Source organism: Natronoarchaeum mannanilyticum (assembly GCF_039522665.1).
Classification (GTDB): domain Archaea; phylum Halobacteriota; class Halobacteria; order Halobacteriales; family Natronoarchaeaceae; genus Natronoarchaeum; species Natronoarchaeum mannanilyticum.
The window spans coordinates 444164-553074 of sequence record NZ_BAAADV010000007.1 but is presented as its reverse complement, the minus strand read 5'-3'; the positions used below and the strand labels follow the sequence as shown (position 1 = coordinate 553074).

The following is a 108911-nucleotide window of genomic DNA, read 5'->3' as shown; positions in this document are numbered from 1 at the left end:
CGCGACGCGAGCAACACCAGAAACACCGATCCGTACTCGCGCAGCCCGGGGCCGCGTTCGGCGTCGACCGACCGATGGAGGGACTGCGGGTTCATAGTCGGAGTATCTGCGCGCGCGGCAAAAACGTTCGCCAAAACAGATGCGATAAAAACCGATCGTGAAAGCGGGATCCGAAGGCAGAAGCGCGGTTGCCGACTACTCGTCGGCGTCGTCGGCAGCGTTGACCGGCTGGCCGCCGTCAGTTGCGACGTCTGCGTCGTCGTCCTCGCCGCCGTCGGTCATCGGGAGGAGCTTGTTCTCGCCGAACCAGTCCCACTCGCGGCCCTTCATTCCGTGCTCGGCCAGATCCCACGGGTCGTCGTCGGTGACGCGGGGTCCTTCGAGCCAGGAGACCACGAAGTTCCACAGGAAGATCAGCTGTCCGACGAACAGGATGATGGCGCCGAACGTGGCGATCTGGTGGAGGTCCGTGAACAGGTTCGTCGGCCCGATCGGGAACTCGTAGTTGGCGTACTTGCGGGGCATGCCGCCGTAGCCCAGCAGGATCATCGCGAAGAACACGACGTTGGTGCCGACCATCGAGAGCCAGAAGTGCCACTTCGCGAGGGCCTGCTGGTACATCCGGCCGGTGTACAGCGGGAACCAGTAGTACAGGCCCACGAACACCGAGAAGCCGATGGCGCCCATCACGATGTAGTGGAAGTGGCCGACCACGTAGTAGGTCTCGTGGAGCGTCTGGTTGACGGGGATCGCGGCGAGGAACACGCCGGTGACGCCGCCGATGATGAAGTTCGAGATGAAGCCGATGCAGAACAGCATCGGTGCCGTCAGCTTGATCGATCCCTGCCACAGCGTCGTGATCCAGTTGAACGTCTTGACCGCGCTCGGTATCGCGATCGAGAGCGTCACCGCCATGAACGCCGCTTCGAGTCGCGGGTCCATGCCGGAGGCGAACATGTGGTGGGCCCAGACGCCGAACGAAAGGACGCCGATCGCCAGCGTCGAGTAGACGACGAACTTGAACCCGAACAGCTTGCGCCCCGCGAATCTCGGTAGGACGTAGCTGATGATCCCCATCGGCGGCAACACCAGGATGTACACTTCGGGGTGGCCGAAGAACCAGAACAGGTGCTGCCACAGGATCGGTCCCCCGCCCCCGACCTCGAAGAACATCGTCCCGAAGTTACGATCGGCCAGCAGCATCAGCAGCGCGCTGCCCAGCAGCGGGAACGCGAACAGGATCAGGGCGGACTGGGTGAGGATCGTCCACGAGAGGATGTCGAGGTTGTGCCAGCCGACGTCCTCGCCGCGCTCGGTGAAGATGGTCGCGATGAAGTTGATCGCCCCCATCGTCGCCGAGATCCCCGAGAGGTGCAGCCCCAGCATCATCAGGTCCGCGCCGGCGTTGATCACGCCGTTCGGTCCCGCGGGCGTCCCCATCGCCGTGCTCGAGGCTGACAGCGGCGGGTACATCGTCCAGGACGTCTGGGCGCCCGCGACCGTGTCCATGAACGGCGCGAGGAAGAACCCGCCCCACACCAGCAGCGCCGCCGGCGGGAGCAGCCAGAACGCGATGGCGTTGATCCGCGGGAACGCCATGTCGTCGGCGTCGATCAGCAGCGGGATGAAGTAGTTCGCGAACGCCGAGATCACGGGCGTTCCGAACAGGAACAGCATCGTGATGCCGTGGCTCGTCAGCAGGGCGTTGTACGTCGAGGCGCCGATGATCGTCTCGCCCGGGAAGCTGAGTTCCAGGCGCATCAGCATCACGGCGATGCCGCCCCACGCGAACGCGACGACGGCGTACGTTCCGTAGAGCATGCCGATGTCCTTGTGGTCGACCGTCGTCAACCAGCGCAGAATCCCGCTCGGTTTCTCCCGATGCCCGTGGGACGCCTCGTCGCCGACACCCGCACCGCCCGTCGTCGGCGACGGATCCCACTGATCCAGGCGCGTCAGTGCGCCCGCGACGGCCACGAGAAAGGCCCCCATGAGGACCGCCAGGATTACTTGTCCGTTTTCCATGCACGGAGGTCAGGATTGCTTGTTAAAGAAAGGTTCGTATTTCCACCGCCGAACGTGTTCGGTTCGTGTAAATCGTGTGCCCGATTACCACGGTTTGCTGCCGGGAGATGGGGCGGCGGGGGACGAGAGAACGTGTCGAGAACTGCGTCCGCGCGGCGACGCCGCAGAACCAGCAGTCAGTGCTCTTCTTCGCCGTAGCGCCGCTCGTCGCGCTCGACGGCCTTCCCGGAGAGGTAGGTCACCACCAGCAGCGCGATCAGGATCAGGCCCATGATCGAGAACTGGAGGGTGCTAAACACCGCGTCGAACCCCCAGGGGTTCGCGAAGATGTACAGCCCGAAGAAAAACACCAGGATGCCCAGCGGGATGATGTTGACCGACAGGTCCAACATCGTCTCCCGGTCGAACAGTTCGCGTGACATTACGCGACGTTTGCGGGGCGGGCCAGATATAGATTCTGTTTCCAGCCAGTCGTCTCGCGACTGCGCGGTGGCGTCCTCGCGGCACCTCACCATTCGATCGCGTCCGGCAGATCGCCGAACCCGTCGCCGTCGTAGCGGTGGGCGGCCCAGCCCGCGGCGAGCGCGCCGTCGACGTCGGCGTCGTCGTCGCCGACCATCGCGTACTCGTCGGCCGGAAGCCGCTCTTCGGCGTAGCGGAACGGCGCCGCGTCGGGCTTGTGGGCGCCCACTTCGTAAGAAGCGACGAAGGCGTCGACGTGCTCGTCCAGCCCGTAGGCTTCCAGCTTGTGGCGCTGCCACTCGGTGACGCCGTTGGTCAGGACGCCGATGCGGAACTCGCGTCCGAGCCGTTCGAGGTCCGCTGCGGCTTCGTCGTGGGGTTGGCACATCTCGACTTCGCGTTCGCGCAGCGCCGCTCGAAGCTCGCCCGGCGCGGCGTCGAGATCCAACTCGGCGAACGCTTCGTAGATCGGGTCGGGCTCGCAACGCTCGAACCGGTCGTAAAACTCGCGGTCGTATGCTTCCAGAGCACCTTCGGGAACCTCGCCGACGACGTCGGTGACGGCGTCTCGGAGTACGCCGCCGTAGTCGCGAGTGAAATGCAGCAGCGTCCCGTCGAGGTCGAAGACGATCGCTCGCTCGACACTCATCGTATTCGAGAACTACCGTGTCGGTGCAAGAAGATGTCGGTCGACAGAACGGAATGGCTCGTCTCGCCTACACGCCGGGCTGCGCTCGCGTCCGCGAGCGGCCGACCACGGCGCCGACGACCCCGATGACGCCGGCCGTCGCGATCGAGAGCCCGCGCAGCGCGAGCCCGTCGGCCGTCACGGCGCCGCCATCGACCGAGCCGCCGACGTAGAAGAACACGCCGATCCCGGCCGCGATCAGGACCGCGGACATCCCGGCGAACACGGGCCAGGGGCTCGAAACGTACTCGGTCTCCCTGAGGATGCCGGCGATGCTCCCCAGCAGGAGCAGCAGGCCCCCGACGGCCACGGGGTATAGCCCCAGGAAGATGCCGATCTCCGAGAGCGGGAGACCGAGCGCGATCAACAGCGGCCACGGACTCGACTTCCGGTACTGATCGCTCAGTCCGGGCTCCTCCGTCATGGGTCGACCTAGCGGCGCGACGTATAGAAAGCCACCGGAATCGCCGAGACCGATGCCGACCGGCCCCTCGAGGACGGGCGCCGGCCCGCGACCGATCCGCCGGAAAGCGACGCGTTACGTCGCGCTTACCTCGAACTATCAATTTTGGGGCACCCAAGACATATATCCGCTCGACGGCCTACCGGGACACATGCCAGGCGTACGAGTGGCCGGAGTCGGTGTGACGTCGTTCGGGAACGCGCCCGAACGGACCGGTCGGGACCTGTTCGGGGAGGCGAGCGCCGAGGCCTTTTCGGACGCCGGGGTCGACCGAGCCGACGTCGAGTCGCTCTACTACGGGAACTTCATGGGGGAACTCGCGGAGCACCAGGGCCATCAGGGCCCGCTGATGGCCGAGGCCGCGGGGATCCGCGCGCCGGCCACGCGCTACGAGACAGCCTGCGCCTCCAGCAGCGCCGGCGTCCGACAGGCCGTCAAGGACATCCGGAACGGCGAGGCCGACGTGTTGCTCGTCGGCGGCGCCGAGCGCATGACCAACCTCGGCACCGCGGGCGCCACGGAGGCGCTGGCGATCGCGGCCGACGATCTCTGGGAGGTCCGCCAGGGGATGACGTTCCCCGGCGCGTACGCGCTGATGGCGCGGGCGTACTTCGAGCAGTTCGGCGGCACCCGCGAGGATCTCGCGGAGATCGCCGTGAAGAACCACGAGCACGCCCTCGACAACGAGCAGGCCCAGTACAACAGCGAGATCAGCGTCGAGCAGGTGCTCGACGCGCCGATGGTCTCCGAACCGCTCGGGCTGTACGACTCCTGTCCGATCAGCGACGGCGCCGCGGCGGCGGTCCTCGTCAGCGACGAGTACGCCACAGACCACGACGTCGATGCGCCGGTCGCGATCACCGGGACGGGACAGGGTGGGGATCAGCTCGCGCTCCACGACCGCGAGCACCTCGCGACCTCGCCGGCCGCCGACGAGGCTGCCGCGGAGGCCTACGACGAGGCGGGAATCTCCGCCGCCGACGTCGACCTCGCGGAGGTCCACGACTGCTTCACGATCGCGGAAGTGCTGGCGATCGAGTCGCTCGGGCTGTACGAGACGGGCGAGGGCGTCGACGCCGCGACGCGGGGCGAGACGGCGGCGGGCGGCGAGAATCCGGTCAACCTCTCGGGCGGCCTCAAGGCGAAGGGCCACCCCGTCGGCGCGACCGGCGTCGGCCAGATCGCCGACGTAGTGAAGCTGCTGCGCGGCGACCACGTCAACAGCGACGCGGTGCCCGACGCCGACGTCGGGGTCGCCCACAACGCCGGCGGGACGGTCGCTAGCGCCGTCGTCCACGTCATGGAGGTGCGAGAATGACTGAAAGCGAGGATGTTCGGAACGAGGGGTTCGACGATGCGCTCGACGCCGTCGCCGAGGGCGAGGGGTACTACCTCGAGTGTTCGAACGGTCACGGCTCGCTGCCGCCGCGGCGGGTCTGTCCGGACTGCGGCGACACCGAACTGACCGAACAGCGGCTTCCCGCGTCGGGCGAGATCGACACGTACACCGTCACGCACGTCGCGACGCCGAACTTCGCCGACGACGCGCCGTACGTCGTCGCGATCGCCGACTTCGGCCCCGTGCGGCTCACGGGGCAGTTGCGGGGCGTCGACCCCGACGCCGTCGAAACCGGGCAGGTCGTCGGCGTCGACGTCGCCACGACCGAGACGACGGGCGAGCGGCTGCTGGTGTTCGAGCGGCGATAGAAGTAATCCGGACTGCTTTTTCGGCTAGTTCAGTCTTGCTGCGCGATCGAGAGGTCGTCGGCCAGCAGCGTGAGGACGGCGTCGGGATGCTCGACGTGGGGGAGCAGCTTCGCGTAGTCGACGACCACCAGCCGCGCGTCGGCGTGTTCCGCCAGCGTCCGACCCTCGCTCAGCGGCGTCGTCTCGGTTTCGCGCCCCCAGACGAGCGTCGTCGGGACGTCCAGCGCCTCGAGGTTCTCGTCCAGATTCTCCTCGGGATCGAGGAAGCCGCTGACGAACGACGCCATCGCGTAGCGCGCGCCGGGCTGGTGGGCGCTCCGCCAGCGATCCTCGACGTAGCTCTCGTCGACGTTTTCCGGATCGAAAAAGCCGTGATCGGCGCTGAAGTGGCGGATCCCCGGCTTGCTCGTCAGGACGTTGAACAGCGCGGTGCCGACGAGCGGCGACCGGAGGAGGCTGCGCAGCCAGACGCGCCGACCGGGCATCGTCTCGTCGGTCGGGGAGATCAGCACGAGTCGCGAGACGTCGACGTCGCGGGCGGCTTGGACGGCGTAGGAGCCGCTCAGCGACGACGCGAGCACGATCGGCTCGTCGGTCAGGTCGCGCAGGAAGTCCGTGACGAACCCCTCGTACAGCGAGCCCGAGTACACCAGCGGCGGCCGGTCGGAGCGACCGAACCCGGGCAGATCCGGAACGAGGAGGTGGTACTCCTCGGCCAGCGACCCGGCGATGTCGGCGAACTCGCGACTCGACGCCGCGGCGCCGACGCCGTGGAACAGCACCATGTCGGGGTCGTCGGGGTCGCCGAGCTCCGTGTACGCGACGTCCATGCCGCGCCAGCGGTAGGTGTGTTGCTCGCCGTACACGCCCGGCTGGAGGTCGTCGACTGACCCGGCGATCGCCCGGTTCGCGAGCGCGGTCGCGCCGACGGCGCCGGCAGCACCTGCGAGGAGGGTTCGGAGCTTCATACCCTGTTGTTAGTTCTGAGCGGACTTAGATGGGGTGGCTTCTGCCGCGCCGTCGGCGGCGGTCGGTCCCTCCTCGTCGCGCGCTCAGTCCTCGTCGCGCGCTCGCTGCTCGACGCACTCGCGCAGCGGCCCGAGCAGGTCGTCGGCGACCTCGTAGGGATCGGTTTCGCGAGCGACGACGGCGTCGACGAACTCGTCGATCCCGCCCCGGCGCTCGATCTCCCGTTCCAGCAGCCCCGCGGCGTCGTCCCGGAGCAGCGTCCTGATCTCCTCGGCGTAGCGCGTCCGTTCCATCTCGTCGGCGCGGCCGGTCGCGGCGACGTGCTCGCGGTGGGCCGCGAACGCGTCGAGCAGCGCGTCGACGCCCTCGCCGCGCGTGGCGACCGTCTCGACGATGCTGGGCGTCCACGTCGCTTCCTCCCCCTCCACCGTGTCGAGTGTTCCCGCGGCGCCCTCGTCCGGGTCGGCGTCGGCGCCGTCACCCGGTGCCGGTCCGCCCTCCGGACCGTGTTTTCCAGCGCCCAGAACGGGATTCACGTCGTCGCGCAGGTCGATCATCTCCCGGAGCTCCTTGACCGTGCGGTCGGCGCCGTCCAGATCCGACTTGTTGACGACGAACACGTCGGCGATCTCAAGGATTCCGGCTTTCAGCATCTGGACGGTGTCGCCGCTGGAGGGCGGGACGAGCACGGCCACGGTGTCGGCCGCTCGGACCACGTCGATCTCGTTCTGGCCGGCGCCGACCGTTTCGATGATGATCCGGTCCTTCCCGAACGCGTCGAGCGCCTTGACCGCGTCCGCGGTAGCCGTCGAGAGCCCGCCGAGGTTCCCGCGGGCGCTCATCGACCGGACGAACACGTCCATGTCGCCCACCGTGGAGGCCATCCGAATCCGGTCCCCCAGCACCGCGCCGCCGGTGTACGGCGAGGAGGGGTCGACGGCGATGACGCCGACGGTCAGGCCCCGATCGCGGTACTCCTCGGCGAGCTTGTCGACCAGCGTGGATTTCCCCGATCCGGGGCTGCCGGTGACGCCGACGACCGCCGCGTCGCCGGTGTGCTCGTGGAGCGCCGAGACGAGATCGCGGTAGCCCGGCGCGCGGTTCTCGATCTTCGTGATGACGCGGGCCAGCGCGCGGTGGTCGCCCGCGAGCAGCTCCGAAATCAGCGCTGGCGGCTCGTCGGCGACCTGCCCCCCCTGGCTGTCGCCGCTCATCGTCGCGGCGCGTTCTCCCGGACGAACTGGATCGTCTCCTCGAGTTCGGTCCCCGGCCCGAACACCTCGGCGACGCCCTGCTCCTTGAGCTCCTGCTTGTCCTCGTCGGGGATCACGCCGCCGACCAGCAACAGCGTGTCCTCGAACGCGCCGTACTCCTCGAGCCCCTCGACGACTTTCGGGATCAGTGTGTTGTGCGCTCCCGAGAGGATCGAGATGCCCAAGACATCGACGTCCTCCTGGACGGCGGCCTGGACGATCTCCTCGGGCGCCTTGTGCAGCCCCGAGTAGATCACCTCGAACCCGGCGTCCCGGAACGCCCGCGCGATGACGTGTGCTCCCCTGTCGTGGCCGTCCAACCCGACCTTGGCCACGAGACAGCGGATCGACCGTTGCTTCTGGTCGGCGCTCATGCGTCTAGGTAGCTCGCCGATTCGTTTAAACGTTGATGATAAACGCGATCGGGCCGGCGCCCTTCGGCGGTTCGGCTGGGGCTCCGGTCGACGCTTCGGCTGGGGCGTCGAGCGGCGGAGACGAGGGCCGATGTCGCGGGCCCACGGTACGACGATCCGGCATCGAAGCGACAGGAAGATACCGAGCGACTCCCAACCCTCGCCCATGGCGACAGCAACGCCGCGCCAGCGAGTCAAGGACAACGTCGGGGCGGTGACCGTCCTGCTCACCGTCGTCGGCTACGGGCTGGTCGCGGGGACGTTCGGGGGCTGGCTCCCCGTGTTCCCGGAGATCTCGGAGTCGGGCGTCAACCTCCTCGGCCACGCGATCGCGGTCGTAAACTCGCTGGCCGTCATCTGTCTCTGTGCGGGCTGGTACTGGATCCGTAACGGCGAGGTCGACAAGCACCGGGCGGCGATGAGCGCGGCGTTCGTGCTCATCATCCTGTTCCTGCTCATGTACCTCCCGAAGGTCGGCGGCGGCGGCCAGAAGGCGATCGTCGACACGGTGCCGGAGCTGGTGCGCTACAGCTACTTCGCGATGCTGCTGGTCCACATCGTGCTGTCGGTGGTGACGATGCCGGTCGTGCTGTACGCGTTCCTGCTCGGGCTGACACACACGCCCGCGGAACTCCGGAACACGCCCCACGCGAAGGTCGGGCGGATCGCCGCCGGGTCGTGGATCCTTAGCCTCGTGCTCGGCGTCGTGACGTACGTCATCCTCAACCACGCGTACGGCTACACGTTCGAGCCGGCGCTCGTAGTCTTGCCGTAGTTCCGACATACCCCGCTTTCGCCGCAAGCGACTTTCAGTTCAGGCTCGTATCGCCACCATGACCGAGTGCACCTACTGCGGAAGCGACGTCTACGCCCACGATCCGCTCTTTCTCGAATCGGCCGCGGACGGCGACCGAGAGCAAGCCGGCCAGTTCTGCAACTACGCCTGTCTGTCCGCCCACATCGACGAGGAGAACCTCACCGAGGACGCCGCCTGCGCGTTCGATCCGACGGACTGACCGACCGGTCTCGCGGCGCCGCTTTTCGAGAGGCTGTTTTCACGACGCCGCTTCGCCCGCGCCGCTCCGTGCGGCCGCGACCGTCGCGACCACGGCGACGAACGCCGCGACGAGGAAGCCGAACGTCGACGCGAGGTGCGCCAGCGCGATGCCGACGCCCTCGATCGCCAGCAGGTGCATGAGCTGGTCGGCGATCTGTCCGACGGCGGCGACGCCCGCCGCGAGCGCGATCGCCGAGAGGTACGTCCGCTCGCGACCGGCCGCGCCGCGGCGTCCTCGCGCCGCGGCGATCGCCATGACCGCGTATCCGAGCGCGAGCAGGAGGTGGGGCGGCACGATCCCCGAGTGGGCGCCGTTGGCGGCGTGCCACTCGATATCCCAGCCTCTGGCCGCGAACGTCACCGCGATGCCGATCCACACTCCCAGCAAGGGGTTCATACTCGCGTCATTACGGGTACGCAGTGATAGGTGTCACGTCGCGACCGAACGCGCTCGACGAAAAACGGAGGCTGTCGAGTTAGTCCGTCTGCGGGATGGCGTACGCGCCGATGACGAACGAAATCGCGGCCAGTACCGCGAGTATCGCCAGCGGCCCGAGCGGATCGCCGCTCTGGCCCGGCGTCAGCGCCCGGACGCCGCGCGCGAAGTACGTCAGCGGCGAGAGGTTCTGCAGCGGGCCGAACCACTCCGGCAGCAGTTCGGGCGGGACGAACGTGTCCGAGAGAAACAGGAGGGGCAGCCCGATCGTGTTGCTCGCCGTGACCGCGCCGTCCTGAGACTCGGTGACCGCGCCCAGCACCGCGCCGACGCCGCAAAAGAGCACGACGCCGAAGACGATGTAGGGCACCAGCAGCGGCGACAGCGGCAGCGCAGCGCCGGTCAGGACGGCGACCAGCACGAGCACGAGCAGGCTCGCGATGCCGATGATGACGGTGTTGACCAGCGTGCGCGCCGCCAGCCACTCAGCGCGGGACAGCGGCGTCGTCGCGAGCTTCTCGAAGCGGTTGCCCTCGCGGTGGCGCGCGACCGTGCTGCCGAGCCGCGAGAGCGGGGTAAAGAGCACGACCGTCGCGACGTAGCCCGGCACGTAGTACTCCGGCGGCTCGGTGAACAGACCGCCGCCGGCGCCGGGGTCCGTGCGCACGAGGGCGCCGAAGATAACGATCAGCAGCACCGGGAAGAAAAACGTGAAGAAGACGGCCGTCTTCCGGCGCAGGAACGAGCGCCACGCGGCGTCGAACTCCGCGGCGACGCGTCCGGTCGCCGTCATCGCGTCTCACCTCCGTCAGAGCTTCGCGCTGACGTCGTTCGAGGACCGTCGGTCCTCTCACCCTCGGGTGGGGCGGCGCGAGCGCGCGCCCCCAACTCGCTCCCGGCGCCGCCCTCCTCGTCGCCTGCCAGCTCCATATAGACGTCCTCCAGGCCCGGCTCGCGCCAGGTCAGCGAGGAGTACGGGACGCCCCGGGCCTCCATGGCTTCGACCGCGCGTCCGATCTCCGTCGGATCGATCCCGGTGATCTCCACGCCGCGGTCGGTCGGCGTCGCGGCGACGCCGTCCGCTGCGAGATCGCTCGCGACCGCCTCGGGATCAGGTTTCGACGCCGCAGCCTCTCCACTTTCCAACTGCTCGGCGTCCAGTTCGACGTACAGCCGAGCGTCGCCGCCGTGCTCGCGGACCAGTTCCTCGGGCGGCCCGACCGCGACCAGTTCGCCGGCCGAGAGCAGTCCGACGCGGTCGGCCAGCCGCTGGGCCTCGGCCATGTCGTGGGTGGTGAGAAACACCGTCGTCCCGCGGGCTGCCAGCGCACGAACGCGCTCGGCGACGGTGCGGCGTCCAGCCGGGTCGATTCCGGTCGTCGGCTCGTCCAGAAATAGCAGCTCGGGGTCGTTCACCAGCGCGGCGCCCAGGCAAACGCGGCGCTGCTGGCCGCCCGAGAGCTTCTCGTACCAGGTGTCGGCGTCCCCGGCGAGCCCGACCGTCGAGAGCACCTCCTCGGGGTCGATCGCGTCGTCGTACAGCCCCGCGTAGTACTCGATCAGTTCGCGCCCGGTCAGGCGCCCCGGCGGCGAGAAATCCTGCGGGAGGACGCCGATCCGCTCCCGAGCGACGGCCGTCGGCGCCTCGCCGAACACCGATACCGATCCCTCCGTGGGTGTCGTGGTTCCGGTGAGCGCGCGGACGAGCGTGGTCTTGCCCGCGCCGTTCGGTCCGATCAGCGCGAACACCTCGCCCGCCCGCACCGTCAGCGAGACGCCGTCCAGCGCCTCGGCGTCGCCGTAGCGCTTCTGTACGTTTTCGGCGACGAGCACGTCTGTCATGCCTGCGTCTCGGGAGTCGACGCGAAAAGGCGGTTCGGTTTGGTCGCTGTACTCTGCACCTGCTCCCTACGTCAGCGCGCCCGCGCCGCGTCGACGAGCTGCTGCACGTCGACCGTCTCGCCCCGCTCGGCGGCTCGCACCGTCGCCTCGGTGAACGCGATGGCGCGCAGGCCGTCTTCGGGCGGCGCGACGAGCTCTTCCTCGCCGCGGATCGCGGCGACGAAGTTCTCCAGCTTCTTCCGAGTCAGCGCCTCGAAGTCGGTGTCGCCGTCGACCTCCACCGCGCGCTCCTCGCCGCCGCGCTTGACGTGAACCAGCTCGTCCCCGTCGTAGTGGAGGCTCCCCTCGGTGCCGTAGACGGTCAGCCCGTCGTCGACGTCGGGCGTTCGTGTCCCGTCGCCACAGACGCCCACGCTGGCCGTGACGACGCCGTCGTCGCGCTCGAACCGCGCCGAGATCGCGGCGTCGATCTCGATCCCCTCGTCGCGGTCGTCGGTCAGCGCGGCGACCTCGTTCGGCTCGGCGTCGAGCGCCCACGGCAGGGCGTCCATGATGTGTGAGCCCGAATCGTAGAGGAACCCGCCGCCCGACAGCGTCGGGTCGCCCCGCCAGCTCCGGGCGTAGTCGCGCAGCCAATCCTGTTGGAGGTGGCAGTGGGCCATCCGCGGCGTCCCGACGGCGCCCTCCTCGATCAGTCGGCGCAACTCGACGTAGTAGGGGTCGACGTGGCGCTGATAGCCCACCTGCACGAGGGCGTCGCGCTCGTCGGCGGCGGCGACCAGCGCGACGGCCTCGTCGACGGTCGTCACCATCGGCTTCTCCAGGTGAATGTCGAGGCCGGCTTCGATGCAGGCCGTCGCCTGCTCGAAGTGGCCGGCGTGGACCGACGCGATCGTCGCGGCGTCGAGGTCCGGGTGGTTCGCCAGCAACTCGTCGGTCGACTCGTACACCGGCTGCTCGAACGCCTCGATGAATCTGTCCCGGGCAGCCGCGGACGGATCGGCGCCGGCGACCACCTCGACGCCCTCCATCGCCGCGAACTGCTCCAGTTCCAGCAATCCGAGTCCGCCGAGTCCGATCCCCGCGATCCGAACTGTCATTGTCCAGACCTCACGGTCGAAGCGGCTTATGGCTGTGCGTTTTTGCCGGCGGTCGTGGATATGCGGACGTACGAGGATGTCGACACTGACCGGCGGCGCGACGGACCGCGGGACTGCTCCGCCAAGGACGCCCGAGCTCTCGACGACCGCACGGATGCCACAGGCCGATCGTCGGACGCGCCCGGAACGACGTCGCGACGCCGATCGACGGTGACCAGTCCGTGAGCTTCCTCGAAATCCTGCCGCTGGTGGTCGTCATGGTCGCGGGGCCTCAGTTTCTCAGCGCCGTCTTCCTCGCGACCAGCGAGGACTGGCGTCGAAACTCCGCGGCGTTCGTCGGCGGCGCGGCGCTCTCGATCTCCCTCGTCGTCGCGCTGGCGTACGCGCTCGGCATCAGCGCGATCGGTCAGGGAGCTCCGAGAACGGGCCTCAGCGCGGTCGTCCTCGTCGCGCTCCTGTTCGCGATGGTCCACACGTACCGCACCCGAGAAGAGTCCGAGCCGCCGCGATGGATGGGAACGCTCGGCGCCGCGACGCCGCGGTTTTCCTTCCGCCTCGGCTTTCTGCTCCTCGGGATCTTCCCGACCGACCTTCTCACGTCGGCCGCGGTCGGCTCCTATCTCGTCTCGCAGGACGCCCCGGTGACCGACGCCGCGCCGTTCGTGCTGCTCACGCTACTCGTCCTGGCGGCTCCCTCGCTCGTCCTGCTCGCCTTCGGCGACCGCGCGGAAGCCGTCCTCCCGAAGGTCCGGAACTGGATGAACGACAACGCCTGGATCGTCAACGAGGTCGTGATCGCCTTCTTCGTCGCGCTGACGCTCGACAACCTTCTCGGCTGACCGTCGAGATCGATCACCGCCGAGACTACCGTTCGACCGTCTCCGCACCGGTTTGATCGTTCCTGACGACCGTCACCGGCGCGTGCGACCGCCGGACGACGATCTCGGCGACGCTCCCGAGCAGCAACCGCGACAGGCCGCTGCGACCGTGGCTTCCGAGCACGACGTGGTCGAAGCCGTGCTCCTCGGCGTAGCGCACGATTGTCTGGGCCGCTCTGCCCTCCGCAATATCGGTCGTTATCTCCCTGCCGTTCTCCCGGGCGATCCCCTCGGCTCGTTCGAGCAGTCGCTCGGCGGACTCCTGGGAACGCCTGTAGGACTCCTCGTACGCGTAGCCGTCGACGTCGCCCGCGTCGTACCACTCCCGCGGGTCGGTGACGTGCAGGACGCGGATCTCGGCGTCGGGGTGGGTCGACAGCGCGTACCGCAGCGCGAAGTTCGCCTGGGTCGATTCGTCGTACGCCACCAGCACTCGGGACGGCACAGGTGTCCGTCCACGACGAGACACAAATGTCCCCGGTGTCGAGAACTTCGTCGTGACGACGCCGTCGCGCCGGTCGACACCGTCGCCGCCGATGCTGGCGCCGCCGCCGATGCTGACGCCGCCACTGATGCTGACGCCGCCACTGATGCTGACGCCACCGCCGGCGACCCACCGCCCGGCTGCCAGCCGATCCCGCCGCAACCCCACCGTTTACGCCGCCGGATAGCACACGTCCGAGTATGGAGTACACGAAACTCGGATCGACGGGCACGACGGTATCGCAACTGTGTTTCGGCACCTGGCGCTTCGGCCGGGAGACCGGCGGCCAGACCGAGACGACGAAGGAGGAAGCCCACGAGCTGCTCGACGCCGCCGAGGAGCGGGGGATCAACTTCATCGACACCGCCAACGTCTACGGCAACCCCAACGGGAAGAGCGAAAAGTGGATCGGCGAGTGGCTCGACGAGCGGGACCGCGAGGACTTCGTCCTCGCCTCGAAGGTGTACTTCGAGTTCGACGGCTGGGGCGAGCCCGGACCGAACGACCAGGGGCTCGGCCGCAAGCACATCCGCGCCCAGATCGAGGGGACGCTCGACCGGCTCGGCACGGACTACCTCGACGTCTACTACATCCACCGCTGGGACGACGAGACGCCGATCGAGGAGACGCTCCGAACCCTCACCAACCTTGTCCGCGAGGGCAAGGTCAACCACCTCGGCGCCTCGACGATGGCGGGCTGGAAGCTCACGAAGGCGCTCTGGAAGAGCGACGTCGAGGACCTGGAGCGATTCGACGTGACCCAGCCGCTGTTCCACGCCGCGTACCGCGACGACGTCGTCGACTATCTCGACGTCGCCGCCGATCAGGATCTGGCGGTCTGCCCGTACTCGCCGCTGGCCGGCGGCTTCCTGACCGGCAAGTACGAGCGCACCGAGGACGGCGTCGTCGCGCCCGACGACTCGCGCGGCGAGATCGATCCCAACTTCGACGAGTACTACGTCTCCGAGCGGGGCTGGGAGGTGCTCGACGAGATCCGCGCCGTGGCCGACGAGGTCGACGCCACGCCCGCGCAGGTCGCCCTGCGCTGGCTGATCGACCAGCGGAAGTTCACGTGCGTGCCGATCGTCGGCGCCCGGACGCCCGACCAGCTAGAGGAGAACGTCGGCGCCGTCGACATCGATCTCTCGCGGGACCAGCACGACCGCATCTCCGAGGCGCGCTACGACGAGGAGGGGCGGCGCTGGGGCCACCGGGACTGAGCGTCGGCGAGACGCCCGGACGGGTGTCAGCAACCGAGACGCTCAGTAGGGGTGCCAGCTGCGGTCCACGCCCGACAGCCCCTTGATCCGGATCTCTCGATCGCCCGCGTCGTCCTCCCGCAGCTCGATCACGCAGTCGAACTCGCCGGTGATCGTGTCGATCGTCTGGCGATCGTGCGTTCCGGCGTCGACCGTGAACACGCCGAGCCCGTCGGTGTCGTCGATCCGCGAGGTGTAGATGTGGAGGAACTTGAACACCGTGTTGAGGTCGAGATACTGGATCAGCGTCGACACCGACACCAGCCCGTGGCGGACGTCCTCGATGTCCTGCTTGGAGAATCGCTGGAGGAGCTTCGCGGTTCCGATGCTGATCCCCGTCAGGTCGCCCGGCGAGGCGACCCGTTCGGTCGCGATCTCCTGGATCGTTCGCCGGTGGTCGCCCCCCGAGCAGTCGACGACGCCGACACGATCGCGCTCCAGTGACGGGATCTGGCGTTCAAACTCGTCGAGCAGGCTCGCGGCGTCGTCGCTGGTCGTCACGCAGAGGATCCCGTCGCCGGTCTCGTGACCGGTCGCGAGCAACCGCAAGGCGAGTTCCCGCTTCCCGATCATCGTCGGCCCGTTGATCAGGACACTCGTCCCGGCGGGGAGTTCCTTTATCATCCCATTCGGAAGGACGCCGGAGATGTCGTACGCTGAACTCACGTTCGATCGCCCCCTTTCGTCGACTCGTCCTCGTCCACGATCTCGCGCACGGCGCCGACGAACCCCCTGTCGGACGACATATCTCCGAGATCTTCGTCGACCGTCGCGCGCTCGGCTTCGATCCGATCGACGAGTTCGGCGTACTCCTCGCTGTCGGCCAGTTCTTCGCTCGTCTTCTCGTCTTCGAGCGCGCTCCGGCGGGCGACCAGCGCGTAGTACTCCTGCATCTCGTCGTCGAGCGACGCGCGGTCGACCAGCCGCTCGACGGTCTCGAGCAGTTCGTCGCGTTCGGGCGGCTTCGTGACGTACTCGTCGAATCCCATCTCGATGACGTCGAAGTCGGGATCGACCGCCGTGACCATCGCGACCCGGCAGTCGACGCCCCGATCGCGGATCTCTCGGAGGACCTCCTCGCCGGACATCCCGGGCATCATTCGGTCGAGCAGCACCACGTCGACCGTCCCGTCGAGCTCCTCGAGCGCGGTCGGGCCGTCGTCCGCTACACGGACGTCGTACTCGGAGCGAAGCCACCGCTCGTAGGTCTCCGCGACGTCCGGTTCGTCCTCGACGACGAGGACGACGGGCCGGTCGGTGTCATCCATACCGGGACGGTTTGTCACTCCCTCGCATAAATGTGGTCCCCGCGTAGGAACGCTCACGTCGAATCGGCCGATTCCGAAACCGGAAGGCGGATCACGAAGGTCGCGCCGCCGTCGTCGTTGTCCTCGACGCTGACCTCGCCGCCGTACTCGTCGACCATGGCGTCGACGAAGAACAGTCCGAAGCCCGATCCCACAGACTTCGCGTGGCCCGTTTCACCCCTACGGAAGATGGCCTCTTTGCGATCGTCGTCGACGCCTCGCCCGTTGTCGGCGATGCGGACGATCACGGCGTCGTTCCGGCGCTCTGCGGTCACCGAGACGCGAAGGCCGGCGGTGTCGTTGTGATCGACGGCGTTCGTCACGATATTGCCCAGCACGTCTCCCAGCAGGTCGTTGGCCAGCACCGGCGCGCCATCGGGCACGTCGACGTCGAACGAGGCGTCGGGATACGTCGCTCGAACGCGCTCGATCTCGGCGCGGAGTTCAGGTCCGAGCTGCATCGGTTCGAGCTGCGGGTCGCCCTCGCCGGTCAACGTCTCCAGCACGGTTCGGACACGCTGGACGATCTCCTGAACATCGTCGCTCCAGCTGATGATCGTCTTCACGTCCCGCAACTGCTCGCCCTCGAGCTCCGCTTCGAGGAACTCGGCGCGGGATTTGATCACGGTGACCGCGTTGAGAACGTCGTGTCTGAGGATCGAGTTGAAAAACTCCATCTGGTCGGTCTGGCGTTCCAGGAGCCGTTCGCGATCGTTGCGCCCCAGCGCAGCTCGCGTGTTCGCCCCCAGTAGCTTTGCGAGTGCGATGTCGTTGTCGGTGAACGCGTCGACGGCCGCCGCGCCCATGTTCAACACGCCGTAGTCGCCAAGCGGGACGATCAACTCGCTCCGCAGCTCCGTCTCGGGGTCGTACGCGCCGGACTCCTCGCGCAGGTCGCCGGTGACGAACGGCTCGCCAGTTTCGTACGCGCGCCACGAGAGGCTGTTCCCCTCGGTGTAGACCGGGAACTCCTCTATCAGCTCGTGAGCGGCATCGGTCGACGTGATCGGTTCGAGCCGTTCGCCGCTCTCGTCGCACAACCAGACCCCGGCGATCGGATGATCGAGGATGGTCTCGGCGGTCTCGACCGCGATCTCGCAGATGCGCTCCGCATCTGTCGCCTGGAACATCGTCCGGGTCGCGTCGTGCATGTCGGCGATCTGGCGTTCGTGGCGCTTTCGTTCGGTCACGTCGCGACTGTTGACCACGAACCCCTCGACCGCGGAGTTGTCGAGCTGGTTGAACCCTCGCGACTCGAGCCAGCGCCACGAACCGTCGGCGTGTCGGAACCGGTACTCGACGACCGGCGGCATGCTCGGCTCGTTGATCGCCTGCTCGAACTTCCCGAGTACTTCCTCGCGGTCCTCTGGGTGAATGTACTCGAAGGCGTTTTCGCCGATCAGTTCGCCCCGTTCGTAGCCGAGTATCCGCTGGGCCGACGGGCTCTGGTACTGGTAGGTTCCGTCCGCGCCGAGCACGGTGATGATGTCGTTGGATTGCTCGACGAACGCCTGGAACCGCTCTTCCTGTTCCTTCCTGTCGGAGATATCCTGGACCGTCCCGAAGTGATAGAGCGTGTCGTTGATCTCTTTGCAGGTCGTCACCGTCTCGACGGGAACCTCGCTGCCCTCGAACGAGTGGACGGTTTCCGCCGTGCGCGTCTCGCCGTCGTCGAACGACGCCCAGTACTCGTCGAATCGATCGGGATCGACGTCCGGGTTGATCTCCCAGATCTTCACCCCTCGCAGGGCGTCCCTGTCGGCGTCGAGGTTCTCCGCGAACCGCTCGTTCACGTACTCGATCGTTCCGTCAGCCCGGTAAACGCCGACGCCGACGCCGATGGTTTCGACCAGTTCCTCGAAGAACTCCAGATCCCACTTTCGTTCCTTGCTCTCGGTGATGTCCCTGACGAACGCGAGCACGCGGACGTTGCCGTCGACGGTCGTCCGCTTGAGGCTCACTTCCGTCCAGATCTCCGTCCCGTCTTTGCGTTCGAAGAGCCAGTCGAACTTCTGGGGCTCCCCCTCGAGCACCCGCTGTAGCCGCTCTTCGGCGGCTTCCTGATCGAACGAGGGATCCTCGGCGCTGATCGCGTCGATCCGCGTGTCGCGAAGCTCGTCGGCGTCGTAGCCGAGCATCTCCGCGTACCTCGGGTTGACGTCCCCGAACGTCCCGTTCTCCGGATCGTTGATTGCGATCCCGATGTCGGCTTCCTCGAATATCGTCCGATAGAGCCCGTCCGGAAGCGGACGGTCGTCGCCGCGCATGCTCTAACTGTGATACGGGTGGTCCACTTCTATGTTCGGGCCACCTTCGGATCGCAACGAGAGCGACGCCACCGGCGCGACACTCGGCTGCTCGCGGTCGCTCACCGACCGAACGGCCGCCAGTGCAACAGCGCGACCGTCAGGACGAACACGCCGGTAGAGACGCCGAAGCCCAGCCCGGACGCCGCCCCGGTGAGCGCGCTGGCCGAGCCGCCGGTGACGCCGGCGATCAGCGAGGCGATCAGCGGCCAGGTGCAGCTCACGCAGGAGACGAGCCCGAGCAGCCCGGAAACCGACGCGCGCGCGGCGTCGATGATCGTCGCGTACACGAGGTACGCGAGCGCGCCGTACCCCACGACGTACGCCGGAACGAGCGTGAGATCGAGGTACGCGCCTGTGTAGTGGATCGCCGGGGTGATCCCCGGCGGCCCCTGGATCGTGGTCCCGAACCCGGTCGCGTACACCGAGGCGTCGACCGCAGCGGCGGCGTCGAGCCCGAGGCGCGCGGCGAGCGTCGGCCCCGGCGAGACCAGCCCCTGGACGAGCGCCAGCACGAGGAAGTACGCACCCGCGATCGCGGCGGCGGCGCGACGCCGCCGCGGGTCGGTCGACGCGGGCTCGGTGCGGTAGATCACCCACGCGCCGACGGTGACCCAGACCATCCCGTAGACGCCGAACGTCCCCAGCGTCGAGCCGGTCACCAGCAGGTACAGCAGGACGACCAGCACCTCGGTGTTGAGCGCGACGGCGTACAGTAAGAGCGTCCGCCGTTCGGGGATCAGTCGTTCGAGTCTGTCCGCGCTCGCGAATTCTGTCATGTGGATGGGGAGGGTCGAAGTGGGCCTCAGAAGGCCATGGCGTCGACGACGATCGCGATCAGGAGCGCGCCCAGGTAGGCGTTCGAGGCGTGGAACGCCCGGAACGCTGCGCCTTCGGTGCGCTCGCGGTGGAGCCTGACGACGGCCCACAGGAACGCGGCGCCGAACGCGACGGCCGTCGCGGCGTACAGCACGCCCAGGTCGGCCACCGCCGAGAGCGCGCTCGCGCCCAGCAGCGTCGCCGCGAGGTACAGCAGGATGTGCTTGCGGGTGACCGCCTCGCCGCGGACGACCGGCATCATCGGGAACCCGCCGCGGGCGTAGTCCTCCTTGTACGCCAGCGCGAGGTTGTAGAAGTGCGCCGGCGTCCACAGGAAAATGACGCCCGCGAGCGCCAGTCCGGGGAGGCCGACCTTACCGGTCACCGCTGCCCAGCCGATCATCGCCGGCAGGGCGCCCGCGGCGCCGCCGATGACGGTGTTCTGGACGGTGTTTGGCTTCAGGACGAGCGTGTAGATCACGCTGTAGAACAGGATCGCGACCAGTCCCAGCGCGGCCGCGAGCAGGTTGACCTGCACGAACAGCGCCAGCGACGCGACCGTCAGCAGGCCGGCAAAGGCCAGCGCGTTGCGGACCGGGACGAGGTGGGTCGCGACCGGCCGATCCGAGGTGCGGGCCATCTTTCGGTCGATGTCCCGTTCCAGCACGTGGTTGTAGGTTCCGCTGGCGCCGATCGCGAGGACGCCGCCGCCCAGCGTCAACAGGATCGTCCTGATCGCGAGGTCGTCGCCGGCCGCCAGCGCCATGCCGGCCGACGCGACGAGACAGAGCAGCCACATCAGGCGCGGCTTCATCAGCCGGAAGTACGCGAACGCGGTGAGCTTGGCCCGCCCCAGCGCGCTCTCGGGGATCTCCGGCGTCGGCACCTCGTCGACGGCGTCGGTTTCGTCGGCGGCATCGGTTTCGCCGGGGCTGGGCGTCTCGGCGGGTTCGGCGTCGTCCTCGACGCGACCGACCGGATCGCGATCTTCCGGCGTCGCGGTGTCGGCTTCGAGCGTCCAGGCCAGCGAGAGCACCAGCGCTCCGAAGATGCCGGTGCCAAAGAGTAGGTGCAGCGTCGACAGTGTTCCGACCGCGCCCGCGGTCGCCGTCGCGGCGCCGATCCCGACCTGCACCGCGTACAGGACGACCGCGATCGCAAGCGCGCCGCGAACGCGTCGCGCGACGCCGCCGAGCCAGCCCACGACCGCGACCGTCAGCACCGTCGCGCCGACGACCAGCGCGACGAGTCGATGCCCCATCGCGATCGCGAGATCGCCGCTCGGCGGCGCCGACAGCCGGCCGCCACAGCCCGGCCACGAGCCGCAGGCCGCCGCGGCTTCGGTCAGCGTGGCCGTCGCCCCGACGACGATCAGCAGGTAGACGCCGATCACGGCGGCCGCGAGCGCCCAGGTGAACCGCTCGTGGCTCCCCACGAGCGGGAACGGCCGGCTCTCCCCCGTCGATCCCGCCGGCGTAGTAGTGGACACGACGATCGTTCCTCCTTCCGTGTATCTTCGACTCTACGTATTTAGTCGCCGCGCTTCCGCTCGGCTTCCCGATCGAAGTCGGGTCAAATGGGGGGTTCGCGGTCGCGGCCGCCGTTCGCCCGGCGCTTCCCGTCCGCGATCCGGACGCTTCCCGGTCGGAAAGTCAGCACATATTTAACCGAGAGTTCCAAAGCTTCGAGCACCAATGAAGAGAACGCGGAAGGCCCTGATCGCGCTGTCCGCGGCGACGCTGTTGCTCCTCGTTGCGGCGCCCGCGTCCGCCCAGGCTTCGGAGTCCGCCCGGATGATCCAGGAGCTCAACGACAAGCTGCTCGTCGTCGCCCTGCCCATCACCCTGCTGGTCGAAGGGATCCTCATCTACGCGGTCCTGAAGTTCAGGAACAACGACGACCCCCAGCCGACCCAGGAGAACCGCCGGCTGGAGATCACGTGGACGATCGCGACCGCGATCATCCTGCTGTTCGTCGGCTTCGCCGCCTTTCAGGTGATGGCCAGCCCGCAGATCAGCACCGTCGCCCCCGACGAACAGCCCGATCCCGAGGAGGACTTCGTCATCGACGTCACGGCGACGAACAGCTGGGCCTGGCAGTTCAACTACACCGGCGAGTACGAGGGCGTCCAGACCACCAACGAAGTGTACCTGCCCGAGGATCGGCAAGTGTACTTCCGGATCACCGCCGAGGACTGGCTCCACATGATGCACGTGCCCGAACTTGGCCTCAAGCAACAGGCCCGACCCGGAACGACATCTACGATCACGACCACGCCGACCGAAACCGGCCAGTTCCAGGGCTACTGTACGGAGTTCTGCGGCGTCGGTCACTCGACGATGCTGTTCACCGCTCACGTCCAGACCCAGGAGAACTTCGAGGAGGAGATGGCGAGTCGCATGGAGGAAAGCGGCGGCGGTAACGAGTCAGCCACCCTCCGGTAACTCACGTCGCTCTCTCTGCTAGCGGATTTTCGCTTTCTCGTCGGCTTTGATAGCGCTGCTCGCCTGCGGCGCGCTCCCGGGCGCGCTTGGATGGATTTTTGGTAGTCCAACTGCAACCCATCGGTATGACCGTAGCGGACGACACGTCGGACGACCACGGGCACCACCTCCCGGCCGTGCAGGACTTCCCGCGCGGGTTCGGCGAGGCGAGCTGGTGGCCCTTCATCACGGCGATCGGCGGATCGGGCTTCTACATCGGGGCCGCGCTGTACGTGCTGGCCCAGCGGGAGATCTTCGGGTCGACGACGCTGGGCGGCGGTATCTTCGTCGCCAGCACCGCGGTGTTCCTGCTCGGCCTGTACGGCTGGGTGTACCACGCCTTCGTCAGCGACTTCTGGAACCGCGAGGCCGACCACAAGCACGAGGCCAAGCTGCGCTGGGGGATGCTCACGTTCCTCGGGACCGAGATCGCCACGTTCGGCGCGCTGTTCGTCTACTACTTCTTCGTCCGCGTGGGCGGCTGGGAGAACATCGTGCTCCCCGAAGTGCTGGTGACGAATCTGGTGATCGCCAACACGATCCTGCTGATCGCCAGCAGCTTCACGATGCACTTCGCCCACGTCGCGCTGCTCAACGAGAACCGCAAGCGCTTCCTCGCGCTGCTCGGTACGACGCTCGCGCTGGGCGTGATCTTCCTCGGCGGGCAGGCCTACGAGTACTACGAGTTCCTCGTCCACATGGAGTACGGCGTCTTCGAAGGCGCGTACTCCAACGGGTTCTACGCGCTGACGGGCCTGCACGGTCTGCACGTCTCGCTGGGCGCGGTGCTGCTGGGTATCGTGTTCGGGCGCGCGCTGTTCGGACAGTACTCCTCGGAGCGCCACGTCTCGGTTAGCACCGTCTCGATGTACTGGCACTTCGTCGACGTCGTCTGGGTGTTCCTGGTCGTCGTCCTCTACGTCGGCGCGTCGATCTGACCGGCGCCGCCGAACCCCACTTGCGTCTTCATCCATGTCCGAACAGTCCCCCGTCGTGAACGTCCCCGACGACGCCTCCGCCCACCGATGTCCGTACTGCGATCGGGCGTTCCACGAGGAGCGCCACCGCACGCTCCACAAAGGGCTGGACCACCCCGACCGGATCGACGACGCCGAGCGCGAGGCGTTTCAGGATGCCTACCGCGGCGAGACCGACGACATCAAAGTGTTCCGAATGAAGGTGCTGGGCAGTCTGGTGGCGCTGTACTTCCTGCTCCTGTTCGCGTACATGGTGCTCGGGTAGCCGATTCTACCACCCGGCCCGTCTGAATACTCGAGTCGCTACGGCGTCCGCCCGCACTCACTTGAGCACGTCGTCCAGAAACCCGATCTGCGCCCCGGCGATGGCGTCGAGCCGCCGGTCGGCGGTGTAAAAGAGGTGGCCTGCCCCCTCGATCGTCAGGCGCTCGACCGGGACGCCCACGTCGCCGAGTGCACCCGCGAACCGCTCGGACTGCTCGAACGGGACGATCCTGTCGGCGGTGCCGTGACACAGCAGCGCCGGCGGGGCGTCGGCGTCGACGTGCGTGATCGGCGAGGCCTGCTCGTAGCGCTCGGGATGTGCCGAGCGCGACCCGCCCATGAACTGCCTGATCAGCGCGGCGTTCCCGTACCCCTCGGCGGTGAAGTCGTAGACGCCCGCGTTGCCGACGAACGCGTCGACCGACGGATCGGCGTCCGGGTAAAACCCCTCGGGCCGGACGGCGTCGAGATCGGGCGCCATCGCCGCCAGCCCCGCGAGGTGGCCGCCCGCGGAGTAGCCGGCCAGCGCGACGCGCGCGGGATCGACGCCGCGCTCGTCGGCCGTCGCGCGGACCCACCGCACCGCGCCGGCGACGTCCCGGACCGGCCCGGGGTACGTCGCCTCGTTGCTCAGCCGGTACTGGACGTCGACCGTGGCGTACCCGGCCGCGGCGAGCCGGCCGAACAGCGGGCGGAACCCCTTGTCGCCGAACCGCCACGCGCCGCCGTGAGCGTGGACGACGACCGGCGGCGTCTCGGCGTCGACGGGGCGATACACGTCGGCCCGGAGCGTGCGCTGTGGCGTCTTCCGGTACGGGACGTCTTTCTCGACCGTCCAGGCGTCTCCGTCGTCGCCGTCCTCACCGGCGTTCTCGCCCGCCGACTCGTCGGTCTCGTCGCGCGGCTCGGTGTCGGGGTCTCCCGTCGCGTTGTCCGGGCTATCTCCGTCGTCGCTCTCGTTCGACGGCGGCGAGGTCGACTGACAGCCCGCGAGCGCGGTCGAGGCGACCGCACCGATCCCCGCGAGCAGCGCTCGCCTGCCGTCCGAAGGGGCGTCGCCGTCGGGATCAGTCACGCGCGGACTTCGATCTGTTCCGAGAAATGGATTTTGATGTTACGGATGGTTGTGGAGAAATATCCTCGCCTACATCCCCATGTCGGCAGCGGCGTCTGGCACCGGCAGCGCGTTCGGTGCGACGCCGAGCAGTTCCGCGGCGTGGTCCAGCGCCATGTCGAACCCGTAGTAGCGTTCGAGTTCGTCGCCCGCCGGCGTCGGCCGCACCTTCAGCATGGCGTACCCCTCGACGTTCTGGGCGACGGCGGCCGTCCGGCCGTCGCGATCGAACGCGAGCACGCGCTCGCCGTCGGCGACGTGGTAGCGCGCCGCGATGCCGTTTGCCTCCGCGGCGTCCTCGGCGTCCTTGTCGGGTTTGGCGTCCGCGTCGTCTCCGGCGTCCGCTGCGCCCGCAGCGGCGTCGTCGGCGTCGGTCATGGACGGGCGTTGGAAGTCCCGATAGTCGTAGCTGTCGGTTTTCCGGTTCGTTGAGGGGTACCGATTACCGCGATTTGGCGCGCGAAGCGCAAGCTTTGATGCCGCGGCGCGCCGCCTCTCGCGCATGACGAAGTTCCTGCGAAGCGGGCGCCGACGCGACCTCTGCGTCCTGCTGGCCGGCGCGGGCGAGCTGTCGAGCCAGCAGCTCAAGACGCGTCTCGAAGCCCACTACGACGAGCGGATCGACCCAAAGAGCTTCTACGGCACCCTCGAATCGCTGGTCGACTCGGGGTTTCTGGAGGTCCGCACCGAGGGGCTGGCGGACCGCTACTCGCTCACCGAGGGCGGCCGGCGTCGGCTCGACGAGCACGTCGCGTGGATCGGCGAGCACGTCGGCGAGGTCGGAAGTGAAGACGACGCCAGCGCGGAGGAAGCGCGGTAGCTCTCAGCGGCCGTCGAGCACTCGGTCGCCGATCGTGTTGCGCAGGATCTCGCTGGTCCCCTCGTAGATCTCGTTGAGCTTCGCGTCGCGATAGTACCGTTCGACGGGGAAGTCCTTGGTGTAGCCGTAGCCGCCGTGGATCTGGATCCCTTCGTTGGCGACCTCGCGGGAAATCTCGGAGGAGTACAGCTTCGCCTGCGCGGCCTCCTTGACGTAGTCCTCGCCGCGGATCTTCCGGTCGGCCGCCTTGTGCATCAGCATGCGCGCGGCCTGGAGCTTCGTGTCCATGTCCGCGAGCTTGTGCTTGATCGACTGGAACTCGCCGATCGGCTGGTCGAACTGCTCGCGCTCGTTGGCGTACTCCGCGGCGGCGTCGAGCGCGGCCTGCGCGATGCCGACGCCGCGCGCGGCGATCGTGATCCGGCCGGCGTTGAGCGTCTTGAGCGCCTGGACGAACCCCGCGCCCTCCTCGCCGAGGCGTCGCTCAGCAGGAATGCGCATATCGTCGAAACGCAACTCGGCGGTGGGACAGCCCTTGTCGCCGAGCTTGTGCTCGGTGCCCTCGACGTGGAACCCCTCGTCCTCCTCGGGGCGGACGACGAACGAGGAGATCCCCTTGTTCCCGGCGTCCTCGTCGGTCTTGGCGAACAGGACGACGGTGTCGGCGACCGAACCGTTCGAGATCCAGAGCTTGCCGCCGTTCACGACGTACTCGTCGGGCTCCCCGTCGCTGGCCTCATCCTTTCCGCCCGCCGGCTCCGCGGTCGTGTCCATCGCGGGCACGTCGCTGCCGGCGCCGGGCTCCGAGAGCGCGAACGCGCCGATCTCGCGGCCTTCGTTGAGCGCCGTCAGATAGGTTTCCTTCTGGCCCTCGTCGCCGAACTCGTAGAGCATGTTACCCGCGAGGCTGGTGTGGGCCGCGACGATCGTTCCCAGCCCGCCGCTGCCGCGGCTGATCTCCGCGAGCGCGAGCGCGTAGCTGTGGTAGTCCAGCCCCGCGCCGCCGTACTCCTCGGGGAACGGCATCCCCATCAGCCCGAGCTCGCTCATCTCCTCGATCAGGTCGCGGGGAAACTCGTCTGTCTCGTCGATCTCGGCCGCGCGCGGGACGACCTCCTCGTCGACGAACTCGGCGACCGTGTCGCGGATCTGGCGCTGTTCCTGGCTGAGTCCGAACTCCATGTGCGTACCTTCGGGGCGCCCGACTTCACAGTTCCCATTACGAACATCAAAAACCGTGATGAACCTGCTCGCCGTGGCCGACCGATGCCTCAGACCTTTTTATTGTGGAACCCTAGAGACGATAGTACGAGCATGGCCGACGCCCAAATGGAGGCGACGTTCGACGAGGATCTGGCGTGGTGTTTCGACGCCGTCTCGGACGTCTCCCGGACGTTCGCGATCACGATCGACGCGCTCGAGGAGCCGATGGCTTCGCGGATCTGCGTGGGGTATCTCCTCTGTCGCGTCGCCGACACCGTCGAGGACGCCGGCCACATCCCGCCGGACGTCCAGCGCGAGTTGCTACAGCAGTACGACGAGGCGCTCTCCGGCGAGCGCGCCCTCGAGACGACAGCCGACGGGGGATCGGTCGACGTCGAAGGCGGGGCCGCGGCCGGGAGCGTCGATCCCGACGCCACGCCCCACCGCAGCGTCACACTTCCCGACGACGCGCCGATCCACCGGTTCCGGCGGAACGTCGACGAGTGGATCCCCGAGGATCCCGGCGAGGACGCCGACGACTGGCGCGTCGTCGCCGCGGCGCCCCGGATCGTCCGCACCTACGAGTCGCTCCCGCCGGCCGACCGCGAGGCGATCCGCGGCCCCGTGCGCGAACTCGTCGGCGGGATGGCCGAGTTCGTCGACCGCTACGCCGACGACGGCGGCCTGCGCATCGGCACGGTCGACGAACTGGAGGAGTACTGCTGGTACGCCGCCGGGACGGTCGGCGATCTCGTGACGAACCTGCTGGCCCGCGGCGTCGATTCCGAGCGCGAGGACGTACTGGAGGCGAACGCCCGGTCGTTCGCGCTCCTCTTGCAGCTGGTCAACGTCGCCAAGGACGTCACCGACGACTACCGCGAGGAGAACAACGTCTACCTCCCGGAAGCTTGGCTCTCCGAGGCCGGCGTCGAGCAGGACGCCGTCACCGACTCGCGCAACGTCGGCCCGGTCGCGTCGGTCGTCGAGCGCGTCACCGATCGGGCGTCGGGCTACCTCGACGACGCGCAGGTGTACCTCGAAGCCCTGCCCGAGCACCGCGGCAACACGCTCGCCGCGTGGGCGATCCCCTACCTGCTGGCGGTCGGAACGATCCGCGAACTCCGCGAGCGCCCCGAGGACGTGCTGCGCGAGGACGGCGTCAAGGTGCCGAAATCCGAGGTGCTGACGCTGATCGCGCAGTTCGAGCGCGGCGTCGAGAAGGCGGCGCTGGAGGACCTCCGCGAGCAGATGGAGCAGGCGCCGCTCCACCACCACTGACGGCGAGTGTGGACGCTCCGTCCATCGCTCGCAAGGAACCCTTTTCTCCCCATCACACTAACGTCTCGCCATGAGCCTCGACGTCGACCCGCCCGAGCCGCCGGAACTGGTCGAACAGGTGCCCGACGACTACGAGGGCGACCACCTCGAAGAGAACCCCGAGTACCACCGCGACGACCTCGAAGCCTTTCTGCGGGAGGGCGCCTGGGCGGAGGCGTTCGACCAGTGGGGCGCGCACACCGATCTCGACGAGGAGGAGTACGCCATCGCGCGCGACCTCGAACTGTTCCGCTCGTTCGATTTCTTCTGGGACGACTTCGCGGATCGGGTCGGCTACAGCGCGCCCGGCATCCCCGAGGACTGGCGCGAGCGCGAGTACCACCCCGAACTCGACTCGTGGGGCACCGTCTCGGGGATCAACGCGGCGATGACCGAGTTCGGACAGATCGTCTCGGACGTGTTAGAGGAGGAGTACGTCGACTGGGACGCCGACTACGAGGCGCCCGACGACCTGCCCGACTTCGACTGAGCGCAGCGGCGTGGCGTCGCGGCGGGACGCCGATCCCGCCGCGGCGTCGTTACTCCTCGCCGATCGGCTCGGCCGCCTCGACGTTCGAGAAGTTCGGCTCGACGCCGTCGGTCGGCGTCGCCCACTCGATCGCGTTGTCGATCACCGTGATGATCTCCTCTTGCTCGTAGATCGGGTACTCCTCGTGGCCCGGTCGGAAGTAGAAGATCCGGCCGCTCCCGCGGCGGTAGCAACAGCCCGAGCGGAACACCTCGCCGCCCTCGAACCAGCTGACGAACACCAGCGCGTCGGGCTGGGGAATGTCGAACCGCTCGCCGTACATCTCTGCCTCGGGAACGACGATCTGCTCGTCGATCCCCTCCGCGATCGGGTGGCCCGGCTCGACGGTCCAGAGGCGTTCGCGCTCGCCGGCCTCGCGCCACTTGAGCGAGCAGCTCGTGCCCATCAGGCGTTTGAACGGCTTCGAGTAGTGCGCCGAGTGCAGCGGGAGAAAGCCCATCCCGTCCCGAACTTCCTCGACCACTCGGTCGACGATCTCGTCGCTCACCTCGTCGTGCGCGAGGTGGCCCCACCACAGCAGCACGTCGGTCTCGTCGAGGACGTCACGGGAGAGTCCGTGCTCGTCGTCCTCGTCGAGCGTCGCGGTGCGAACGTCGTGGCCGCGCTCCTCCAGAGCGTCGGCCAGCGCGGCGTGGATCCCCTCGGGGTAGAGTTCGGCGACGTTGTCGTCCTCTCGCTCGTGGCGGTACTCGTTCCAAACAGTGACGCGAACCATGTGTCGGCGTCAACGCCGACCGTGAAAGGCACAACGCTTCCGCGGCGCGGCGGGCGCGGGGGCCGGGACGGCCGGGGAGTCGTCGCTGCGGGGCGGACGTTCGGCGTCGGTCGCGAAACGAGAGATTAGAAGACGTACTCGTCGTCGTGGCCCATCATCCCGTCGTCCTCGAACCCCTGGTCCTCGTCGTCCATCGGGCCGCTGGTCTTGTAGGCTTTCAGCCCCGTCGAGAGCAGTTCTTCGATCGCCTCCTCGCGATCGACGAACTCGTCCTCCTCGACCATCTGCGCGATCTGCATCTCCAGGTGCTCCGGAACGTTGACATTAGTTTTCGGCATCTGACAGTGGGGCTTTGCCCGAGCCATATATAAGGCTGACGGGGCTGTGCGTCGACCCCGCATCCCTCGGCTCGCGGGCGCAAACGCTTTGTCCGGCGGGTCGCTGTCCTTGCGCATGGACAGCCAGCGGGACGGCGACGCCGGGCCGGAAAGTGGGGGCGGTTCGGGGTCGGCGAACGGCGGCGACGACGCCGGGCGCGGGAGCGGCGATGCCGACGAACGCCCCGCCTCGGCGTCGGCACCGGACGGGGGTCGCGTCGCCCGCTCCGGAGGCGGTGACAGCGACGATATCCCCGAGAATCCCGACGTCGCGGATCTGCTCGACGAGCTCGAGGCGCTCCGGCGGACGGTCGACGATCCCGAGGAGCACGAACAGCTCTCCCGAACCGTGCGGATGGCCCACCGGATTCCGGGCAGCGCGACGTTCGGGCGGACCATCGACAAGTACACCTCCCAGGACGTCGCCGAGACGTTCGTCGGGAGCCTCCTCATCTCGATGCCGATGCTCATCGAAGACGCTTCGGAGGTCGGCGCGTTCTTCGCGACGCGTCCGATCTTCTTCGTCGGCAACCTCGCGTTCGTCACCGTTATGACGATCGGCTTGCTGTACTGGGCGGACCTTCAAGAGGTGCTCATCACCAACCCGATCTTCGGCGTCGTGCCGCGACGGCTGGCCGGCGTCCTGACGGTCGCGTTCGTCACCGCGGCGGGAACGATGACGCTGTGGGGTCGGGTCGACTGGGTCGACCCCTGGCAGACGCTGTGTCAGGTGTCGGTGATCTGGTCGGTCGCGGCGATCGGCGGGGCGCTGGGCGACATCCTGCCGGGCGAGAGCAAGGGGACCGACCTCTCGCTCGACGAGTTCTCCTTTGATGACCTCCCGTTCGACAACAGATAGGGAGCGAGCGTTCGGCGACGGACGGCCGCCGGCCCCCGATTCCAGTCCGACGCCGAAATCGGGCCTTTTACCGATCGGTCGCTCCTACGCTCGTCCATGCCAGTCTCGAAAGACGAGTTCGACCAGCTCCACCCCTGCGATTTCTACACGCCCGAAGAGCTGCTCGACTCCGGTCAGATGTACACCGTCTACGAGATCGCGCGGATGCTCCAGGAGCTCGACCCCGACGCCGAGATCGACGCCGAAACCGAGTCGATCTTGCTCGACTGGGCGATCCCGTGGGTCATCTCGAACGCCGACGAGCTCGTCGTCGCGGACCCGCGCGACGACGACGAACCGGGCTACTACGGGCTCGCGACCGAGGAATGAAGCTGCTGGTCGCCGGCGGCGATCGCGTCGACGCCGGCAAGACGACGTTCTCGACCGGGCTGCTGGCCCGAACTGACGCCGTCGGGTTCAAGCCCCGGGCCGGCAACGACTACTGGTTCGACAACGACGACTACCGGCGCGCCGTCGCGGACGGCCGGCTGTACGGGAAAGACGCCAAGCGCCTGGCCGCGGCAAGCGCGGCCGACGTCGAACCGGAGGAGATCAACCCAGTACACCGGCTCTGGCGGCCCGCGCCCGGGTCCGGGACCGGGCTCATCGGAGCGGGTCGGCGCCAGTTCGTGCTCGACCGCGTCGCCGACTCCTTCGTCGTCAACGCCGACGCCGACGTGCCCGCGTCGGCGCGCGAGTCGCTCGCGCTCGCGGACGCGCCCCGCGTCGCGACGGTCGACGAGCTGAACGAGGAGACGCGCCGACGCCACCTGCCGGCGTTCGAGGCCCTCGCCGAACGGATCGACCGCCGCGAGCGCGCGGTGATCGAGTCCTACGGCGACATTGCCCGACCGCTGCAGGATCTCGAGGTCGACGCCGTCGCGGTCGTCGAACCGGCTCGGATGCGCGCGTACGACGGCGAGCGCTACCTGCGCGCCTGCGAGGTCGCGAGCCGGAGCGCCCGCGACGGCCGGCTGGAGCGGCGCGTCGAGGACGTCGTCGAGCAGCTCGACCCGGTCGCCCGCGTGGAGCTGCCGGCGCTGCCCGACGAGCGCCGGTCCGATCCGGACGCCGTGGCCGAGGCGTACGAGGAAGCCTACGACGACCTGCTCGCGATCGTCGACTGACGCCCGAGGCGGCCGCTTACGCCGATGCCGCGGCGCCGCCGAGCGTTCCTACTCTACCCTCAGCGCTGGCGCGCCATCTCGCCGGCCAGCTCGACGTGCGAGTACGGTTCGTTCTCGATACTCGGCCCGTGTCCCGCGTGGAGCGCCCGCAGATCTGGTCCGACGCGCTCGCGCACGCGGTCGATGCTCCGGATCAGCGCCTCGCGGTCGCCCTCGTCGAGGTCGGTGCGGCCGAACCCGCCGTTCTGGAAGATCAGATCGCCCGCGAAGAGGATGCCGGGGTCGGCGGCGTACAGACACAGGTGGTCGTCCTTGTGGCCCGGCGTGTGCAGCGCGACGTACTCGTGATCGCCGAGCCGGATCGTCTCCTCGTCGCCGAGTTCCCGCTCGACGCCCTGCTGCTCGACGTCGAAGCCGTAGACCGGCGCGTCGAACGCCGCCACCGCGTCCGAGAGGTTCCCCACGTGGTCGGGGTGGGTGTGGGTCAGGACGACGGCGTCGAGCGCGTCCGTTCGGTCGCGGATCGCCGAGACGACGTCGAACCCCGCTCCGGCGTCGACGAGAACCGTGCGCTCGCCGTCGACGAGGAACGCGTTGCTCGTGAACGACTGGACGCCCTGCGCGACGTTGCTGATCATGCGACGCAGTTCTCGCCGTGGTGCTTTGGCCCTGTCGGATCCGCGGGTCGGTCAACCGTCGCCGCGTTGCCCTCAGGGCGTCGAGGTGGCGCCTTCGTCGGTCGGCGCGCTGACCAGCACCAGCCGCGCGGTCTCCTCCGAGCGGTTGTGGATCTGGCGCCGCTCTTCGGGGTCGATCCGGAGCGCCTCGTGCTCGTCGAGCGTCACGGTGTCGGGGCCGACGTCGACCTCGACCCGACCCTCGGTGACGTAGTAGATCTCCTCCTGGCCGTCCTCGCCGTGGTCGTGCTCCTTGCCGCTCCGATCGGGTTCCAGTTCCAGCACCGTGAACCCGAGGTTCTCGGTGCCGAGCGGGTCGCGCATGAACCACATGCCGCCCTTCTCGCCGTCGATCGCCGATCCGACGTGGCCGGGTGCGGTCGTTTCGTACCCCATGTATCACCGTTCCCGGCCGACGCCCATCAAAGGTTGGGCGACGCTCGGTCGTAGGGCGGCGCTCAGTCGTCGGTCGGCGCCGTGTCGCCCAACAGCGACGCGAACACCTTCCGCTCGGCGGCACGGACGTGCTGGTGAAACGTCGGCGCCGCGATGCCGAGTGACTCTGCCATCTCTTCGCCCGAGTTCTCCCGGGGCCACTCGAAAAAGCCCGCGTAGAGGGCCGCCTCGAGAGCCGCCCGCTGTCGATCGGTCAGTTCCTCGGTGAGGACGTCCCGGATCCCGCCGGTCGCATGGTCGTCTCGGCTGATCTGCCGACGCGTGACGAACTCGGCGTTCGGATACGCTTCGCGAACGGTGTCGATGACCTGCCTGACGTCCACGCCGGGCGAGAGGTGGATCGTCATGTAGTAGTCGCCGTCTTCGATGACGGCCTCGTCGACGCGTCCGCCGAGCGACGCGACCGTCGTGAGCACCGGCGGTTCGTCGAGCGTCAGTTCGAACGACTCCCGCTCGTCACCCCGGAACGACACCGCCTCCCAGTGGGGGAGCGCTTCGACCAGTCGCTCGACGGATTCGTCGGCACCGTCGATCGAGGTGCCGTAGACCAGGTACCGGTCGTCCGAGATCGGCACCGTTTTGTCGAGCGTGACCCGCCCGTTCGACTCGCCGTCGATCCCGAGCGCCTCGAAGACGTCCCTGATGCGGAACTCCACCTCCACGAGTTCATTCCCGAGTAGCGCCCGCTTGCGCTCGACGGCGGCGATCGCGTGGCCGATCACTTCCCCGAGCTGGTGGAGCACCCGACGCACCTCGTCTCCGAAGGCGCCCGGCTGGTCCGCGTAGACGCCCAGCAGGCCGTAGGTCGAGCCCTCGTGTGTGATGGGGACGGCGGCGGCCGATCGGTACCCGTACTCGCGCGCGACGTCGCGCCACGGCTCGAACGTCGGATCCTCGAGCGCGTCGTCGACGACCTGGATTTCGTGCGTCTGGACCGCCCGTCCGGCCGGCCCCTGCCCGGTCGGGTCCTCCGGGTCCACCGAGATCGAGACGCCGTCGAGGTAGCCGTCGACGCCGACCTCTACGTGGGGTTCGATGGACTGGGTTGACGGATCGACGCCGGCGATCCACGCGAACTCGTAGGAGTCCGACGACGCGAGTGACTCGCAGACGACTCGTTCGATCTCTTCGCGGGTGGACTGGTCGACGACGGCCTCGGTGATGTCGAGCGCCACCGCGTCGAGCTCGTTGAGCGCCTCCAGTCGGTCGCGTTGCTGTTGGAGTTCGCGCTCCCGTTCTTTCCGATCGGTGATATCCCGGACGACGCCGCAGCGACCCTCCCCGTCGCCGAACGGGAGCGGCCTGAATCGGGTCTCCACGGGGACCGGATCGCCGTCGTCCGTCACCAGGTTGTACTCCATCGTCGCGACGTCGCGCTCGCCGCTGCTGACCCTCGAGGCCGCTTCGGCGGCGCGCTCTGCTAGCTCGTCGCGCTCGAAGACGATGCGAGCGTGCTCGCCCATCAGCTCCTCCCGATCCATACCGATCATCTCGCAGAGCGCTTCGTTGGCCAACACGAACCGGGCGTCGTCGTCGAGCGCGTAGACGCCGTCGTCGACCGTCTCGACGATCCGCTCGTACTGTTCGAGCTCCCGCTCGCGTCGCTTCTGTTCGGTGATGTCCCGGAAGTACACCGAGAGCCCGCTTTCGGAGGGGTACACGTTCGCTTCGAGCCAGAACGAGAGCCTCCCGGAGTAGGTCTCGAAGCTCGTCGGCTCCTGAGATTTCAGACACTCGCGGAACTGGTCGGTCAGTTCGGTTCCGGGAAACGCGTCGGCGACCCGAGTGCCGATCAGTTCCTCGGAACTGCGTTCGAGGAGCTCCTCGGCCTGCTCGTTGACGTAGGTGAACCGCAACTCGTCGTCGAGCGCGTAGAACGCGTCGTCGATTCGCTCGAAGACGTCGTCGAGTTCGCGCCGGAGTTCGTCCCGCTGATGCTGGAGCCGTTGCTCCTGATCCTTACGATCAAGCAGGTCCGGAGCCCCCGTCGTTTGGCCGTCGTCACCGATTGACTGCCGGGACCGCCACCATACTCGCGCCCGAGCGCCGATCTTTTTGCTCTCAAGCTCCCCGTCCTCCGCGAGTCGCTGCAGGCGGTCGTACGCCGTGCGGCGCGTACACTCTATCACGTCCGCGATCTCGCTCGCCGTCACCGGCTCGCCGAGCGCTCCGACTCGTTCGACGGCGTCGAGCGTCCGCCGTAGTTTCTCCCCGCTGGTCATAGTCCGGCATACGGCATCTCTACACAAGGGAGTTTCCGTTGAGGGAATCCGTCACGTCGCATTCGCCGGCGAGTGCGCGTCGTATCTCTCAGACCGACGGCCGATTCGATCCGTGGCCGCGGCGGACTGCCCCGATACCGCGACTACTACCTAACATATTAGAAGAACGGGTTACACCGATCCGGGTTCTTTGACACTGCATACGATTGGGATTCCAAACTATGAGCGACTCATCACTGCACTCCGCGGCCGATACGTCCGAACGCCGTCGTACGTCTTCCCGAAATCATCTCCGTGCGATCACCAGCGAGCGTCGGCGGGTCACGCTGTCGGTCCTCGCCGACGCGTCGACGCCGATCGACGCCAGGACCGTCGCCCGACGCGTCGCGGATCGCGAAGAGACCGGGGGCGTCACGACCGATCGCATCGAAGAGACCCACGTCTCGCTCCACCACATTCACCTCCCGGCGCTCGCGGACGTCGGCCTGGCGGCGTACGACGCGGAACGGGGCATCGTCGACGACGCGGTCGAGGACGTCGAATCGCTTCCCGTGTAACCCGGATCGGCGTTGCGGAACGGAATCTTTTCGATCGTCGGCCCGTCGGGGTACCACGAGGTCGCAAGGCCTTTTGTACCGCCCATCGACCACTAGGACAGGATGAACGGATCGCTGGGTGTCGGTCTCGCGACGGGTATCTTCCTGGTGGCGGCGCTGTTCGCCGGGATTCCGGCCGTCGACGCGGGACCGATCGACCGGGCGACGTCGCACGGCGGCGCGCCGCTGTCGGAATCGACAGCGGACGTTCAGAACGACGCTCCGGGCGAATTCTCACAGCAGTCCGAAGAGACCGACCAGTTCGACAGCGTCGAGTTCCGGATCACGGTCCACGAGAACGGCACCGCCGTCTGGACGTTCAGTTACGAGCGCCGTCTCGCCAACGCGTCCGAGCGCGAGCAGTTCGAGGCGTTCGCCGAGGAGTTCCGGACCAACGAGAGCCACTCGCTGTACGAGGGGTTCCGGGGGCAAGCGACCGCGCTCGTCGACGCCGGTTCGGCGGCGACCGATCGCGAGATGAACGCCAGTGCGTTCCGCAGGGACGCCCGAGTTCAGGAGGAGCGACTCAACCAACCCGGCGTGGTCACCATGTCGTTCCACTGGTCGAACTTCGCCCGGGAGGACGGGAAGCGGTTGGTCGTCGGCGACGTGTTCGAGGGCGGCCTCTACGTCGGCGAGGACCAGTCGCTCGTGTTAGAACGCGGCGACGGCGTCGTCTTCACCGAGGCGCTCCCGAGCGAGGGGCGGACGATCGCGGCCGATAACCTCACGACGAGCGACACCGTCACCTGGGTGGGTCCGACGGAGTTCACCGACAACAGGCCGCGCGCGGTGTTCGCGCCGCCGGACGTCGCGGGGCCGGCCGACGACACCGCGACCAAGCCCGCCAGCGGCGACAGCGACCCGTGGATGATGATTGCGGGCGTCGTCGTCCTGTTGCTGGGCGTCGGGAGCGCGGTCGCCTGGCGCCGCGACGGCGGCGTCCTCCCGAGGTCCGGGGCGCCGACGACCGACGAAGCGACCGCGGACCCGACTTCGACGGTCACCGAAGCGCCCGACGAGGGCGACGGCGGCGTCTCCGAGGAGGAGCTACTGACCGACGAGGACCGGGTGACCGCCCTGCTCGAGGAAAACGGCGGGCGCATGAAGCAGGTCAACATCGTCGAGGAGACCGGCTGGTCGAAGTCGAAGGTCAGCATGCTGCTCTCGGACATGGAGGAGGAGGGGCAGATATCGAAGCTCCGGGTCGGCCGCGAGAACATCATCAGCCTCGACGGGCACGAGCCCGAGGCCGCCGGCTCGCCGTTCGAGAACGACGAGTAGAACCGATTCGAGCGACCGCGCTCGGCCGCCACTGCTCGCGCCGCGGCATTCGGACGCCGCTCGCGCCGCGGCGGTCAGACGCCGCCGCGCTCCCGGGGCGGCCTCGCGGTCTGCTCGCTCAACAGCTCCGTCAGCACGTTTTTCACGCGTTCGGGCCTCGGGACGCTCTCGAAGACGACGTCTTCGGTCCCCGTCCCGGCGGTGTAGATCCGCACGTCGCCGTAGCCCAGCAGCCGTTCGACCGTCGTCTGGTCGTAGGCGGTGTTCTGCACGCGATCGAGCCGGACCTGCCGGACGTCCCGCGAGACGAAACCGCGCTTGACGTACAGCTCCTCGTCGGTGAGCACGTACACCAGCCGCAGCCAGTCGACGTACGTCCAGACGGCGACGCCGATGCCGACCAGCGCGACGGCGAGCGGCGCGTACGCGATCGGCCACGGCAGCGAGCCGCCGACCCGTTCCAGAATGATCTCGAAGGCGCCGCCCAGAAGCACGATCACTCCCGCGAGCGCCAGCGACGGAGCGAGCGTGAACCGCGAGGGGCGGCCGACCCACTGTACCGATTCCTCGTCGGTCAGGTGGAGCCAGTCCGCGCTCTCGATCCGCTCGTCGCGCATCGCCGTTCGCGACGTCATGGGTTCGGCGGCCGCCGCGTCGTCGGTGATCGATCGGTCCGGGGCACGTGCTGACATCCGCGAACGCTAACTTAGGCGTTTGCGCGAATCCTCTCACACCGCGTCGAACAGGTCAGTCGAGAGGTAGCGCTCGCCGGTGTCCGGAAGTACCGCGACGACCGACTCGTCAGGGTGCTCGCGGGCGTACTCCGCGCCCGCCGCCACCGCTGCGCCCGAAGAGATGCCGACGAGTAGCCCTTCCTCGCGCCCGAGCGCTCGCGCGGCTTCTTTGGCGTCGTCGCCTTCGACGGCGCGGACCTCGTCGACGAGGTCGGTCCGGAGCACCTCGGGGACGAACCCCGGGCCGATCCCCTGGATGTCGTGGCTCGCCGAACTCAGCTCCGACAGCGTCGGCGACGCCGCGGGTTCGACGGCGACCGAGGTGAGCGCCTCGCCGCGCTCCTCCTTGATGTACTCCGAGACGCCGGTGATCGTCCCGCCCGTCCCGACGCCCGCGACGACGGCGTCGACGTCGCCGTCGGTCGCGCGCCAGATTTCCGGCCCCGTCGTCCGACGGTGTGCCCGCCGGTTGGCCTCGTTCTCGAACTGCCGGGCCAGCACGGCGTCCGCTCGCTCGTCGGCGATCGCCTCGGCGCGCCGGTTGGCGCCGCCCATTCCCTCGTCGGCCGGCGTCAGTTCCAGGTCCGCGCCGAGGCCGGACAGCAGCGCGCGGCGCTCCTCGGACATCGACTCGGGCATCGTCAGCACGCAGTCGTACCCGCGAGCCGCGCTCACCGCGGCCAACCCGATTCCCGTGTTCCCGCTGGTCGACTCGACGACGACGCCCCCCGGCCCGAGGTCGCCCGACTCCTCGGCGGCGTCGAGCATCTCGCGGGCGATCCGATCTTTCACGGAGTAGGGGTTGCTCGCCTCGACCTTCCCGTAGAGATTCTCGGCGACAGAGTCCAGGCGGAGCAGCGGCGTCCCGCCGATCAGTTCGTCGACGCTCTCGGCGACCGCTTCGTCCGACCGCTCGTCGGCTGGTTCGACGTGCGACATCACCGAGTCTACGGGTCCGGCGGCGGTAAGCGTCGGTCCGTCGTATGAGGGGTCTTGAGTGTCGGTGCGGCTTCGGCGTCCGTACCGCCGCTCGCAGAGCCCTTTTGATCCCGCGGGACCTACTTCCGGACACCGAAATGGACCGATTCCCGCGCGTCGTCGCGCTCTGCGGCAGCTTACGCGACGACAGCAAGACGCGAATCGCGCTCCGGGCGGCGCTGGCGTCGGCCCGAGCGGCCGGCGCGGAGACCGAACTGCTCGACCTCCGCGAGTACGATCTGCCGGCGTACGACCCCGACGCGTCCGAACCCGAGGACGCCGCGGCGCTGGCCCGCGCCGTCGAGCGCGCCGACGCCGTGCTGATCGGAACGCCGAACTACCACGGATCGTACTCGGGACCGCTGAAGAACGCGCTCGACTACTGCGGGCGCGACGAGTTCGGCGGGACTACCGTGGGCCTGCTGGAGGTCGCCGGCGGGGAGTTCCCCACCGCGCCGCTCGACCACCTCCGGTCGGTCTGCCGGACGCTGAACGCCTGGACGCTGCCGACGGAGGTCGCGATCCCCAGCTCGCGCTCGACGTTCGAGGACGGCGAGATCGCCGACGAGCGGATCGCCGAGCGCGTCGCGACGCTGGGCGAGCGCGCAGTCGACTTTGCCGGCGTCGAGGACTACCCGGACCTGGTCGAGAGCCGCCGGGACGCCGTCGCCGGGACGGGCGACGACTAGGAGGACCGACCGACGACTAGCCGGGTCGCGCCGCCTTCGTCGGATTTTTCACCGCCTCCTCCCACTGTTGTTCCGATGCCGTCGCTCGCACTGTCGGCCGCGGTCGGTGCCGTGTTCGGCCTCGTGCTGGCCGCGCCGCCGGGCCCCATGAACGCGATCATCGCCGAGGAGAGCGTGCTCCGTGGCTGGCCCGCCGGGTTTCGGGCCGGCCTGGGCGCGATGCTGGCCGACGCGCTGTTTTTCGCGCTGGCGTTCGTCGGCGCGGTCGCCGTCGTCGATCGCACGCCGTGGCTTCGATCCGCGCTCTACCTGCTCGGCGGGGCGCTGATGCTGTACTTCGCGGTCGGCGCGCTGCGTGACGCCGACGCCGCCCGGTCGTTCAGCGCCGACGGCGGCGTTCCGGTCGACGCAGACTCGAAGGGGTTCCGAAAGGCGTTCGTGCTGGCGCTGACGAACCCCTACCAGATCGCGTTCTGGCTCACGGCCGGCGTCGGCCTGATCGAACCCGGGCGGCTCGACGTGCTCGCCCACGCCCCGGCCGTCGGCGACGCGCTGGCGGGGTCGCTCGTCGTCGAGACGGGCAGCCCGGCGCTGCTGGTCGGCTTCTTTGCGGGGATCGGGCTCTGGATCGTCGGCTTCCCCGCCGCGCTCGTCGCGACCGGGCGTCGCGTCGACGCCGCCGCGCCCGCGGTGGCGGCGCTCAGCGGCGTCGTCCTCGCGGGGTTCGGCGGGGCCTTCCTCTGGATCGGGACGACCGGGCTGGCCTGATCGCGCCGTCAGAAGTTTCTACGCGCTCCGGCTAGTTGGCGTATGCTAAGTACGGGCGCCGCGCCGCCCGCCGTGCAGCTCGCGATCACGCTGCTGCTGTGTGTCGTGCCGACGCTGGCGCTCTTTGGATTACTTCGACTGCTGGAGTGGCTTCGCGACGACGACCTCGTCGAGCGAGTCGCCGCCGAGACGGACGAACCGGTCGAGCCGGCCGCCATCGACGCGTTCCTCGCGAAAGGCGCGAGCGACGGATCGAGCGGCGAGTCGGGGTTCGATCGACGGCTCGACGCCGACGACCGGCCGGACGCCGGGTCGGCCGCGACCGCCGGAGCAGCCGGCGAGTCGACCGACGAGACGGAAGTTCGCTGTCGGCACTGCGGCGCGCCGAACCCCGATGGTGTGCGCTACTGCGAGGAGTGCGTCGGCAGAATCTGAGCGCGACGGCCGGCCGCCGCTATCGTGCTATTCGAGCCACCGGCGCACGACCGCGCCGAACCCGGCGGCGCCGATACACAGCGCCACGAGGCCGCCGACGCCGGTCAGCACCAGCGCGCCGTTGATTCCGGCGCCGACGGCCAGCGGGACGAGCCGGTTCTCCTGATCGTCGACGAGTCGATCCCCGATCGCGAGAAACGCGATCGCCGAGCCGACCGCCCAGAGAACGTACGCGACGAGTACGAGAAAGAACGCGACGGGGATGCCCACCAGCGAGATGACCAGCAGGAACGTCGCACAGGCGACCGCAACGAGCCCGAGCAGCCCGTAGAGGAACGACCCCACGAGATCGTCTACGAATGACGCCGCGGTTCGGTCGACGTACTCCGGTCGGACCGCGAGCGCGACGGCGCCGAACACGAGCGTCGTGAGGAACGCGGTCACCGCGCCGCCGAGCACGCCGCCGATCGGATTTTCCAGTGCGATATCCACGGACTGTAACGCGACGGGCTCGACCGCGCCGGCGCCGAGAGCTGCGAGCATGGCGGAGAGACATATCGAGTGGACAAAAGGTGTTCGCTCGCCGCGCAGTCGAGCGTGCCGACGGCGTCGCGAGCACGCGCCGGGTTGCTCAACTCGGCTGTCCGAACTCAGAACTGCGCGCGAATCACCGCTGCGACGCGTTCGGCCTCCCGCTTCGAGAGCTCCCGTCGCGGCAGCGAGACGTGTACTCCGTCGTCGGACTTGCGGGGCACGACGTGGACGTGGGCGTGCTGGACGTTCCCGACGAGCGATCCCGAGGAGTGGAACACGCTGAACCCGTCGGGATCGAACGCGTCGTCGAGCGCCCGCGAAACCGTCTGGACGGTGTCGAACACGGCGGACGCCGTCGCTCCGTCGCCTCCGAGCACGTCCTCGCGGTGGTCCTTCGGAATCACGAGCGCGTGGCCCTCGACCGCCGGGTTCTCGTCGAGGAACGCGACCGTCCGCTCGTCCTCGTACAGGACGTGGGCCTCGTCCTCGCCGCTGACGATGCGACAGAACGCGCAGTCGTCGACCATACTGGTGCAGGCGCGCGGACCACGAAAAGTGTATCCCAAGTGACGATCGAACCCGGGCGAGATCGACCAGTGTCGCCGCGGCGGCGACGAGGCGACCTCAAATTCGCCCTTCGAGCCACTCGCAGACGCCGGGGTTGGTCGCGACGACGCCGTCGACGCCGCGGCGTCGGACCGCCCAGGCGACCGGGCGCGCGCCAACGGGCCACGCGTACACGTCGAGCCCCCGCTCGTGGGCCCGCGAGACGATATCCGTCGCCAGGCAGAGCGACCAGTGGACGTTCGCGAGCTCGCAGCCGATCAGCTCCGTCGTCGTCAGGTGCCGATCGAGGCGCACGTCGAAGTTGTACGAGAGCGCCGCATCCGCGTCGGCCGCTCTCGCCTCCCAGATTGCGTCGGAGTAAAAGGAGGTGACGACCACCTCGTTGTCGGCGTCGGCCGCGACGTCGAGCGCGGCGTCCGCCAGCCCCGGCTCCTTGAGGTCGAGTTCGACCGTCACGTCGTCCGGTACTACTTCGAAAACGCGTTCGAGCCGCGGGATCCCCCAGTCCGACCCCTCAACCGACATCGATTCGAGTTCGTCGGCCGAGTGATCCGCGACGCGCCCGCCGCTGTCCGTGATCAGTCGGAGCCGCCCGTAGTGGCTCGCGACCAGGTCGTCCGACCCCGACCGGCGAACGTCGACTTCGACGCCGTCGGCTACGGCCGCGGCGCTCTCGAACGCGCGAACCGTATTCTGCGGATACCGATGTCCGAACCCCCTGTGTGCGATCAGCTGCACGTCTAACGGTAGGTCGTCGCGACGGAAAATCGTACGCGTCAGGGCCCCCGCTCGACCGGCCGGTGCCGTCGACGAACGGCGCGGCGGTCCGCCCGACCACAGGTCTATGCCGGAGGGCTGCCAATCCCCGGTAATGACGGAGTTTGCGGCACTCGTCGAGCGGTCGTTGCGCGGCGACGCGCTGGCGGAGTTCGAGCGGCGCGTCGACGACCAGGCGGGTCGACTCGCCGCCGACCTGCGCGCGGGTCGGCTCGACAGCCCCGGCTTCGGCCTCGGGCTCGAACTGGAAGCCTACGCCGTCGACGATCGCGGCCGGCTCGCGCGCGTGCCCGACGAGGTCTTCGAGGGGCCCTGCGACCGGGAGCTCGGGCTGCACAACGCCGAGTTCAACACCGCGGCCGAGCCGTTCGACGACGACGGGATCGCCGCGCAGGCGGCCCAGCTCGAACGGAACGTCCGGACGGCGCGGGCGGCCGCCGGCGACGCCGGGCTGGAGTTCGTCCTCGACGCGATGTGGACCGAGCCGCCCGAGGAGGGCTCTCACGACTACCTCTCGGCCGTCGAGAATCGCGGCGGCGTCACCGTCGCCGAGAACATGACCCTCTCGCCGCGGTACTGCGCGATCGACAACCACATCCTGCGACGCGCCGGCGGGTCGGTGTCGATCTCGGTGCCGGGCGCCGACTGTTCGTTCCCGACGATCCTGGTCGAGTCGCTGACCAGCTCGATCCAGCCCCACGTTCAGGTCCCCGACGCGGCGTCGTTCCCCGACTATCACGCCGCGGCGATCCGGACGCTCGGGCCGGTGCTCGCGCTGGCGACGAACTCGCCGCTGCTCCCGACCGATCTGTACGATTTCGACGACCCGCACCGGCTGCTCGACGAGACGCACCACGAGCTTCGCGTCCCGGTCTTCGAGCAGTCGATCGACGACGCCTGGGAGAAGGTGCGCGTCCCCGACGATCTGGCCTCGGCGACGGACGTTCTCGACGCGCTGGTCGCGGATCCGACCTGCGCGCCGTTCCTCCGCGAGTGGGTCGCCGACGGCTCTCGCGAGACGTTCGAGGACCGCTTCTGGGAACTCGACCACAAGCGGGGCACCTTCTGGCGGTGGGTGCGCGCGGTCACCGGCGGCCAGCCCGTCGGCGAGGGTGACCGGCAGTCGATCCGCATCGAGTACCGGCCGCTGCCCACCCAGCCGACGGTCGCCGACAACGTCGGCCTGCTCTGTCTCGTCGCCGGCCTCCTCCGCGGGCTCGTCGCGACCGACCACCCGATCGCGACGCTCGACCGGGACGCCGCGGAGCGGAGCTTCTACGCCGCCGTCGAAGACGGGCTCGACGCCGATCTCGCGTGGGTCACGGCCGACGGCGACCGGACGTCGGACTCGGCGGTGATCTACGACGAGATTTTCTCGCTCGCCCGGCGCGGCCTCCGCGAGCAGGGCGTCGAGTCCGACACGATCGAGACGTACCTCGATCCGATCGAGGCGCGGTGGACGGACCGAACGGCACCGAGTCGCTGGAAGCTCGCGCGCGTCCGGGAGGGACTGGACGACGGGCTCGCTTTCGAAGACGCCGTCGCGGAGATGCAAACCGAGTACGTCCGGCGCTCGGCTGCCGACGAGCCGTTCGGGGACTGGCGTTGATTCCGGCCGCCGTCCGACCGGTGTCGAATCAGACTGCCGACAGTAGAGCTCATGTGCGCGTCGGCGTCGTTCGAGCGTCTGACGCCCGTTCGACGTATCTTTATTGGGTCGTCGCCTCTCGACTGTGATATGAACGCGCTCGCGGCCGTCGTCGTCTCGCTCGTGCTGGGGCCGCTCACAGTGTTGTCGTTCCTGATCGATCCGTCCGGCTTTCTCGCCCGGAACGGCCTGCTGTCGATCTGCTACTTGGCGGCGGCGTCGCTGGGGACGGTCCTGCACGTCGCCTTCGCCGTCCGGGTCGTATCGGCCGTCAACCGCCGCGTCCGCTCGTCCGGCCGGGACGCCGGAACGCGGCCGGGCGTCGGGTCGGGCGAGTGAGCCCGGTCAGCACCGTTCTCCCAGATCCCGCCAGTCCGGCGGGTGCAACTGCACCTCGATCTCCATCGCGCAGCCCGGGCAGTAGAACGCGCCGCCGCGCTCGCCGGGCCGGAACTCCTCTGATTCGCCGTGCTCGGGGCAGCGAACCGTCACGCCGCGTTCCTCGCCGTCCGGTCGTTCGACCTCGAAGCGAGTGCTACTCATCACGCTGCGGGACGCGCCGCGAAAAGATAGGTGTTCGTCCGGTCGCGTCGCCGAGGCGTCGGGCGGCCCTACAGTTCGACGAACGGGAGCGTCGCCAGCTCGTCGGCCGAGTAGTCAAGCGCGTCGGACTGCGAGACGCCGTCGGGCGTGATCATGTCCATGATGAGCGGTGCGTTGCCGACTGCGCCGGCCTGCGCGCCGCCGAACGTGTCGCTGCCCGCATCTCCAGCCTGAACCCCTCGGAGCGTGCCGAAGTTCTCGGACTGGACCATCGGCACGACTTCCAGATCGGCTGCGTCGGCGCCGTCGAACGCTTCGCGAGAGATCCGGAGCGTGACGGTGTTGTTGTCGAGGTCGGCGGTCGTCGAGGGGTTGACGACGTTGCCGTCGTCGTCGGTCAGCGACGCCCCGCCCGCGTCGACGGCGCTCAGGGTGAACCCGCTGACTTCGAGGCGGTACTGCCACGGCGCCTCGAACGTGGCGTTGGCGCCCAGATCGTCGAGCGTTCCTTTCGTCCCGCCGCTCGCGCTCGGATCGCGCACCCACATGACGAACATCTGGGGCGAGAACCCGTAGTCGCCGCCGTACGCGTCGTAGAGGTTGTCGACCTCGAAGGTGAACCGGTAGAAGCTCGGCGTCTGTTCGACCGTCAGTTCCAGTAGGTCGAACGCGCCGTCCTGGAACGCCGAGGCCTTCGGGTAGGTGTACTCGCCGGGCCCGTAGTCGTCGCCCGAGGGGTCCGAGAGCGTCGTGACGACCTCGGGCGGGTTGACCGTCACGGTGTTCGACGCGAGCGTCTCGCCGTCGGCCGAGCGGACGGTCACGTCGTAGCTGCCCGTCTCGCCGATGGTGTACGGCACCGTGTCTGTCTCGCCCGAGGAGTTCGGCGGCAGGCGGACGTTCGCGGGCGCCACCACCTCGCCGTCGACGAGCACCTCGACGTTGGTGCCGCCGACGTAGTCGCCCTCGTTCTCGCCGGTGCCGGTGATGAACGGCTCCTGAACGAACGTCTCGTCCTGGATGTCGATCTGGATCTCCTGCTCGGGCGGTTCGTAGGTCGGCAACTTCTTGCGCTCTTTCTTGTCGGCCGGCCGAAGTCGGATCGCGGTGCCGCCCGACCCTGCCATCGACGCCAGCACGGTCGTGTCGGCGTCGACGAGCACCTCGTCGATCCGCACGTCCGCGAGGTTCTCGTCGTAGTCGGCATCGGCGCCGTCCGAGTAGATCTCGGCGACGTACGGCTCGCGTTCCTCCTTCTTTTTTCCGTGCTTATCGTGGCCTTTGCCCTCGCCTTTGTCGTGGCCTTTGCCGTTCTTTTTCTCGTGTCCCTTTCCGCGACCGTCGCTACGATTCTTGTCGTGGCCCTTGCCACGGCCCTTTTCGTGGCCTTTGCCTTTCTTACGGCCATTCCCCTTGCCGGGACCGCGGGGGTGATCGTCGTCCCCGTCCGGGCCCTCCCAGTCCTCGTCGAGGAAGCCCAGCGGGACGTCGAGCGCACGGCCGTACTCGTCGGTCATCGCGCCGACGAACCACTCCTCGCCGCTCTGCCGTGCGGTGACGGAGTAGTCGCCGATCTCGGCGTCGAGCACCGCCGTGTCGTCCCACGCCGCCGGGACGTCCTCGATAAACTGGAACTCGGGAACGGTGGGACCGCGGATCGGGTCCTCGTCGGGTTCGGGCATCGACGCGCCCGTCTCGGTGACGGCGATCGAGTCGAGGTTGAACCCGCCCGAGTCCGCGTCGGTCAGCGCGATCGCGACTTCGTTGTCGCCGGCGCCCAGTTCGATCGTCGTCGAGACCGACTCCCAGGTGTCCCAGTAGTACGTCGGCGGGAACTCGACCTGCGCGCGCTTCTTGCCGTCGACCAGCACGGTCGCGGTTCGGGCGACGTCGGCCGGCACGGCGTTGTTCTCCTCGTCGCTGGCGTACCGGAGGTGGAGGACGTACTCGCCGCCCTCGTCGACGTCCTCGACGGTCCACGACGCCGTCGATCCGGGGTCGACGCTGTTGGGATCAAACTCGACGTACTGCTCGCCCTGCGCGTTGGCCCAGCTCGCGGCCGTCCCAAGGCCGTCGAGGTCGGCCCACTCGGCCTGCGCGACGTCGCCGACCCCCAGCGTGGCAGGCTGCTCGGCGAGATACGAGCTCGGCAGATCGGCGGCCATCTGCAGGCCGCTGAAGTACGTCGGGTACATCGCGAGCTGCTTGGCCCGCGTCGACTCGATGCCGCCGGAGCCCGAGTCCATGTCGAAGATGCCCGGCGTGTACTCGACGGGACCGCCGAGCATCCGAGTGAACGGGAACGTGACGTGGTGCTCGGGACTGACGAAGCCGAAGGAGTCGTACTCCTGGCCTTTGACGCCCTCCCGGGTCATCAGGTTGGGGTACGTCCGGCGGCGCCCCGTCGGGTGGATCGGCTCGTGGACGTCGAGCATCTGGCGGTTCGCAGCGGCGGTTTCGGCGACGAGCGTGTGGTGGTTGACAAGCACCTGGTTGTGGTGGTTGTGGCCATCGCCGGCCAGATCGCCCGCGTCGGCGACGTAGCCGTTCTTGATCGTCCGGATGCCCAGGTCGTCGTACAGCGAGAACGCCTCGTCGAGCTGGGACTCGTAGTTCAGGAAGTCGCCCGCCGTCTCGTTGTGCATCGTCATCTGGGTCGGCTCGTCCAGGCTCGGCCCGTAGTCCGTGACCTCCTCGAGATCGAAGTCCGGATACGAGTCCGTGTACGAGAAGGCGCTTCCGTCGCCCGGATAGCTCGACCAGCCCTGGTTCCAGCCCTCGATGAGCACGCCGGGGATGCCGTGCTCGCTGGCGAAGTCCATGTACAGCTTCGCGCGGCCGGTCTGGGCGCCGTGGTTCCCGACGTGATCCCCCGGCGGATCGGCGTCGGGGTTGAACTGGTCGGTGTTCGGGTTGTACTCCCAGTCCGCGCGCCCGGTGATCATCAGCCACCAGACGCCGATGAACTTCTGGGGGTCGATCCAGTCGACGCCCTGCTCGAACACCTCGGGATCGTAGTCCTCGTTGAGATTCAGGTTGAGGCTGGACTCGATCAGTTCGCCGGGGCGCGTCCCGACCTGGAACGTCCGCCACGGCGTCACGTGTGGCGCCGACGCCTTGACTTTCTCTCCCTCGGGCAAGGGCGCCAGCGTCGACTCCATCTGCGTCGTTCCCTCGCCCTGGGGCGCGATCCCCAGCGAGGCGTAGTCGTCGAGGTTCGCCTCGTGGACGCCGACGTACAGCCCGTCGTCGGTTTCGAGCGTCATCGGCGTGTGGACGCCGTCGCCGCCCGCGGCGGCGACGGTCTGGTTCTGTAGCGCCGACGCGATCTCCGACAGCTGGGTCTCCTCGTACTCGTACTCGAAGCTGTTCCAGTCGTTCTGGATCCACCACGACGTGTAGTCGCCGGCGAAGTTGTACTCCGTCCGCTCGGACGTGATCACGAAGTCGCCGAACTCGTCGCCGAAGACGAACCGGAAGCCGAAGCCGTCGTCGAACGCGCGCAGTTCGAGCGTGCCGGATCGCCCGTCCCCCATCTCTTCGAGACCGATCCGGAGCTCGTTGTAGTGCTCCCGGATCTCGTCGTACCGGTCCCAGACGGGTTCCCACGTCGTGTCGACCGTCGATCGTTCGGTCCCGGTGACCGAGACGCCCTCGCGGAACGTCGGCTGGTTCTGGAACTCGAACCCGAGCGCCGAGTCTCCCACGACCGTCGTTCCCTCGTACACGAGGTCGTAGCTCGGAACCCCGTCGGCGACGTCGACCGTCACCTCGACGCACCCGTCCGGCGACCGGACCGTCTGGACTGGCGAGTCGTCTCCCCCCGAAACCTCCGCAGCGACATCCTCGGGCACGGACGCCGAGTACGCCGAGGCGGCAAGCAGCGACGCCATACCGCCGACGAATCCGCGCCGGCCGATCCCTGCGCTTTGTTGCTCGTTATTTTCGTCGAACATCACGTGTGGATGGGAGGAATTATACTGATAAATGTATCTATCAATGAGGAAAATTTTCAACAATAATGTCAGGATCTATCGTCTCCCGGGAGTGTCGCGAGTCGGAACGACGCTATCGAACTCGGAAAGACCTCGTCAGCCACCGAGCGCCGCGAACACGAACACGAGCGCGACGTACGACACGACGATGCCGACCGCGACCATCGGAACCGTCTCGAAGAGGTCGTAGCTGCCGTTGTTCGTGTCGGACGCGCCTCTCTCCGCGCGATCGACGTCGACTTCGCCGGATTCGATGGCCTCGGCGGTCGGCATCACCTCTGGGAGGCCTTTGCGACGAGCGTCGATCTTGTTGAGCGCCAGCACCGCCGCGGCGGTCAGGACGAACGCGAGCGGCAGCGCGACGATGGGGCTCCGGAGGCCCAACCCGTACAGGACCAGGACGACCATCGTGGCGCCCGCGGCGGTCGCGGCGAACGGCACCTGCGTGTTCACGTGGTCGATGTGGTCCGAGCCCGCGAAGATCGAGGACATGACGGTGGTGTCGCTGATCGGCGAACTGTGGTCACCCCAGATCGCGCCGCCGAACAGCACGCCGATCAGCACCGGGAGCACCGAGGGGCCGACCAGTTCGTAGCCCAGCGGGATCGCCAGCGGCGTCAGGATCGCCATCGTCCCCCAGGACGTACCGGTGGTGAAGGCGACGAACATCGCCGCGATGAAGATCAGCAGGGGCAGGAACCCGCCGGGGATGCCGCTGCCGACCAGCACGTCGACGATGTACTGTGCGGTGCCGACCTGCTCGGCGGCGTAGCCGATCGCCCAGGCGAGCACGATGATCGCCAGCGCGATCATCATCGTGTTGAACCCGTCGATGATCGTCTCGCTGGCCTCCTCCAGATCCATCGTCCGGTAGGCCAGCGACCCGACGAACCCGGTGACCATGAACGCGAACGCGCCGTACAGCAAGCCGAGCGCGACGTCGGTCTCCTGGAACGCCTCGGCGAGGTCGACGCCGGGCTGGTGGCCGCCGCCGAGATACCACATCGAGACGAGCCCGACGACGAGTAGGACGATGATCGGGACGAAGAAGTTCACGAGCGTCGGATTCTTCTCGCTGGGCTCGCCGACGTCGGCCGAGACGTCAGACAGCGGCGTGGCGTCCTCTCGGATCGTCCGCCCGGTCGAGCGCGCCCGCCACTCGGCGTCGAGCATCGGCCCGAAGAAGCGCTGGGTGATCGCGATGAACCCGACCATGAAAAACGCCATGAAGCAGTAGAGGTTCCACGGGATCGACTGCAGAAACAGGCCGAACGCCGTCACGCCCAGTTCGCTCGCGGTGAATTCCGCGGCCTCGAAGCCGGCGATGATCATCGACACCTGGAACCCGATCCAGTTCGAGACGGGGCCGAACGTCGTCACCGGCGAGGTCGTCGAGTCCAGCACGTACGCGTGCATCTCGCGCGACGAGCGGTTCTCCTGGGAGAGCTCTCGCGTCGCGTTGCCCGTCACGACCGTGCTCGTATACGAATCGAAGAAGATGAACACGCCGATCAGCCACGTGAGAATCTGGGACTCGCGGGCGGTGTCGACCCGATCCCCGATCCACCGCTCGAGTGCGAGGATCCCGCCGGAGCGGTAGATGAACGCCGCCCCTGCGCCCATGAACAGGATCAGGATGATGAACTTCGTGTCGAACGGCGACCGGACGACCGCGACGAGCCAGTCCATCGTCAGCGCCGTGGCGGCGATCGGGTTCCAGCTCGCGACCAGCAGCGCGCCGATCCAGACCCCCGCGAACAGCGACACCAGCACCTGCCGGGTCGTCATCGCGAGCACGATCGCCAGGACCGGCGGCGCCAGCGCGAGGATGCCGAAGTGCTCGGACATGCTAGAGCGTCGAGCTATTCAACTAATAATTATTATTGTTGTTCGGGAGCCCGCTGGCGACGTCCGGTTGCAGAATCGTTGCCAACGGGCCGGCCCTTCGAGAGGGACGCCCCCCGAGCCGGGGCGCGACTTCAGAGCTTGAAACTCCGATCGTCGTTTTACGTTGTAGGCCGTACAACGTGGAGATATGGAGCCTACTACGCAGACCGAGAACCACGACTCGCCGCGCGTCGAGGGATCGGGCGCGCTAAATGCCATCTTCGACGCGATCGTCGCACTGCTGATCGCCGTCCCCGGCCTCGGCGCGGCGTCGGCGGGCGTCGCCGTCTATCGATCCGCCGACGCCGCGACGGCCGAGGAGATCGTCGCCGAACTGGAGGTCACGGCGACGACGATGACCGACGCCGAGCTGGTCGACGCGATCCACAGTCTCATGGTCTGGGGCGGGCTCGGCCTCGCCGTGACGGGCGCCGTCCTCGTCGTCGCCGGCATCGCGTTCGCCGCCTACTCGCGCCGAGTGCGGCGCCGCCTGGAGGGGACCGGCCTCGTGATCGACGACCGGATCGTCCTCGCCGTCGTCGGGGCGGTCGTCTCGGCGGTCACCTCGTTCGTCCCGTTCTCGCCGCTGGTCGGCGGCGGCGTCGCGGGCTACGTCCGGCGAGGGTCGTCCGGCGACGCGCTGCGGATCGGCGCGCTGGCCGGGATCGCGCTCGCGGCCCCCTACGCGCTCTTGCTCGTCTTTCTTGCGGGCGGCGCGTTCGCCGCGAACGCCGTCACGCTCGGGCTGCTGATCGTCGCCATGCTGGCCATCTCGAGTGCGATCACCGTCGTCCTGAGCGCGATCGGGGGATACGCGGGATCGGCAATCGCCGATCGCTGAGCGCGCTGTCGGATGCGGTCGCTCAGTCGGGCCGTCGGAACGCCAGGCTGTACATCTCGCCGACCCGCTCCTCACCGATGTCGTCGACGATTCGGTCGGCTCGGGTCACGAGCCGGTCGGCATCTCTTTCCGGAAGCCCCGCAGCGCGCGAGCGTACCGCCGCGGCGTGGGCGTCGAGATGACTTTCTGTCCAGGGAACCGGATCGAGCAGCGTCCGCTTCCGGTCGAACGTCCAGCCGTACCCCTCGAACAGCCGCCGCAGCGCGGCCGCCGGGTAGAACGCCAGCGCGGGCCGTCCCTCGGCGAGTTGCGAGGCGGCGTTCTCGACGGCGAACAGCTCTCGCACGTCGGCGTCGGCCGGTAACGGCTCGTAGTCGTCGACGACGAGGTGACAGCCCGGCGTCGCGACGCGGGTCACCTCGGTCGCGATGGCGTCGAGCGACGCCGGCGGAACCACGTTGAACAGCCCGTGGGCCGTGATGATGTCGACGGTGTCGTCGACCAACGGGAGCTCCCTGAGATCGGCTTCGAGCGCGACGCTTCGATCCGGATCGTCACGGGCCACGCGCTCGCGAACAGTTCGCGCGTGCTCGGCGTCGTTCGTCACCGCGTAGACGCGCTCGGCACCCGCTGCGAGCAGCCCCGCGGTCGCGTTGCCGACGCCGGCGCCGGCCTCCAGGCAGGTCGCACCGTCGACCGACTGGTCCTCCAGCGCCGTCGCGACCGTACTCGGAACGTCCATGACTGTCCTCGTCTCCTCGCGCCGTCAGTGGTGGAGCTGCTCGGGCACCGGACTGTCGTCGTGGCGCGCCCGCTCGATCAGCGAACGCTGGGCGGCCTCGTCCATTCCGTCGAACCGCTCGGCGGCGTCGAGGACCATCGCGACGAGCTTCGGATCGCCGGGCGTGATGACGCTCGTCAGTCCCTGCGCGGCGGCGAAATCGAAGCGCTCGCGGATCGTGTCGGGATCGTCGACCGGCTGATACCAGTTCGCGTACGGCCGGTCTTCCTCGGGCAGTTCGTCGGTCGGGGGCCACGTTCCGCCGGCGAACGCCTTGATGCCGAGCGTGCCGATGTCCTCCGATTCGGCGCGTTCGAGTACGGCCTCGTAGTCGTACTCGTCGCCGTCCTTGCCGGCGACGACGGGGTTCATCGGGAACATCAGCGAGTCGAGATCGTCGATGCGCTCGATCGCCTCGAGGATCAGCTGCGGGTCGCCGTGGCTCGTCAGCCCGATGTGATCGACTTTACCCTCGCTCCGGGCGTCGCGGATCGCTTCGAGCGCGCCGCCCTCGCCCGTGATCTCGTCGAGTTCGTGCTCGTACTCCAGCCCGTGGATCTGGTACAGCTCGACGTGGTCGGTTCCGAGCCGGTTCAGCGACCGATCGAGCTTGCGCGCCGCGCCCTCGTAGTCGCGCTTCTGTGTCTTGCACCCGAGGAAGATCTCCTCGCGGTGCTGGCGGAGCTTCGGGCCGAGCTTCAGCTCGGCGTCGCCGTACTCCGGCGCCACGTCGAAGTGGTTGACGCCGCGATCCAGCACGAGTTCGATCATCTGGTTCGCGCCCTCCTGTTCGAGCCAGTTGAGCGCGATGGCGCCGAACGTCGCGACGGAACTGTCGTGGCCGGTCTCTCCCAGCGGTCGTGTTTGCATACCGACGTGGTAGGTCCGGAGTCGCATAAGCGTGGCCGCCGCGAGTTCGAGAGATTCCTGCTGGGCGCCCCTCCGTCCCACGATACCCGGCCCCAATGTTCGATCGAAACGCAACTGTTAAACGTATCTCGTCGCTACGAAAGGATGCGTACCTGAGAGGGTACAGGTAAGCTCCGTTGGTGTAGTCCGGCCAATCATCTTGCCCTCTCACGGCAAGGACCAGGGTTCGAATCCCTGACGGAGCACTTCTCTCGAAGCAAATTCGCGAGCGACCGGTGTGTGGCGACTGCCACCGAGAGTTGGCTGCTGTCCGACGGAACTCGCCCTGGTCGAGCGTCCACAGCCAACATCCCGAACTATTTACGTCGGGCTCCCCGACTCACACGTAACCGAAACACGCGTCGTCCCCGAGAAGGGCGTGGGGCTGACGAGTCGCTCGTCGCGTTCGCGCGGTCGACCTCCGAAGCGCCGTATCACGCTCTGCTCTCCTTCACAAGGCGTACTCTGCGACGGGTTCTGGGACTGCTCTGATCGGACCCGACCTATGGAAATCGAAATCGCAACTATTGGCGGCTACGAGGAAGTCGGTCGACAGATGACCGCAGTCCGTGCCGGCGGCGACATCGTCGTCTTCGACATGGGACTGAACCTCTCGAAGGTACTGATTCACGACAACATTCAGGTCGAGGGCATGCACTCCCTCGATCTCATCGACATGGGCGCCATCCCGGACGACCGGATCATGAGCGACCTCGAGGGCGACGTGAAGGCGATCGTTCCCACGCACGGCCACCTCGATCACATCGGGGCGATCGGCAAGCTGGCCCACCGCTACGACGCCCCGATCGTCGCCTCGCCGTTCACGCTCGAACTCGTCAAGGAGGAGATCCAGGACGAGGGGAAGTTCGACGTCCAGAACGATCTCGTGGAGATGGAGCCCGGCGAGACGATGGGCATCGGAGAGCGCTGCGAACTCGAGTTCGTGAACGTCACGCACTCGATCATCGACGCGATCAACCCGGTGCTGCACACGCCGGAGGGCGCGGTGGTCTACGGGCTGGACAAGCGCATGGACCACACGCCGGTCATCGGCGACCCGATCGACATGAAGCGGTTCCGCGAGATCGGTCGCGAGGGTGAGGGTGTCCTCTGTTACATCGAGGACTGCACGAACGCCAACAAGAAGGGCCGCACGCCCAGCGAGAACGTCGCCCGCGAGCACCTGCGCGACGTGATGCACAGCATCGAGGACTACGACGGCGGCATCGTCGCGACGACGTTCTCCAGCCACATCGCGCGCGTCTCCAGCCTCGTCGAGTTCGCGAAAGAGATCGGCCGCGAACCAGTACTCCTCGGTCGATCGATGGAGAAGTACTCCGGCACCGCCGAGCGCATCGGCGCCGCGTCGTTCCCCGACGACCTCGGGATGTTCGGCCACCGCAAGTCCGTCGATCGGACGTTCAAGCGGATCATGAACGAGGGCAAGGAGAACTACCTGCCAATCGTCACCGGCCACCAGGGCGAGCCCCGCGCGATGCTCACCCGAATGGGTCGGGGCGACACCCCCTACGAACTCGACGACGGCGACAAGGTCATCTTCTCGGCGCGAGTGATCCCGGAGCCGACCAACGAGGGGCAGCGCTACCAGTCCGAGAAACTGCTGGGCATGCAGGGCGCCCGCATCTACGACGACATCCACGTCTCGGGCCACCTCCGACAGGAGGGTCACTACGAGATGCTCGACGCGCTCCAGCCCCAGCACGTCATCCCCGCCCACCAGGATATGGGCGGGTTCTCCGGCTACGTCGACCTCGCCGGCAACCAGGGGTACAAGCTCGGGCGGGATCTCCACGTCACGTCGAACGGTAACACGATCCAGCTCGTGGAGTAGGTCCGCGGAGTCACAAACGGCTCCACGGGAGAAGATCCGCTACTGCGAGCCGGAAGATGGCGACGCACCGTGGCGGCCGAACCGTCTACTCTTCGGGTTCCCCGTACGGCCCGCGGTCGCCGCCGAACCCCTCCTCCATCATCTCGCACTCGCCGTTCGCGTTGATCAGGATCCGCCCCTGGTAGCCACAGGAGCCGTTGCTGTTGAACTTGCAGCGCGTGCACCGACACTCGACGGCTTTTCCGGAGTTTCGCTGACCCATGCTGTCATCTAGCAAGCCCGGTGGTTTACCTCTGTCCCCGCGGCGGCGTCGACGCTCGATCTCGACGGCTTCCGGCAGCGTCGTCACGCAGCGGCGCGATGCCGTGCTTCGGCGTCGGCCGGCGGTGACGCAGTTGCTCGGTATCGCTCCGAACGCCGTCGCCCGCGGTCAGAACCGGCGTCGAAGCTCGTCGATCACGGTGGGCGGGAGATCGAGGTCGGCGAGCAGGGCGTCGCGGCGTTCCGGATCGCCGTGGCCGGCGACGAACCCGTTGAGCCGCGCGGCGATTGTCGAATCCACGAACGCGTCGCCGTACAGCTCCGCGAGCTCGTCGCCGACGACCGGCGTCGACCGCAGTTCGTACTTCTGATGGTAGTCCTCGGCGAGGTAGAACTCGTCGAGCCTCTCGACGTCGGTCGCGACCGTCTCGCCGGTTCGCTCGGCCAGTTCGTCGCGACGCCGCTGCGCGGCTTCGTACTGCTCGTCGTCGTGTGCGAGGACGACGCCCCGGTACTGGCGTTTGCGAGCCGACGAGTTCCACGCGTGGTTCGACCAGAACGCGTCGAGCAGGTCGTCGTACGCCAGTTTCTCGGGATCGTACTCGATCTGGACGACCTCCGTGTGATCGCCCAGCGAGTGGTACGTCGGATCGGCCGTCGTCCCGCCGGCGTAGCCGACTCGTGTCCGGACGACGCCCTCGACCGCGCCGAACCGTGCGTCCGGGCCCCAGAAACAGCCCATCCCGAACGTCGCCGTTCGGGTCTCGCTCGGCGTCGGTGCCCCGCTCTCGCCCGCCGCCGATGCCGCGTTCTCGGCCGGCGACCGGAGCGCCAGTTCTCGGGTCGCGCTCGTACGGTCCATACGCGTCTCTGGGTCCGCGCGGATTTCCGTGCTTCGCCCCCGCATTGGTATCCGTCGAAGCGGGCGATCAGCTGTCCGCGTTCACCACGTTTTTGCCCGCCACCGTCGTAGAAACGCGCATGGACGGAACGCTGGACCACGTCATGATGCGCGTCGAGGACCTGGAGGAATCGCTGGAGTGGTACCAGACTCACCTGGACTACGAGGAGAAGGATCGCCACGAGGGCGACGACTTCACCATCGTCTATCTCGGCCCCGAGGAGATGCACGAGGAGGGCGCGATGCTCGAACTCACCCACAACGAAGGTGAGAGCGACCTCGAACTCGGCGACGCCTGGGGTCACATCGCGGTGCGCGTCCCCGAGGGCGAACTCGAATCGTACTACGAGCAGCTGATGGACGAGGGCGTCGACGACTACCGCGACCCCGAGTCCTGCGGCGGCAGCTACGCGTTCGTGAAGGACCCCGACGGCCACGAGGTCGAGATCGTCCAGCGCGACCCCGATCAGGGGGCGCTGTGGTCGCTCGACCACACGATGATCCGCGTCGAGGACGCCGACGACGCGCTGGGCTTCTGGACCCGGAAGTTCGAGTACGAACACACCGGGCGCTGGGAGTCCGACACGTTCGCCAACTACTTCATGAAGCCCGAGGACGCCGCGCCCGAGGCGATGGCCGTCGAGCTCACCTACAACTACGACGGCCGGAGCTATGATCTGGGCGACGCCTGGGGCCACCTCTGCGTCCGGATCGACGACCTGCACGAGGACTGGGAGCAGCTCATGGTCCGAGAAGCCGCCGACTACCGCGACCCCGAGAGCTGCGACGACATGTACGCGTTCACGAAGGACCAGGACGGCCACGAGATCGAGCTGCTGGAGCGCGACCCCGACGCCGACTCGCTGTTCCCGTTCTGATCGGCCCCGACTCGCAGTTCCCGTCTGATCGACGCCCGCGCTGCGGCGTCGACGCTCTCCGTTCGCGGTAGTTTGATTACGCTGCCCCAGAAGCGTCTGTAGCATGACAGCCGCGGCGGGGTCGATGACCGAACCCCACGTGCTCGCCCACGCGAAGCGTCGCCTCTTTCCCGACGACGAGGACCGGCGGGGCTACGCGGTCGTCGATACGCAGTTCGGGCAGGAGCGCTGGATCGCGGACGAGCCGATCGACCCGGCGATCCGCGAGACGCTCGCGCCGTTCAACCACATCCGCGTCGGGACGGGCTATCCCGACCTGGTCGGCGTCCGGACGCTCGACGACGAGTGGCTCGCGGCCGACCGCCTCGGCGACGACCCGCCGCTGGTCGCGATCGAGGCGAAGGGGCGGACCGAGGGCGGCCGCGTCGACGTCGAGCGCGGCGTCGTGCAAGCGTACGACCGGCTCCACGAGGCCAACGCCGCGTACGTCGCGGCGCCGACACCGGCGATCTCGCAGTCGGCGCGGACGCTCGCCAGCGAACTGAACGTCGGCGTCCTCGGCGTCGACGCCGACGGCGTCGTCGAGCCGATCGAGCGGCCGCGGGTCGTGGGCAACTGCACCACGAGCGAGACCGACGCGATCCGCTTCCAGGCGAGCGCGCAGGGCGTCGCCGACCGGTCGTTCTCCCTGAATCATCCGAAGAACTACCTCGCGTACCCGCTCGCCGTCTATCATCGGCAAGATACCGAGTCGGTCGTCGCACAGCGAGTCGTCGGCGCGGTCGAGGGCGCTCGACAGGGTGCCGAATTTCTCGATCTCGTCGACGTGACGCCGACGCGGACCGAGCTGACGCCGCTGGGCCGGGAGGTCGTTCGGTTCGCGCTCCGCGAGTACGGGTCGGCCGATGCCGCGCTCGACGCGTTCGACGACTGGAAGGGCTCTCGCCGGCGCTTCTGTGACGCGGCGCCGCGGTGGGGACAGCTCGCGCGCCGCGTCGTCTACGCGTACCCGGCGACGCAGTTGCTCGTCGAGGAGATTCAACATATGCACGAGGACGGCGTTGAGACGCCGACACTGGTCGAACTCGTTACGTACCTCCACGAGCTCCACCCCTCGCTTACGGTCGAACTGTTCGTCCGCGGCACCGACGACGTCCGGAGCCGGGTGCTGGGCCCCGACGGCGAGTTGCGGACCGAGCCGCTCTCGACGGGCGAGACCTACCACTCGCCGACCGTGTTCCAGCTCAAGGCGATGCTGTACCACGCCGGCATCCTGACCGATCGCGGCGCCGAGCCGTCGAACCTCGATCCCGAAACGGACGTCTGGGCGCTTCGCGATCCGGTCTAACCGCCGAACGCCGGACGTACCGGACGGTATCGAGCCGATTCGTCGAAGAAACCCGTCGAGTTTCGGCAGCCGCGCGTCAGTCCGAGCTTTCGGACTGTCGCTTCTCGGTCACTTCCTTGACTCGCGACTCCACGCCGACTCGCTTCTCGCCGATCGTCGCGCCGACCAAGGCGCCCAGTGCCGCGCCCGTGCTGGCGCTGTTTTTGCTGAACAGTCCGCCGATCGCGGCACCGATACCCGCGCCGACCGCGGCGTGGCGCGCTCGACTGAGCGCCCGCTTGATCCGTTTGGATTCCATACCACCACGTTCGTCGCCGAGAGGAATAAACGTACCCGTCGGACGACCTATCGGCGAGACGAATACCATCCGTCCTCGCGTCCGTCAGTCGGACGTCCCGGCGCGCTCGGCCATCATCGACGCCGCGGTGTCGGCCCAGTCGCCCCAGCGGAACCCCGCGGTGACGACGAGCGCCCACCAGGCGTAACACAGCAGCATCCCGGCGTACACCCCCGCGAGTCCGTAGTCGAACGTGACGCCGGCGAGATAGGAGAAGCCGAGCATGAACACGACCGTCCCCGAGAGGTTGGCGTAGAACGGCGTTCTGGTGTCGCCGGCACCCCGCAGGCTTCCCGCGAACGGGAAGAAGATCCCGAAGAAGAACATCGAGACGCCGAACACCCCCGCGAACGTGGCGGCGTACCGGCGGGTCGCGGCGTCGCTGGTGAACGCGCCCGCCAGCGGGTCGGCGCCCGCGACGAGAACGATCCCGGCGCCCCCGAGCGTGAGGAGGCTCAGCGCGGCGATGGCCCGCCCTTCGAAGCGCGCCCGGGCCGGCTCCGATTCGCCCAGCGACTGGCCGACCACGATGCTCGCGGCGACGTTGTACGAGCGGTACAGCGGTCCGGCGACCTGCTGATAGATTCGGCGGCCGATGTGATACCCGGCGTTGACGTCCGTCCCGAAGGTGAGCAGCAGGGCGTTGAAGGGAAAGTTCGCGAGCGACGTGCTCATCCCCTCGGCGAAGTTCGGCAGGCTCACCGCGACGAGCTGGCGCGCGATCGTCGGGTCGGTCGGCCGCCGCAGGACTGGATCGGTCCGATCGCTGAGAAACGCCAGCGCGAACGCGACGGCCTCGAACGTCCTGCTGACCGCGGTCGCGACGCCGACGCCGACGACGCCCAGTTCGGGCAGGGCGCCGATACCCAGGCCGAGACCGACCGTACCGGCGATGTTGAACCCGTTCGCGGCGATGTTGACGAGCATCGGCGTCCGCGTGTCGCCGGTCCCCTGGAGCGAGCGAGCGCTCACGAGGCCGACGATGCGCATCGGCGCCGCAGCGAATACGATCGCGAGGTAGGTGCCGCCCATCGCGACGACCTCGGGGTCGGCGCCCAGCAGCGCGATCAGCGGCCGGGCCGCGACGATCCCGAGCGCGACCAGGGGAATCCCCACCAGAAAGCCGAGCAGCAGCGCCTGGCTGATCGCCTGATCGCGCGCGTCGGCGTCGTCCCGGCCGGTGTCCTGACTGGAGAGGGCGATCGCACCCGAGCCGAGCCCGAGCCCCGCACGGAGCGGGAACTGGGCGTACAGGTCGGCCAGCCCGACCGCGGCGACCGCGGCCGGCGAGAACAGCCCCGTGACGATGACGTCGACCGTCCGCATCAGCGTGTTGAACGTCTGTTGGACGGCGATCGGCCATGACAGCGCGATCGTGCGCCGCCAGACCGACAGCACGCGCGCTCGGAGGCCGTCCATACCAACTTCGAAGGCTCATTCCTCGAATTAGTGTAACGGTCCCGGATGCGATGACTGGGTTTCGGCCCGGTCGTCAGCGATTCAGACGATCCCGCGCGCCAGCGATCCCAGCAGCGGCAGCCCGATCCCGGCACCGACGGTGACGAAGACGATCGGTCGCATCTCGGGGACGAGCAGCGCCGCGTCGCCGATCGAGACCGCGAACGCCACCAGCACGAGGACGCCGAACGCCAGCGCGTACGCGGCGCCGCGCCGGACGCTGGGCGCGACGAGCGCGACCAGCGCGCCGCCCAGCACGAGGCCGATCCAGTGGAGCCACGCGAACAGGAGTCCGAACGCTGCCGCGCCGGCGAGCGCGACGGCGTGGAATCGCCGCCGCGTCCGCGCCTGATCCAGAGCGTCGCGAAGCCGATCTCCGGTTCCGCCCGATGCCGTTTCGGCGTCGCTCGGTTCCGATTCGTCGTCGCGTGCCGTCGCTTCGGCGTCGCCCGGTGCCGTCTCGGCGTCACGCGATCGAACGCTCGCTTCCTCCCCACCCCGATCGCTCGAACTCACGACGACTCACACTCGAACGCCACGGTCTCCTCGCCCTCGATCGTCCGATCCATCGACTTCTGGTCGTTGTCGAGCCAGCGTTCGAACTGGTCGTCGTAGTGCTCGGAGAAGTAGTCGCCCGAGTTTCCGCCGGGCAGGATCGCCGTGGCGTCCCCACCCGGCTCGACGACCATGCGCCAGCTCGATCCGACCGCCGAGTCGACGCGGTAGTTCTTGACCGTCGCCGGCGACCCGTCGGCCGCCAGCCCGTCGTAGTTCAGGAACGGCGCCTGGGCGCCGAAGGGGTGGTCGATCGCCCGCGTCGAGTTCCAGACGCCGTACGTCGACCAGCCCTCGGCGTCGATCTCGTCGAGCGCCTCGCCAAGGGCGGCGACCATCGTCTCGGCGCGCAACCGGTCATCGTACAGCGCGCTGTCGTCCGATAGTGTCGCGAGCACCCAGTCGTTCGGGTAGTACGACTCGTCGAGATCAGCCTCGGAGAACGTGGGTTCGGCCGTCAGGCGGCGGAAATGGTCCATCCAGCGGGCGAACACCAGCGCCCCCCGCGAGTCCCGCGACATTCGGTAGTCCCACTCGTCGAGCGTGGCAGCGGCGTCGGCGAGCCGATCGCCGGCGTCTGGACTGTCGTTCACTGCGGCGAGCAGTTCGGGCACCAACTGCTCGGCGCGCCCGTCCCGAACGTCGTTCTGCAGGTCGCGGTGGAACTCGCGGTCGATCTGTTCGCCTTCGGCGACCGCGGCGTCGAGGCGCTCGTAGATCCGTGCGCCGCGGTACGGCGTCGCGTAGTCGGCGCCGATATAGTGTGCTGGGTCGTCCGCGACGCGCTGGTTAGCCGTGGCGAGCACGTCCGGGTCGATCGCGTGGGGCTTCTCCTCGAAGGGGACGAAGCCGTCCCACGAGGACTCGCCGAACGGCTCGAACCCTTCCCACTCGGCCTCGCCGGCCGAACCGTCGAAGATCCGATCGCCCCGAACTTCCTCGCCGTCGATCCGCCGGATCGGGAGCTTGCCGGTGGCGTAGTACATCGTTCGACCGTCGCTGTCGGCGTACACCAGATTCTGGGTCGGAAGGTCGAACTTCCGCGTCGACTCGCGCAGGTCGGCCAGCCCCTCGCTCCGGCCGAACTCCTCGATCGCCTCGGTCGTTCGCGTGGCGGTGTGGCCGGTCCACGCGACGCCGACGCGGCGCCCGTCGCGTTCGATCATCGGCCCGTGGACTGTCTTTTTGACGTCGAGCGTCCGATTCTCGGCGCCCGAAACCGCGATCTCGCGCTCCTCGATCTCGAACTCGCACCACTCGCCGCGGTAGCGGTAGCGCTCGCCCGCGTCGTCGACCTCGTAGCGGTAGCAGTCGAGCACGTCGGCGCCGACGTTCGTAAAGGACCAGACGCCGCCGTCGTTCGCGCCCGCGATGACGAACGGGACGCCGGGGAACGTCGCCCCGCGCACGGAACGCTCTGGCGTTTCGACGTGTTGCTCGTACCACACCGGCGGCGCCATCAGCGAGAGGTGGGGGTCGTAGGCCAGCAGCGGCGCCCCGCTCGCGGTGTGCTCGCCCGAGACCACCCAGCTGTTCGAGCCGACGCCGGTCGGCGTCTCGAACCCCGAGAGCCACGCGGTCAGGTCGGCGTCGATCGGGGCGGAATGCCCTGCATCGACCGGCTCGGAGCGTCCGGTAACGGCCGATTCGGAGCCTCTCGATGCCGCGGCGCTCCCGGCGTCTTGTCCGTCGCTTCCCTCGCTTCCACCGGTGCTCCCGACGTCCGCGCCGCCGACGCCGGCGGTCGACTCGCGGAGGATCGGCACGTCGTGGTCCAGCCGCCGCGGGAACAGCTCCGCGAACAGCTCCTCGTCGAGCCGCTCTCGAAGGAGCGCCCGCCGGAGTTCGACGAAGCTCCCCGTGAGATCCCACGAGATCTGCTTTTCCATCAGCATCGAGTCCGCGGGCGTCCACGGCCGGGGCTCGTAGCCCAGCAGCTCGTACTCCAGTTGCAGCTGCTCGCTCTCGAAGGCGGCGTTGACGCCGTCGGCGTACGCCTCGACGAGCGGGCCCGCGCGGGTGTCGGCGACGAGTTCCCAGGTCGCTTCGGCCGCTCCCGCGAAGTCCATCGCGACGTGGAACTCGTCGCTCTCCAGAGTAGCCTCGCCGACGACCTCCGAAAGCTGACCGCGCATCTGGCGTCGCTGAAGATCGAGCTGGAAGCCGCGGTCGAACGCCTGGACGTAGCCGACCGCGAAGTAGGCCGCGCGCTCGTCGTCGGCCTCGACGTGGGACACGCCGTCGTCGTCGACGCGTAGGCTCGCGTCGCCGTACGGGCTCTCGACCGCGTCGGGGAGCGACCGATCCGCGGCGTCCCAGGCGTCGCCCGACAGCGGCGCGAACTGGTCGAGCAGGTCGGACGCCGAGGACAGCGAGAGCCCGCCGACGCCGGCCGCGAGAACGCCCGTGAGCACGCCGCGGCGCGTGGTATCGTCTGGCACTACTGCTCTCGAAACGCCGGTACGTAATGATAATTTCGGTGAGTTATCGCGACCGGAAGCGAGTCCCGATCAGCTCACCGGCCGACCGCGGCGCCGAGTGCGCCGCCGAGGCCGCCAAGCACCGCCGGGTACACCGCGCCCGCCAGCAGCACCGCGGTGATCGCGTCGGGCGCGATGGTTCCGTCGCCGACCGCGTAGCCGAACGCGAGGAGGCCGATGACCGCCAGCGGGAGGTAGCCGACGGTGACGAGCGCGCCGGCCGTCGCGCCGTCCGCGGCTGTGGCGGCGCGCGAGAGTGTCGCGGCCACGACGCCCGCGCCGAGCAACAGGAGCGGCGGGACCAGAAACAGCAGCGCGAGCGAGCCGCCGTCGGCGTTCGCCACGAAGTTCCGGGTCTGGGTGCCGCCGAACCCGGGGATCTCGGTGTCGACGAAGTGGGCGTTGTAGAACAGCCACCCCACTCCCTTCCAGGCCGGGATCGGATCGCCGCCCAACAGATCGGCGACGAAATTGAACCCCTCGAAGCGCTCCTCGACGGAGCCGCGCTGGGTTACGTACGTCACCAGGTAGCCGAGCACGTACGCCGCGGCACCGAGCGCCGCGCCGAGTCCGATCGTCCGCCGGTCGATCCGCTCTGTGGTCGCCATGGCGGGACCTGACGCCACCGCGGGCATATAGCTGGTGGAATCGACACGGGCGTCGATCGTTCGTCGACCGATATCGGGATTAGATCCGAAACTATGCTGTGAAGAGCTATACTTCGGTTCTTAAAGTTATGATACTGCAGATTCCAAAGCAAGGCCCATGCGGCGTTCGCTACGGGCTTATCATCACGCGCGTTCTACCGACCGTATGGGATCGAAACGCGGCGCGCGCAGGGTTCATTCGAGAGCCGGACTGATCGCCGTCGCTCTGATCGCGGTTGCTGCATTCGCCGTTGGCGTGGCCCGATCGGTACGGACTGGCGCCGACGACAGGCGGGCGCAGTTGCTCGACTCCGCATCCGATCGCGCCGACCGGACGTTCGACCCGGACGACGTCGCGGACCTTCCCTCGCCCGTCAGCCGATACTTCGAGACGGTACTCGACGAAGGGCAACCGTACAGTCGGACAGTCCGGCTCGAACAGCGCGGCCGGTTTCGCCTCGGCGACGCCGACTCGGCGTGGAAGCCGCTCGAAGCGACCCAGAACGTCGCCGTCGATCCGCCGGGGTTCGTCTGGGACGCCACGATCCGGGTGGTGCCGTTCGTCCCGGTGCGCGTCGTCGACGCCTACGTCGGCGGCGAGGGATCGCTCCGCGCCGCGGTACTGTCGGTGCTCACCGTCGCGGACGCGGAGCAGTCACCCGAGTTAGACGCCGGCGAGTTGCAGCGCTACCTCGCCGAGGCCGTGTGGTACCCGACCGCGCTGCTGCCTGGCGAGGGTGTCCAGTGGGCGGCGATCGACGAGCGCTCGGCGCGGGCGACGCTGGAGCACGACGACACGACGGTTTCGCTGGTCTTTCACTTCGACGACGATCACCTCGTCGAGCGCGTCGTCGCGGAGGACCGGCCCCGTGCGGTCGACGACGGCTTCGAGGCGACCCGGTGGACCGGCCGGTTCTGGGACTACCGAGAGCGAAGCGGAATGCTCGTGCCGACCGTGGCCGAGGTCGAGTGGAATCTTCCGGACGGCGACCTGCCCTACTGGCGCGCCAAGATCACCGAAATCGAACACTGACCGGCGGCGTCGGAACGGCGCTCCCAGCGGCCTCCGAACGCCGCCGGCCATCGCCGTTCGGACCTTTCGAGGGCTCCGAGCCAGCAACATTGACGGTACTGGCCCTTCTCCGTCGAGTCGTGCAGGTCCATCCGATCGCGCTGGACAACGAGGAGTTCGAGGGGAACAACGACGCGTACCTCGTCGAGGCCGAGGGTGCGACCGCCCTGATCGACGCCGGCGTCGCGACGCCGGGCGTCCGCGAACAGCTCGAAGCCGGCCTCGCCGACCGGGGCCACAGCTTCGAGAGCGTCGACGCGGTGCTCCTGACCCACTGGCACGCTGACCACGCGGGACTCGCAGGCACGATTCAGGACGCCGGCGGCGCGCGCGTCGTCGTCCACGAGGCCGACGCCCCGATGGTTCGCCGCGACGCCGACGCCCGGGCGGCGCTCCGCGAGCGCCACGAACGCACGTTCGAGGAGTGGGGAATGCCGGCCGAGAAACGTGAGGGGCTCCGCGAGATGCTAGAGTCGGACGCGCTGGTCGACCCGCCCGAGACGGTCGGGACGATCGCGGACGGCGACGAGATCGCGGTCGGCGACCGGACGCTGCGAGCGCTCCACGCGCCCGGACACACGGCCGGGCTCACCTGCTTCGAGTTCGAAACGGAAGACGGGCGCGAGGCGTTCGTCGGCGACGCGATCCTTCCCGAGTACACGCCGAACGTCGGCGGCGCGGACCTCCGCGTCGAGCGACCCCTGGAGCAGTACCTCGCGAGTCTGCGACGGATCGCCGATCGCGAGTACGAGCGCGCCTGGCCGGGCCATCGGGACGTCATCGAGGCGCCCGCCGAACGAGCGAGAACCATCATCGAGCACCACCGCGAGCGCACCGAACGCGTCGTCGACGTGCTCGACGCCCATGCCCCGGCGGACGCCTGGACGGTGAGTGCACACCTGTTCGGCGATCTGGAGGGCATTCACGTCCTCCACGGCCCCGGCGAGGCGTACGCGCACCTCGATCACCTGCGGCGCCGCGGCGTCGTCGAGCGCGCTCCCGAAGGGTACCGGCTCCTCGATGGCTCGCCCGACCTCGACGCGATCGTGTAGCCGTCTCCCTCACTCCCAGTCGTCGACGGTCCTCTGGGCGGGATCGCCGGCGGCGTCGTCGTCCCCCAGTCGCTCGAACGAGACTTCGTACTCGGCCGGGAGCTCCGTGACGTCGACCCGCGCCAGAAGCGCGGGCGTCTCGCTCGCCGTCGCTTCGGCGATCGCGCGCTGGTTGCGTTCCAGTCTCCCGTCGCCGGTCTTGATCTCGCAGCGGTACGTTCCGACGCGGCGGCCGGCGATTTTCACCGTCAGCGCGCAGTCGGGTCGCCACTCGCCCGTCCGGTTCGCCGCCGTCACCGGTGCGGGATCGGCGTCGACCTCGACCGTCAGGTCGGCCTCCCGCGAGAGGTCGAACTCGCGGCGGAGATAGTGGTCCAGCGGCGTCGCCGCGCCGTCGCCCGCCGTCAGCAGCGCCTCGCCCAGCGCGCCGTACTGGTCGGCGGTCACGGAGTATCGCCAGCCGTCTTCGGGGTCGCCGTCTGGAATCGGCGGCGCCCCCCGGCTCGCGCCGACCAGGTACGCGTCGGCATCGGTGTCGTCCCGCGGCGCGACGGCCTGCAACCGCACGTCCCCGCCGTCCGCAGAGAGGTCGGCCGCCTCGGCTTCGGCGTCTGCGCGCGAACCGTAGCGGCGCCGCGGGCCGGCGTCCGCCACGAGTCGGTCGACCGACTCGTTGCGCTCCCGAGCGGACTCCTTGATCGCGACGACGAACGGCTGCTCCGACATGGTGGGTCTTACCGGGCGCTCTCGCCGGACCGGCATCACTGCTGCGGTGCCGGATCGCGGTCGAACGGGCGGGCGTCGGTAGGGTCGGGCGGGTGCCGTCGGCGCTGCGGGCCCCACGGATATTACGATTCGCGTCGTGAGTTATCGCATGGCGCATCAACCAGAAGAACCGGACCGGTACGTCTGCGAGGGCTGTCAGGCGATCTACGCGGGCACCGCCCACTCCCAGGACGGCGACCACAGCTTCGAGCCGCCGACCGAATGTGCGGCCTGCGGTTCGACGTCGTTCGTCGAGTTCGCGGACTGGACACACCACTCCGCGAGAGAGAGCTAACGCCGGGGTGTCGACTCGGCGGTCGGGCCGCGGCGTCGGGTCCCGTCGCCGCGCTCACAGTTCGAGTTCGCCGACGAACCCCGCGACGTTCGCCCCGGCGCCGAGCGCGGCGACGCCGACCCCGAGCAGCCACGCTGGCGTCCAGGCGTCGGCGAGCATCGCGATCCAGAGCCCGCCGACCAGCGCGAGCCCGCCGGCGACGATCAGGCGCGCGAACCGCTCCATGGTCGTCCGTTCCCGGCGAAGGTAGTTAGGGCCACGGCTGCGCCGGTGGGCGTCGGCGCCTCGGCTCGACGTCCGGCGTCGCGCCGAGAGGACAAGCGTTAGTTGCCGGAGTTCGTAGGCGGAACCATGACCGAGGCGACGCTCGTCTACGACGACGACTGCGGCTTTTGCACCTGGTGGGCGGAGTTCGTCGACGAACGCTCCGACGTACCGATCGTCGGCTTCGCCGACCTGACGCCGGAGCTGCGCGACCGGCTCCCCGAGGACTACGAGGAGTGTGCCCACCTCGTCACCGACGAGAAGGTGTACTCCTGCGGCGCGGCGATGGAGGAGGCGATCGTCCGATCGGACGTGCCCGAGGAACTCGTCGACGCCATCGAATTCGCGCGGCAGTTCGAGGACTACGACCGGCTCCGCGAGGGCGTCTACCGCCTGATCGCGAACAACCGCGAGACGGCCGGCAAGGTGATGTCGACGACGCCGCCGGCGCGTCGCGACGACGACTCCGAGTCCGCGGACTGATCCGCGGCGCGGAGAGATCGAACCGCCGGCGAGATCGAAGTTCAGCGGCCGCGCCGCCGTCTCGATGCAGTTCCGCCGCGGACCTCGTCGAGCGAGGTGGGCTCGACGTACGTCCCGACGCGCTCGCGGCGCCACCAGTCGCCGGTGTTCGACCGTTCTTCGGGGCTCGTGTAGCGGTACCGGTACCGCACCGCCCGGACGTGTTCGGGCGGCTCGTCGGGGAAGGGGTTCTCCGCGATCAGACTCAGCGTCCCCTCGTCGCCCTCCAGTAGCTTGACCAGCAGCCGGGTGAACCAGGGCTGGCGCCGCGGCGACGGCGCCATCGCGGCGAACCAGAGCTGCCAGTCCAGCCGCAGGTGGTACGGGGCGATCTGGGGCGGTCGACGACCCGGGTCGGTCGGCTTCCCGGGGAATTCGTAGGTCTTCCATTCGGTGTCCGCCGTGATCTCCGCGTCGTCGGTCCCCTGCACGACGATTTCGTGGCGCCGCTTCGTGATCGAGCCGAACGCGCCGTAGGTGTTGACGAGGTGCAGCGGGTCGAACGCGGTGTTCATCACCTGCTGTTCGGAGAGCATGTTCCTGACGGGCTGGACGCTCAGCGCGACGACGCCGACCGCGAGCACGAGCGCCAGCAGTTCCAGCCCGACCGGCGCGGGCGTCGGCGACGGGACACCGACCGGCAGCGCGGCGGCGAGGACGCCGTCGCTGAAGGTGCTGACCGCGAGCACGATCGTCAGCGCGTTGAGCCACGAGAAGTTGCCCGTCAGCAGCAGCCAGCCCTGGAAGCCGATCGTCGCGACGCCCGCGATCGACGCGAACGGCTGGGGAGCGAAGTAGAGGAACGGGACCAGCAGCTCGACGACGTGGTTCCCGAACGTCTCGGCGCGGTGGACCCGATCGGGCAGGTGGTGGGCGAACCAGCTGAGCGGGTTCGGCATCGGCTGGGTCTCGTAGTGGTAGTCCATCGCCGTCAGGTCGCGCCAACACTGGTCGCCGCGCAGTTTGATCAGCCCGGCGCCGAACATATTTCTGAAGAGCACCCAGCGCAGCAGCCAGATCACCAGCGCGGGCGCCGCGGCGTCGCCGGCACCCAGGAAGATCGCGAGAAAGCCCGTCTCCAGCAGCATCGACTCCCAGCCGAACCCGTAGAACAGCTGGCCGGCGTTGACGAACGACTGGTACAGCAGCCACAGCGCGGCCCACAGCAGCACGGCGGCGGGGACGGCGAACGGCTCGGGCAGCCAGTAGGGGCCCGCGAGCAGCGCCAGCGCCGAGAGAGCGACGCCGGTCCACGCCGCGGCGCCGATGACGCGGTCGCTCGGATACAGGTAAAAGAGGCTCGGGCGCTCCCGAAACGAGGCGTGCTCGACGTACCGCTCGATCGGCAGCAGGCCGTCTTCGCCGGCGAGCGGGCGGAACTGTCGCGCCGCGGCCAGAAAGCCCAGCAGGTAGATCGCCGCCAGCCCGCGCTGGAAGACGAAGCGGACGAGCCAGTAGCCCTCGCCGAGCCACATACGGGGTCGTGAGTCGGTCGACCGCCAAAGGCGTGACGCCGACGCGGATCCCGGAAACGGCTTGGTGCTGACGCGGCTGCCAGCCACGGCGCGACGCCGACGCGACCGACTCGCGGTCAGACTCTGGCGTCCGACCCGATCTCGGGGTGCTCGCGGACGAACTCGACCAGCGTCTCGACGTAGCTTCCGAACGGCGGCGGCTCGATGCCGCTCCCAGCGAGGTGCTTGCGCGCGGTGGCGCCGACGTACCGCGTCGGGTGGTCGAAGTAGTCGATCACCGCGGGTTCGATCCCGGTCCACCGCCGGACCGGACCGAGCGAGAGCGCGCGCTTCGTCGGCCCTTTCGGCGCCGGAACCGACAGGACGCGGGTGTCGGTCGCCTCGGCGAACGCCGCGGTCATCTCGGCGACCGTCGGCGGGTTCGGATCGCAGAGCTGGTACACCTCGCCCTCCGATCTCGAGAGCGCGCTCAGGTGGTCGATCGCGTCGACGACGTACTCCCGCGGCACGACGTTGACCTCGCAGTCGTCGGCGCCGGGGGTCCGCGGCAGCGCTGCGAATCCGGGTTGTTCGAGGAGAAAGTGTACGAGGTAGTAGGGTCCGTCGTACTTCTCGGTCTCGCCGGTCCGGCTGTCGCCGACGACGATCGCCGGCCGGTAGATCGTGGTCGGGAGCCCCTCGTCCATCCGCGCTTGCACGGCGACCTCGGCCTCGAACTTCGTCGCCTCGTAGTGGTTGTTGAACGTCTGTCCGACGTCGAGATCGCTCTCAGCGAACACCCCGTCGTGGCGGCCGCTGACGTAGCAGGTGCTCACGTACTGGAACCGCCGGAGGTCGCCGATGCTCTCCGCGAAGTCGAGGACGTGCTCTGTCCCCCGGACGTTGACGGCCTCGCCGACCGATCGGCTGACGCCCAGATCGTACACCGCGGCGAGGTGAAACACCTCCTCGACGGCGTCCTGCAGGCGATCGCGGTCGGCGGCGTCGAGGCCGAGGTCCGGCTCCGTGATGTCGCCCTCGTACAAGTCGATCCGGTCCTTCCGGTCGTCGGCCGGGTCGTCGCCGCGCTCATCGCCGACGAGTTCCGCGGCCCGCCGCTCGGCGTCCTCGCGGTACTTCGGCTGGACGAGACAGGCGACTCGCCGGTCCCGATCGAGCAGGCGGTCGATCAGCGCCGAGCCGAGGAAGCCCGGGAACCCAGTGAGAAAGACCGTCACGAGCGCCACCCCAGCAGGTTCGTCCAGGTGCGAGCCCTGCCCAGTTCGCTGACGCGCTTCCAGGCTCGCAGCGCCGGGACGAGGCCGGCCGCCCAGAGATTGTCCGGCAGCGGGCCGGGGCCGATCGGCGCGAATCGCTGCGTTGCGACGGTCTGCGTTTCGGTGTACTTCGTCAGCCCCTCGTCGCCGTGGCGGCGGCCGATTCCCGAATCCCCCATCCCGCCCATCGGCGCGTCGACCGACGCCCACGCCGCGGCGTACCCCTCGTTGACGTTGACCGTCCCGCAGTCGATGCGCTCGGCGACCCGCTCGCCGCGTGGCTCGTCACTCGTCCAGACCGACGCGTTCAGCCCGTACTCGGAGTCGTTGGCGCGCCCGACCGCTTCGTCGACGCTCCCGACTTCGTAGAGCGAGACGACCGGCCCGAACGTCTCCTCGTCGTGGGCGTCCATCTCCGGCGTCACGCCCGCCAGCACCGTCGGCTCGAAGCAGTACGGCCCGAGATCGGGACGGGCGCGACCACCCGTCAGCACGTCGGCGCCGTGCTCGACGGCGTCCTCGACGTGCGAGCGCACCTTGTCGAGCTGGGCCTGGGACTGCAGCGAGCCGACGTCGGCGCCGAAGCCGATCTCGGCGCCCAGCGAGAGGTCGCGGGTCGCCGCGACGAACTCGTCGACGAACGCGTCGTACACCGATTCGTGGACGTAGAGCCGCTCAGTCGAGATGCAGAGCTGGCCGGCGTTGGCGAACGACGCCCGGACGGCGCCCGCGGCCGCCGATTCGGGATCGGCGTCGTCGAGCACGAGCAGCGGGTTCTTCCCGCCGAGTTCCAGCGAGGACGGTAGCAGATTCCGACCGGCCAGCGCGGCGACCTCCCGACCGACCGCTGTCGAGCCGGTGAACCCGACGAAGTCGACGCGGTCGATCAGCGGTTCGCCGAGGCGCTCGCCCGAACCGCTGACGACCTGGAACAGATCCCCGGGAACGCCCGCCTCGATCAACAGTTCGCGAGCGAGCAGCGCGACGTGGGTCGTCTCCGCGGCGGGCTTGCAGACGACCGCGTTGCCCGCAAGCAGCGCCGGCAGCGCGTCCGAGACGGTCAGCACCACGGGGTAGTTCCACGGCGAGATCAGCCCGACGACGCCGACCGGCCGTCGGCGGACGACCGCCTTCGTCGCGAGGGGAATCGCGCCCGAGCGACGCTCCGACTCCAGCAGTTTCGGCGCTCGGTTCCCGTAGTGGCGCGCGTTGACGGCGACGTCCATCACCTCCTCGACGGCGTCGCGACGGGTTTTTCCGGTTTCGACCTGGATCAGATCGAGCACGTCCGATCGTCGGTCGAGCAGCAGATCGTGGAACCGGTCGATCGCGGCGACCCGCTCCTCGATCGGGCGCTCGACCCAGTCGGCCCGCGCCGCGCGGGCGCGTTCGGTCGCCTCGGCGACGTCCTCGTCCGTACACGCGGGGACCGCCCCGATCTCCTCGCCGGTCGCGGGCGCCTCGACCGACATCTCGTCTCGATCGCCGACGACGGTGATCCCCTCGCGCAGCGCGGCCAGGCGATCCGCGTCGGCCCACTCCGTGTTCATGCGCGTGTGATACACTCTCGCGACGTTTAAAGTTCCTGACGAGGCGCTGTACTCGTTTGCGACCGCAGCGATCCCACACGCTTATATCGATGTATTCCAATATTCGAATGTACGCATATGGATGGCGAACCGGCGTCCGGCGAGGTCGAGGGGAAGCGATCGGGAACCGAATCCGGGGGCGGCTGCTGTTCGGCCGTCGATCACGGGCTCACGGAGCACGATGTCGAAGTCGACGTGCGCGCGTTCGGCGCGCTGGCCAACGACACGCGCTACGAACTGCTCCGGCTCATCGACGCTGCCCAGGAGGAAGTCTGCGCGTGCGAGCTCGTCCCGGAGCTCGATGTCAACCAGAGCACGACGAGCCGCGCGCTGAACGCGCTCTACGAGGCGGGGTTCGTCGACCGACGGAAGGAGGGGCGCTGGCGCCACTACGAGACCACGTCGCGCGCCGAGGAACTGCTCGCCGCGGTCGACGCGACGAGGGAGGCGGAATCGTGAGTTCGGATGCCGGTGCCGGGGGAGTGATCACCGCGCGAGCGCCCGTCGACGCCGCGTCGGCGGTCCGCCGCGCCGGGCAGGTGATCGCCGTCGGCGCGTGGCTCGCGCTGACGGGGCTGTTCACGCTCGGCTCCGTCGCGCTGACCGGGGCGCTCGTGACGACTGTCTGGCGATCTCCCGGAACTGTCGCCGGCGTCGCGACGCTGCTGGTGTCGGTGGCCGGCGCTGCGGTTGCGCCGACGCTGGCGCGGACGGTCGTCCTGTCGGCGGCGAAACGAGTCGAGGCCGTTCGGGACCGGTCCCAAACCGTCGATCCGGGACGTCACTGGATCGGTTCGTACGGCGAGGACCGGGACAGGCGTCGGACGCCGTGCCCGTGCTACGGTTGAGAACGATGGCGACCGAACGCCTCGAACTCCGCCGCGCCGCCGAGGATCTCGGATACGTCGAGCGGCTACTGGCCGAGAACGATCTGCCGACGGCGGACGTCAAATCGAAGCCGGACTGTTTCTACGTGGGACGTGCGTGCGAGGAGCCGATCGGCGTCGGCGGGCTCGAACGCTACGGCGCCGAGGGCCTCGTGCGGTCGCTCGTCGTGGAGGAATCGCACCGGGATCGCGGCTGGGGGACCGAGCTCTACGACGCGCTCGAAGCCGAAGCGAAGGCTGCCGGCGTCGAGGCGCTGTACCTGCTCACCACGACCGCCGCCGAATTCTTCGCGGACCGCGGCTTCGAGGAGATCGGGCGTGCCGAGGCTCCGCCCTCGATCCGCGATACTGCCGAGTTCGATGAGCTCTGTCCCTCGTCGGCGACCTGTATGCGGAAACGGCTGTAGCGACGGCGTCGGGGCTCCCAGTGCCCATTTACTGCGATCCGTCGTAGTAGTGCCCATGCGAGAGTTCGATCTGATTGTCATCGGCGGGGGATCGGGGACCGCGGTCGGGGACGCCGCGGCCGATCGGGGCGGGGACGTCGCGGTCGTCGAGCCGGGGCCGCTCGGCGGCGCCTGCGTGACGCGGGGCTGCGTGCCCTCGAAGGGGCTGATCCACCGGGCCGACGTGGTCGAGGGGATCCGACGCGCCGGTGAGTTCGGCGTCGACGCCGACGTCGAGGGCGTCGACTTCGCGTCGATCACTGCAGAGGTTCGGGAGACGGTGTTCGAGAAGGCCGAGCACATGGAGCGCCAACTCCGGAAATCCGACCGCAAGACGCTGTTCGACGCCGAAGCGCGGTTCGTCGACGAGCGCACCGTCGAGGTCGACGGCGAGGAACTCCGCGGCGAGCAGGTCGTCGTCGCGGCGGGCGCTCGCCCCTCGGTTCCGCCGATCGACGGTCTGGAGGACGCGGACTACCTGACCAGCGCCGAGGCGCTGTACCTCGACGAGCGCCCGGACCGGCTCGTGATCCTCGGCGGCGGGTACATCGGCGCCGAACTGGGTCACTTCTTCGGGGAGATGGGGGCCGAGGTGGCCATCGTCGGTCGCAGCGAGCGGCTTGTGCCCCGCGAGGACGCAGCCGCCGGCGAGGCCGTAACGGCGGCGTTCGAGGAGCGCTACGACGTGTACGCCGGCCACGAGGCGACCGCCGTCGAGGAGCGGGACGGCGAGGTCGTCGTGACGGCCGAGCCCTCAGACGGTGAGGAAGATGGCGGTGGAGGTGGGGACGGAGACAATGGTGACGAGACGGTCGAGGTCTCCGGCGACGAACTACTGGTCGCCACCGGCCGGAAACCCAACACCGACCGGCTTGACGTCAAGGCGGCCGGGATCGAGACGACCGACGGCGGCTTCGTGGAGACGGACGAGTACCTGGAGAGCAGCGTCGACGGCGTCTGGGCGCTGGGCGATATCGCGGGACCGCCGCTGTTCAAGCACGCCGCCGATTACGAGGCGCGCGTGGTGGCCCGAAACGCCGTCCTCGACGGCGAGGAAGAAGCCGACTACACCGGCCTCGGGCACGCCGTCTTTACGTCGCCGCGCGTCGCGGCCGTCGGGAAGACCGAGGCGGAACTTCGCGACGACGGCGTCGAGTACGAGTCGGCTCGCGCCGAGTACGCGGACGTGCCCCTCGGGATGGTCGCGAAGGACGAGCGCGGGTTCGTCAAAGTGCTCGCCTCGCTCGACGGCGAGATCCTCGGCTGTCACGTCGTCGGCGAGGAGGCGCCGACGCTGCTCCACGAGGTGCTGGTCGCGCTGCGCAGCGGCGGCGGGACTGTCGACGACGTCGCCGAGACGATCCACGTCCACCCGGCGCGCAACGAGGTCCTGCTCAAGGCGTTCGACGAGCTCGCCGAGATTCCGTACGCGGGGACGCCCGACTGGAGCGACGTGACGATGGGCGAGGAATAGGAAGAGGTACCTACCGGCCGAACAGGCGATCCCGGAGGCTCCGGTCGCTCGCGCGCTCGGCGAACAGGATCGGCACGTCGACCTCCTCGATAACGTCGTAGTGCAGCGAGTCGGTGGCGAGCCGCGAGAGCAGCCCCTCCTCGGTCGCGCCGATCACGACCAGCGTGTGGTCGGCCGCGTTGCGGCCGATCGCGCGCTCGACGTCGCCCGAGTCGTCGACCACCCGCACGGCGTCCTCCAGATCGTGGTCGGCGGCCCAGTCGGCGAGGAACTGCTCGCCGGCGTCGCGGTCGTCCGGCCCGTCGACGACGTGGAGCAGCGTCACCTCCGAGCCGACGGAGGCCTGCAGCGCGTGGGTGACGTCCGCGCTCAGTTCGCAGTTCGGGCCGCCCGCGGTCGGCAGCAGGATCCGCGACGCGTCGAGGTCGTCGCCGTCGAGCACGAGGAAGTCACACGGGAGACTCCGAGTGAGCTCGCTCAGCGGCCGCTCGGCGCGGCCGGACGCCCACAGCCGGTTGTCGCCCCAGCTCATCAGGACCCGGTCGGCGTTCTCGCGCTCGGCGATGTCGAATATTTCCTCGAACGAGCGGTGGGAGACGACCGTCGACGTCTCGCAGGTAACGTCGTGGCGACGGGCCGTCTCGCGGGCGTCCTCCAGCAACTCGTTCGACTCGGCGACGATCTGGCGGCGCTGCTCGGCGCCGTACCCTCTCGGCGAGCGCTCGGGCGTCTGGACGACGTGGACGACGTGGACCGCGGCGTCCTCGCGCTCGCCGACGATCCGGCAGGCCAGCTCCACGAGCTGAGTCTCGGTTCGCGGGTTCGCGATCGGAACGAGCAGGTTGAACTCGGCGTCCTGCGCCCGGGGCGCGTCGGCGGTGTCGATCAGCGGGACGTACGAGCGCCCGGCGAAGCGACCGAACAGCCACTCGTCGGCCGAGAGCTGCCGGTCGGCGCCCTCGAAGCGCGCGGATTCGAGCCGGTGCTCGGTCGTCTGGAAGTAGTTGACGACGGTCACCAGCAGGACGCCGCCGATCGTGTTCCCGAGCAGGACCGGCAGCACGAATCCCCACAGGCCGGCGAGCAGCGCGCCCTCGCCGACGAACACCAGGTACATCAGCTCGGTGAACGAGACCACCGAGTGGAACAGCCCGCCCAGCGGGATCGCAAGGAACGCCAGGTAGACGACCGCGAGCCTGGAGATCGTGTCACGGGCGGCGTACTCCACCCAGACGACGCCGGCGACGACCAGCCCCGCGAACGCGGCTTTCGAGAACAAGGGCCACCAGCCGGTGGCGACGCCCTTCTGGCTGATGCTGACCGCCGCGGTCGCCGCCTCGGGCGAGAAGACGCCGCCCCACGCCAGCGCGGCGGCGCCGAGCGCGCCGCCCGTGAAGTTGCCCGCCAGCACGACGCCCCAGTTGCGCAGCAGCGCCGGCACGCTCGCGATCCGCTCGATCGTCAGCGCGACCGGCGGCAGCGTGTTCTCGGTGTACAGCTGGTAGCGGCCGATGATGATGTAGATGAATCCGAGCGGGTACAGCAGCGCGCTCAGGACCGGGTCGCCGCCGGTCGAGGCGTACAGCGAGACGTACAGCAGGAACGTGATCGTGATCGCGAAGCCGGCGGCCAGCGCGCTGAAAAACAGCTCGCGGCTCCCGGAGGTGATCTCCTCGTCGGCCGCGGCGACGATCCGCTGGAACACCTCGTCCGAGGAGAATCGGTCCCGGACGACGGCGCCGACCGCGGGCGCGCCGCTCCGGGAGCGCTCGACGGCCTCGCGAACCGACTCCTCGGGATCGGGCTGCTCTCGATCGTGCAGTCCCGTCTGCTCGGCGTCCTCTATATCGCGGCGGCCCGAACCCGTCCCGCGACCCTCTTCTCGGCTCTCGTTCCGACTGGAGTGGGTCGTCGTCTCGCCGCGACCGGTACCGCCGACCCCGTCGTCGCCGTCCGGATCGCTCATGCGTCACCCGCCGCGCCGCACTTTGGTCGCGTCACCGTTCGATCCCGTCGAGCCACCCTGTGACGGACTGCTTCACGGCGCCGGTCGCGGTGCCGACGTTGATGATCCGGTAGCCCCGGTCGATCTTCTCGGAGACGTCGTCGGGACCGAAGCCGAGCCCGCCCAGCGGAACGTCGGCGTCGAGCGCGGCCGTCTCGATCTCCTCGACGGCGTCCTCGACCTCGGGATGGGTCGGCTCGCCGGGGTAGCCCAGCGCGACGGAGATGTCGAGCGGGCCTGCGAACACGAACCCGAGTTCGGGGACGTCGAGGATCTCCTCGATGTTCTCGATCGCGGTCGGATTCTCGATCGTCGCGCCGACCACCGTCTCGGCGTCCTCGACGTCGACGTAGTCCTCGGCGGTGCCCCAGCGGCTGGCTCGCGGCGACGCCATCCCGCGATCGCCCGCCTCGCCGTCGTAGCGGAACCGCGCGGCCCGCACCGCCCGCCGGACCTCCTCGGCGGTCTCGATCCGGGAGACGAACAGGTTCCGCGCGCCGGCGTCGAGCGCCTTTCGCACCAGCGCCGGGTCGGCCTCGGGGAGTCGCACGAGCGCCTCGACGCCCGAGCGCTCGGCGGCCCGGAGCAGGTGTTCGAGGCTCGGCCCGTCGGACGGGCTCGGCCCGGCGTGCTCGAGGTCGAGCCAGACGAAGTCTAGCCCCAGCTCCCCGAGGAACTCGACCATCGTCGGGCTGTACGTGTTATCGAGCACGCCCAGCGCGGCCTCGCCCGACTCGACGGTCTCCCGTAGCGCGTTCGATCGCGGGCTCTCGTTCATGCTCGTAGGTGACGTCGCCCGATTCAAAAAGTTCCGGTCGCGGAACGTCGCGCTCGGCGGACTGTCGCTCGCGCCCGGACTGCGGCCGCCGCACCCGCCGCTTTTGAGATCCGCGGCCGAAGATTCGAACGTGCAACTACGCGACGTTCGATCCGCCGACGAGGGGCGGATCCACGAACTCGTCGAGAGCTCGATGACGGCGGACTACGCCATCAGTCCCCAGCAGATCGACGCGGTGGTCGACGACCAGTTCGGCCGGGACCGACTGGAGGGAAGTTCGGGGGACGCCGACGCGACGTACGTCGTCGCGGAGACCGACGACGAGGTCGAGGAGTCCACCGTCGCGGGCGTCGTCGTCGGCCGCGTCGCCGACGCGATCGGCGAGATACGGTGGCTGTTCGTCGACCCCGAGCACCGCGGAAAGGGGATCGGGACGAGCCTGTTCGAGGCGGCCCGCGACGAACTGCGCGAGGATGGGGCCGAGGAGCTGCGGATGTATCCGCTGGAGGAAGCCACGCAGGGCCCGCAGTTCGCCGAACGCCTCGGCTTCGAACAGATCGGCGATCGCGAGATCGAGATCGGCGGCGAGTCGTTCGTCGAGTACGCCTACGCCGAGGCGTCCGGCGACGAGGCCGAATCGGCGTCGGGCGACGCCGAACCGTCGGCGTCAGAGAGCGGCGACGCGGCCGGCGATTCGACCGAGTCCACGACGTTTCCGAACACCGAGGAGCGCGACGGCCACCGCACCACGACGACCGACGACGGCGAGCAGCTGTACGTCGACACCGACGACGAGCAATCTGGAACGGCGGCCGCCTTCTTCCCGGTCTACGAGGACGAGGCCTTCGAGGAGCGGTACGGGTTCTACTGCGGGAACTGCGGCTCGCTGGACGTCTCCGTCGACCAGATGGACCGCTACGAGTGCAGCGAGTGCGGCAACAGCCACGCCTCGCGATCGGATCAGTCGTACGACGACTCGCACCTCTGAGCGTGGCGTCGGGCTCGCCGCCGCGGCCGGTTCAGCGAACGACCGTCACTGTCACGCCGGCCCGTCGCGTCACCGTCTCCGCGGTCGAGCCTAACAGTACGTGCGAGAGTTTGTCGTCGCTCGCGGCGCCGATCACGATCTGATCGACGTCGTGCTCCTCGGCGTACTGCAGAATCTCCTTGCTCGGGGTGCCGAGCTTTACGACGCTGTCGAACTCGCCGTCAAACGACTCGGCGCGCTCGAGCAGTTCCTCGTGGAGGTCGTGAGCGTTGTCCCACTGCTTTTGATACCACTCCTGGGAGTACGCGGGGACGCCGGCCTGTCCCAGCGGCGACTGGAGGCCGGGCGTGAGCGGATCGATATCGAACGGATGGACGACGGTGATTGCGGTGACGTCCGCGTCTGGCAGCCCGAACGCGTGGTCGAGCGCGCGGATCGACTCCTCGGAGCCGTCGACGCAGACGAGCACGTGATCTCCCATGTGGTCGGTCACGAGCGTTAGCGTGATAGCTCCGGGTGGACTGGTCGTCCCGAACCTGGACCGCCGGTCCGCGCATCGTGGCACCTCAGAGCACGAGCGCAAACAGGAGGTACGCGCCGATCGCAGACAGCGTCGGCGTGAGCACCCACAGGAAGACGATGCGGCTGGTCGCAGCGGGGTCGAACAGACTCTCGGCGGCCAGTTCGTCGAACTCCTCCTCGCCGATCGGCGGCACCTCGGGCGTCGCCGCGTCGCTCTCCTCGGCGGCTTCGGCCCGACGCTCGGAATCGACTTGCTGGTCGGCCTCGCTGCTTGCGAGCGTGCCTACCGTCGGTCCGGCGGACGGGGCGTCGCCCGGTCCGGCGCCGAGCGCCCCCGTCGAGAGCTCCGGGCCGGCGTCGGCGTCGATCTGCGCGACCTCGGGATCGGCCGCGAGGCTCGCCGCTTCGACGACCGTGACCGCGCGGCTCGCCCGCCCCCAGCCCAGTCCGATGATACAGCAGGTCGTGCTCACCGCGAGGCTCGCCGGGATACCCAGCCGCGAGAGGATCGTGATGATCGTCGCGCCGACCGAGGAGACGATCAGCGCCGCCAGGATCGGCAGGTCGGTGATGCCGTCGCCGACGGTCGCGAGCGTCCGGCGGGCGATGGTGAAGCCGCCGAGACCGATGGCGCCGATCGCCAGCAGGACCCCCTGCTCGACCGAAACGGCGCCGTTGCCGACCAGCGGCGCGACCGCGTTGGCCGCGTTCGACGCGCCGGCGGAAAAGCCCATGTAGCAGGCGATCGCGAGCACGACCCCGGCCCCGAAAACGTCCCGCGGCGTCGCGCGTTCGTTGATCGCCGGCCGCGGCAGCCGCCCCGTCCGATCGATCGTGACCAGCGCGTTCTCCAGCCGCGTGAACGTGAACCGGGCGTCGAGGTGCGGATACAGGTAACGACCGATCACCATCCCGATCAGGAACGCCAACAGCGGCGCGACGATCCACGCCGAGACGATCCGAAACATGATCGCCTGGTTGAGCGTCCCCGTGGCGACGCCGAGCCCGACGATGGCGCCGACCGACGTCATCGACGTCGAGGCGGGTACGCCGTAGAGGTTCGAGATCAGCAGCGACGCGCCGGCGAAAAAGAGGACGCCGACGCTCGTCGCGAGCGTGAACTGGCTCGCCGGGACGATCTGGCTGCTCATCGTGTCGATGACGTTCCGCCCGACGGTCCAGCCGCCCAGGAGCGCGAACGCGGTGAACAGCGCCGCCGCGGTCACCTTGCCGACGATGCGGCTCCCGACCGCCGGCCCGAACGCGACGCCGGTCGAGGAGCCACCGATGTTGTATCCGACGAACGCCGCGACAACGAGTCCGACGGCGAGCAGCGCCGTTACCATACTCTCCTGTACGACGACGGACTTTCTATGCGCTTGGGCGCCAGATCCGGGCGCCGGTCGTTATACCATGGTTTTTACTTCCACTCCGGTTGCCGGGGGTTTTTATGGCGTCCGGCGGATGCACGGTGTAATGAGGACAGCCCCGTTCGCCCGACCAGTTCCCCGCGCTTACCGGTCGAACGCATGACCGCACAGCACGCCGATCTGGGCGACTGCCCGAACTGCGGCGCCGCAGTTCCGTCCGGACAGCTCCTGATCGAGTACGAGGCCGAGGACGGCGGGGGCGTCTGGGCGGAGTGTCCCGACTGCTCGAAGGTGGTGGACCCGAAGCGATGATCCGCGCGATCAAGCACTTGATCGACGGGCCCGACCCAGGCGACGTGCTCTTCGAGTGCCGGGACTGCGGAACCAGCCTCGGGACCGGGTCTGAGACCTGTCCGGAGTGCGGCAGCGACGGCGTCGTTCGGTACGAGCTGTAGGGTGCTCCCCTCGGCTCACGCGCCCTCGATCATCGACAGGCGCCGCGAGTACCGGCGGATCATCGTTCCGTCTTCGTCCTCCAGCTCGACGGTGAACTGCTTCTCCCCGGTCACGGATTCGAGCTCACGCTCGCGTATCGTGAACTCGTAGGGCGGGTCGGCGTCGTCGACCAGCTTGGTGTCGCCGCTCGTCACGACGACGCGATCGACGCCCTCGGACTCCGACAGCTCGCAGCTGATCTCGGTTCCGTTCTCCGTCTCAGCGCCCTCGCAGATCAGGTCGGGACTGACGTCCGACCCGTCCGATCCGAGCGTGCTCTGGAAATCGACCACCATCGCGCCGACGGGGGCGGTCCCGAGCACGAGGACGACCGCCAGAAAGACCGCCAGCATCGCGTTCGGCAGCTTTCGGCCGACGGTTCGCCTGGTTCCCGAGTCCCGTCGCCAGCGGAACGCCAGCGGGAGCACCACCAGGTGGTGGAACGGGCCGTACAGGATCAGCACGAACCCGTAGGCCATCGGATAGCGGAGCACCGCGAGGTCGGGGTTGTACGAGTACAGCACGTTCGCGCCGGCCCACAGGAAAAAGCCGAACAGGAGCAGCGTCCCGCTCTTGAGGAATCGCCAGCTCAGCGAGTTAGCGTAGTACACCGTCTTGAGCGCGCTCCAGGCGCTCCCGACCAGACCCGTGACGGCGCGTATCGGGGACGCCGATGCGTCGGATCGTGCGGACTCGGCGTCGGTCGACTCGTCGGTCATCGTTTCTGGGTTTGCGGGCCCCGTGGGTGGTCGTTGTCCCGAATGTGTTGGCGTCACGGCGCCGCGGCACGGTCGGCGTCACGATGCCGCGGCACGGTCGGCGTCACGATGCCGCGGCACGGTCGGCGTCACGACGCCGCGACGTGATGCTCAGGTCGACCGTCCTGGCGGCAGGCCAGCGTCAGGGGCCGATCTGCCAGACCGTCGAGAGCAGGTACCAGTTCAGCCCCCACAGCACGACGAACGTCGCGAGGAAGACGAGACACAGCGTGAAGGTGCCGCGCATGCTGTACTCGTGGATCGGCTTCGCGTCGCCGCCGTCGGCGGCCGCGCGCGTCACGTCGCCGACCGAGTCGGCGTCGAACCGATCGCCGGTCAGGAGCGAGGCGACGGCGATCAGGACGAACAGCGCGCCGCCGAGGATCGCCAGCAGCGCCGCGACGCCGAACACGACGAAGAACGGCTTCGCGGGCGCGAAGCTGAACTCCGTGCCGGGGATGTCCATCACCGAGGGGTGGCGCCGTGGGACGCCGAAGAGGATCCCGACGTACATCATCATCAACACGAGCAGCGACATCGCGCCGGCGTAGAGGTACGGCTGGATCTTCGCGAACGGCTTCATCGCCCAGTCGCGGCCGAACACCAGCCGGAGCACGTAGTAGGCCAGCCCCATGAACGCAAGCGTCGTCCCGGTGACGACCGTCGCGTGGAAGTGGCCGACCGTCGCGAGCGTGTTGTGCCAGGTCATGTTGAGCTGCATCTGTCCCATCATGACGCCGGTGATCCCGCCGAGGAAGCCGAAGAGGATGATGCTCATGATCGTCGCCGAGAAGCCCGGATCGTCCCACGGGCTCGACCAGAGCCAGCCGAACAGGCCGCCGCCCTTGCCTTTCGCGCGGCGCCCGGCTTCGAGTCCGGCGGGGATCGCGAACGCGTGGATCATGCTCGCCAGCACCGCGCCGTAGGCGGCGTAGGAGGTGTTCCACATCCGCCAGCCCGTCGAGACGACCGGGTCCGACATCAGGTGGTGGGCCGCCCCGAGGTTGATGAAGAACAGGTACAGCACGAACGCCGTCCGCGAGACCTTCTGGCTGGCGACCTCCGCGCCGCCGAGCACGTGTGTCAGGAAGTACCAGACGGTGATCATCGCCAGCAGGTTGATCTGCTGGCTACCGTGGCCGATGATCCAGTACATCTGGCGGTAGAAGGCGGGATCCATCGTCGAGAACTCGCCGACGCGCCACAGCAGCGTCGGGACGTAGGTGATCAGCCCGCCGACCAGCGACTCCAGCGCGACGATGCCGGTGATGAAGGCGCCGAACGTCACCAGCGGGAGCGTCTCGTTCGGGTTCTCGCGGCGCTCGTGCCAGATCGTCGCGAAAAAGGGCAGCGCGGCGACGACCGCGCCGAGGATGAATACGATCGCGCCCGCGTAGAACTGCCAGTTCGAGGGCAGCGGGACGTACGACGTGAGCAGCGGCGCCTGGTTCGGCGCTTCGGTCGTCCAGATCGCGGCGTTGACGACGACCGCGCCGGTCGCCATGACGACCCAGCCGACCTTCGCCAGCCGGGGCAGGGAGAGGCGCCTGCCGAGCACGAACGCGCCCCCGACGTAGAGGATGGCGATCTCCATGAAGATCATCCAGAAGATCAGCAGGTTCCACGCGTGCATGCTCAGGTACGTGTAGAAGTCAGCGGGCGAGAGCAGCGAGACCAGCTCCCAGCGGGTCATCGCGACGAAGAAGGCGAAGACGCCGCCGATCGCCAGCGCGACGATCGCGGTGAGCCCGTACAGCTTCACCATGTCCTCCGCCGAGCGGTGGATGGTGAGGCCGGTGACGTTGCAGGTGCGGAACCCCTCGTCGTCGTACTCGTGCGTACTGAAGCCGAACATCTACGCCACCTCCACCACGCCTTTCATGCCGACCCGGAGGTGCGGGTCGCAGTAGTACTTGTAGACGCCTTCCGTCTCGAACGTGTGCTGTGTCGTGAACCCGCTATCTTCGAGCGATTCGTGCCCCTGCCACGACGCGCCGTCGGGCTGTGATTCGACGGCGACGTTGTGGCCGACCGACGCCCACTCGAAGGTGACCGTCGTCCCTGGAGAGACCCGAACCGCCGGCGGACCGTACACGTTCGAGCTGCTGGCGTCCTCGGCGCCGCCGACCGTGACGGTGACTTCCTCCTGGCCGGTCCGATCGGCCGTCTCGCCGTCGAAGTTCGGCGTCGGGCCGCCCGACGCGTCGCCCGTGAACCAGCCGCCGTACTCGTCGCCGCCCGACCCGCTACCCTCGTCGGCGCCGGTCTCGACGGGCTCGTGGTCCCGGACGACGAACTTGCCGTGCATCGACCGGTGGCTCGTGCCGCAGAACTCGTTGCAGACGACCTGGTAGGTGCCCGGGTCGTCGAACGACATCTCCAGGACCCACTCGTAGCCCGGCAGGATCTGCAGCGAGATCTGCTGGCTCAGGTTGTCCTCGTTGCGCACCGAGAAGCCGTGCTGGACGTCGTACGATCCGAGGTGGAACCGGTAGGTCTCGCCCGGCCGGAGCACGACCGGCAGGCCGTCCCAGTCCCACTGGAGCGCGCCGACGTACACGTCGTTGTCGTGAGGGACGAGCATCTCCTCGCCGTCGACGGTCAGGCTCCCGGCGGCTTGCTTGTACGACCGGACCTTTTCGAGGAACCGCTCGGTCGTGAGCTTGTACGTCTCGCCGACCTGGTTCTGGTCGCCGAACTGCGACCAGCCGAGCATCCAGCCGAACAGCGTGAGCGCCCAACCGCCGCTCAGGCCGAGCCAGATCGTCTCGCGGCGGTTGATCTTCTCGGACCACCAGTCACCCTCGGGTTTGTCGATCGGTGATTCCATCCGCGATCACCCCATGGGAACCGCGAGGATGTCGACGATGCCCCACACCACGTACGCGAGCACCCAGTAGAGGATGGCCGCGAGGGCCAGCAACCAGATGCTGTCGAGTATCTGCTGGGGCCACGGTACGTCCTCGGACCGTTCCGTCGCGTCCGTTGCCATACCCGACAGTCGTCACATATCCCCGGTGTATCTGATCCCGAATCCGTTCGCGTAGAAATAAACGGCCGACGTATGACCGTCGGGCCGTCGGGCGGCTCGGCTCCGGCATCACCCGCCGCCGGGCGCCCGAACTGCCCGGGGCTCACCCTCGGGCGGTGGCGTCGCTATGAAGCTTCTTCCTCGTCGTCTTCGGCAGCGGCGTCCCCCTGGTCAGCCGCCGACAGTTCGGCCTCGTCGACGGCGTCCTCGACGACCGACTCGTCGATCGCCATCTCGCCCGGTTCGGCGGGTTCCGCGTCGACGTCGTCCCCGACTCGCTCGGCGATCTCTTCCGGCGAGCGGTCTTCGCCCGGGGCGTCCTCGATCGGTTCCCCCGCCTCGTCGTGGGTCGTCTCGGCCTCCGTCGATGCCGTCGAGCCTCTCTCGGGCGCTTCGGCGTCGGCGCCGGACGACCGGAGTCGTCGGGCCGCCAGGTAGGCCGCCCCGGCGGCGACCGCCGCGGCGAGCAGTTTGCGGACGCGGCTGCCGCCGGACGATTGCTCGTCGGCGTCGGCCGCCTCGTCCTGCGTTGCGATCCCCCGGTCGCCGATCGGAAGTTTCAGGCTGGTCACACGGACGGTACGCCGTCGCGGGGGAAGTTCGTTTGGGGGGAGCGGCAGGTCAGAACTCCTCGACGTGCGGGCGGAGGTCGAGTTCCAGCGTCCACGCGCTCCGGTCCTGCTCGACGAGGTGCCAGTAGCTCTCGGCGATCGCGTCGGGATCGAGGTACTGCTCGGGGTCGTCGACCTCACTCTCCGGCGGCTCGATGCCGCCGTCGATCACGACGTGGGCGACGTGGATCCCCTGGGGCCCCAGCTCGCGGGCCATCGACTCGGCCAGCCCGCGGACGGCGAACTTCGCGGCCGAGAAGCCGACGGCGCCCTCGCGCCCGCGGACGGCGGAGGTCGCGCCGGTGAAGATGATCGTTCCGCCGTCGCCGTCGAGCATATCGTCGACGGCCGCCTGCGAGCAGAGCAGGCCGCCGCGCGGGCCGACCGCCATCGCCCGATCGAACTCGTCGACGTCGATCTCGCGGAGCCCCTTCCAGGCGCCGCCGCTGGCGTTGACGACGAGCGCGTCGACCGGGCCGAACGCGTCGCGAATCCGATCGAACGCGTCTGCGACCTCCTCGCGGTCGGTCACGTCGGTCGGGACGGCCAGCCCGGCGCCCTCGGTCTCGTCCAGGTCCCTCGCGAGGTCCTGCAGGTGCGATTCGGTGCGGGCGAGCAGCGCGACGTCGCAGCCCTCTCGCGCGAACTTGCGGGCGACCGACGCCCCGAGTCCGGGGCCGACGCCGGCGATCACGGCAGTCGTGCTCATGTCCGTGGCTTCGACGCCGCCGACCAAACCGTTAGGGGCTGGCTCGACGGCTGGCGGCGGAGATGCCTTCCTCGCCCGCCGAGCGGGGCGAACGTAATCGGGACAACCCCTTTTCCCTCGCCAGCCGTCCGATCGAGTATGAGCCTCGATACGAGCGGCGACGGTGGCCGGGAACTCGACGTCAGGGAGATCGACGGCGAACCGTTCGGCGACATCATGTCGGCCCTGGAGGACCTCCCCGACGGCGAGACGCTGACGCTGGTCAACAGCTTCGAGCCAGTCCCGCTGTACGAGGTGCTCGAACGCAAGGGGTACGCCCACGAGACGACGCAGGTCGACGACGACCTCTGGCGCGTCGAGATCGAACGCGCCTGATCGTCGGGCTCGACGCCTGAACCGGCGGGGACGACTATTCGTACTGCTCGACCAGTTCGACGAGGCGCTCGGCCCCGACGAACCCGTCGGCCACGCGCTCGACGAGCTCGCCGCCCGAGAACAGCAGCAGGGTCGGGACGCTGCGGACGTCGTACTCCTCGACCAGCGCGAGGTCCTCGCGGGGGTTCAGCGTGGCGACGACGGCGTCGGTCGCGCGGGCGACGTTGCCGACGACCGGCTCGATCGACTGGCAGAGCGTGCAGCCTTTCGTGTAGAAGTCCGCGAGGACGAGGTCGTTCGCCGCGACCAGCGCGTCGAGTTCCTCGCCGCTAGAGAGCTCGACCGGGCGATCGTCGTCGTAGTCCGGAACGGAATCGAGTTGCGTGTCCGTCATTGGTGTAAATCAGGTATCGAGATGCTTTCGGCTTTCGTCGACCGTCCTCTCCGCAGCAACGGGGTCAGTCGTCTCCGGGGGCTTCGACTTCGGCTTCGCGCCGCGGGCCGCCGGCGTGGCCGTCGTGTGCGATCGCCGTCGAGAGCAGCTCCGGAGAGACGGCTGGGACCTCCTTGTCGCCGACCGACCCCCGCTCGTCGATCTCGTCGGCGTCGCGCGGGAACTCGCGCAGGTCCATGTGGAGCGCGATGCCGGCCTTCGCGCCCTCGCCCATCGCGACCGGGATCTGGTTGTGGCCCGGCGTCAGGTCGCCGACCGCGTAGACGCCGTCGACCGACGTGCGCCCGTGGTCGTCGACCGCGACGGTGCCGTCGTCCTCGCGCTCCAGACCGAGCGCGTCGGCCAGCTCGGCGTGGTAGTCCGAGCCGTACATCGGGAAGCCGCCGCGGTACTCGCGGACCGCACCGTCCTCGAACTCCAGCGACTCCAGCCAGCCGTTCTCGTCGTTGTTCACGCCCGTCACGTCCTCGGTGATCACGTCGACCGGGTGGTTCGAGAGCTGCTCGGCGGTCTCGTCGCTCCACTCCGGTTCCGCGCCGCGGGTCAGCAGGTCGACGTCGTCGGTGTAGTTCAGCATGATCATCGCGACGTTCGCCGCCGAGTCGCCCGCGCCCATCACGAACACCGGCTCGTCGACGAACATGTACGCGTCGCAGTGGAGACAGTAGTGTAGCCCCTTCCCGGTCCGGGGCAGCGGCGGGTCCGGGCGCTCGTCCGAGAAGCCGGTCGCGAGCACGACGCTCAGCGCGTCGACCGTGCCGTCGCTCGTCGTGAGGCGGAAGCCGCTCTCGGTATCAGGAGCGTCAGCCCCATCTTCGGCGTCGGAATCGACAGCCTCGGCTTCGGCGCCCGACAGCGGCTCGACGTCCTCGACGAAGCCTTGCTGATAGTCGGCGCCGTACTCTTTGACCTGTTCGATGGCCGTCCGGAGGAACTCGTTGCCCGAGACGTCCTCCGTGACGCCGATGACGTTGTGCGTGTCCTGCATCATCGCGGCTCGGCCGCCGCCCCGGTTGACGACCAGCGTGTCGAGGCCGAGTCGGGTCGCGTACAGCGCGGTCGTCAGTCCGGCAGGGCCGCCGCCGACCACGGCGACGTCGTAATCGAAGGTCTCGTCGGTGTGCATTCGCTCACGGCTAGGACATCAGGACGGTTAAACCACAAGCGGTTGTGCGCGACTGACGAAATACTGGTTCCGGCGATCGCCGCCCCGGCGTCGAGATCACCGGTCGGACGCGTCGGACGCATCGGATGCGTCGGCGAGATCGGCGCGCACGTCCGCCAGCAGGTCGAACGCCGGCGAGACGGCGCCGAGGACGAGCAGGCTGTAGTACCGGAGGTACGTCTGGATCGGCACCTGCACGAACGTCGTGCCGACGACGAGCACCGCGATCAGCCACAGCGCCGCGACGGCGCCCGCGAGCGCCAGCCCGATCGCGCTCGATCCGATCGCCTGCCCGATCAGAAAGAGGCCGCCCGCGACGATGCCGAACGGAATCCCCAGCGGGACGCCTGCGGCGACGAAGCCGATCCCGGCGACGACGCCGGCGACGCCGCCGAGAACGATTCGCGCGAGCGCGTAAGCGGCGTACTGTCGCCATTCGGCGCGAAGCTCCGGCCAGAACGCGCGCCAGCCGTCGACGACGCCGGCCTCCTCGACGATCATCGCGGGGACGACGAAGTCGGCGGTGAACGCCAGCAGGAGCCACAGCCCGACGCCGACCAGCAGGAAAGCCGGCGAGAGCAGGACGAGCGCGATCACGAACAGCCCGCCGGTCAGCACCACGAGCGCGACGACGCCGAGGACCGCCGAGAGCACGACGACGCCGACGGCCAGCCGAAACAGGAACAGCGACGCGCCGGCGTCGGTGTACCGGCCGAAGCGCCCGCGGATCTGAACCTCCCGGTCGCGCAGGATCTCGACGAACACGAACTCCAGCACGGTCGCGACGTACGCCAGCACGAGGCCGACGATCAGCAGCACGGCGACGAGAGCCACGAGTAACTGCAACTGGGATGCAGTCAGTTCGCCGGTGAACAGCCCGATCCCGGCGGGGTCGGGCGGACCAGGCTCCGGTCCGCCGCCCACCGCGCCGTCGCCGAACGAGAACGAGGGGCTCGGCTCGAACGCCGTCGCGCCGGAGACGAAAAACGCGACGACCGCCAGCGTGAGCCAGCGCCGCAGCGAGAACGGCAGCAGGAACTCGCGCGTCGCGGTCAGCGCGTCGTCGAGCGCCTCCAGGGCGTGCCAGGGCATGGTCGCGATCACAACGCCCCGATAGGTATAGCTTTCTAGCAGTCTGCATGGGGTCCCGAACATGTTCGCGACGTTCCCACGCGGTGAGAACCAGTTTTCCCCGTTATATTCCGGGTCTTCTTACGTCGAGGTGTACACAATGAGCGACAACATCGGCGCACCCGGACTGGAGATGTCGCGGCGCGACTTCGTGGCGGCGACCGGCGGCGCGGGCACCCTCGCGCTGGCTGGCTGTACCGCTCCCTCCCAGGAATCGCAGATGCAGCCCCAGCAGGCGGCCGCCGACCTCCCGACGACCTCGCCGCCCGAGGTCGTGCAGGTCGACGAGCAGGGCGGCAGCGTGACGATGCGGACGGTGCCGTCGGTCCATCAGGCTCACCCGCTGGAGACGATGGGCGGTCCCGTCGAACTCCCCCGGGTGTGGGCGTTTCAGGCCGACGACCGCGACCCCAGCGTCCCCGGTCCGATCCTCCGGACGACCGAGGGCAACGACATGGAAGTGACGCTGGACAACACCGGCGTCGACCATCCCCACACGCTGCACTTCCACGGGGTCAGCAAGACCTGGGAGAACGACGGCGTCCCGACGACGACGGGCATCCGCGTCGATCCCGGCGAGAAGCACACTTACCAGATCCCCGCGAACGTGCCCGGTACGCACCTCTACCACTGCCACTACCAGACCCACCGGCACATCGACATGGGGATGTACGGCGTCTTCCGCGTCGATCCCGAGGGGTACGAGCCGGCCGACCGCGAGGTGTTCATGACGATGAAGGACTGGGACTCCCGGCTCAGCCGCCAGATGGCCGGCGAGGACGCCAGCTACAGCCCGCGCAACCGCCGACCCGACGTGTTCACGATGAACGGCAAGTCCGCGCCCCGCACGCTCCACCCCGAGGACGGCTCGCCGATCATCGTCTCGGAGGGCGACACCGTGCGCATCCACCTGGCCAACAACGGGTACATGAACCACCCGATGCACACGCACAACCACCGGTTCCGCGTCGTCGAGAAGGACGGCGGGCAGGTGCCCGAGGCCGCCCAGCACGACCAGGACATCGTCGACGTCGCGCCCGCCGAACGCAAGACCATCGAGTTCGAGGCCGACGCCGATCCCGGCATCTACCTCATGCACTGCCACAAGGTCAACCACGCGATGAACGGGAACTTCTACCCTGGCGGAATGGTCAACGGGATCGTCTACGAGTCCGCGATGGACTCCGACGTGTTCGCCCAACTGATGGACTACGCCGGCTACGAGGGCTGATCGCCGCTGGGCTTCGACGCCGGTGCTACAGTGCGATCGCCCGCTCGACGTCGGCGTCGACCTCGAAGTGGCGGCCGTCGCGGGCGACGTCGACGCCGTAGAACAGCAGGGAGACCCCGCCGACGATCGCCGCGACGAACAACAGTAGTTCCGCGCCGCCGGCCGACCCCGCGAACACCGTCGGCGCGTAGATGGCGGGCATCACGAGCGCGAAGATGGCGTAGGACGCGCCGACGAGATGGCGCCACGTGACGGTGACCGGGCCGACCGACAGCTCCGCGACCGTCCCGGCGAGCAGCGCGAGCACGCCGGCGACGATCATTCCCGGCGCGGCGACGCTCCGGGCGAGCGCCGCGGGGCCGAACACGCCGACGAGCGCGGCGACCAGCAGCAGGTCGAGCAGTCCGAGATACCGGTAGCTCGATTGCTTCATGCGTGATGCTACGCTGTGCTGACAATAGTTGTTTGGGAGGTGCAGGTCCCGCTAGCGGTTGTCGGATCAACATCGCTCGTGAAGCGTCCCGAGAGGACACCAAACGCACCGAGAGACGCGTCGAAACGTTCTTGTGGGATCGACGGGGTCTGTGATCCGTGAGCACGCCCGACTCCCAGTCCGAACCCGCACCGGTCGATCGGGTCACCCGGCTTCGGCGTCGCGTCCTGCCGGCGCTCCACCGGATCAAGGAACCCCTCGGCGGGTACGCGATCTGCACGCTCGATCCCGCCGAGTACGTCGGCACGGTGTCGCGCACGCTCGACGAGGTCCGCGAGACGCTACGGCGGCTGGAGTTCGAGCGGGAGCCGATCGCGTCGCTGAAGCGCCGCGCCGACGGGCGGCTCTCGGCGGGCAGCTGGGTGCGGCGGGAGTCACCGCTCGCGGACAAGCAGCTCCACGTCACGCTCGTCCGCGAAGCGACCGGCGTCGTCGAGCTGTACGCCCACCGGGAGTACTCCTGGCTCACCCATCCCTACCGTCACTACACCTTCTCGGAGTGGGAGCCGGAAGCCGGCGTCGAGCGAATGCGGGAGTTGCTCGCCGACCGCGATCTGACGCTCCGGCTCGACTGAGAACGAGGAGTTCTCGGCGAACGGGCTACTCCCCGAACGCGCCGAGACTCGACTGAAGCTCGCGCTCGACGTTTCCCGGCTCCAGTTCGTAGCCAACCAGATCCCGGAGATCGACGGCGTACTCGCTGCCGCCGGATTCGAGCACGAGCACGCGTCCTTTGGCCCCCCTGATCGTTCCCGAGGCGATCGTCTCCGCGACCGGCCGGACGGAGAGATCGAGCCCGTAGTCGAACGAAAACGTCTCCTGGTGGTCGAGCTCGTCGAGCACCGCCCGCCAGGCGCCGTCGTCGACCGAGCGGTGGAGTCCGGCGATCTTGTCGGGCACTCGCACTCGGTCGGTCAGATTCCCCGCGAGTTCGGCCTCGATCTCGCGGGCGATCCGGCCGTTCGACACCGTCCGAAGGTGGGCGGCCCGATCGGCACCCTGCTCGCGCAGGCGGGTATCGAGGCGCCACGACCGCGTGACGCCGATCTTGAAGATGTCGGGGGCGAAGGCGGCGAGGTACACGGCGTGCTCCTCGTAGCAGTCCATCTCGTCTTTCAGGCACGTGCCGGTGCAGCGCGCGCACACCCAGGTGCTCGCGTGGGCGTCGCAGTGGGGCGCCGCGGCGTTCTCGCAGGGGACGTGCCCGCCGTCGTGGATCGTCCCCGCGCAGTGGCGGCTCTCGAGGCGGTAGGCCAGCTCCTCGCCCGGCGCCAGCGGCCGCCGCTCGACGCCGCCGTCGCCTTCGGCGAGCAGTAGCGCGGCTTCCTCGTCGGGCGCCGACGCCGTCTCGTAGCCGACCACCTGCATCGCGTGCCGGTAGGCGGGCGACCGATAAATGCCCTCCGCTCGGCCCCGCTCCGGCGCTCGATGCCGTTCCGTCGCTCGGCGTCGCCTCGTCGTTCGACGCCGTTCCGACGCTCGGCTCCGTCCGGTACGACGCCCCGTCCGCCCGGAGCGGCCGCGGTTCCGATCGCCCGCGGGCGACCGCTTCGGGAGAACACTTATTTCGTCGCGCGGGGGAGTACCATGCGAATGACTGACAGGTCGGATCTGGAGGCGCGGCTCGACGGCCCCGACCGGATCGCCCCGCCCGAGGCGTTCGTCGACGGCGCTGCCGTCACCGACTCGGGCATCCACGAGGAGTTCCGCGAGCGCTGGCCGGAGTGCTGGGAGCGCGCCGCCGACATGCTCGACTGGGAGCGCGAGTGGGACGAGGTGCTCGTCGAGGAGAACGCGCCGTTCTACGAGTGGTTCGTCGGCGGGGAACTCAACGCCTCGTACAACTGCGTCGACCGGCACGTCGAGAACGGCCGGAAGAACCAGGCCGCGATCAAGTGGGAGGGAAAGCTCGAAGAGACGCGCACGTACACGTACCAGGACCTGTATCGCGAGGTCAACGAGTTCGCCGCCGCGCTGCGCGATCTCGGCGTCGAGGAGGACGACGTCGTTACGCTGTACATGCCCGTCGTCCCGGAGCTACCGGTCGCGATGCTGGCGTGCGCTCGGATCGGCGCGCCCCACTCGGTCGTGTTCGCCGGACTCTCGGGCAAGGCTCTGGGAACGCGCATCGAACGCTCGGGCTCGGAGTACCTGGTCACCTGCGACGGCTACTACCGCCGCGGGAACGCCTTCAATCTCAAGAGCAAGGCCGACGACGCGCTGCTGAAAGTCGACCACGACGTGACGAGCGTGGTGGTCGACCGCCTCGGCGATACGCTCCCCCACGTCGACGACGGCTCGCTCGACTATCACGAGCTGCTCCGCGAGCACTCCGGCGCCGAGGTCGAGCCCGTGCCGCGGGACGCCGAAGATCTGCTGTTTCTGATGTACACGTCGGGCACCACCGGCGAGCCGAAGGGCGTCGAGCACGCGACCGGCGGCTACCTCTCGCAGGTGGCGTGGACGAGCCGGGCGGTCCTCGATCTGCGCCCGGAGGACACCTACTGGTGCTCGGCGGACATCGGCTGGATCACGGGCCACTCCTACATCGTCTACGGCCCGCTGGCGCTGGGCACGACGACGATGCTCTACGAGGGCTCGCCGGACTACCCCGATCGGGACCGCATCTGGGAGATCGTCGAGCGCAACGCAGTCGACGTGTTCTACACGGCGCCGACGGCGATCCGGGCGTTCATGAAGTGGGGCAAGGAGTACCCCGAGCGCCACGACCTCTCCAGCCTGCGCCTGCTGGGCACGGTAGGAGAACCGATCAACCCCCGCGCCTGGGAGTGGTACCGCGAGCACGTCGGCGGCGGCGAGTGCCCGATCGTCGACACCTGGTGGCAGACCGAGACCGGCGCGATGATGATCGCGACGCTCCCCGGCGTCGACGACATGAAACCGGGCTCGGCGGGACCGGCGCTCCCCGGCATCGACGCGCAGGTCGTCGACGCCGCCGGCGAGCCGGTTCCGGACGGCGCCGCGGGGTATCTCACGATCACCCGGCCCTGGCCCGCGATGGTCCGGACGCTCCACGACGACGACGAGCGCTACGTCGACGAGTACTGGACCGAAACCGACGACGTCCCCGCGAGTCGAGCGAGCGGGGACTCGTCAGAGCGTAGCTCTGACGGCGGATGGCGCTACGACGCCGGCGACGGCGCGCGCGTCGACGAGGACGGCTACGTCACCGTGCTCGGGCGCCTCGACGACGTGCTGTCCGTCGAGGGGCACCGTCTGGGGTCGATGGAGCTCGAATCGAGCATCGTCGAGGTCGAGGGCGTCGCCGAGGCCGCCGTGGTGGTCGGGACCGCCGACGACGGATCGGGCGTGTTCGCGTACGTGAGCACCGAGAGCGGCCGCACGGGCGACGACGACCTCCGCCGGCGGATCGTCGAAAACGTCGAGCGAACGATCGGCGAGTTCGCAGCGCCCTCCCGGGTGGTCTTCACCACCGAACTACCCAAGACCCGCTCGGGCAAGATCATGCGGCGCCTGCTCCAGAGCGTCGCGCGCGGCGAGCCGCTCGGCGACACCAGCGCGCTCCGGAACCCCGAGATCGTGGGCGAGCTGAAATCCGCCGTCCGCGACGAGTAGCGACGGATTTCGCAGAACCAGGACACAACGAAACGACTCTCGGGTCGAGTCGTCGAACTTCCTCCCGGCTCTCTGTTCTTTGCGGCTACGAGACGACTGCTACAACGCCAATACTTAAGTTCGCTCTCCCAGACTATCACGAAAGATGGGTGCACTCGCCCGGGAAAGCACGGACGACGGCGTGCTGTCGGGCCCGGAGTACCGGGAACTGGCGGAGAGCGCCGAGACGTACCGCAAGGCGCTCGTCGTCCGCCTGATCGGCGAGGTCGGACTTCGGACGGGTGAGGTGACTCGACTCCGCCCTGACGACGTTCGATCGACCGGCGACCGTGCGTCCGGCGCGCTGCTCGACGTCCGCGCCGAATCCGGCGAACGCGATCGGATCGCGTACGTCCCCGACGACCTGCGGCGCTCGCTCGACAGGTACGTCCGGAGCAACGGGATCGACGCGGACGAGCGGGTCGTCGACGTCTCGCCGCGGCGGATCCAGATGCTCGTCGCGGAGGTCGCCGACCGGGCGGCCGACCGGACGGGCGACGACCGGTTCGCGGCCGTCGCAGCGAGCGACCTTCGTGCGTACTTCGCCCGGACGCTGCTCGTCGAAGAGCGCGTCGACCCCCGCGTCGTGCTGGCGGTCGGCGGGTGGGAGAGCTTCGAGAGCTTCGACCGGCTCCTCGGCGAGCCCGACGAATCGACGGTCGCGGCCGAGCTCTCGGACGCCGACGTCGGGACCGGCGATACGGCTCCGGCGCGGGCGTCCGACGGAGCCTCGCGGGCGGAGGAACTGCGCGAGCGCGCCGACCGACTGGAGCGTCGGGTCGACCTCGGCGATCGCGTTCGGGCGGTCGACGACGCCGTGCTGTCGGCGTCGGATCGCGACGATCTGGAGGTGGGCGTCTGCGAGCGTCTGGCCGAGGGCGACGAGTACGCTGGTGCGTGGATCGCGACCAGCGACCTGACCGACGAACGCCCCACGCCCGCGGCCGCGGCCGGCATCGACCGCTCCGGCGTCGACGCCCTAATCGAGCGGTTCGACGAGGCGTCGGCCGTTCCGCCGTGGACCGAGGCCGTTCGCGACGGCGCGGTCAGCGTCGCCGAGATCGACGAGGGGCTCCCCGCCGGCGACGCCGACGGGGCTGCGAGCGACGGCGAAGGGTCCGTTGTCGACGCCGACCGCGTCGGCGCGGTGACGGCCGTGCCGCTCGCTCACCGGGAGACGACCTACGGCGTCCTCGCGGTCGCGACCGACCGCGGCGCGCCGGAGGACTGGGAAGGGGAGGAACTCTCGGCGCTCGGTCGCCGGATCGGGCACGCGCTCACGGCGATCCAGCGCCGGAACCTCCTGCTGTCGGACGCCGCCGTCGAACTCGAGTTCCGCTGTCGCGACGAGGGCGCCGTCTTCGTCGACGCGTCGGCGCGCCTCGATTGCACCTTCAGTCTCGAATCGATCGCCCCCGTCTCGGCCTCGTCGCTCCTGTTTCACGTCACCGTCGCGGACGCCGATCCGGGCGACGTGTTCGATCTGGCGGTCGAGCACCGCGGCGTCGAGGAAGTCCGACTGGTCGAGACCCACGGCGACGGCGCGCTGCTGGAGTTCGTCGTCGGGGGCGACTCGCCGCTGTTGACTCTCGCGGCTCACGGCGCGACGATCACCGACGCCGTCTTCGAGTCCGGCGACGGCGACCTGGTCGCGGAGGTCGCGCAGGACGCCGATCTCCGGGCGGTCGTCGACGGCCTCCGAACGGCGTTTCCCGACACCGAACTCGTCGGCAAGCGGGAGGTCGAGCGGCCGGTCCAGACCGTCCGCGAGTTCCGCGAGGGCGTCGAGGACGAGCTGACAGATCGCCAGGAGGCGACGCTGCGGGCGGCCTACTACGCGGGCTACTTCGACTGGCCGCGGGGATCGACCGCCGAGGAGGTCGCCGACTCGATGGACGTCTCCTCGCCGACGCTGCACAACCACCTCCGGAAGGGCCAGCGCGCGCTGCTCGACACGTTCTTCGAGGGGTCGGTCGGCGGCGAGTAGTGCCGGGGTATTTTAAGCACCTAGAACTGTCCTAGCTTCTTCGTCGTTCGGTCGCTCGGAGCGGCGTTCGACTGCGGCCGCGGCCCGTCGCGCCGCCGATCTGCGCGCTCGGTCGCGCTTCGGATTCGAACCCGATCTGGGCGTACAGAGCTTCATAGCGGTTTTCTTGGCCGCTGAGGGAAAACACGAGATAGATTTCCTACAGTTTAGTACAGCTAGATGCCTGATTTACCATTAACGTAGGTGATCGTTATCTCGTATCATGGGAGACGGTAGCGATCCGGACGTACAACTCGAAGCGCGACTGGTAGAACAGGACTCCTTCGAGCCGCCCGAGTCGTTCGTCGAGCAGGCGAACGTCTCGGACGACTCGATCTACGAGGAGTTCGAGGAAAACTGGCCCCAATCGTGGGAACGGGCGGCCGAGCTCCTCGACTGGGAGAGCGAGTGGGACGAGGTACTGGACGAGGAGGACGCGCCGTTCTACGAGTGGTTCGTGAACGGCGAGCTGAACGCGGCGTACAACTGCGTGGATCGCCACGTCGAGGAGGGCCGCAAGAACCAGGCGGCGATCAAGTGGGAGGGCGAACTCGGCGAGACGCGGACGTACACGTATCAGGACCTGTATCGCGAGGTCAACGAGTTCGCCGCCGCCCTCCGGGGGCTCGGCGTCGAGGAGGACGACGTCGTGACGATGCACATGCCGATGATCCCGGAGCTGCCGATTGCGATGCTGGCGTGCGCCCGCATCGGCGCGCCCCACTCGGTCGTGTTCGCGGGCTTCTCGGCGGACGCGCTCGCGACGCGCATGAACTCGGCGGACTCCGAATATCTCGTCACCTGCGACGGCTACTACCGCCGCGGCGACGCGCTCAACCATCTGGAGAAGGCCAACGAGGGGCTCGCCGGCGTCGAGCACGAGGTCGAAGACGTGGTCGTCGTCGACCGACTGGGCGAGGAGCTTCCCCACGAGCTCGACGACAACCAGCACGATTACGACGAACTGATGTCCGGCCACGAGGGCGACCGCGTCGAACCGGTGACCCGCGACGCCGAGGACATGCTGTTCCTGATGTACACCTCGGGGACGACTGGTGAGCCCAAGGGAGCCAAACACACCACCGGCGGCTACCTCTCCTACGTCGCCTGGACGGCCCAGTCGGTGCTGGACGTCAAGCCGGAGGACACGTACTGGTGTGCGGCGGACATCGGCTGGATCACGGGGCATTCGTACATCGTGTACGGGCCGCTGGCCCTGGGAACGACGACGATGATGTACGAGGGGACGCCGGATTACCCCGAGAAGGACCGGCTCTGGGAGATCGTCGAGAAGAACGCGGTCGACATCTTCTACACGGCGCCGACGGCGATCCGGGCGTTCATGAAGTGGGGCGAGGACTGGCCGGCCAGCCGCGACCTGTCGAGCCTGCGCCTGCTCGGCACCGTGGGCGAGCCGATCAACCCGCGGGCGTGGAAGTGGTACTACAAACATATCGGCGACGAGTCGTGCCCGGTCGTCGACACCTGGTGGCAGACAGAGACTGGCGGCATGATGGTCACCACCCTCCCCGGCGTCAACGAGATGAAACCCGGCTCGGCCGGCCCTGCGCTGCCCGGCATCGACGCCAAGGTGATCCACCCCGACAAGGAAGAGGTCGAGCCCGGCCAGGCCGGCCACCTCACGATCCAGAAGCCCTGGCCCGGCATGCTGCGGACGGTGTACAACAACGACGAGCGGTTCATCTCGGAGTACTGGGAGGAGTACTCCGAGCCCGACGAGGACGAGTGGATCTACTTCCCCGAGGACGGCGCCAAGATCGACGACGACGGGTTCATCACGGTGCTCGGGCGGATCGACGACGTGCTGAACGTCTCGGGTCATCGCCTCGGGACGATGGAGATCGAGTCGGCGGTCGTCGGCGTCGAGGGCGTCGCCGAAGCCGCCGTGGTCGGCGGCGACCACGAGGTGAAGGGCGAAGCCGTCTACGTCTACGCGATCACCGAGGAGGGCACCGAGGGCGGCGAGGAACTCCGCGAGCGCGTCGTCGAGGGCGTCGAGGATGCCATCGGCCCGATCGCGCGTCCGGAGAAGATCGTCTTCACGCCGGAACTGCCGAAAACGCGCTCGGGCAAGATCATGCGCCGGCTGCTCGAGGAGATCGCCAACGGCGAGGAGCTGGGCGACACGTCGACGCTGCGCAACCCCGATGTCGTCGACGACATCCAGCAGAAGGTACAGAGCGACTGACTCGACCGAACACGGCTCTCAACAATGGCAAACGAAACGACTGATCCGGACGACGACGACGAGGCGCCGCTCGCGAGCGACGGCGGCGTCGCGACGCAGGCCGCACAGGACCACGAACGAACCGACTACCTCAGCAGCGAGGTGAACCTGCTCAACCCGAGCACGCCGTTCATGCGCGATCACCTCAAGATCGTCTGGACGGGCTTCGTCATCTGGGCCGTCGTCGTCTTCGGCCCGGTGACGCTGACGCGGCTCGCACCCGGCGTCATGACGACGGAGATGCCGGTGCTCGGCTTCCCGCTGCACTACTTCCTGGTCGCGTTCGGCGCGCCGACCGGCGCGCTGATCCTCTCGCTGTGGTACGCGCGCAAGCGCGACGCCCTTGACGAGAAGTACGGCATCGACCACGCGACGGTCGAAGAGGCGAGCGACGAACCGGTTGCGGCCGCCGACGGCGGCGTCACGTCTGAGGGAGGTGTCGACGAATGACGGTCCCGACCGCAGTCCTCCAGTCCGGGATACTCCCGGAGGGGCTTGACGTCTCGTTCAAACTGCTCCCGGCGATCATCGTTCTCGGAATGCTGTTGCTGTTCCTGGCAATCGGCTTCGTCTTCCGGGTGGCGGATACCGAGAACATGTGGGTCGCGGGCCGCTCGATCGGCAACGTCGAGAACGGGATGGCGATCGGCGCCAACTGGATGTCGGCGGCGTCCTATCTCGGAATGGCGTCGCTGATCGCGCTGTCGGGCTTCTACGGCCTGGCGTTCGTCGTCGGCTGGACGACGGGTTACTTCATCCTGCTGATCTTCATGGCGGCGCAGCTGCGTCGATTCGGGAAGTACACGGCACCGGATTTCGTCGGCGACCGCTTCAACTCCGACGGCGCCCGGGCCATCGCGGCGGTCACGACGTTTCTGATCGGGTTCGTCTACGCCATCGGCCAGGCCCGCGGCATGGGGCTGGTCGGGCTGTACATCTTCGGCGACATCGGCATCCCCGGGCTCTCGGGCTACCAGTCGATGGTCGTGTTCATGATGGCGATCACGGTCGGGTACTTGACGATATCGGGGATGCTGGGCGCGACCAAGAACATGGCCGTCCAGTACGTCATCCTCATCGTCGCGTTCCTCGTCGGCCTGCTCCTTACGGGGCTCTCGCAGGGGTACTCGACGGTACTTCCACAGCTTGAGTACGGGATGCTGATCAGCGAACTCAGCAGCGAGTTCAGCGAGCCGTTCGTCAACGAACCGTATTACCTCTGGATCGCGACGTGCTTCTCGCTGGTCGTCGGGACCTGCGGGTTACCACACGTTCTGGTGCGGTTCTACACGGTCGAGAGCGAGCGGACCGCGCGCTGGTCGACCGTGTGGGGACTGTTCTTCATCTGCCTGCTGTACTGGAGCGCCCCGGCGTTCGCGGCGTTCGGCACCGACCTCTACGCCCAGAACATCGGACAGGTCTACCCCGGCGGCGGTGAGCCGGGGATGACCAGTGCGGCCGGGGACGTCATCGTCGTGCTGGCCGCCCAGCTCGCGAACCTTCCCCAGTGGCTCGTCGGGCTCGTCGCCGCTGGCGGTATCGCCGCTGCGATCGCGACGACCGCGGGCCTGTTCATCGCGGGCTCGTCGGCGATCTCCCACGACATCTACACGAACATCATCAACCCCGAGGCCACCCAGCGCCAGCAGGTGCTGGTCGGCCGCCTGAGCATCATCGCGCTCGGCGTCATCACGACGCTGGCCGCGCTCGACCCCGCGGCGCCGATCGCCGCGCTGGTGTCGTACGCGTTCTCGCTGGCCGGCGCGGTGCTGTTCCCGATGTTCTTCCTCGGCATGTGGTGGGAGAACACGAACCGCCCCGGCGCGCTCGCCGGGATGTCCACCGGCCTGATCATCTGGACGATTCCGATGATCAACGAGGTGCTGCCGAACTACCTCGGCGGCGTCGAGGGGCCGTTCTCCGACGCGCTGGCGACGTGGGTGCCCGCGATCGGCTCCGCGCTGATCGCCGTCCCCGTCGTGTTCGCCGTCACCATCGCCGTCTCGCTGGTGACCGACGAGCCCGACATGGAGACCAAGCGCGTCGTCCGACAGTGTCACAGCCCCGAACCGATGGGCCAGCACCGAACGGCCGAAGACGTCGTGGCGACCGACGGCGGTGACGCGCCCGCGGACGACTAACAATGTACGAGAAAATCCTCATTCCGACCGACGGAAGCGACACCGCCGAAGTGGCCGTCGAGCACGCGCTCGACCTCGCCGAGACGTACGGCGCCGAACTGCACACGCTGTACGTCGTCGACACGGACTCGATGAGCCTGAGTCTCGGCCCCGAACAGCTCGATCGCATCGAGCAGGGCAACTGGGGCGAGATGGACGAGGTCCGAGAGCGAGCGGAGGGCGCGACTCGTGTCGTGGCCGACAGGGGCCGCGAGCGCGGCATCGACGTCGTCGAGCACGTCGCCTCGGGGCGTCCTCACTCGGTGATCGAGGAGTACGCCGAGGACCACGACGTCGACCTCGTCGTGATGGGATCCCACGGGCGCTCGGGCATCCGCCGCGCGCTGCTCGGCAGCGTCACCGAGCGGACGCTGCGATCGACGGATATCCCGGTGCTCGTCGTCGACGCACAGTAGGTTCGGGATCCCGACGACTCGGATCGATTTTTGTTGACTCATTGAAACCGTCGGCGGCCGATGCGGTCGGATGACTGATCGTTAGGTGCAGGAAACATACTTACTGATGCTGGGCGTGGCCCGAGATGTGCAACGCCGCCAAGTTCTCCTCGGCGCGACCGCTACGTTATCCGGCTTCACTGGCTGTATCGGCTCGTTCACGTCTGACGGCACCCTGAGAGAAGTGAACGTCGAACTCCGGAATACGGATGATAGAGCACGGACGTTCCACCTTGCGCTTGAGACCGAAACTGGTGTGCTCGACTGGGAATCACACCACATCGACGCGGGCGTTGACAAGCGAGTGACGATGGCGCCGAATGAAAACGTCTCTCCCGTCGCGTTACACGGAGCCGTCGGTGATTTCGCAGCAAGCGCTGACATTTTAGGCGTTGACGACCTTGACGAGGACTACTGTCTCCGGTTTCATTTCTGGTATGCACACCCCAGCGACGAGCGCCCGCAGATGGCGCAGGTCGCTGACATTGAATGCTGACCATGAGCACGTTCTGCCGATAGATTCGCACAGCTACCGAACGTTGATTCAGTTATAAGATAGACAAATCCTGATTCTAGCGACGCTGCAGTGAGCACACATCCTCGTCACGCGGCCAGCACGTCACTTCCGCGCAGCGAGCGCGACCACAGCCCCAGCGTCACAGCAGCTCCTCGACATCGGCGATCGACTCCAAGATGTGATCCGGCGTCACGTCGGACGCCGCCGCGGCATCGCGATCGGTCACGCCGGTCAGCACCAGCGCGGTCGTCATCCCCGCCCGCTCGCCCATCGCGATATCCGTGTCGAGCCGATCGCCGACGACGAGCACCGATTCGGCGGGGACGCCGAGCCGATCCAGCGCGGCCTCGATCGCGACGTCAGATGGCTTGCCCAGGATCCGGTCGGGCTCGCGACCGGTCGCCGCCGAGATCGCTCCGAGGATGGCGCCCGATCCGGGGACGAGATGATCCTCGACCGGGATCGTCACGTCGGGATCGGTGCCGAGGAAGTCGACGCCGTCGCCGTCGAGCGCCCACAGCGCGTCGGTGAGCCGATCGTAGTCGAACTTGCGGTCGATCGACCCGACGACGGCGTCGGCTTCGTCGGGATCGGCGCCGAGGGCGAGGTCGCGCTCGCGCAGCAGCTCCACCAGTCCGGGCTCGCCGATCACCAGCAGATCGTCGTCCGCGTGGCGGTCGGCGAGGTACTCGGCGGTGACGGTCGCCGCCGTCAGGAACCGATCCGGCTCGATCTCGATGCCGTGGCTGCCGAGGCGCTCGGCGTAGTGGTCCTGGCGCTTGTTCGGGTTGTTCGAGAACAGGAGCAACTCCAGCCCGGCGTCGCGAAGCGCGGCGACGGCGTCGCTCGCGCCTGGGATCGACCGGTCGCCGAGCACGATCGTCCCGTCGACGTCGAGAATCGCACCGCGGAACTCGCTCATAGGTCCCCTTCCGTCGCGATCCCGATAACAGTCCGGGCGAGTCACCGGAACCGCCATCCGCGGTATCGACCCCCCACGCATCTCCTTCGCGCCCGCGCCGTGCGTGCCTGAAACGCACCGCCAGGTCGCCAGTTCGCTGCAAATACTACTGTCGTACGGGCCGATAATCTCGGAGCATCTAGTCCGGGCCTCTCAGGCCGATAGCTCGTTTTCGATACTCTCGGTGCCGCTATCGGCTGATATCGTGTACGACGGCCGTACAACGCTCTGCACCGAGGCCGTACAGAGATGACAAGGCTTATTCTCCGTATGGGACTCGGTCTTGGTGATGAGTACGGACACGGAACAGGTCGACGTGGAGTCCTCGGAGTCCATCGTCGATCTCGCGCAGCGCTGGTACCACGTCCCGGCGCTGGCTGTGATGATGCTGTACATGTTGTGGGTGCGGTTCCAGTCGTACGACTCGGTCGTCCGGGACGGCACGGTGTACTTCATTGGAAACGACGCCTACTACCACCACCGCGAGACGATGTTCGCGGTCGAAAACTGGCTGTCGACGATGCCGTTCGACCCGTGGACCCAGTTTCCCTTCGGGACGAGCACCGGACAGTTCGGCACGCTGTTCGACCAGCTCATCGCCGCCGGGATCCTGATTCTGGGGCTGGGGTCGCCCGGCGACCGGCAGGCGGATATCCTCTTTGCCGTCGCCCCGGCGGTGTTCGGGATGCTCTGTGCGGTGCCGGTGTACTACATCGGCAAGCGCCTGAGCGACCGGCTGGGCGGCCTGTTCGGCGTCCTCGTACTGGCGCTGTTACCTGGGCAGTTCCTGCTGCGCTCGGTCGTCGGGTTCACGGACCACCACGTCGGCGAGGTGCTGTTCCAGTCGATCGCCGTGCTGGCGATGATGGTCGCGCTGACGGTCGCCGAGCGCGAGAAGCCGGTGTTCGAGCAGTTCCGAGACGGCGACTGGAGCGGGCTGCGCGGGACGCTCAAGTGGAGCGCGCTCGCCGGCCTCGCGCTGGCGCTGTATCTCTGGACGTGGCCGCCCGGCGTCGTGCTGGTCGGCATCTTCGGCGCCTTCTTCGCGATCGCGCTCACGGTCGACGTGCTCCACGGTCGCAGTCCCGAGCACGTGGCGATCGTCGGGGCGATCAGCCTGACCGTCGGCGCCGTGCTCGTGCTGCCGACGGTCGATCAGTTCGGGTTCACCGGCCCGACCACGATGTCGCTGCTCCACGTCGGGCTCGCGCTCACAGTGGCAGTGGGCTGCGTGTTCCTCGCCTGGCTCGCTCGCGTCTGGGAGCGACAGGATCGCGATGCCCAGTCGTACCCGGTCGCGGTTGGCGCGATCGGCGCGGGCGCGATCGTCGTCGGAATGCTGGTCGTTCCGGACGTGATGGGTACGATCTGGTCGCAGATGGAACGTTCCCTGCTAATGGGTCAGTCCGACGCCGCCCTCACTATTCAGGAGGCCCAGACGACGCTCGAGCAACGGGGCGGTCTGATGACCTTCATGTTCCGGAACTACGGGTTCACCTATCTGGCGGCCATCGTCGGCTTCGGGTGGCTCGTGCTGGGATCAGTGTCGATGCCCGACCGCTACCGCTCCGAGCACATGCTCGTCGCGGTCTGGACCGTCTTCGTCACCCTGATGGCGCTCTCGCAGGTTCGATTCCACTACTACCTCGCCGTCGTCGTGGCGGTGCTCAACGCCGTCGCGCTCAGCGGCGTGATGAATCTCCTGGGCGTCCCATCGTTCGACCGCGTGAAAGAGGTCGAGGCGTATCAGGTTATGGCGGTCGCGGCCGCGATCGTCCTGATCGTCTTCCCGCTCGCGGTTTCGTTCGGCGCTGGCGGCGCCACGGCCTACCAGCAGGCCAACGCCCGCGGTCCCGGCGATGTGACGACCTGGGGTGACAGCCTCGAGTGGATGAACGACAACACCCCCGAACCCGGGACGTACGGGGGCGAGGACGAGGAGTTCGCGTACTACGGTAGCTACTCCGAGACGAACGACTACGACTACCCCGCGGGCACCTACGGCGTCATGTCGTGGTGGGACTACGGCCACTGGATCACCGTCGAAGGCGAACGGCCTGCGGTCGCTAACCCGTTCCAGCAGGGCGCCCGCACCGCGAGCGGGTTCTTCCAGGCCCAGTCCGAGGAACGCGCGAACCTGCTGCTCGATGCCCTGCCCGCCTCGCAGGACACCGACGAGCGGATCGCGGAGATGGAAACCGACGAGCTCCGCGAGGTTGCAAACAGCGCTAACACCCAGCAGGAAGGCGAGGACACCCGTTACGTGATGATTGACGACGAGATGGCCGGTCAGAAGTTCTGGGCGATCAACCAATGGACCTCGCCCCCGAGCGTAGACGGGAGGGTACGGCCCGGGAGCGAGCAGTATCGGGACTCGATGATGAATCAGCTGTACTTCCAGGACGCCAATGGCCTGAGCAACTACCGGCTCGTCCACGAGAACGAGCGATTCTCGGCGGTCGGGTCGCTGCCGACGGGAAGTAACAGGCAGGTATGGACGTCTAGAGGTCTCCGCGGGCAGGGATGGAATCAGACGACTCAAACCCGGATCCAGATTCAACGAGCCGGCTTGCGCGCGAGTGTCGAATCCACGGTCAAGACCTACGAGCGCGTCGACGGCGCCACCTTGACCGGCGAGGCCGAGCCGAACCAGACCGTCGTCGCCGCGGTCGAACTGGAGACCAACGCCAACCGGCCGTTCCTGTACGCCCAGGAGGTCCAGACGGGCGAGGACGGCTCGTTCTCGGTCACCGTTCCGTACGCGACCAACGACGAACTCGGTCCCGCCGACGGCTACACCGACAGCGCGGTGAACGCGACCACCGACTACACGATCGTGGCCGGCGACGACGTCTCGCGATCCGACTACCAGCGCGACGGCTGGAACCCGAACGCCAGCATCTCCTCCGAGGGGACGACGGCCGTGTCCGAGAGCACGGTTATCGACGGCGAGTCCGTCGACGTCGAGATGGGCGAGTACGACGGCGGGAACGCCAGCGACGGCGGAAACACGTCCGACGGAACCGACGACGGCGCTCAGACCGACACGGACGACTCCCAGACCACCGACGGGAACACCTCCGCGCGTCTCGCTCCGGTCGCCGCTCGGCCCTGACGTGATCGAGTAACCCTTTCTGCGAACGCGATTCCCCGACTTCTGCTTTGCCGCGAGATTCCGGGATCGAAGCGACGCCGTCGACAGGAACGGTTTTGAGGCCGCTCGCTCAACACCGAGACAGATGCGACGCTGGATATCGGTCTACCTCAAGGGTATTTTCATGGGGACCGCGGACACGGTCCCGGGGGTGTCGGGCGGCACGATCGCGCTCATCACCGGTATCTACGAGCGCCTCGTCACCGCGATCACGAACGTCGACCCGCGCCTCGCGAAGCACGCGCTGCGGCCGCACGACGCCGACGCGCGGGCGGAACTCGCCGACGGACTCCGTCGGATGGATATCGGCTTCCTGCTCGCGCTCGGCGGCGGCATCGCGACCGCGATCGTCGCCGTCTCGCAGGTCGTCGGGACGCTCGCGGAGTCGTACCCGGGACTGCTGGCGGCCTTTTTCGTCGGCCTGATCGGCGCGTCGGCGATCGTGCTCGGCAGGCAGGTGTCGCTCGAGGATCCTCGGACGAAACTCGTCGCGGCCGTCGGCGTCGCGCTCGCGGGAAGCATGGTGTTTCTCGGCGACGGAGCGGCGCCTCACGCGCTGCCGCTGATCTTCCTCTCGGGGATGATCGCGGTGAGCGCGACGATCCTCCCCGGCGTCTCGGGGGCGTTCTTCTTGCTGGTGCTCGGGCAGTACTACTACATGCTCGACGCGCTCACGACGTTTCTCGGCGACCTCGTCGGGCTGGCGTCCGGCGGCAGCGTCGACGCCGTCGTCGACTCCGGCGTCGTCGTGGTCACCTTCCTGACGGGGGCGGCCGTCGGCGTCCTCTCGATCGCCCACGCGGTGAAGTGGGCGCTGGAGCACCATCGCGAGCGGACGCTGGCCTTTCTCGTGGCGCTGATGGTCGGCGGCGTTCTCGTCCCGCTTCGCAACGCGACGGTCGAGCTCGCGGACGCGAGCGCAGGTCCGCTCGCGGCGCGTATCGCCGCGGTGGGAATACCGGAATCGATCGCTGCGAGCGCGCTGGCGGGCGGCGCCGCCGCGCTGACGGCCGTCGCGGGCGCGGTTGCGGTGCTGGCGCTGGATCGGTACACCGACGATCTGGAGTACGCCGACGGGGACGACGCGCAGAGCGACGGCGCTGCTGGCTCTCGAAGCGGGCGCTCGTCGCCCGTCGACGCCGCGTCAGAGGAGTAGGGAAACGCTGTCTCCGAGAAGTAGAGCGGTGCCCAAAGTTACAGTCGTGCCCGCCGCTCGAGTCGCTCGAAGACGAGCGTCGGGAACCGAGGTCGAACCCGCGTGGGCTGTCGACCGTTGCTGTCCCTGTCCTCGATCGCTTCTCGGGTTAGCAGCCCGTCTTCCGCGAGTTCGTACAGATATCGCTGGACCGTGCTCGGGGAGAGGTCGGTCCGTTCGCCGACCGCTGCCGCGGCGTCGCTGATCGGCTGTCGGTGGCCGTCGGTCGCGAGCAACTCGGCGAGCACCGTCCGTCGGTTTTCCGGCAGCGAGAGCACGCGACCGATCTGGACGCAGTCGTCCGGGACGGCGTCGATCCCCGCGTCGACGTCCGACTCGCGGAGTCGCCCGGCGTCGTCGCGCTGGGCGGAGATCGCCGCGCCGAACAGCGCCGCCAGCGCGTCGTGAGCGTCGCCGTCGGCCCAGTCGGCGATCCGACGCGCCTGGTCGTGGCTCACCGCGCCGCTGCTCAGACCGTAGGACGCCCGCTCGGTGAGCAGGTCGACCAGCGCGTGCGGACGGTAGGACGGCACCTTGACGGTGCGGCCGCTCCACTCGGGCAGGGGCTCCTCGGCGACCATCACCAGGGAGGTCCCCGCGGCGACCGGCTCCAGCAGCGACCGGACGTGGGCGACGTCGTCGTCGGTCTCGGAGAGGTGGTCGACGGCGACGACGACCGCGCCCGCCCGCTCCGCGACGGCGTCGTCCAGCCGCTCGCGGAGCTCGTCGGTGCCGACGCCGCGCCGCGGGACGGGATTGGGCGAGATCGATTCGAGGATCGCGTGGTAGTACTGAAAATCGCTGTCGGCTCGGCGCGCGTCGACGTAGGCGAACTGGGCCCGCGCGACCGCGGCGGTGCCGCGCGTCGACGTCCAGATCGCGTCCTCGTTGCGGCCGAGACTCTCGTTGAGCTGGGAGCACAGTGCGGTCAACACCGCCGACTTTCCGGCGCCGCTCGGCCCGTAGACGGCGACATCCTCGGGGCTCTCGCCGTCGAACACCGGCCCGAGCGCGTCGAGCACCTGTTCGAGGACCGAGCCGCGGCCGACCGGCTCGGGGAGGTGTACCGCCGGGTTCAGCGCGCTCTCGTCGACGATGAAGCCGTCGCCGCCGGGGGTCTCCATCCGCCGGGCGATGCGCTCGCTCAGATCCATCTGGAGGGAAGTTGTGATTAGGCCGATGATGTGTCTTCCGAGACGAGCGCGGCCTCGAGCACTTCGAGCGGGTGGCGGATCTCGTAGCCGGTGCCGTGGCCCATCTGCATCGCGCAGGTCGGACACTCGGTCATGCCGACGTCGCCCTCGGCGTCCTCCATGTGCTCGAACATCTCCTCGCCGATCTCCATCGAGAGGTCGTACTTCTCGGCCTTCCAACCGTACGTACCGGAGATTCCGGAACAGGAGTCGCCGACGTCCTCGGCCTCGACGCCGTCGATCCGGTCGACGACCTCGATGGCCTGTCCGTCGAGGCCCTGGTTGCGGGCGTGACACGGCGCGTGGTACGCCAGGTCGGGGAAGTCCACCTCGCTACCGTCGAGTTCGCCCTCCAGGTCCTCGTGGATCCGCAGGTACTCCAGGGCCTCGTAGGTGTGCTCTGAGACGTCCTCGATCCCGTGGATGTCGAACAGTTCGGGGTACTCCTGGCGCAGCGACAGCGAACAGGAGGTACAGGAGGCGATCACGTCGGCGCCCTCGCCGATCGCCGCGACGAGGTTCTCGACGTTCGTCTCGGCGTGACGCCGCGCGTCGTCGAGCATTCCGTTGGCGAACATCGGCGTCCCCGAGCAGCCCTGGTCGGGCACCATGACCTCGTAGCCGAACTCCTCGAACACTTCCACCATCGCCTTCCCAACTTCGGGCGTGTTGTAGTTGGAGTAGCAGCCGTGGAAGTACGCCACGCGCTTGTCGGGATTCTCGACCTGCGCGCCGCCCCGCTCTACCCACCACTCGCGGAACGTCTGCTCGGCGAACTCGGG

Annotated in this window: 115 protein-coding genes and 1 tRNA gene (2 of these 116 running past the window's edge); 50 read left to right on the top strand and 66 right to left on the bottom strand. The window is 68.5% G+C overall.

What is annotated here, in order from left to right; translation table 11 throughout:
• The 5 genes from ABDZ81_RS15890 to ABDZ81_RS15870 all read right to left on the bottom strand — a co-directional run.
• A protein-coding gene (locus ABDZ81_RS15890; RefSeq protein ID WP_343775042.1) for a hypothetical protein crosses the window boundary here: on the bottom strand, positions 1–95 show its 5' portion. Its footprint begins 1060 nt before the window's first position; the window shows 95 of its 1155 coding nt (coding positions 1–95); its start codon is at positions 93–95; its stop codon lies off the left edge, out of view.
• Positions 96–195: 100 nt separating this feature from the next.
• On the bottom strand, positions 196–1992 hold the full coding sequence (locus tag ABDZ81_RS15885; RefSeq protein ID WP_343775316.1) for a cbb3-type cytochrome c oxidase subunit I: 1797 nt from the start codon (positions 1990–1992) through the stop codon (positions 196–198).
• Positions 1993–2201: 209 nt separating this feature from the next.
• Positions 2202–2447 (bottom strand): DUF6684 family protein, encoded by a 246-nt coding sequence (locus ABDZ81_RS15880; RefSeq protein ID WP_343775040.1) that lies wholly within the window; start codon positions 2445–2447, stop codon positions 2202–2204.
• A gap of 86 nt (positions 2448–2533) precedes the next feature.
• Positions 2534–3136, bottom strand: a complete 603-nt coding sequence (locus ABDZ81_RS15875; RefSeq protein WP_343775038.1) for an HAD family hydrolase — start codon at positions 3134–3136, stop codon at positions 2534–2536.
• Positions 3137–3203: 67 nt separating this feature from the next.
• The gene (locus tag ABDZ81_RS15870; protein ID WP_343775037.1) at positions 3204–3599 is read right to left on the bottom strand and encodes a DUF7541 family protein; all 396 of its coding nucleotides are present in this window, start codon (positions 3597–3599) and stop codon (positions 3204–3206) included.
• 190 nt (positions 3600–3789) lie between these two features.
• Here ABDZ81_RS15870 and ABDZ81_RS15865 point away from each other — a divergent pair, with 190 nt between their 5' ends.
• Together ABDZ81_RS15865 and ABDZ81_RS15860 are read left to right on the top strand one after the other, a co-directional pair.
• A complete protein-coding gene (locus ABDZ81_RS15865) occupies positions 3790–4956 on the top strand; it encodes a thiolase domain-containing protein (protein WP_343775035.1) in 1167 nt (388 codons plus the stop codon).
• Entirely contained in the window at positions 4953–5345 is a 393-nt protein-coding gene (locus ABDZ81_RS15860) for a Zn-ribbon domain-containing OB-fold protein (protein ID WP_343775034.1), read from the top strand. Before ABDZ81_RS15865 ends, ABDZ81_RS15860 begins: the two co-directional genes overlap by 4 nt.
• Positions 5346–5374: 29 nt before the next feature.
• Here ABDZ81_RS15860 and ABDZ81_RS15855 read toward each other — a convergent pair whose 3' ends face one another.
• From ABDZ81_RS15855 to ABDZ81_RS15845, 3 genes are all read right to left on the bottom strand, one after another.
• Positions 5375–6313, bottom strand: coding sequence for an alpha/beta fold hydrolase (locus ABDZ81_RS15855; RefSeq protein WP_343775033.1), 939 nt, complete (start codon positions 6311–6313; stop codon positions 5375–5377).
• 84 nt (positions 6314–6397) lie between these two features.
• The gene (gene meaB / locus ABDZ81_RS15850) at positions 6398–7528 is read right to left on the bottom strand and encodes a methylmalonyl Co-A mutase-associated GTPase MeaB (RefSeq protein ID WP_343775031.1); all 1131 of its coding nucleotides are present in this window, start codon (positions 7526–7528) and stop codon (positions 6398–6400) included.
• Positions 7525–7941, bottom strand: coding sequence for a cobalamin B12-binding domain-containing protein (locus ABDZ81_RS15845; RefSeq protein WP_343775029.1), 417 nt, complete (start codon positions 7939–7941; stop codon positions 7525–7527). Before ABDZ81_RS15845 ends, meaB begins: the two co-directional genes overlap by 4 nt.
• A 205-nt stretch (positions 7942–8146) precedes the next feature.
• On the opposite strand from ABDZ81_RS15845, the gene ABDZ81_RS15840 reads away from it, so the two are divergent.
• Together ABDZ81_RS15840 and ABDZ81_RS15835 are read left to right on the top strand one after the other, a co-directional pair.
• On the top strand, positions 8147–8755 hold the full coding sequence (locus tag ABDZ81_RS15840; protein WP_343775027.1) for a DUF420 domain-containing protein: 609 nt from the start codon (positions 8147–8149) through the stop codon (positions 8753–8755).
• 58 nt (positions 8756–8813) lie between these two features.
• Positions 8814–8996, top strand: coding sequence for a hypothetical protein (locus ABDZ81_RS15835; protein ID WP_343775026.1), 183 nt, complete (start codon positions 8814–8816; stop codon positions 8994–8996).
• A 39-nt stretch (positions 8997–9035) separates the two neighbouring features.
• Here the strand turns inward: ABDZ81_RS15835 and ABDZ81_RS15830 are convergent, their stop codons facing one another.
• From ABDZ81_RS15830 to ABDZ81_RS15815, 4 genes are all read right to left on the bottom strand, one after another.
• Positions 9036–9434 (bottom strand): hypothetical protein, encoded by a 399-nt coding sequence (locus ABDZ81_RS15830; protein WP_343775024.1) that lies wholly within the window; start codon positions 9432–9434, stop codon positions 9036–9038.
• 79 nt (positions 9435–9513) lie between these two features.
• Positions 9514–10266: an ABC transporter permease gene (locus ABDZ81_RS15825; protein WP_343775022.1), complete on the bottom strand. Its 753-nt coding sequence runs from the start codon at positions 10264–10266 to the stop codon at positions 9514–9516.
• The gene (locus ABDZ81_RS15820) at positions 10263–11315 is read right to left on the bottom strand and encodes an ABC transporter ATP-binding protein (protein WP_343775020.1); all 1053 of its coding nucleotides are present in this window, start codon (positions 11313–11315) and stop codon (positions 10263–10265) included. The genes ABDZ81_RS15825 and ABDZ81_RS15820 overlap by 4 nt, the downstream gene beginning before the upstream one ends.
• Positions 11316–11386: 71 nt before the next feature.
• Entirely contained in the window at positions 11387–12415 is a 1029-nt protein-coding gene (locus ABDZ81_RS15815) for a Gfo/Idh/MocA family protein (RefSeq protein WP_343775019.1), read from the bottom strand.
• Between the two features lie 221 nt (positions 12416–12636).
• On the opposite strand from ABDZ81_RS15815, the gene ABDZ81_RS15810 reads away from it, so the two are divergent.
• Positions 12637–13254, top strand: a complete 618-nt coding sequence (locus ABDZ81_RS15810) for a GAP family protein (RefSeq protein ID WP_343775018.1) — start codon at positions 12637–12639, stop codon at positions 13252–13254.
• A gap of 25 nt (positions 13255–13279) precedes the next feature.
• Here the strand turns inward: ABDZ81_RS15810 and ABDZ81_RS15805 are convergent, their stop codons facing one another.
• Complete coding sequence (locus tag ABDZ81_RS15805) at positions 13280–13945, bottom strand: universal stress protein (RefSeq protein ID WP_343775017.1); 666 nt, start codon at positions 13943–13945, stop codon at positions 13280–13282.
• Between the two features lie 32 nt (positions 13946–13977).
• Here ABDZ81_RS15805 and ABDZ81_RS15800 point away from each other — a divergent pair, with 32 nt between their 5' ends.
• Entirely contained in the window at positions 13978–14997 is a 1020-nt protein-coding gene (locus tag ABDZ81_RS15800; RefSeq protein ID WP_343775015.1) for an aldo/keto reductase, read from the top strand.
• 42 nt (positions 14998–15039) lie between these two features.
• Here ABDZ81_RS15800 and ABDZ81_RS15795 read toward each other — a convergent pair whose 3' ends face one another.
• The 5 genes from ABDZ81_RS15795 to ABDZ81_RS15775 all read right to left on the bottom strand — a co-directional run bounded on the left by ABDZ81_RS15795 (position 15040) and on the right by ABDZ81_RS15775 (position 20957).
• The gene (locus tag ABDZ81_RS15795) at positions 15040–15702 is read right to left on the bottom strand and encodes an RAD55 family ATPase (protein ID WP_343775013.1); all 663 of its coding nucleotides are present in this window, start codon (positions 15700–15702) and stop codon (positions 15040–15042) included.
• Positions 15699–16304, bottom strand: coding sequence for a response regulator (locus ABDZ81_RS15790; RefSeq protein ID WP_343775011.1), 606 nt, complete (start codon positions 16302–16304; stop codon positions 15699–15701). Before ABDZ81_RS15790 ends, ABDZ81_RS15795 begins: the two co-directional genes overlap by 4 nt.
• Before the next feature lie 53 nt (positions 16305–16357).
• The gene (locus ABDZ81_RS15785; protein ID WP_343775010.1) at positions 16358–18610 is read right to left on the bottom strand and encodes a PAS domain S-box protein; all 2253 of its coding nucleotides are present in this window, start codon (positions 18608–18610) and stop codon (positions 16358–16360) included.
• Between the two features lie 101 nt (positions 18611–18711).
• Positions 18712–19428, bottom strand: a complete 717-nt coding sequence (locus tag ABDZ81_RS15780; RefSeq protein ID WP_343775008.1) for a DUF7546 family protein — start codon at positions 19426–19428, stop codon at positions 18712–18714.
• A gap of 26 nt (positions 19429–19454) precedes the next feature.
• A complete protein-coding gene (locus ABDZ81_RS15775) occupies positions 19455–20957 on the bottom strand; it encodes a heme o synthase (RefSeq protein WP_343775007.1) in 1503 nt (500 codons plus the stop codon).
• 205 nt (positions 20958–21162) lie between these two features.
• On the opposite strand from ABDZ81_RS15775, the gene coxB reads away from it, so the two are divergent.
• From coxB to ABDZ81_RS15760, 3 genes are all read left to right on the top strand, one after another.
• Positions 21163–21912, top strand: coding sequence for a cytochrome c oxidase subunit II (gene coxB, locus ABDZ81_RS15770; RefSeq protein ID WP_343775006.1), 750 nt, complete (start codon positions 21163–21165; stop codon positions 21910–21912).
• A 125-nt stretch (positions 21913–22037) separates the two neighbouring features.
• Entirely contained in the window at positions 22038–22889 is an 852-nt protein-coding gene (locus tag ABDZ81_RS15765) for a cytochrome c oxidase subunit 3 (RefSeq protein ID WP_343775005.1), read from the top strand.
• A 34-nt stretch (positions 22890–22923) separates the two neighbouring features.
• On the top strand, positions 22924–23193 hold the full coding sequence (locus ABDZ81_RS15760; protein ID WP_343775004.1) for a DUF7410 domain-containing protein: 270 nt from the start codon (positions 22924–22926) through the stop codon (positions 23191–23193).
• A 57-nt stretch (positions 23194–23250) separates the two neighbouring features.
• On the opposite strand, the gene ABDZ81_RS15755 is transcribed toward ABDZ81_RS15760, so the two are convergent.
• On the bottom strand, positions 23251–24267 hold the full coding sequence (locus tag ABDZ81_RS15755; RefSeq protein ID WP_343775002.1) for an alpha/beta fold hydrolase: 1017 nt from the start codon (positions 24265–24267) through the stop codon (positions 23251–23253).
• Positions 24268–24336: 69 nt separating this feature from the next.
• Positions 24337–24684 carry a DUF7111 family protein gene (locus ABDZ81_RS15750; protein ID WP_425541918.1) on the bottom strand — a complete coding sequence of 116 codons (348 nt, stop codon included), beginning with the start codon at positions 24682–24684 and terminating at the stop codon, positions 24337–24339.
• Between the two features lie 124 nt (positions 24685–24808).
• Here ABDZ81_RS15750 and ABDZ81_RS15745 point away from each other — a divergent pair, with 124 nt between their 5' ends.
• Positions 24809–25126: a PadR family transcriptional regulator gene (locus tag ABDZ81_RS15745; protein WP_343775001.1), complete on the top strand. Its 318-nt coding sequence runs from the start codon at positions 24809–24811 to the stop codon at positions 25124–25126.
• 3 nt (positions 25127–25129) lie between these two features.
• Here ABDZ81_RS15745 and ABDZ81_RS15740 read toward each other — a convergent pair whose 3' ends face one another.
• Positions 25130–26308 (bottom strand): acyl-CoA dehydrogenase family protein, encoded by a 1179-nt coding sequence (locus ABDZ81_RS15740; RefSeq protein ID WP_343774999.1) that lies wholly within the window; start codon positions 26306–26308, stop codon positions 25130–25132.
• A gap of 132 nt (positions 26309–26440) precedes the next feature.
• Here ABDZ81_RS15740 and ABDZ81_RS15735 point away from each other — a divergent pair, with 132 nt between their 5' ends.
• Both ABDZ81_RS15735 and ABDZ81_RS15730 read left to right on the top strand, forming a co-directional pair.
• Positions 26441–27607 carry a phytoene/squalene synthase family protein gene (locus tag ABDZ81_RS15735; RefSeq protein ID WP_343774998.1) on the top strand — a complete coding sequence of 389 codons (1167 nt, stop codon included), beginning with the start codon at positions 26441–26443 and terminating at the stop codon, positions 27605–27607.
• Between the two features lie 70 nt (positions 27608–27677).
• Positions 27678–28136 carry a DUF7992 family protein gene (locus tag ABDZ81_RS15730; protein ID WP_343774996.1) on the top strand — a complete coding sequence of 153 codons (459 nt, stop codon included), beginning with the start codon at positions 27678–27680 and terminating at the stop codon, positions 28134–28136.
• A gap of 49 nt (positions 28137–28185) precedes the next feature.
• Here ABDZ81_RS15730 and ABDZ81_RS15725 read toward each other — a convergent pair whose 3' ends face one another.
• Positions 28186–28911, bottom strand: a complete 726-nt coding sequence (locus ABDZ81_RS15725) for a ThuA domain-containing protein (RefSeq protein WP_343774994.1) — start codon at positions 28909–28911, stop codon at positions 28186–28188.
• Positions 28912–29036: 125 nt separating this feature from the next.
• Positions 29037–29249 carry a DUF7120 family protein gene (locus ABDZ81_RS15720; RefSeq protein WP_343774992.1) on the bottom strand — a complete coding sequence of 71 codons (213 nt, stop codon included), beginning with the start codon at positions 29247–29249 and terminating at the stop codon, positions 29037–29039.
• A gap of 115 nt (positions 29250–29364) precedes the next feature.
• Between ABDZ81_RS15720 and ABDZ81_RS15715 the strand changes: the two genes are divergently transcribed.
• From ABDZ81_RS15715 to ABDZ81_RS15705, 3 genes are all read left to right on the top strand, one after another.
• On the top strand, positions 29365–30147 hold the full coding sequence (locus ABDZ81_RS15715) for a DUF2391 domain-containing protein (RefSeq protein WP_343774990.1): 783 nt from the start codon (positions 29365–29367) through the stop codon (positions 30145–30147).
• Between the two features lie 96 nt (positions 30148–30243).
• Positions 30244–30516: a DUF5827 family protein gene (locus ABDZ81_RS15710; protein WP_343774988.1), complete on the top strand. Its 273-nt coding sequence runs from the start codon at positions 30244–30246 to the stop codon at positions 30514–30516.
• On the top strand, positions 30513–31313 hold the full coding sequence (locus ABDZ81_RS15705; RefSeq protein WP_343774986.1) for an ATPase: 801 nt from the start codon (positions 30513–30515) through the stop codon (positions 31311–31313). Before ABDZ81_RS15710 ends, ABDZ81_RS15705 begins: the two co-directional genes overlap by 4 nt.
• A 59-nt stretch (positions 31314–31372) precedes the next feature.
• On the opposite strand, the gene ABDZ81_RS15700 is transcribed toward ABDZ81_RS15705, so the two are convergent.
• From ABDZ81_RS15700 to ABDZ81_RS15690, 3 genes are all read right to left on the bottom strand, one after another.
• Positions 31373–31951, bottom strand: a complete 579-nt coding sequence (locus ABDZ81_RS15700) for an MBL fold metallo-hydrolase (RefSeq protein ID WP_343774984.1) — start codon at positions 31949–31951, stop codon at positions 31373–31375.
• A 72-nt stretch (positions 31952–32023) separates the two neighbouring features.
• Complete coding sequence (locus tag ABDZ81_RS15695) at positions 32024–32386, bottom strand: cupin domain-containing protein (protein WP_343774982.1); 363 nt, start codon at positions 32384–32386, stop codon at positions 32024–32026.
• A gap of 62 nt (positions 32387–32448) precedes the next feature.
• Entirely contained in the window at positions 32449–34668 is a 2220-nt protein-coding gene (locus ABDZ81_RS15690; protein ID WP_343774980.1) for a bacterio-opsin activator domain-containing protein, read from the bottom strand.
• 221 nt (positions 34669–34889) lie between these two features.
• On the opposite strand from ABDZ81_RS15690, the gene ABDZ81_RS15685 reads away from it, so the two are divergent.
• A complete protein-coding gene (locus ABDZ81_RS15685) occupies positions 34890–35225 on the top strand; it encodes a DUF7344 domain-containing protein (protein WP_343774979.1) in 336 nt (111 codons plus the stop codon).
• 102 nt (positions 35226–35327) lie between these two features.
• The gene (locus ABDZ81_RS15680) at positions 35328–36548 is read left to right on the top strand and encodes a helix-turn-helix transcriptional regulator (RefSeq protein ID WP_343774977.1); all 1221 of its coding nucleotides are present in this window, start codon (positions 35328–35330) and stop codon (positions 36546–36548) included.
• A 74-nt stretch (positions 36549–36622) separates the two neighbouring features.
• Here ABDZ81_RS15680 and ABDZ81_RS15675 read toward each other — a convergent pair whose 3' ends face one another.
• Both ABDZ81_RS15675 and cysK read right to left on the bottom strand, forming a co-directional pair.
• The gene (locus ABDZ81_RS15675) at positions 36623–37240 is read right to left on the bottom strand and encodes a PH domain-containing protein (protein WP_343774975.1); all 618 of its coding nucleotides are present in this window, start codon (positions 37238–37240) and stop codon (positions 36623–36625) included.
• Between the two features lie 36 nt (positions 37241–37276).
• A complete protein-coding gene (gene cysK, locus ABDZ81_RS15670; RefSeq protein WP_343774974.1) occupies positions 37277–38221 on the bottom strand; it encodes a cysteine synthase A in 945 nt (314 codons plus the stop codon).
• A gap of 137 nt (positions 38222–38358) precedes the next feature.
• Between cysK and ABDZ81_RS15665 the strand changes: the two genes are divergently transcribed.
• The 3 genes from ABDZ81_RS15665 to ABDZ81_RS15655 all read left to right on the top strand — a co-directional run bounded on the left by ABDZ81_RS15665 (position 38359) and on the right by ABDZ81_RS15655 (position 40152).
• Complete coding sequence (locus ABDZ81_RS15665) at positions 38359–38949, top strand: NADPH-dependent FMN reductase (RefSeq protein WP_343774972.1); 591 nt, start codon at positions 38359–38361, stop codon at positions 38947–38949.
• A gap of 75 nt (positions 38950–39024) precedes the next feature.
• Positions 39025–39717, top strand: coding sequence for a LysE family translocator (locus ABDZ81_RS15660; protein ID WP_343774970.1), 693 nt, complete (start codon positions 39025–39027; stop codon positions 39715–39717).
• 42 nt (positions 39718–39759) lie between these two features.
• Positions 39760–40152 carry a DUF7577 domain-containing protein gene (locus ABDZ81_RS15655; protein ID WP_343774968.1) on the top strand — a complete coding sequence of 131 codons (393 nt, stop codon included), beginning with the start codon at positions 39760–39762 and terminating at the stop codon, positions 40150–40152.
• 27 nt (positions 40153–40179) lie between these two features.
• Here ABDZ81_RS15655 and ABDZ81_RS15650 read toward each other — a convergent pair whose 3' ends face one another.
• The 3 genes from ABDZ81_RS15650 to ABDZ81_RS15640 all read right to left on the bottom strand — a co-directional run bounded on the left by ABDZ81_RS15650 (position 40180) and on the right by ABDZ81_RS15640 (position 41991).
• Positions 40180–40695 carry a DUF8173 domain-containing protein gene (locus ABDZ81_RS15650; RefSeq protein WP_343774967.1) on the bottom strand — a complete coding sequence of 172 codons (516 nt, stop codon included), beginning with the start codon at positions 40693–40695 and terminating at the stop codon, positions 40180–40182.
• 107 nt (positions 40696–40802) lie between these two features.
• Positions 40803–41213, bottom strand: coding sequence for an HIT family protein (locus ABDZ81_RS15645; protein WP_343774966.1), 411 nt, complete (start codon positions 41211–41213; stop codon positions 40803–40805).
• Positions 41214–41310: 97 nt separating this feature from the next.
• Positions 41311–41991: a glycerophosphodiester phosphodiesterase gene (locus ABDZ81_RS15640; RefSeq protein WP_343774965.1), complete on the bottom strand. Its 681-nt coding sequence runs from the start codon at positions 41989–41991 to the stop codon at positions 41311–41313.
• 133 nt (positions 41992–42124) lie between these two features.
• Between ABDZ81_RS15640 and ABDZ81_RS15635 the strand changes: the two genes are divergently transcribed.
• Positions 42125–43639: a glutamate-cysteine ligase family protein gene (locus ABDZ81_RS15635; RefSeq protein ID WP_343774964.1), complete on the top strand. Its 1515-nt coding sequence runs from the start codon at positions 42125–42127 to the stop codon at positions 43637–43639.
• A 129-nt stretch (positions 43640–43768) separates the two neighbouring features.
• Complete coding sequence (locus ABDZ81_RS15630; protein WP_343774963.1) at positions 43769–44017, top strand: hypothetical protein; 249 nt, start codon at positions 43769–43771, stop codon at positions 44015–44017.
• A 6-nt stretch (positions 44018–44023) separates the two neighbouring features.
• Here ABDZ81_RS15630 and ABDZ81_RS15625 read toward each other — a convergent pair whose 3' ends face one another.
• The 3 genes from ABDZ81_RS15625 to ABDZ81_RS15615 all read right to left on the bottom strand — a co-directional run bounded on the left by ABDZ81_RS15625 (position 44024) and on the right by ABDZ81_RS15615 (position 50004).
• A complete protein-coding gene (locus tag ABDZ81_RS15625; protein ID WP_343774961.1) occupies positions 44024–44221 on the bottom strand; it encodes a hypothetical protein in 198 nt (65 codons plus the stop codon).
• A gap of 68 nt (positions 44222–44289) precedes the next feature.
• A complete protein-coding gene (locus tag ABDZ81_RS15620) occupies positions 44290–48177 on the bottom strand; it encodes a glycoside hydrolase family 97 N-terminal domain-containing protein (protein WP_343774960.1) in 3888 nt (1295 codons plus the stop codon).
• 135 nt (positions 48178–48312) lie between these two features.
• Positions 48313–50004: a Na+/H+ antiporter NhaC family protein gene (locus tag ABDZ81_RS15615; RefSeq protein ID WP_343775312.1), complete on the bottom strand. Its 1692-nt coding sequence runs from the start codon at positions 50002–50004 to the stop codon at positions 48313–48315.
• Between the two features lie 247 nt (positions 50005–50251).
• On the opposite strand from ABDZ81_RS15615, the gene ABDZ81_RS15610 reads away from it, so the two are divergent.
• Positions 50252–50944 carry a DUF5518 domain-containing protein gene (locus tag ABDZ81_RS15610; protein ID WP_343774959.1) on the top strand — a complete coding sequence of 231 codons (693 nt, stop codon included), beginning with the start codon at positions 50252–50254 and terminating at the stop codon, positions 50942–50944.
• Between the two features lie 22 nt (positions 50945–50966).
• On the opposite strand, the gene ABDZ81_RS15605 is transcribed toward ABDZ81_RS15610, so the two are convergent.
• Positions 50967–51686 (bottom strand): class I SAM-dependent methyltransferase, encoded by a 720-nt coding sequence (locus ABDZ81_RS15605; RefSeq protein ID WP_343774958.1) that lies wholly within the window; start codon positions 51684–51686, stop codon positions 50967–50969.
• 24 nt (positions 51687–51710) lie between these two features.
• The gene (locus tag ABDZ81_RS15600; RefSeq protein ID WP_343774957.1) at positions 51711–52595 is read right to left on the bottom strand and encodes an aldo/keto reductase; all 885 of its coding nucleotides are present in this window, start codon (positions 52593–52595) and stop codon (positions 51711–51713) included.
• Positions 52596–52765: 170 nt separating this feature from the next.
• Here ABDZ81_RS15600 and ABDZ81_RS15595 point away from each other — a divergent pair.
• Positions 52766–52840, top strand: a tRNA-Glu gene (locus ABDZ81_RS15595).
• 299 nt (positions 52841–53139) lie between these two features.
• Positions 53140–54486 (top strand): RNase J family beta-CASP ribonuclease, encoded by a 1347-nt coding sequence (locus tag ABDZ81_RS15590; RefSeq protein WP_343774956.1) that lies wholly within the window; start codon positions 53140–53142, stop codon positions 54484–54486.
• Between the two features lie 85 nt (positions 54487–54571).
• On the opposite strand, the gene ABDZ81_RS15585 is transcribed toward ABDZ81_RS15590, so the two are convergent.
• Together ABDZ81_RS15585 and msrA are read right to left on the bottom strand one after the other, a co-directional pair.
• Complete coding sequence (locus ABDZ81_RS15585; protein ID WP_343774955.1) at positions 54572–54748, bottom strand: hypothetical protein; 177 nt, start codon at positions 54746–54748, stop codon at positions 54572–54574.
• Between the two features lie 168 nt (positions 54749–54916).
• Positions 54917–55609, bottom strand: coding sequence for a peptide-methionine (S)-S-oxide reductase MsrA (msrA, locus tag ABDZ81_RS15580; RefSeq protein WP_343774953.1), 693 nt, complete (start codon positions 55607–55609; stop codon positions 54917–54919).
• A 119-nt stretch (positions 55610–55728) separates the two neighbouring features.
• Here msrA and ABDZ81_RS15575 point away from each other — a divergent pair, with 119 nt between their 5' ends.
• Complete coding sequence (locus ABDZ81_RS15575) at positions 55729–56526, top strand: VOC family protein (protein ID WP_343774951.1); 798 nt, start codon at positions 55729–55731, stop codon at positions 56524–56526.
• 103 nt (positions 56527–56629) lie between these two features.
• Entirely contained in the window at positions 56630–57874 is a 1245-nt protein-coding gene (locus ABDZ81_RS15570; protein ID WP_343774950.1) for a hypothetical protein, read from the top strand.
• Between the two features lie 76 nt (positions 57875–57950).
• On the opposite strand, the gene ABDZ81_RS15565 is transcribed toward ABDZ81_RS15570, so the two are convergent.
• The 5 genes from ABDZ81_RS15565 to ABDZ81_RS15545 form a co-directional block, all read right to left on the bottom strand.
• Positions 57951–58172 (bottom strand): YMGG-like glycine zipper-containing protein, encoded by a 222-nt coding sequence (locus ABDZ81_RS15565; protein WP_343774949.1) that lies wholly within the window; start codon positions 58170–58172, stop codon positions 57951–57953.
• Positions 58173–58256: 84 nt separating this feature from the next.
• Positions 58257–59630, bottom strand: coding sequence for an MATE family efflux transporter (locus ABDZ81_RS15560; RefSeq protein ID WP_343774947.1), 1374 nt, complete (start codon positions 59628–59630; stop codon positions 58257–58259).
• A gap of 81 nt (positions 59631–59711) precedes the next feature.
• A complete protein-coding gene (locus ABDZ81_RS15555; RefSeq protein WP_343774946.1) occupies positions 59712–60185 on the bottom strand; it encodes a hypothetical protein in 474 nt (157 codons plus the stop codon).
• Entirely contained in the window at positions 60182–62665 is a 2484-nt protein-coding gene (locus ABDZ81_RS15550) for a penicillin acylase family protein (RefSeq protein ID WP_343774945.1), read from the bottom strand. The genes ABDZ81_RS15555 and ABDZ81_RS15550 overlap by 4 nt, the downstream gene beginning before the upstream one ends.
• Before the next feature lie 74 nt (positions 62666–62739).
• Positions 62740–63312, bottom strand: a complete 573-nt coding sequence (locus tag ABDZ81_RS15545) for a DUF7978 family protein (RefSeq protein WP_343774944.1) — start codon at positions 63310–63312, stop codon at positions 62740–62742.
• A gap of 295 nt (positions 63313–63607) precedes the next feature.
• Here ABDZ81_RS15545 and ABDZ81_RS15540 point away from each other — a divergent pair, with 295 nt between their 5' ends.
• Both ABDZ81_RS15540 and ABDZ81_RS15535 read left to right on the top strand, forming a co-directional pair.
• The gene (locus tag ABDZ81_RS15540) at positions 63608–64384 is read left to right on the top strand and encodes a DUF6920 family protein (RefSeq protein WP_343774942.1); all 777 of its coding nucleotides are present in this window, start codon (positions 63608–63610) and stop codon (positions 64382–64384) included.
• Between the two features lie 119 nt (positions 64385–64503).
• Positions 64504–65475 (top strand): MBL fold metallo-hydrolase, encoded by a 972-nt coding sequence (locus ABDZ81_RS15535; protein WP_343774940.1) that lies wholly within the window; start codon positions 64504–64506, stop codon positions 65473–65475.
• A 9-nt stretch (positions 65476–65484) separates the two neighbouring features.
• On the opposite strand, the gene ABDZ81_RS15530 is transcribed toward ABDZ81_RS15535, so the two are convergent.
• Positions 65485–66201, bottom strand: a complete 717-nt coding sequence (locus ABDZ81_RS15530) for a DUF8081 domain-containing protein (protein WP_343774939.1) — start codon at positions 66199–66201, stop codon at positions 65485–65487.
• Between the two features lie 148 nt (positions 66202–66349).
• Between ABDZ81_RS15530 and ABDZ81_RS15525 the strand changes: the two genes are divergently transcribed.
• The gene (locus ABDZ81_RS15525) at positions 66350–66535 is read left to right on the top strand and encodes a hypothetical protein (RefSeq protein WP_343774938.1); all 186 of its coding nucleotides are present in this window, start codon (positions 66350–66352) and stop codon (positions 66533–66535) included.
• Between the two features lie 54 nt (positions 66536–66589).
• On the opposite strand, the gene ABDZ81_RS15520 is transcribed toward ABDZ81_RS15525, so the two are convergent.
• Entirely contained in the window at positions 66590–66760 is a 171-nt protein-coding gene (locus tag ABDZ81_RS15520; protein ID WP_343774937.1) for a hypothetical protein, read from the bottom strand.
• A 126-nt stretch (positions 66761–66886) separates the two neighbouring features.
• On the opposite strand from ABDZ81_RS15520, the gene ABDZ81_RS15515 reads away from it, so the two are divergent.
• Positions 66887–67282: a DCC1-like thiol-disulfide oxidoreductase family protein gene (locus ABDZ81_RS15515; protein ID WP_343774936.1), complete on the top strand. Its 396-nt coding sequence runs from the start codon at positions 66887–66889 to the stop codon at positions 67280–67282.
• Positions 67283–67323: 41 nt separating this feature from the next.
• Here the strand turns inward: ABDZ81_RS15515 and ABDZ81_RS15510 are convergent, their stop codons facing one another.
• The 3 genes from ABDZ81_RS15510 to ABDZ81_RS15500 form a co-directional block, all read right to left on the bottom strand.
• Positions 67324–68796 (bottom strand): lipase maturation factor family protein, encoded by a 1473-nt coding sequence (locus ABDZ81_RS15510; protein WP_343774935.1) that lies wholly within the window; start codon positions 68794–68796, stop codon positions 67324–67326.
• A gap of 116 nt (positions 68797–68912) precedes the next feature.
• A complete protein-coding gene (locus ABDZ81_RS15505; RefSeq protein WP_343775310.1) occupies positions 68913–70013 on the bottom strand; it encodes an SDR family oxidoreductase in 1101 nt (366 codons plus the stop codon).
• Positions 70010–71602 carry a succinic semialdehyde dehydrogenase gene (locus ABDZ81_RS15500; protein WP_343774933.1) on the bottom strand — a complete coding sequence of 531 codons (1593 nt, stop codon included), beginning with the start codon at positions 71600–71602 and terminating at the stop codon, positions 70010–70012. The genes ABDZ81_RS15505 and ABDZ81_RS15500 overlap by 4 nt, the downstream gene beginning before the upstream one ends.
• Before the next feature lie 117 nt (positions 71603–71719).
• On the opposite strand from ABDZ81_RS15500, the gene ABDZ81_RS15495 reads away from it, so the two are divergent.
• Genes ABDZ81_RS15495 through ABDZ81_RS15480 form a run of 4 tightly spaced genes read left to right on the top strand, consistent with a single transcriptional unit; the run spans position 71720 to position 74448 of the window.
• Positions 71720–72100, top strand: coding sequence for an ArsR/SmtB family transcription factor (locus ABDZ81_RS15495; RefSeq protein ID WP_343774931.1), 381 nt, complete (start codon positions 71720–71722; stop codon positions 72098–72100).
• Positions 72097–72489: a hypothetical protein gene (locus tag ABDZ81_RS15490; protein ID WP_343774929.1), complete on the top strand. Its 393-nt coding sequence runs from the start codon at positions 72097–72099 to the stop codon at positions 72487–72489. Before ABDZ81_RS15495 ends, ABDZ81_RS15490 begins: the two co-directional genes overlap by 4 nt.
• 5 nt (positions 72490–72494) lie before the next feature.
• A complete protein-coding gene (gene arsN2 / locus ABDZ81_RS15485) occupies positions 72495–72935 on the top strand; it encodes an arsenic resistance N-acetyltransferase ArsN2 (protein WP_343774928.1) in 441 nt (146 codons plus the stop codon).
• Between the two features lie 55 nt (positions 72936–72990).
• Positions 72991–74448 carry a dihydrolipoyl dehydrogenase gene (locus tag ABDZ81_RS15480; protein ID WP_343774926.1) on the top strand — a complete coding sequence of 486 codons (1458 nt, stop codon included), beginning with the start codon at positions 72991–72993 and terminating at the stop codon, positions 74446–74448.
• A 10-nt stretch (positions 74449–74458) separates the two neighbouring features.
• On the opposite strand, the gene ABDZ81_RS15475 is transcribed toward ABDZ81_RS15480, so the two are convergent.
• Both ABDZ81_RS15475 and ABDZ81_RS15470 read right to left on the bottom strand, forming a co-directional pair.
• Positions 74459–76270 (bottom strand): formate/nitrite transporter family protein, encoded by a 1812-nt coding sequence (locus ABDZ81_RS15475; RefSeq protein ID WP_425541919.1) that lies wholly within the window; start codon positions 76268–76270, stop codon positions 74459–74461.
• 175 nt (positions 76271–76445) lie between these two features.
• Complete coding sequence (locus ABDZ81_RS15470) at positions 76446–77231, bottom strand: HpcH/HpaI aldolase family protein (protein ID WP_343774924.1); 786 nt, start codon at positions 77229–77231, stop codon at positions 76446–76448.
• Between the two features lie 130 nt (positions 77232–77361).
• Between ABDZ81_RS15470 and ABDZ81_RS15465 the strand changes: the two genes are divergently transcribed.
• Positions 77362–78219, top strand: a complete 858-nt coding sequence (locus tag ABDZ81_RS15465) for a GNAT family N-acetyltransferase (protein WP_343774923.1) — start codon at positions 77362–77364, stop codon at positions 78217–78219.
• A gap of 31 nt (positions 78220–78250) precedes the next feature.
• On the opposite strand, the gene ABDZ81_RS15460 is transcribed toward ABDZ81_RS15465, so the two are convergent.
• Positions 78251–78700, bottom strand: coding sequence for a universal stress protein (locus tag ABDZ81_RS15460; RefSeq protein ID WP_343774922.1), 450 nt, complete (start codon positions 78698–78700; stop codon positions 78251–78253).
• Between the two features lie 85 nt (positions 78701–78785).
• On the bottom strand, positions 78786–80087 hold the full coding sequence (locus ABDZ81_RS15455; RefSeq protein ID WP_343774920.1) for an inorganic phosphate transporter: 1302 nt from the start codon (positions 80085–80087) through the stop codon (positions 78786–78788).
• A 183-nt stretch (positions 80088–80270) separates the two neighbouring features.
• Here ABDZ81_RS15455 and ABDZ81_RS15450 point away from each other — a divergent pair, with 183 nt between their 5' ends.
• Both ABDZ81_RS15450 and ABDZ81_RS15445 read left to right on the top strand, forming a co-directional pair.
• Entirely contained in the window at positions 80271–80423 is a 153-nt protein-coding gene (locus ABDZ81_RS15450; RefSeq protein ID WP_343774918.1) for a DUF7837 family putative zinc-binding protein, read from the top strand.
• Positions 80420–80566 (top strand): hypothetical protein, encoded by a 147-nt coding sequence (locus ABDZ81_RS15445; RefSeq protein ID WP_343774916.1) that lies wholly within the window; start codon positions 80420–80422, stop codon positions 80564–80566. Before ABDZ81_RS15450 ends, ABDZ81_RS15445 begins: the two co-directional genes overlap by 4 nt.
• Before the next feature lie 15 nt (positions 80567–80581).
• On the opposite strand, the gene ABDZ81_RS15440 is transcribed toward ABDZ81_RS15445, so the two are convergent.
• The 6 genes from ABDZ81_RS15440 to ABDZ81_RS15415 all read right to left on the bottom strand — a co-directional run bounded on the left by ABDZ81_RS15440 (position 80582) and on the right by ABDZ81_RS15415 (position 85715).
• Complete coding sequence (locus ABDZ81_RS15440; RefSeq protein ID WP_343774914.1) at positions 80582–81325, bottom strand: hypothetical protein; 744 nt, start codon at positions 81323–81325, stop codon at positions 80582–80584.
• Positions 81326–81506: 181 nt separating this feature from the next.
• A complete protein-coding gene (locus ABDZ81_RS15435) occupies positions 81507–83219 on the bottom strand; it encodes a cytochrome c oxidase subunit I (RefSeq protein ID WP_343774912.1) in 1713 nt (570 codons plus the stop codon).
• Complete coding sequence (locus ABDZ81_RS15430; protein ID WP_343774910.1) at positions 83220–84194, bottom strand: plastocyanin/azurin family copper-binding protein; 975 nt, start codon at positions 84192–84194, stop codon at positions 83220–83222.
• Between the two features lie 6 nt (positions 84195–84200).
• Positions 84201–84356: a hypothetical protein gene (locus tag ABDZ81_RS15425; protein ID WP_343774908.1), complete on the bottom strand. Its 156-nt coding sequence runs from the start codon at positions 84354–84356 to the stop codon at positions 84201–84203.
• A 164-nt stretch (positions 84357–84520) separates the two neighbouring features.
• Positions 84521–84967: a hypothetical protein gene (locus ABDZ81_RS15420; protein WP_343774906.1), complete on the bottom strand. Its 447-nt coding sequence runs from the start codon at positions 84965–84967 to the stop codon at positions 84521–84523.
• A gap of 49 nt (positions 84968–85016) precedes the next feature.
• Positions 85017–85715, bottom strand: a complete 699-nt coding sequence (locus ABDZ81_RS15415) for an SDR family NAD(P)-dependent oxidoreductase (RefSeq protein ID WP_343774904.1) — start codon at positions 85713–85715, stop codon at positions 85017–85019.
• A gap of 138 nt (positions 85716–85853) precedes the next feature.
• Here ABDZ81_RS15415 and ABDZ81_RS15410 point away from each other — a divergent pair, with 138 nt between their 5' ends.
• The gene (locus ABDZ81_RS15410) at positions 85854–86090 is read left to right on the top strand and encodes a DUF2249 domain-containing protein (protein ID WP_343774902.1); all 237 of its coding nucleotides are present in this window, start codon (positions 85854–85856) and stop codon (positions 86088–86090) included.
• Between the two features lie 34 nt (positions 86091–86124).
• On the opposite strand, the gene ABDZ81_RS15405 is transcribed toward ABDZ81_RS15410, so the two are convergent.
• The 3 genes from ABDZ81_RS15405 to ABDZ81_RS15395 all read right to left on the bottom strand — a co-directional run bounded on the left by ABDZ81_RS15405 (position 86125) and on the right by ABDZ81_RS15395 (position 88801).
• Positions 86125–86484: a thioredoxin family protein gene (locus ABDZ81_RS15405; protein WP_343774901.1), complete on the bottom strand. Its 360-nt coding sequence runs from the start codon at positions 86482–86484 to the stop codon at positions 86125–86127.
• Between the two features lie 64 nt (positions 86485–86548).
• Positions 86549–87670 carry an NAD(P)/FAD-dependent oxidoreductase gene (locus ABDZ81_RS15400; RefSeq protein ID WP_343774900.1) on the bottom strand — a complete coding sequence of 374 codons (1122 nt, stop codon included), beginning with the start codon at positions 87668–87670 and terminating at the stop codon, positions 86549–86551.
• 96 nt (positions 87671–87766) lie between these two features.
• Complete coding sequence (locus ABDZ81_RS15395) at positions 87767–88801, bottom strand: DUF7544 domain-containing protein (RefSeq protein WP_343774899.1); 1035 nt, start codon at positions 88799–88801, stop codon at positions 87767–87769.
• 139 nt (positions 88802–88940) lie between these two features.
• On the opposite strand from ABDZ81_RS15395, the gene ABDZ81_RS15390 reads away from it, so the two are divergent.
• Positions 88941–90071, top strand: coding sequence for a multicopper oxidase domain-containing protein (locus ABDZ81_RS15390; RefSeq protein ID WP_343774898.1), 1131 nt, complete (start codon positions 88941–88943; stop codon positions 90069–90071).
• A gap of 25 nt (positions 90072–90096) precedes the next feature.
• Here ABDZ81_RS15390 and ABDZ81_RS15385 read toward each other — a convergent pair whose 3' ends face one another.
• Positions 90097–90504, bottom strand: a complete 408-nt coding sequence (locus ABDZ81_RS15385; RefSeq protein ID WP_343774896.1) for a DUF7994 family protein — start codon at positions 90502–90504, stop codon at positions 90097–90099.
• A gap of 158 nt (positions 90505–90662) precedes the next feature.
• On the opposite strand from ABDZ81_RS15385, the gene ABDZ81_RS15380 reads away from it, so the two are divergent.
• The gene (locus ABDZ81_RS15380) at positions 90663–91139 is read left to right on the top strand and encodes a hypothetical protein (RefSeq protein ID WP_343774895.1); all 477 of its coding nucleotides are present in this window, start codon (positions 90663–90665) and stop codon (positions 91137–91139) included.
• Positions 91140–91164: 25 nt separating this feature from the next.
• Here ABDZ81_RS15380 and ABDZ81_RS15375 read toward each other — a convergent pair whose 3' ends face one another.
• Positions 91165–91932: a DUF2797 domain-containing protein gene (locus ABDZ81_RS15375; RefSeq protein WP_343774894.1), complete on the bottom strand. Its 768-nt coding sequence runs from the start codon at positions 91930–91932 to the stop codon at positions 91165–91167.
• A 225-nt stretch (positions 91933–92157) separates the two neighbouring features.
• Here ABDZ81_RS15375 and acs (ABDZ81_RS15370) point away from each other — a divergent pair, with 225 nt between their 5' ends.
• The 7 genes from acs (ABDZ81_RS15370) (at position 92158) to ABDZ81_RS15340 (ending at position 101605) form a co-directional block, all read left to right on the top strand.
• Positions 92158–94161 carry an acetate--CoA ligase gene (gene acs / locus ABDZ81_RS15370; protein ID WP_343774893.1) on the top strand — a complete coding sequence of 668 codons (2004 nt, stop codon included), beginning with the start codon at positions 92158–92160 and terminating at the stop codon, positions 94159–94161.
• Between the two features lie 145 nt (positions 94162–94306).
• A complete protein-coding gene (locus ABDZ81_RS15365) occupies positions 94307–96187 on the top strand; it encodes a bacterio-opsin activator domain-containing protein (RefSeq protein WP_343774892.1) in 1881 nt (626 codons plus the stop codon).
• A 262-nt stretch (positions 96188–96449) separates the two neighbouring features.
• Entirely contained in the window at positions 96450–98435 is a 1986-nt protein-coding gene (gene acs, locus ABDZ81_RS15360) for an acetate--CoA ligase (RefSeq protein ID WP_343774891.1), read from the top strand.
• Positions 98436–98459: 24 nt separating this feature from the next.
• On the top strand, positions 98460–98924 hold the full coding sequence (locus tag ABDZ81_RS15355) for a DUF4212 domain-containing protein (protein WP_343774890.1): 465 nt from the start codon (positions 98460–98462) through the stop codon (positions 98922–98924).
• Positions 98921–100615: a VC_2705 family sodium/solute symporter gene (locus tag ABDZ81_RS15350; RefSeq protein ID WP_343774889.1), complete on the top strand. Its 1695-nt coding sequence runs from the start codon at positions 98921–98923 to the stop codon at positions 100613–100615. The genes ABDZ81_RS15355 and ABDZ81_RS15350 overlap by 4 nt, the downstream gene beginning before the upstream one ends.
• Before the next feature lie 2 nt (positions 100616–100617).
• Positions 100618–101070, top strand: a complete 453-nt coding sequence (locus ABDZ81_RS15345; RefSeq protein ID WP_343774888.1) for a universal stress protein — start codon at positions 100618–100620, stop codon at positions 101068–101070.
• A gap of 127 nt (positions 101071–101197) precedes the next feature.
• Positions 101198–101605: a hypothetical protein gene (locus ABDZ81_RS15340; protein WP_343774887.1), complete on the top strand. Its 408-nt coding sequence runs from the start codon at positions 101198–101200 to the stop codon at positions 101603–101605.
• 160 nt (positions 101606–101765) lie between these two features.
• Here ABDZ81_RS15340 and ABDZ81_RS15335 read toward each other — a convergent pair whose 3' ends face one another.
• Entirely contained in the window at positions 101766–102548 is a 783-nt protein-coding gene (locus ABDZ81_RS15335) for an HAD-IIA family hydrolase (protein ID WP_343774886.1), read from the bottom strand.
• A 328-nt stretch (positions 102549–102876) separates the two neighbouring features.
• Here ABDZ81_RS15335 and ABDZ81_RS15330 point away from each other — a divergent pair, with 328 nt between their 5' ends.
• The gene (locus ABDZ81_RS15330) at positions 102877–105702 is read left to right on the top strand and encodes an oligosaccharyl transferase, archaeosortase A system-associated (RefSeq protein ID WP_343774885.1); all 2826 of its coding nucleotides are present in this window, start codon (positions 102877–102879) and stop codon (positions 105700–105702) included.
• A gap of 124 nt (positions 105703–105826) precedes the next feature.
• Positions 105827–106897: a DUF368 domain-containing protein gene (locus ABDZ81_RS15325; RefSeq protein ID WP_343774884.1), complete on the top strand. Its 1071-nt coding sequence runs from the start codon at positions 105827–105829 to the stop codon at positions 106895–106897.
• A 38-nt stretch (positions 106898–106935) separates the two neighbouring features.
• Here the strand turns inward: ABDZ81_RS15325 and ABDZ81_RS15320 are convergent, their stop codons facing one another.
• Both ABDZ81_RS15320 and ABDZ81_RS15315 read right to left on the bottom strand, forming a co-directional pair.
• On the bottom strand, positions 106936–108090 hold the full coding sequence (locus ABDZ81_RS15320; protein WP_343774883.1) for a Cdc6/Cdc18 family protein: 1155 nt from the start codon (positions 108088–108090) through the stop codon (positions 106936–106938).
• 17 nt (positions 108091–108107) lie between these two features.
• A protein-coding gene (locus ABDZ81_RS15315; RefSeq protein WP_343774882.1) for an anaerobic glycerol-3-phosphate dehydrogenase subunit C crosses the window boundary here: on the bottom strand, positions 108108–108911 show its 3' portion. 540 nt of this gene lie beyond the right edge of the window; only the last 804 of its 1344 coding nucleotides appear in the window; its start codon lies off the right edge, out of view — the gene reads right to left on this strand; it ends in the stop codon at positions 108108–108110.

What these genes read in the sequence shown, in the direction of transcription:
- ABDZ81_RS15715 (WP_343774990.1), top strand. Translation starts at nt 29,365, where the DNA reads ATGGACAGCCAGCGGGACGGCGACGCCGGGCCGGAAAGTGGGGGCGGT.
- ABDZ81_RS15615 (WP_343775312.1), bottom strand. Translation starts at nt 50,004, where the DNA reads ATGACGACCCGGCAGGTGCTGGTGTCGCTGTTCGCGGGGGTCTGGATC.
- ABDZ81_RS15705 (WP_343774986.1), top strand. Translation starts at nt 30,513, where the DNA reads ATGAAGCTGCTGGTCGCCGGCGGCGATCGCGTCGACGCCGGCAAGACG.
- ABDZ81_RS15835 (WP_343775026.1), top strand. Translation starts at nt 8,814, where the DNA reads ATGACCGAGTGCACCTACTGCGGAAGCGACGTCTACGCCCACGATCCG.
- arsN2 (WP_343774928.1), top strand. Translation starts at nt 72,495, where the DNA reads ATGGCGACCGAACGCCTCGAACTCCGCCGCGCCGCCGAGGATCTCGGA.
- ABDZ81_RS15790 (WP_343775011.1), bottom strand. Translation starts at nt 16,304, where the DNA reads ATGGATGACACCGACCGGCCCGTCGTCCTCGTCGTCGAGGACGAACCG.
- ABDZ81_RS15815 (WP_343775019.1), bottom strand. Translation starts at nt 12,415, where the DNA reads ATGACAGTTCGGATCGCGGGGATCGGACTCGGCGGACTCGGATTGCTG.
- ABDZ81_RS15565 (WP_343774949.1), bottom strand. Translation starts at nt 58,172, where the DNA reads ATGGAATCCAAACGGATCAAGCGGGCGCTCAGTCGAGCGCGCCACGCC.
- ABDZ81_RS15405 (WP_343774901.1), bottom strand. Translation starts at nt 86,484, where the DNA reads ATGACGGACACGCAACTCGATTCCGTTCCGGACTACGACGACGATCGC.
- ABDZ81_RS15480 (WP_343774926.1), top strand. Translation starts at nt 72,991, where the DNA reads ATGCGAGAGTTCGATCTGATTGTCATCGGCGGGGGATCGGGGACCGCG.
- ABDZ81_RS15700 (WP_343774984.1), bottom strand. Translation starts at nt 31,951, where the DNA reads ATGATCAGCAACGTCGCGCAGGGCGTCCAGTCGTTCACGAGCAACGCG.
- ABDZ81_RS15760 (WP_343775004.1), top strand. Translation starts at nt 22,924, where the DNA reads ATGTCCGAACAGTCCCCCGTCGTGAACGTCCCCGACGACGCCTCCGCC.
- ABDZ81_RS15675 (WP_343774975.1), bottom strand. Translation starts at nt 37,240, where the DNA reads ATGTCAGCACGTGCCCCGGACCGATCGATCACCGACGACGCGGCGGCC.
- ABDZ81_RS15320 (WP_343774883.1), bottom strand. Translation starts at nt 108,090, where the DNA reads ATGGATCTGAGCGAGCGCATCGCCCGGCGGATGGAGACCCCCGGCGGC.
- ABDZ81_RS15830 (WP_343775024.1), bottom strand. Translation starts at nt 9,434, where the DNA reads ATGAACCCCTTGCTGGGAGTGTGGATCGGCATCGCGGTGACGTTCGCG.
- ABDZ81_RS15575 (WP_343774951.1), top strand. Translation starts at nt 55,729, where the DNA reads ATGGACGGAACGCTGGACCACGTCATGATGCGCGTCGAGGACCTGGAG.
- ABDZ81_RS15525 (WP_343774938.1), top strand. Translation starts at nt 66,350, where the DNA reads ATGGCGCATCAACCAGAAGAACCGGACCGGTACGTCTGCGAGGGCTGT.
- meaB (WP_343775031.1), bottom strand. Translation starts at nt 7,528, where the DNA reads ATGAGCGGCGACAGCCAGGGGGGGCAGGTCGCCGACGAGCCGCCAGCG.
- ABDZ81_RS15520 (WP_343774937.1), bottom strand. Translation starts at nt 66,760, where the DNA reads ATGGAGCGGTTCGCGCGCCTGATCGTCGCCGGCGGGCTCGCGCTGGTC.
- ABDZ81_RS15365 (WP_343774892.1), top strand. Translation starts at nt 94,307, where the DNA reads ATGGGTGCACTCGCCCGGGAAAGCACGGACGACGGCGTGCTGTCGGGC.
- ABDZ81_RS15680 (WP_343774977.1), top strand. Translation starts at nt 35,328, where the DNA reads ATGAACGGATCGCTGGGTGTCGGTCTCGCGACGGGTATCTTCCTGGTG.
- ABDZ81_RS15610 (WP_343774959.1), top strand. Translation starts at nt 50,252, where the DNA reads ATGGAGCCTACTACGCAGACCGAGAACCACGACTCGCCGCGCGTCGAG.
- ABDZ81_RS15570 (WP_343774950.1), top strand. Translation starts at nt 56,630, where the DNA reads ATGACAGCCGCGGCGGGGTCGATGACCGAACCCCACGTGCTCGCCCAC.
- ABDZ81_RS15735 (WP_343774998.1), top strand. Translation starts at nt 26,441, where the DNA reads ATGGCCGACGCCCAAATGGAGGCGACGTTCGACGAGGATCTGGCGTGG.
- ABDZ81_RS15665 (WP_343774972.1), top strand. Translation starts at nt 38,359, where the DNA reads ATGGACCGATTCCCGCGCGTCGTCGCGCTCTGCGGCAGCTTACGCGAC.
- ABDZ81_RS15345 (WP_343774888.1), top strand. Translation starts at nt 100,618, where the DNA reads ATGTACGAGAAAATCCTCATTCCGACCGACGGAAGCGACACCGCCGAA.
- ABDZ81_RS15750 (WP_425541918.1), bottom strand. Translation starts at nt 24,684, where the DNA reads ATGACCGACGCCGACGACGCCGCTGCGGGCGCAGCGGACGCCGGAGAC.
- ABDZ81_RS15855 (WP_343775033.1), bottom strand. Translation starts at nt 6,313, where the DNA reads ATGAAGCTCCGAACCCTCCTCGCAGGTGCTGCCGGCGCCGTCGGCGCG.
- msrA (WP_343774953.1), bottom strand. Translation starts at nt 55,609, where the DNA reads ATGGACCGTACGAGCGCGACCCGAGAACTGGCGCTCCGGTCGCCGGCC.
- ABDZ81_RS15785 (WP_343775010.1), bottom strand. Translation starts at nt 18,610, where the DNA reads ATGCGCGGCGACGACCGTCCGCTTCCGGACGGGCTCTATCGGACGATA.
- ABDZ81_RS15450 (WP_343774918.1), top strand. Translation starts at nt 80,271, where the DNA reads ATGACCGCACAGCACGCCGATCTGGGCGACTGCCCGAACTGCGGCGCC.
- ABDZ81_RS15350 (WP_343774889.1), top strand. Translation starts at nt 98,921, where the DNA reads ATGACGGTCCCGACCGCAGTCCTCCAGTCCGGGATACTCCCGGAGGGG.
- ABDZ81_RS15710 (WP_343774988.1), top strand. Translation starts at nt 30,244, where the DNA reads ATGCCAGTCTCGAAAGACGAGTTCGACCAGCTCCACCCCTGCGATTTC.
- coxB (WP_343775006.1), top strand. Translation starts at nt 21,163, where the DNA reads ATGAAGAGAACGCGGAAGGCCCTGATCGCGCTGTCCGCGGCGACGCTG.
- ABDZ81_RS15325 (WP_343774884.1), top strand. Translation starts at nt 105,827, where the DNA reads ATGCGACGCTGGATATCGGTCTACCTCAAGGGTATTTTCATGGGGACC.
- ABDZ81_RS15470 (WP_343774924.1), bottom strand. Translation starts at nt 77,231, where the DNA reads ATGAACGAGAGCCCGCGATCGAACGCGCTACGGGAGACCGTCGAGTCG.
- ABDZ81_RS15860 (WP_343775034.1), top strand. Translation starts at nt 4,953, where the DNA reads ATGACTGAAAGCGAGGATGTTCGGAACGAGGGGTTCGACGATGCGCTC.
- ABDZ81_RS15500 (WP_343774933.1), bottom strand. Translation starts at nt 71,602, where the DNA reads ATGAACACGGAGTGGGCCGACGCGGATCGCCTGGCCGCGCTGCGCGAG.
- ABDZ81_RS15840 (WP_343775027.1), top strand. Translation starts at nt 8,147, where the DNA reads ATGGCGACAGCAACGCCGCGCCAGCGAGTCAAGGACAACGTCGGGGCG.
- ABDZ81_RS15600 (WP_343774957.1), bottom strand. Translation starts at nt 52,595, where the DNA reads ATGCAAACACGACCGCTGGGAGAGACCGGCCACGACAGTTCCGTCGCG.
- ABDZ81_RS15745 (WP_343775001.1), top strand. Translation starts at nt 24,809, where the DNA reads ATGACGAAGTTCCTGCGAAGCGGGCGCCGACGCGACCTCTGCGTCCTG.
- ABDZ81_RS15510 (WP_343774935.1), bottom strand. Translation starts at nt 68,796, where the DNA reads ATGTGGCTCGGCGAGGGCTACTGGCTCGTCCGCTTCGTCTTCCAGCGC.
- ABDZ81_RS15650 (WP_343774967.1), bottom strand. Translation starts at nt 40,695, where the DNA reads ATGCTCGCAGCTCTCGGCGCCGGCGCGGTCGAGCCCGTCGCGTTACAG.
- ABDZ81_RS15560 (WP_343774947.1), bottom strand. Translation starts at nt 59,630, where the DNA reads ATGGACGGCCTCCGAGCGCGCGTGCTGTCGGTCTGGCGGCGCACGATC.
- ABDZ81_RS15825 (WP_343775022.1), bottom strand. Translation starts at nt 10,266, where the DNA reads ATGACGGCGACCGGACGCGTCGCCGCGGAGTTCGACGCCGCGTGGCGC.
- ABDZ81_RS15430 (WP_343774910.1), bottom strand. Translation starts at nt 84,194, where the DNA reads ATGGAATCACCGATCGACAAACCCGAGGGTGACTGGTGGTCCGAGAAG.
- ABDZ81_RS15515 (WP_343774936.1), top strand. Translation starts at nt 66,887, where the DNA reads ATGACCGAGGCGACGCTCGTCTACGACGACGACTGCGGCTTTTGCACC.
- ABDZ81_RS15725 (WP_343774994.1), bottom strand. Translation starts at nt 28,911, where the DNA reads ATGGTTCGCGTCACTGTTTGGAACGAGTACCGCCACGAGCGAGAGGAC.
- ABDZ81_RS15845 (WP_343775029.1), bottom strand. Translation starts at nt 7,941, where the DNA reads ATGAGCGCCGACCAGAAGCAACGGTCGATCCGCTGTCTCGTGGCCAAG.
- ABDZ81_RS15390 (WP_343774898.1), top strand. Translation starts at nt 88,941, where the DNA reads ATGAGCGACAACATCGGCGCACCCGGACTGGAGATGTCGCGGCGCGAC.
- ABDZ81_RS15545 (WP_343774944.1), bottom strand. Translation starts at nt 63,312, where the DNA reads ATGGCGACCACAGAGCGGATCGACCGGCGGACGATCGGACTCGGCGCG.
- ABDZ81_RS15730 (WP_343774996.1), top strand. Translation starts at nt 27,678, where the DNA reads ATGAGCCTCGACGTCGACCCGCCCGAGCCGCCGGAACTGGTCGAACAG.
- ABDZ81_RS15695 (WP_343774982.1), bottom strand. Translation starts at nt 32,386, where the DNA reads ATGGGGTACGAAACGACCGCACCCGGCCACGTCGGATCGGCGATCGAC.
- ABDZ81_RS15690 (WP_343774980.1), bottom strand. Translation starts at nt 34,668, where the DNA reads ATGACCAGCGGGGAGAAACTACGGCGGACGCTCGACGCCGTCGAACGA.
- ABDZ81_RS15720 (WP_343774992.1), bottom strand. Translation starts at nt 29,249, where the DNA reads ATGCCGAAAACTAATGTCAACGTTCCGGAGCACCTGGAGATGCAGATC.
- ABDZ81_RS15415 (WP_343774904.1), bottom strand. Translation starts at nt 85,715, where the DNA reads ATGAGCACGACTGCCGTGATCGCCGGCGTCGGCCCCGGACTCGGGGCG.
- ABDZ81_RS15585 (WP_343774955.1), bottom strand. Translation starts at nt 54,748, where the DNA reads ATGGGTCAGCGAAACTCCGGAAAAGCCGTCGAGTGTCGGTGCACGCGC.
- ABDZ81_RS15590 (WP_343774956.1), top strand. Translation starts at nt 53,140, where the DNA reads ATGGAAATCGAAATCGCAACTATTGGCGGCTACGAGGAAGTCGGTCGA.
- ABDZ81_RS15655 (WP_343774968.1), top strand. Translation starts at nt 39,760, where the DNA reads ATGCTAAGTACGGGCGCCGCGCCGCCCGCCGTGCAGCTCGCGATCACG.
- ABDZ81_RS15400 (WP_343774900.1), bottom strand. Translation starts at nt 87,670, where the DNA reads ATGCACACCGACGAGACCTTCGATTACGACGTCGCCGTGGTCGGCGGC.
- ABDZ81_RS15685 (WP_343774979.1), top strand. Translation starts at nt 34,890, where the DNA reads ATGAGCGACTCATCACTGCACTCCGCGGCCGATACGTCCGAACGCCGT.
- acs (WP_343774893.1), top strand. Translation starts at nt 92,158, where the DNA reads ATGACTGACAGGTCGGATCTGGAGGCGCGGCTCGACGGCCCCGACCGG.
- ABDZ81_RS15335 (WP_343774886.1), bottom strand. Translation starts at nt 102,548, where the DNA reads ATGAGCGAGTTCCGCGGTGCGATTCTCGACGTCGACGGGACGATCGTG.
- ABDZ81_RS15740 (WP_343774999.1), bottom strand. Translation starts at nt 26,308, where the DNA reads ATGGAGTTCGGACTCAGCCAGGAACAGCGCCAGATCCGCGACACGGTC.
- ABDZ81_RS15800 (WP_343775015.1), top strand. Translation starts at nt 13,978, where the DNA reads ATGGAGTACACGAAACTCGGATCGACGGGCACGACGGTATCGCAACTG.
- ABDZ81_RS15780 (WP_343775008.1), bottom strand. Translation starts at nt 19,428, where the DNA reads ATGACAGAATTCGCGAGCGCGGACAGACTCGAACGACTGATCCCCGAA.
- ABDZ81_RS15375 (WP_343774894.1), bottom strand. Translation starts at nt 91,932, where the DNA reads ATGCAGGTGGTCGGCTACGAGACGGCGTCGGCGCCCGACGAGGAAGCC.
- ABDZ81_RS15875 (WP_343775038.1), bottom strand. Translation starts at nt 3,136, where the DNA reads ATGAGTGTCGAGCGAGCGATCGTCTTCGACCTCGACGGGACGCTGCTG.
- ABDZ81_RS15435 (WP_343774912.1), bottom strand. Translation starts at nt 83,219, where the DNA reads ATGTTCGGCTTCAGTACGCACGAGTACGACGACGAGGGGTTCCGCACC.
- ABDZ81_RS15445 (WP_343774916.1), top strand. Translation starts at nt 80,420, where the DNA reads ATGATCCGCGCGATCAAGCACTTGATCGACGGGCCCGACCCAGGCGAC.
- ABDZ81_RS15630 (WP_343774963.1), top strand. Translation starts at nt 43,769, where the DNA reads ATGAACGCGCTCGCGGCCGTCGTCGTCTCGCTCGTGCTGGGGCCGCTC.
- ABDZ81_RS15530 (WP_343774939.1), bottom strand. Translation starts at nt 66,201, where the DNA reads ATGTCGGAGCAGCCGTTCGTCGTCGCGATCAAGGAGTCCGCTCGGGAG.
- ABDZ81_RS15765 (WP_343775005.1), top strand. Translation starts at nt 22,038, where the DNA reads ATGACCGTAGCGGACGACACGTCGGACGACCACGGGCACCACCTCCCG.
- ABDZ81_RS15425 (WP_343774908.1), bottom strand. Translation starts at nt 84,356, where the DNA reads ATGGCAACGGACGCGACGGAACGGTCCGAGGACGTACCGTGGCCCCAG.
- ABDZ81_RS15820 (WP_343775020.1), bottom strand. Translation starts at nt 11,315, where the DNA reads ATGACAGACGTGCTCGTCGCCGAAAACGTACAGAAGCGCTACGGCGAC.
- ABDZ81_RS15455 (WP_343774920.1), bottom strand. Translation starts at nt 80,087, where the DNA reads ATGGTAACGGCGCTGCTCGCCGTCGGACTCGTTGTCGCGGCGTTCGTC.
- ABDZ81_RS15620 (WP_343774960.1), bottom strand. Translation starts at nt 48,177, where the DNA reads ATGTTCGACGAAAATAACGAGCAACAAAGCGCAGGGATCGGCCGGCGC.
- cysK (WP_343774974.1), bottom strand. Translation starts at nt 38,221, where the DNA reads ATGTCGCACGTCGAACCAGCCGACGAGCGGTCGGACGAAGCGGTCGCC.
- ABDZ81_RS15870 (WP_343775037.1), bottom strand. Translation starts at nt 3,599, where the DNA reads ATGACGGAGGAGCCCGGACTGAGCGATCAGTACCGGAAGTCGAGTCCG.
- ABDZ81_RS15495 (WP_343774931.1), top strand. Translation starts at nt 71,720, where the DNA reads ATGGATGGCGAACCGGCGTCCGGCGAGGTCGAGGGGAAGCGATCGGGA.
- ABDZ81_RS15625 (WP_343774961.1), bottom strand. Translation starts at nt 44,221, where the DNA reads ATGAGTAGCACTCGCTTCGAGGTCGAACGACCGGACGGCGAGGAACGC.
- ABDZ81_RS15605 (WP_343774958.1), bottom strand. Translation starts at nt 51,686, where the DNA reads ATGGACGTTCCGAGTACGGTCGCGACGGCGCTGGAGGACCAGTCGGTC.
- ABDZ81_RS15355 (WP_343774890.1), top strand. Translation starts at nt 98,460, where the DNA reads ATGGCAAACGAAACGACTGATCCGGACGACGACGACGAGGCGCCGCTC.
- ABDZ81_RS15635 (WP_343774964.1), top strand. Translation starts at nt 42,125, where the DNA reads ATGACGGAGTTTGCGGCACTCGTCGAGCGGTCGTTGCGCGGCGACGCG.
- ABDZ81_RS15410 (WP_343774902.1), top strand. Translation starts at nt 85,854, where the DNA reads ATGAGCCTCGATACGAGCGGCGACGGTGGCCGGGAACTCGACGTCAGG.
- ABDZ81_RS15885 (WP_343775316.1), bottom strand. Translation starts at nt 1,992, where the DNA reads ATGGGGGCCTTTCTCGTGGCCGTCGCGGGCGCACTGACGCGCCTGGAT.
- ABDZ81_RS15460 (WP_343774922.1), bottom strand. Translation starts at nt 78,700, where the DNA reads ATGGGAGATCACGTGCTCGTCTGCGTCGACGGCTCCGAGGAGTCGATC.
- ABDZ81_RS15395 (WP_343774899.1), bottom strand. Translation starts at nt 88,801, where the DNA reads ATGCCCTGGCACGCCCTGGAGGCGCTCGACGACGCGCTGACCGCGACG.
- acs (WP_343774891.1), top strand. Translation starts at nt 96,450, where the DNA reads ATGGGAGACGGTAGCGATCCGGACGTACAACTCGAAGCGCGACTGGTA.
- ABDZ81_RS15440 (WP_343774914.1), bottom strand. Translation starts at nt 81,325, where the DNA reads ATGACCGACGAGTCGACCGACGCCGAGTCCGCACGATCCGACGCATCG.
- ABDZ81_RS15385 (WP_343774896.1), bottom strand. Translation starts at nt 90,504, where the DNA reads ATGAAGCAATCGAGCTACCGGTATCTCGGACTGCTCGACCTGCTGCTG.
- ABDZ81_RS15880 (WP_343775040.1), bottom strand. Translation starts at nt 2,447, where the DNA reads ATGTCACGCGAACTGTTCGACCGGGAGACGATGTTGGACCTGTCGGTC.
- ABDZ81_RS15865 (WP_343775035.1), top strand. Translation starts at nt 3,790, where the DNA reads ATGCCAGGCGTACGAGTGGCCGGAGTCGGTGTGACGTCGTTCGGGAAC.
- ABDZ81_RS15645 (WP_343774966.1), bottom strand. Translation starts at nt 41,213, where the DNA reads ATGGTCGACGACTGCGCGTTCTGTCGCATCGTCAGCGGCGAGGACGAG.
- ABDZ81_RS15330 (WP_343774885.1), top strand. Translation starts at nt 102,877, where the DNA reads ATGAGTACGGACACGGAACAGGTCGACGTGGAGTCCTCGGAGTCCATC.
- ABDZ81_RS15660 (WP_343774970.1), top strand. Translation starts at nt 39,025, where the DNA reads ATGCCGTCGCTCGCACTGTCGGCCGCGGTCGGTGCCGTGTTCGGCCTC.